This window comes from Paenibacillus sp. PvR098, from assembly GCF_017833255.1.
GTDB lineage: Bacteria > Bacillota > Bacilli > Paenibacillales > NBRC-103111 > Paenibacillus_G.
On the sequence record NZ_JAFIBU010000001.1, the window covers coordinates 461,371 to 576,713 of the forward strand.

Here is a 115,343-nt window from a genome sequence, read left to right on the forward strand (position 1 = left end):
CAAATACTCGTACTTGAGCTCCAGCATTGTCAAAGAGGTCGCCCGGTTCCACGGGCCGGTAGTCGATCTGGTGCCTGCCGAGGTGCAAAAGGCGCTGCACGGCAAATATGGAACCGGTGATGGCGGCTTCAGGGTGAATGAGTAAAACGTTCCCGTGACTTCTGCCGAACATCATCTATAGAGGACCATGCCTTTGGCGTCCACGGTAAAACAGAAAGGCCGAAAACACCGAAAGCACCAGAAGGATTAGGATGATGGTTCCGAACTGGAGCATCATCGGACTGATGAACGGCCAGAGGCTGCTGTTTCCGTCACTCCAACTAGAGCTGGCGGCACGGTAGTTGGCGAGTACGGGCTGTTCCTGACTCGTCCAACCGATCAGCGGCTTCCACGAGAGCAGCGTCAGCACGAAGGCAATACCTCCATGGTGGATACGCGACAGTACAAAACGCGAGTACCGAAGGTCCGTTGAGGCGGTCAAGCTTTTGACTTGTGCGTGGGTGGATAAACCGCCCCAAGCCAGCATCAAGCTGAGAAGCGCATAGAAGAAGGAGCTGTGCGATGCGCTGGCAGCCTGTGCCATCGCGTAAGCGCCTAAATGCGGTTCGAAGAAACCGGTGATTAGCGCGGAGACTAATGATAAAGCGTCGTTAGAACGGGTTCCGAGCAAGGAAACGGCGGAAGCAAGCGCCTCCTGCAGGCCGGAAAGGGATAGGGCATGGATCATCACGGAGAACATCATCATGCACCCGCCTATGATGAAAAGCTGCTGCACGCCGAAAAAGACGGCATCACCCAGAAGCTTACCGAAAGTCCGTCCGTCGCGAGCCTTCGCTTCATAAAACGCTTGAAAGCTGTGTGAGAGCCAGCCTTTCCTAGCGTATTTTTTTACGGAAGCGTGCCTTCCGGCATCGAAACGGTGAAGGACAGCCATCAGTAAAGCCGCGGTATAATGGATTATGGCGAGCGAAAGTCCAGCCGCAGGACTGCCAAGGAAACCTACGCCGACAACGCTGACCATAAATACCGGGCTAGATATATGGGAGACGGCCAGCAGCCGTTCGCCTTCTTCCCGTGTCAGAAGCCCGTCCGTGCGAAGTGTACCTACTGCTGCGGCTCCGGCAGGCATACCCGCTGTGAAGCCAAGGGAGAGCACCCAGCCTCCGATGCCGGGGAGCCGAAGAAGGATGCGCAGCAATGGTTCCATCAGTGCGCCGAGGCCGTGCAGGACTCCCATGCCGCGCAGGAGCTCTGTGACGATCAGGAACGGCAGCAGCGCCGGAAAGACAAGCTTCCACCAGAGGTTCAAGCCTTGAAGGGAGGCTTGAAACGCTTGTGCGGGAAACAAAATAATGCTGATCACTAAAGCAAGCGCCGCAGCGCCTAAGAATAACGTAGTCAAGCGTGGGGAGAGAAGGGCCTGCAATGCTTTCGCTTTCATCCGAATCACTCCAGCTTCAATCAGATTGGTACATGTTTACGCTTTGTCCGCATGGATTAGACCAGGCCGGCGTACCATACAGAGATATACATATTATACGAACGGGTGGGGGAACGCTCTATGGGAGATGCTCGGCATATGAAACGGGCGTCACGCATCGTTTTTTCGGTTTTCACTGCCATAGCTTTGTTGTATCTGATTTACTTCATGCCACTGCCATTATATATTTTCAAACCGGGTACGGCGGATGTTATTGAGCCTATGGTTCAAGTGGAGCAGTCCGCAGCTGAAGATAAAGGGCAGTTTATGCTGACGACAGTTGCGGTAAGCGATGCAACGGTATACGGGTACCTGATGTCGTTCATACGCCCTTATCAGGAGCTGCGTTTGAAGGAGGACCTGCTGCGCAGGGGAGAGACAGAAACGGAGTACACCCAGCGGCAAGCGGTCGTCATGATGACATCGCAGGCGGATGCGATTCAGGCTGTCTATAACAAGCTGAACATTCCATACCGAATCAACCATGACGGAGTCGTCATTGAACATATCTATCCTGATTTTCCGGCTCAAGAGGTACTGCGGGCCGGGGATAATATCGTCAAAATTGATGATAAGCCGATTGCAACAGCGGATGAGCTGCGGTCGTCGTTAGCGAATAAAAAAGTAGGGGATACGGTTGCCATAAGCTATAAGCGGGGGAATGTGACCCGGACGGACAACGTCGCTTTGGCTGTTTTGCCGAGCGAGGAGACTTCTGCTCCGGCACCAGCTGCCGAGCCGCAAAGAGCCGGGCTTGGTATCGTTCCTGTAGAAGTACACAGCATTCAGGCGGAATCCGAAGACAAACAAGTGGCGATTAAGGCGGGGAACATCGGGGGGCCCTCCGCTGGACTGATGTTTTCACTGGAGATTTTCAACCGTTTCGTACCTGAGGATATATCGAAAGGATATAAAATTGCAGGTACAGGAGAGATTGACCGGGATGGGAATGTTAGAGTCATCGGGGGGATCAAGCACAAGATCGTGGCGGCCGACCGGGTGGGAGCCGATATTTTCTTCAGCCCCAAAGATTACCGCACTCCGGACGGACGAACGATCCCGAACTATTCGGATGCGAAGCAGCGCGCCGAAGAAATCGGGACGGATATGACCATCGTCCCGGTAGGGACGTTGGATGAGGCTTTGCAATACTTGGCCGGGCTGCCGGTCAAGCCGAGCAGTTAGGTTATGTACGAATGGGCGCTTCGTAATAATCGCGGAACCAATCGTCGGGCGTCGGCAGCGCGTATCCCAAGGAGTATACGGATGTCGCGCGGAGGTCCAGCTCCAGGAGCGGGGAGGTTACTGTCGTCACTTTGGTGACGATGGGGACCTTCGCCGTTTTTTTCATCCGCTTGAGCAGCTCCTGCCCTCTTGGACTGAAGCCGAGCACGCGTAAATACGGCACGCCCTGTCGAAGAGTATCGGAGGACAAGTCCTGTTTCGTATGATTCAGCAGGATACGCAGCAGGGTCCGCTGCAGCTTGGTGCGCGTGTAACGTTTCGTTTTGAGCCTGCCGATCAGTGCTTCCACCAGAGCTCCTTGAGAATCTTCTGGACGAATATCAGCCAGCGCTTTCCGGATACGGTGCTCGAGCCCTTCGTTCACCTCGTGAAAGGATGTGAGCTGCTGCGGACTGTGATGCATCAGTTGCAGCAGCAGCGGCCTGGCTAAGCGCTCCCAATCGATCGGACCGCGACCGGCTTTCCATTCGCGGGTCATAATGTCCAGCGTCGCGGCGGGTACGAAGGGACGGATGCCCTCCAGAGAACGGTCCGTCATCAGGATTCGGCGGATAGCTGTAGCGCTTGCAATCTGTTTATCCGTGATATCGGGTTGGTGGTAGTCTGCTTTCGTTCTCGTGATGGTCAGAGGTTCGATGCTGCTTTGCAGACGACGTAATGCGATCAGGTAGTGGAGACCGAGCGTATTGTTCGGCTTCGCCAGTTCTTCCTCATTGGCCTCGGGCAAGAGATGAGCTACCGCTCTGCTGTAAGCCGCCGGATACGGGATGCCTGTTTTCAGCTCGAGCTGCAGCAGCCGGGTAAGCTCTTCAGGCTCCTCGTGCAGCTTGTCAGCAGCTGCTTTAAGCCAATCGATCCTGCCACTCTCGCAGCCAAAGCACAGGCTGTCCACGACGCCCGTAGCGTCTAAGGCGGATACCGCACCGTAAGCGAACCATTCGGCGGGCTGAGCGGAGAAAGCGACTGGCAGTTCCAGCACGAGATCCGCGCCCATTCGCAGCGCCATTTCAGCGCGAGCCCATTTATCAACGATGGCGGGCTCGCCCCGCTGAAGAAAATGACCGCTCATGACACAAATTGCACTGTCCGCTCCCGATACCTTTTTGGATTGTTGGTAATGATAGTAATGACCGTTATGCAGCGGGTTATATTCGACAATCAAACCGACCGTTCGCATAGGCATAGTCCTCCGTTCTTGCCGTACAGTGCATTTTCACAACATAGACACATGATTATTCACTATAGCACGAACTGAAAATGTTGACAAAATGTAACGGTTGTCGATATAATAATCTTTGTTTGTTTGGGGTGATACTCATGTTCATACATTTAAAGGACTTGGCTGCAAAAGGCACGATGCGGCTGGAAGGCACTGAGGATTTGACCGAGGTTCTTCCGAAGTCAGGAAGCTTACTGGGCTGCGGCCCCCTGCACGTTCGACTGGATGCGCAGAATAAAGCCGGCGGTGCAGAAGTCTCGGGAGAGCTGGAAATCGATGTGGAACAAGCTTGTTCCCGATGTCTTGCTCCAGTGGCTGAGCATTTGACAATTCCGTTTCACGAAACGTTTGTCAAAGGCGAAGAGAAGGCGCTGGAAGCATCCGATGACGAAGAAGAGAACGTGGAAGACGTGCTTTATGTCTCAGAGGATCGAATAGAGCTCGAGCCTTATCTGGTCGAGAGCGTGATGCTCGCCATGCCGTTCATTCCGCTGTGCAGTGAAGATTGTCAAGGTCTGTGTCCCGTTTGCGGAACCAACAAGAACGAGCAGGCTTGCGGCTGCAAGCAGGACAAGGTGGACCCGCGTCTGGCCGGACTGGCGGATTTCTTTAAAGATCAATCGTAGGCAAGCAGCATTGAATTCGTTGAAGGAGGTGGGAATATGGCAGTACCTCAAAGGAGAACATCCAAAACGCGCCGTGACAAGCGTCGTACTCACTTTAAATTAGAAGTTCCAGGCATGATTAAATGCGATAATTGCGGAGAGTTGAAAATGGCTCACCGTGTATGCAAAGTTTGCGGTCATTACAAGAAAAGAGAGATCGTAAACCAGTAATCGCATACGGGTTTAAAAGATAGTGCTTCCCTTTTGGGTGAGGCGCTATTTTTTTATTCGGCTAACTTCCATTTTGTGCGGGAATCCTTTATACTTTTCTTTATGACTAGGTCATAAGATGAAGTGGTCAGATGGTTGGCAGCATAAGCCAATGCTTTTGGCAAATGCACTGCTATAAAAGGACTAAAGAATATGAAGCTATTCGTACATATGTTAAAAAGGTGGTGCTCGTCATCGAACGCATTCCGAAACGACAGCGCCAGCAGCAGTTGGCCAAAGCGATTGAAGAGAACCCTTTTATTACGGATGAAGAATTGACGAGATTGTTCCAAGTCAGTATCCAAACGATCCGGCTGGATCGGCTCGAGCTCGGCATTCCCGAGCTGCGCGAGCGAATGAAGCTGATGGCGGAGCAGTCGTACGATCAGGTGCGTTCTCTTCCCCTGCATGAAGTCATTGGGGATGTGATCGATCTGCAGCTTGACAAGAGCGGGATTTCGATGTTTGAAATCAAAGAGGAGCATGTGTTTTCCCGAACGAAAATCGCGCGGGGGCATCATATTTTCTCACAAGCGAATTCTCTAGCCGTAGCACTAATTAACGATCAGGTGGCACTCACAGCGGCGGCGGATATCCGTTTCGTACGACAGGTCCGATTAGCGGAGAAATGCATCGCGAAAGCGTATGTCCGCTCCATTTCCAAAGGGAAAGCGAAAGTAGAAGTATTCACCTACGTCGGAGACGAAATGGTTTTCCAAGGGAATTTCATTATTTATCATTCGAATAAAGACCGCTCTGAAGGAGGAGAAGTTCATGCGGATCGCGATTGATGCGATGGGCGGAGACCATGCGCCGCAAGCGGCGATGGAGGGAGCCGCTGCCGCAGCTAAGGAATGGTCGGATATCACCGTCATTGTGGTAGGGGATACCGCCCGGCTGGAGCCTCTGCTTCAAGGAAACAAGCCGGCCAATCTGGAACTTCGGCATGCCTCCGAAACGATCGAAGCCGATGACGAGCCTGTCAAGGCCGTTCGGCGCAAAAAAGACGCCTCCATGGTCGTTGCCGGCCGCATGGTGAAGGAGCAGGAAGCCGATGCGATGATCTCGGCGGGCAATACAGGTGCGCTCATGACGACGGGGCTGCTCGTGGTCGGCCGGATTGAAGGCATTGAGCGCCCGGCGCTGGCCCCGATGCTGCCGACTACGGATGGAGAAGGCATACTGGCCCTTGATCTTGGAGCCAACATGGATGCGACTGCAGAACAATTGGTGCAGTACGCCATCATGGGCAGCTTGTACCGGAGTAAAGTGCATGGGCTTAGCGAGCCGCGCGTTGGCCTGCTGAACGTCGGGACTGAGGCGATGAAGGGCAATGAAGTAGCCAAAGCGGCTTATCCGCTGCTTGAACAGGCGCCGATCCGGTTTGTGGGCAACGTGGAATCCAGGGATATACTGCGGAAGCCTTGCGACGTCGTCGTCTGTGACGGCTTTGCGGGGAACATCATGCTGAAGTCGATGGAAGGCACGGCATCGGTTATTTTCTCAGCGCTGAAGGAAGAGTTCACCCGCACTTGGTATACTAAGATTGCCGCCGCGATTGTGAAGAAAGGGTTGGGCCAATTCCGCAAAAAGCTGGATTACACGGAACACGGGGCAGCCCCGCTGCTTGGCATTAACGGCCTGGTGCTGAAAAGTCACGGTTCCTCCAATGCGGTGGCTTTCAAAAATGCAGTTCGGCAGGCACGGATCGCCTTAAAGAACGATTTGGTCCGAAGCATATCTGCGGAAATCAGTAATGGAAGCGAGTTGTAAACAAATGAGCTTATTGCCTGTAGGCATTATTGGAACAGGAAAGTATGTGCCCGAACGGGTACTGACCAATCAAGAGCTGGAACAAATGGTAGATACGAACGACGAGTGGATCGTTACCCGCACAGGGATACGTGAACGTCGGGTGGCTGCTCCTGAGCAAGCATCGTCCGATTTGGCTTATGAGGCTTCTCTGCAAGCGCTAAAGAGTGCAGGGATTACGGCGGAACAGATCGATCTGATCGTTGTGGCGACGGTCACGCCGGATATGGCCTTCCCATCGACGGCCTGCATCCTGCAGGAAAAGCTGGGTGCGAAGAAGGCTGCCGCATTCGACTTGTCTGCTGCGTGCACAGGATTTATTTATGGTCTGGCCAATGCGGCGAATTTCATAGCGACCGGGACATATAAATATGCGCTTGTGGTCGGCGCGGAATGCCTGTCGAGAATCACCGATTATACCGACCGAAATACATGCATTTTGTTCGGTGACGGAGCGGGGGCCGTTGTCCTTGGAGTCGTACCGGAAGGCCGCGGTTTTAAATCGTTCGAGCTTGGTGCCGATGGCACAGGGGGGCAGCTCCTTAAAGTGCCTGGCGGCGGATCCCGTTATCCCGCAACTCCTCAAAGCCTGGAAGGCAAGCAGCACTTTATTTTTATGGCCGGGGCGGAAGTATTTAAATTTGCCGTGCGGGTCATGGGCAGTGCGGCGGAGGAAGCGCTCCGCAAAGCGGGAATGGATAAGTCCGAGGTGGATCTGCTTGTACCGCATCAAGCGAATATCCGTATTATTCAATCAGCGCTGAACCGGCTGAACCTCAGTGAAGACAAATGCATGATCAACCTGGACAAATACGGGAACGTTTCTGCGGCTTCGATCCCGATCGCCCTCGCGGAAGCGGTGGAATCGGGCAGGGTCAAGGAAGGCAACAAGTTGGTGCTGGTCGGCTTCGGCGGCGGGCTGACTTGGGGAGCTTCCGCATTGGTGTGGTGATGAACTGCCCGCGGACGGAGCGGGAATGAAAGGAGTTGTTCTGACATGGGGAAAATTGCATTCGTGTTCCCAGGTCAAGGTGCCCAGGCCGTAGGCATGGGCAAGGATATCTATGAAGCCGAAGCGGCGTCGCGATCGATCTTTGAAGCGGCCGACAAGGCATTGGGCCTCCGTTTGACGAACATCATTTTCGAAGGACCCGAGAACGAACTGAAATTGACGTATAATACGCAGCCTGCGCTGCTGGCGACAAGCATTGCTTACCTGGAGCTGTTCCGTTCCCGTCACGGCCTGCAGCCGGACTATGCAGCGGGGCACAGCTTGGGAGAGTACAGCGCGCTTGTAGCGGCCGGTGTGCTCCATTTCGAGGACGCGGTTCGCACCGTGCGGTCGCGCGGCGAGTTTATGGACGCTGCCGTGCCTGCCGGGCAAGGAGCCATGGCTGCGGTGCTCGGAGCGGAGCGCGAGGCTTTGCAAGCGCTGTGCGCCGAGGTAAGCCGCGGGGGTGCGGTGGCAGAGCTGGCAAATCTGAACTGCCCTGGACAGATCGTCGTCTCCGGCAGTAAAGAAGGCGTGCAGGCCATTGTTGAACGCGGTAAGGAAGCTGGAGCGAAGCGCGTCATTCCGCTTGAAGTGAGCGGGCCGTTCCACTCCTCTTTGATGAAGCCTGCTTCCGAGCGCCTGTCCAGCGTTCTCACCGGTGTGGAGATGAATCGGGCGAGCATTCCTGTCGTAGCAAACGTGACGGCAAAGCCTGTGCAGGAACCGGGTGAGATCCGGCAGCTTCTGGTCGATCAGGTTCATTCGTCAGTGCTTTGGGAAGATAGTGTGACTTGGCTGATCGAGCAGGGTGTGGATACGTTCGTGGAAATCGGAAGCGGCACGGTGTTGGCCGGGCTGATCAAGAAAATCGACCGCAACGTAAAAGTGTATTCGGTGAACAGCCTGGAATCGATTGAAAAGTTTCAACTGGAAACAAACGTATAACCTGTATGGGAGGGGTTGAGCTTATGCTTACAGGTAAAGTGGCATTGGTTACAGGAGCTTCACGCGGCATCGGCCGGGCAATCGCTCTGTCGCTGGCGGATGCCGGCGCGGACGTGGCTGTCAACTATGCAGGAAGCGAAGCGGCTGCAGCAGAAACGGTGCAGCAAATCGAATCGATGGGACGTAAAGCAATCAAGGTAAAAGCGAACGTCGGCTCGGTTCAAGAGGTCGAGGATATGTTTAAGCATGTTTTGGAGACGTTTGGCCGGATCGACATTTTGATCAACAACGCGGGCATTACGCGCGATAACCTGATCATGCGCATGAAAGAGGAAGAATTCGATCAAGTCATCGAAACGAATCTGAAGGGCGTATTTAACTGCCTCAAGGCGGCAAGCCGCCCCATGATGAAGCAGCGTTTCGGGCGCATCATCAATATTTCGTCCGTTGTCGGCGCGCTTGGCAATGCCGGACAAACCAACTATGTGGCAGCTAAGGCCGGGGTTATCGGTATGACGAAATCGGCGGCTAAGGAGCTTGCTTCCCGTGGAATTACGGTGAACTGTGTGGCTCCCGGATTTATTGAAACGGATATGACCGACAAACTGTCAGGCGAGATGAGAGAGCAGCTGCTGAAGCAAATCCCGCTTGCCCGTCTGGGACAGCCGGAGGATATCGCCAAGGCGGTACGTTTCTTGGCTTCCGAAGACTCCTCGTACATGACCGGTCAAACGATCCATGTCGATGGAGGCATGTATATGTAATCCTTCCCGGGGCAACAACTAGACAGTGCGCCTTTTGGGATCGATATGCATAGGCTACTGAGGGCCAAGGATATGGTGTTCAATTGTTTTTTTCTGCGTCACAAAGGTGACTATGGCAATTTGTCCATAAGTTAAGTATAATACCAAAGAGGAGGTGAACCGGATGTCCGATGTAATGGATCGTGTAAAACGCATCGTAGTGGACCGTCTCGGTGTTGATGAGGCGGAAGTGTCGCTTGAAGCATCTTTTAAAGATGATTTAGGTGCCGATTCTCTCGATGTTGTAGAATTGGTTATGGAATTGGAAGATGAGTTTGATATGGAAATCTCTGATGAAGATGCAGAGAAAATTACTACTGTAGGTCAAGTAGTTGAGTACATAAAATCTCATACCTAAGCGTTGTAAGTCCCGTTTCTTTTAGTGACGGGACTTATCTCCATTCCAAACGGTTTTATCTTTCAAGTTATTCAAGAAGAAATAAATAACGAAAGTTATTTTTAATAGAGGTGGGTTAAAGTGAAACAAAGAGTCGTTATTACGGGTCTCGGCGTGATGTCCTCGCTCGGGCGCGATCTTGAAACCTTTTGGGCAAGCCTGCTCGCCGGCAAGTCCGGAGTGAGCCCGATTGAATCCTTCGACGTAAGAGAATATCCTACGCGCATTGCTGCCGAAATTAAAGACTTTAATCCTGAGGAATACTTCGATAAGAAGGAAGCCCGCCGGATGGACCGCTTCGTACAGTTTGCCGTGGCGGCCTCTTTGATGGCATTGAAAGACTCGGGACTGAATATTAAGGAACAAACTGACCCGGAGCGCGTAGGTGTTTATGTGGGTTCCGGTATTGGCGGTCTGTCCACTTGGGAAGAGCAGCATAAAATACTGCTTGAAAAAGGGCCGAAACGGGTGAGTCCTTTCTTTATTCCAATGATGATCGCGAATATGGCTTCGGGCCAAATTTCCATGATGACAGGAGCCAAGGGTCCGAACAGCACGGCGGTGACCGCCTGTGCTACGGGTACGCATTCCATTGGCGACGCCTTCAAGAAGATCCAGTATGGCGACGCGGATGTGATGATTTGCGGCGGTGCGGAAGCAACGATCAGCCCGACCGGCGTAGCCGGCTTTTGTGCATTGCGCGCGATGTCAACACGTAATGACGAGCCGGAGAAGGCGAGCCGCCCGTTTGATACCGGACGCGACGGCTTCGTGATGGGGGAAGGCGCAGGTATCCTCATCCTCGAATCGCTAGAGCATGCAACACAGCGCGGCGCTCGGATTTACGGCGAGGTGATTGGCTACGGAATGAGTGGGGATGCCCACCACATGACGGATCCCGATCCAGACGGCGCAGCCCGCTGTATGGTCAAAGCGATCCAAGACGCAGGCATCCCGTTTGAGGCCATCGATTACATTAACGCGCATGGCACCTCGACACCGGTAGGTGACAAATCCGAGACTACGGCCGTAAAGAAAGCGTTCGGCGATCACGCCTATAAGCTGGCGGTGAGCTCGACCAAGTCGATGACAGGTCATCTTCTCGGCGCTGCGGGCGGGGTGGAAGCACTCATCTGTGCGCTTGCATTGAAGCATGGAACCATCCCGCCAACGATCAATCTGGAGGATCAAGATCCGGAATGTGATTTGGATTATGTGCCGAATGTTCCGCGTCAAGCAGATCTTCATGTGGTCATGTCCAACTCGTTCGGCTTTGGTGGACATAACGCCACTCTTATATTAAAGAAATTCGAAGCATAATGGACTCACGCGGTTGTCCATACTAAACTATTGTTTCGTGGAACTTGTTGTTCGTTCCACGAAATCATCCGCTCACACGAAGGTGATAAGACATGCATCGCAACCTGAAGCAGCTTCAATCGGAACTGCACTTGCCTTTTAAGAATCCCGATCTTCTTCGGCAGGCATTTACGCATTCCTCTTACGTGAACGAACACCGCGTAGGTCAATACAAGGATAATGAACGTTTGGAGTTTTTGGGGGATGCTGTTCTGGAACTGACGGTGTCGGAGTACTTGTTTGAGAAGTATCCCGATCGTCCGGAAGGGGAACTCACCAAATTGAGAGCTTCAATCGTTTGCGAGCCATCGCTTGTCGGCTTTGCCGAACAGCTCGATTTCGGATCTTATGTGCTGCTCGGCAAAGGAGAAGAGCTGACCGGCGGAAGAACCCGTCCGGCATTGCTTGCAGATGTGTTCGAGTCATTTATCGGCTCATTGTATCTGGATCAGGGCTTGGAAACGGTAAGGGCGTTTTTGCAAAAGCATATGTTTCCTCATCTGCCTCAGCAAGGAAAATTGCTGACGGCCGATTTCAAAACGTATTTGCAGGAGCATACGCAGCAGCATAACATGGGTCCGCTGGAATATAAAATCGTAGACGAGCGGGGACCAGCTCACGAGCGGGAATTTGTCGCGGAGGTTTACCTTCACGATCAGCTGCTCGGTCAAGGAACGGGGCGTTCCAAAAAGGAAGCGGAACAGCAAGCGGCGGCGGAGGCACTAACCACGCTAAAGGTAAAGGTTCAGAAGCCATAAAGGAAATGCGAGCGTAAGTGGCGGCCGATCAACGGGTCGTCGCTCTTTTTTTGTTCGTTTAGACCGCGGTATCTACTAAGGCAGGGGAATATGATACAATAGCCGTAAGAGGTGAGCCAATTTGTTTTTGAGACGTATCGAGCTTTCGGGCTTTAAATCGTTTGCGGACCGGACCGAGTTGGAGTTCGTACAGGGCATAACCGCAGTGGTAGGCCCTAACGGCAGCGGGAAGAGTAATATCTCCGACGGCATTCGTTGGGTGCTGGGGGAGCAGAGTGCAAGGTCGCTCCGCGGAGGCAAAATGGAAGACATCATTTTTGCCGGCAGCGACGCCCGCAAAGCGGTCAATTACGGGGAAGTATCGCTAACGCTGGACAATGCCAGCCAATCGCTGCCTCTAGAATATAATGAAGTGACGGTGACCCGGAGAGTCCATCGAAGCGGTGAGAGCGAGTACCTCATAAATAAGCAGCCTTGCCGGCTGAAGGATATTACAGAGCTGTTCATGGATACAGGGATCGGGAAGGAAGCTTATTCGATCATCGGACAAGGACGGATCGAGGAAATATTGAGTACGAAGTCGGAGGATCGCCGGGGTATATTTGAGGAAGCTTCGGGGATTGTGAAATATAAATCGCGTAAGAAAGAAACAGAAAAAAAACTGCAGGAAACCGAGCAAAATTTGTTGCGGATCCATGACCTCGTAACAGAGCTGGAGGACCAATTGGACCCTCTGCGCATCCAATCGGAGAAGGCTGTTCGATTCAAGGAGCTAAAGGAGCAGTTGAAATCCAGTGAAATCGCGATGTATGTGTACCAAATCGAGCAGATTTATGCAACATGGACCGAAACGAATGCCCAGCTCGAAGAGCTGCGTCAAGCTCAGCTGGAGCTCTCGGGTTATGTAAGTGTGCACGATGCCCAGCTCGAGACCGATCGCTTGGAAACGAGACAGCTGGAGGAAAGCATCGAGCAGCTTCAGGAGCATCTGCTGCAGCTCAGCGAAGATTTCGAGAAGTGCGAAGGTCATGGAGAAGTATTGAAGGAGCGTAAAAAGAATTACGCGGCCAACAGGAATCAGCTCGAGCTCACTGTTCGGCAGCAAGAACAGCGGCTTCTGGATAAAGAAGCGGAAATCGCCGGGCTGCGGGACAAGCTCGAGGTGATTGCAGGGCGCCTTTCCGAAACAGAGGCAAAACTGAAGGCGGAGGAAGACCGTTTGCTTGGGGTTACCGGGGGGCTCAGCAGTGCTGAAGAAGACCGGCTCAAGAGCGAGCTGCTAGAGGTGCTGAACGATGCCGCAAATGCACGCAACGAAGCGCGCTATGCTGAACAGCAGCTTGAGACGCTAACCCGCCGGATGGACCGGCTGGGTGACGAGCACCGGAAGTGGGCTGAGCAGCAAAAGAGCATTACGGAGCGCAAGGCGAAGCTGGAACAACGGCTGCAGGAGGCTGTCGATGGGATAGCCGAGGTGCGTAACCGGTATTTGGAACTGAGTCAAGGACTTAAGGCAAAGCAGGCCTTGTCGGAAGAGGCCCAGGCGACCGTGCGTAAATGGGAGCAAAAGCTGGATGCTATGGTGTCCCGGCGCGATACGATGCGTGAGATGGCTAACGATTACGACGGGTTTATGCACGGCGTTAAAGAGGTGCTGAAGGCGAAGAACCGCAGCGATTTGCGCGGCATTCATGGTGCTGTCGCCGAGCTAGTGATGGTACCTGCGCATATAGAGCTAGCGGTGGAGACGGCGCTAGGGGGCGCACTTCAGCATATCGTTGTGGATAACGAGGTGAACGGGCGGGAAGCGATAGCTTTCCTCAAGCGCCGTCAGCTTGGCCGTGCTACGTTCCTACCTCTTGATGTGATCCGGGGACGATCAATTTCGGAAAGCGAACAACGTCAGGTGCAAGGAATGGAAGGGTTTGTCGGAATTGCGGTCGATTTGGTGCAGTTCGACGAGCCTTATCGTCAGATTGCCGGCAGCTTGTTGGGCAATGTCATTATCGCGCAGTCGCTGGAGGTGGCCAACCGGATCGCGGCAAGAGTGCAGTACCGCTATCGCGTTGTGACGCTGGAAGGCGACGTCGTTAATCCCGGGGGGTCGATGTCCGGAGGAAGCCAGCAAAAGAAAACGACAAGTTTGCTTAGCCGACAGCGTCAGATCGAGGACATGGACAAGGAGATTGCTCAGTCCGAGTCGCAGCTTCGGAACCTGCGCGAGAAAGCGGAACAGATGCGTCGCGAGATTGGAGAAGCGTCCAAAGAGCTGGATGAGCTTCGCGCGCTTGGCGAGAGCCGCCGGATTGAAGAACAGCAGGTTCGGGCTATGCTGGAACCGCTGAAGAATGAGGCGAAGCAGGTGACTGAGCAGCTTGCGCTGTATGGCGAAGACGGACAGTCGCTAACAGAAGAGCGAACTGAGCTAGAGAAGCGCCGGGTTGTCGCGCTGGAGACGCTGGAGCGACTGCAGGGCGAGGAGGCGGCGATGCAGAAAGCCATTCGCGAGGCGGAAATCCATCGGAAGGCGAGTGAATCTGCGAAGGAAGAGCTGCAGACGCAGTTGACCGATCTCAAGGTAACCGTGGCTTCCCAATCGCAGGAAAAGCAGTCGCTGCAGGAGCAGGATCGCCGTTTGCGGATGGAGCGCGAAGCGCTGAAAGCGGAGCTTGAGGCCAATCGGAAGCTGCGGCATCAGCTGGAGTCGGACATGGCGAACCACGACCAGGAAAGCGTGCTTCAAATCGAGCAGTTGAACGATTTGAAGCTGAGGAAGCAGTTGTGCGCCGAGCAGCTGGATATGAAGCGTGCAGAGCGCGCGGGGTGGATCGCCAAGCTGGAAGCGGAAGAAAGCAAAACCAAGGAGCAGCGGACGAAGCTTCGTCAAGTGGAGGAGCAGCTGCACCAGACGGAAGTACGCGTGAACCGTTTGGACGTGGAGCTGGAGAATCTGCTCAAAAAGCTGTCGGAGGACTACGAGTTAAGCTACGAGTTGGCCAAGGTACGTTATCCGGTTCCGGAGGATGTACTCGGCACGCAGAACAAAGTTCGCGAGCTGAAACGCGAAATCGCCATTCTAGGCGAGGTGAATCTCGGCGCGATCGAAGAGCATCAGCGCGTCAATGAGCGCTATCAATTTCTGTCTGAGCAGAAGAACGATCTTGTGGAAGCAAAAACTGCACTGTATATGGTAATTCGCGAGATGGATGAAGAGATGGGAAAACGGTTCCGATTGACCTTCGATGCGATTCGTTCGCACTTCGTCGTTGTCTTTGCGAAGCTGTTCGGTGGCGGCCGGGCGGATCTTATCTTGTCCGAGCCTGATAACCTGCTTGACACAGGCATCGAGATCGTAGCGCAGCCTCCAGGCAAAAAGCTGCAAAATCTGCAGCTGCTTTCCGGCGGTGAGCGTGCGCTGACCGCCATCGCACTGCTGTTCTCCATCATTCGCGTCAAGCCGGTGCCGTTCTGCGTGCTGGATGAAGTGGAAGCGGCGCTGGATGAAGCCAACGTCGCGCGCTTTGCCGAGTATTTGCGGGAGTTTTCGCAGCAAACGCAATTTATCGTCGTTACACATCGCAAAGGGACGATGGAGGAAGCGGACGTGCTGTACGGCGTCACGATGGAGGAAGGCGGCGTCTCCAAGCTCGTTTCCGTTCGTTTAGAGGAAGATGAGGCAATCATGGAGGCTGGCTGACGCTTGAGCTGGCAGATTCGGACTGACCTATAGTCCATATTGAACATAAAGGCAGGTGCTCAGAAGTGAGCTTTTTCAAACGGTTAAAAGAAACGATTTCGACCAAAACAGAAGTAGTAACCAATAAATTTAAAGAAGGTTTGGCGAAAACGAGGGATGTGTTCGTTGAGCGGGTGGAGGATTTGTTCTCGCGCCGCAAAAAAATCGACGAGGACTTCTATGAGGAGCTTGAGGAAATTTTGATCGGCGCCGATGTGGGCGTGAACACAGTGCTGAAGCTGATCGATGATCTGCGCAGCGAGGTTCGCAAACGTAAAATCGAGAGCCCCAGCGAGCTTCAGCCGATTCTGTCTGAAATGCTCATTGCGCTCCTGAAGGGCAACGAGCAGGCGGAGCTCAAGATGGCAGACAGCGGGCTAACGGTCATCTTGTTTGTCGGCGTGAACGGCGTGGGTAAAACGACCACGATCGGCAAAATGGCACATATGCTGAAGTTGCAAGGCAAAAAGGTGCTTCTTGCGGCTGGCGACACCTTCCGGGCAGGCGCAATCGAGCAGCTGGAGGAATGGGGGCGCCGAGTCGGCGTGGACGTCATTAAACAGCAGGCGGGCTCCGATCCGGCTGCAGTCATGTTCGATGCGCTGCAGGCCGCCAAATCACGTGGCGTGGACGTGCTGCTTTGCGATACGGCCGGACGGCTTCAAAACAAAGTCAACCTGATGGAGGAGTTGAACAAGATTTATCGCGTTATTCGCCGCGAAGTGCCGGAAGCGCCGCATGAAGTGCTGCTGGTGTTGGATGCCACGACGGGCCAGAATGCCATGACCCAGGCGAAGTTATTCGACGAGAAATCAGGGCTCAGCGGTCTTGTGCTCACGAAGCTGGACGGAACGGCCAAAGGCGGGATCGTCGTGGCGATCCGTCAAGAGCTGAAGCTGCCAGTCAAATTCGTCGGTCTAGGTGAGAAGATGGACGACCTGCAGCCGTTCGATTCCGATCAATTCGTACATGCTTTGTTCAGCAAATGGATCGCTGAATCGGACAAGGACCAGGAACAGGCGGAGAGTTGAGTCTTTGCATTACAGGTAGTGCAGGCGGCTCTCCATATCCCGTCCTGTAAGGCGTTTGTGCTGACAAGGACAAATGCTTGACAACGATCTGCGAATTCAGTATGATAAGTGAAGTTGCTTTGCTGTAAAGTGTTTTACCTTAACGGAGGTGAGGCACGAATGACGGAGGAAACCGTCCTTTCGAAGACGACCCGGATCAATTTGCTGTTCGATTTCTACGAACGGCTGCTGACGGAAAAGCAGCAAATATTTTTGAAGCATTACTTTCATGATGATTATTCGCTTGGGGAGATTGCGGCGGAATTCAGCATTAGCCGCCAAGCGGTATACGAACATATTAAACGGGCCGAATCCGTGCTGGAGGATTGTGAATCGAAGCTGCAGTTGCTCGCCAAACACGAGGAGCGACGGAAGCTTCTCCAGCAGCTTGAGCTTGTAGTCCAAGAGTTGTCCGCGCCGAAACAAGCGGAAGCGAAGGCTATAACGGAACGCCTGTATGAACTAGACTAAAATTCCCTTCGGAAGGTGGTAACGCCCTATGGCATTCGAAGGATTATCCAGCCGTCTGCAAAGCGTGTTCAGTAAGCTTAAAGGAAAGGGCAAGCTTACGGAGGACGATGTTAACGAAGCGCTGCGCGAAGTACGCCTTGCGCTTTTGGAAGCGGATGTGAACTTCAAGGTCGTCAAAGATTTCGTCGCGAAGGTGAAGGAACGGGCGATCGGACAAGAAGTTCTTCAGAGCTTCACACCAGGGATGGTCGTTGTAGACATCGTAAACAAGGAACTTGCCGCCTTAATGGGCGGAACGCAGAGCAAGCTTGCGCGCGCAACCAAGCCGCCGACCGTTATCATGATGGCGGGTCTGCAGGGCGCCGGGAAAACGACGACATCCGGTAAGCTCGCCAAGATGCTGCTTCAGCAAAATCATAGGCCGCTGCTCGCGGCGGCGGACATTTATCGTCCCGCAGCCATTAAGCAGCTGCAGGTGCTTGGGGAACAGCTCAAAATCCCGGTATTCGCCCTCGGGGACAAAGTAAGTCCGGTGGATATCGCCAAGCAGGCGTTGCAGCATGCGAAAGACCACAATAACGATTATTTGATCATCGATACCGCCGGCCGACTGCATATTGACGAAAACTTGATGGACGAGTTGAAGCAAATTATCGAAGCCGTGAGCCCGAACGAAATTTTGCTGGTCGTCGATGCAATGACTGGACAAGATGCCGTCAATGTGGCGGAAAGTTTCCACAAGCAGTTGGAGCTTACCGGTGTCGTACTGACAAAGCTTGACGGCGACACGCGAGGCGGTGCCGCGCTGTCCGTCAAAGCGGTCACGGGTTGCCCGATCAAGTTCGCCGCGATGGGCGAGAAGATGGATGCGCTCGAGCCGTTCCATCCGGAACGGATGGCTTCCCGGATTCTCGGCATGGGCGATATGCTTACGCTGATTGAGAAGGCGCAAGCGAGCATTGATGCCGACAAAGCCAAGGAGATGGAACGCAAGCTTCGTACAGCGGAGTTTACGTTCGACGATTTCCTTGATCAAATGGAGCAAGTGAAAAAGCTGGGTCCACTCGATCAGCTTCTCGACATGCTGCCTGGCGCAGGCAAGATGAAGGGTATGAAGGACATTAAGGTGGACGACCGCCAAATGTCCCGCGTTGCAGCCATCGTCAAATCGATGACGAAGGAAGAACGGCAAAACCCGGATCTGCTGAACCCGAGCCGACGTAAGCGTTTGGCTGCGGGCAGCGGTAACTCGATTCAAGACGTCAACCGGTTCATCAAGCAGTTTGACGACATGCGCAAGATGATGAAGCAGTTCTCCGGTATGATGGGACCCAAAGGGTCCAAGCAGATGAAACAGCTCAAAAAGCTTGGTCGCGGGATGAAATTCCCGTTCTAGAATGAATAGCTTTTACTCTATTGGGGAGGTGATATGCATGGCAACTCGTATTCGTCTGAAGCGTATGGGCGCTCACAAAGCTCCTTTTTACCGCGTAGTGGTTTCGGATTCCCGTTCTCCACGTGACGGTCGCTTTATCGAAGAAATTGGCACATACAATCCGGTGGCTCAACCAGCTATCGTGAATATTGACGAGGAAAAAGCACTAAAATGGCTTCAAACTGGTGCTCAAGCTTCCGATACTGTTCGCAGCTTGTTCAGCAAAGCTGGAATTATGACTAAGTTTCACGAATCCAAACTGCAGAAGTAATCTGTAAGATTCGGAGGGTACGATGAAGGGTCTTATTACCGTTATCGCTAAGGCGTTGGTGGATCATCCCGAAGAAGTACGCGTGAATACGGTGGAAGATGAACGGGCTATTACGTTCGAGCTGTCCGTTCACCCGGACGATGTCGGGAAAGTGATCGGCAAGCAGGGACGTATTGCCAAAGCGCTTCGCACCGTGGTCACATCCGCTGCAGTGAAGGAACCCAAACGGGTTTCGGTTGAAATTGTGTCGTAATGGGAATGATGAGAGTTAGGAGCTGGCTCCTAACTCTTTTCTTCTATTTATAAAGTAAAGCTCTGGAGGTAACGATGAGCGAAAAGTTATATACGGTTGGCAAAATTGTAAATACACACGGTATTCGCGGTGAGCTCAAGATTGTGCTGCAAACCGATTTTCCGGAAGAACGGTTTACCAAAGGCGGCAAACTCGTGTTTTTTAACCCTGAGCAAGGCAGCACCTTTCCGGTGACCGTAGAATCGTCGCGGTTTCATAAAAATATGATCGTCGCCCGATTCCAAGGCTTCAACGACATCAATGAAGTCGAGAAGTATAAAGGCTGGCTGTTGAAGGTCGAGGAGCAGTATTTATCCGAGCTGGAGGACGAGGAGTTTTACTACCATGAGATCATCGGATGCCGCGTCTATACGGAGGAAGGGGAGGAGCTGGGAACCATCAGTGATATTTTATCTCCCGGCGCTAACGATGTATGGGTGGTTGAGCGTTCTAAAGGCAAACCGCTGCTGCTTCCTTACATAGATGATGTAGTCTTGAGCGTAGACGTGGAGCAAAAACGAGTGATGGTACGTCTGATGGAAGGTCTGCTGGATCTATGAAAATCGACGTGCTGACACTGTTTCCGGAAATGTTTGAGGGGGTATTTTCCTCCAGTATTTTAGGCAAGGCTCGGGAAAAAGGCCTGGTTGAGCTCGGTACGGTCAATTTCCGGGATTATGCGAACAACAAGCATAATACCGTGGACGATTACCCGTATGGCGGGGGTGGTGGTATGGTGCTGAAGCCGGAGCCGATCTTTGCTGCGGTGGAGGAGCTTACTGCAGGCCTTGTGAAGCGTCCCCGCGTGATTCTAATGTGTCCCCAAGGCGAGCCCTTCACGCAGAAGAAAGCGGAGGAGCTTTCGGGCGAAAAGCATCTCATTTTTATTTGCGGCCATTATGAAGGCTATGACGAACGGATTCGGGAGCACCTGGTGACCGACGAGCTCTCGATAGGCGATTATGTGCTGACGGGAGGCGAGCTGCCGGCCATGGTGGTCATTGACAGCGTGGCGCGCCTTCTTCCGGGTGTTCTGGGCAACGAGACGTCGGCTGTCACTGACTCGTTCAGCACTGGACTGCTGGAATATCCCCATTATACCCGACCGGCCAAATTTCGTGAGTGGGAGGTGCCGGACGTTCTGATCTCCGGACATCACCGCAACATTGAGGATTGGCGCCGGAAGCAGTCCCTGCTGCGTACGTTGGGGAAGCGTCCCGACTTGTTGGGGCAAGTTACGCTGACCGAGAAAGAGCGCCGTTGGCTGCAGGACAAGAAGTCGGAAGCCGGGAAGCGCCCTGAAGGCATGGAGTGACGGGTTTGGTCAGAAGATGTTTATATCAAAACACAAATATCCTATTATTTGTATTTTTGATAAAAATATGTTATACTACATATATCTAAAGAAACGTGCGGAAGAACCGCCTTATGTCATGCTTGGTTTGCATGCGTAAGGCGGTTTTTTGTGTTTGTTAGGCAGCTCCGAGCAACAGCAATCGCACGTTAACATGATACAGATAAGGGGAAGAATCATGTTTCGGAAAAAATGGAGAAAGAAAATGCAGTACTGGTTGAAGGAATTGAAAATTCCGATGAGGAGGCACATATGTCCAAGCTTGTGGTAGCGGTGCTTATGGCGGTATTACTCACAGGAGCGACACTTTATGTCATTGGAGCACAGATCGTACCAGCTACGGGCTCGGCGGGAAACCAGACAAGAGTGCAAATCAATAACGCTTTTCAATGAATAAGAAGGGGGTTGGAAATAGAATGGGGAGATTAGTGGAAGTCAGCCCCGTCAACGTATGGTCGGGGGAGACTGAAATATTTGCAGCAGGAATCAGGGTTGGGCCGGTGGTAAGAGCGAGGGCGGCGAGCTTGACCGGCACCACAGTAGCTGATGTCAAGCTGACGAATGGCAGTGTAACGGCTGAGGCTCTGTAAGTATGAGTAAGCTGATTATTACGTGTTTGAGCGTTGTTTTAATCCTCGGCATATGTATCACTATTTTTCGACCGCCAGGAGGTCAAGGCATTAGAGAGCAAATCAGAGACGGCCATGTGAGGATTTCGGAGAATATCCGCAGCTTTGATTATGTAACGAATTGATGGTGAATGAATGATGACAAGAGGGGCTTCGATCATACGGGACGAGGAGGGAATGGCTAATGTTCTTGTGACTTTATTCATTATACCGATTATTTTGTTCTTATCCTTTGCCATCGTCCCTATTTTCGTTTATGTCATGAAAGGAAATCATTTGAATACGATCGCCAATCACGGCTTGAAGGAAGCGGAAGCCATAGGGTATCTGAGCCCTCTTATTGAGGAGAATATGAATACCAGATTAGCCGCATTGGGAATGGGGCCGGTTAAAGTGGATGGCACCTTATACCCCTCTTACGCAGGTAGCAGCAGTTCGAAGGTCTTTCGGGATATGTCTGACCCAACGGTTACATTGGTTCTGAAATATCCCGCTCCCGGCTTATCCAGGATGCTGAATGCCGTGGGAGGCGAAGGCGATAGGGCAGAACACGATGGCTTTTACTATTTGGTGCTGTACGGTAAGAGCGAAGCTTATGAATAATTCATTATAAAATGATTAGAAAAGCTTATTTTTGCAGATCCTTTTGTTGAGTTTCTCTTTTATTTATGTTATGATACATAACGTTGTGGCATTTTGCTTGAATACGGTGGTCCTCTGCTCGTGACAATGAAGAATTCCTACATCTGATGAGGCGGCAAGAACACCTGTGTGGAAGGAGGGAGTCATCCATGAATTTGATCCAAGAGATTACGAAGGAACAGCTTCGCAGCGACATTCCGAGCTTTCGTCCAGGCGACACGTTAAAAGTGCACGTTAAGGTTATCGAGGGTACGCGTGAGCGGATTCAGTTGTTCGAAGGTGTTGTAATTAAGCGCCGCGGCGGCGGAATCAGCGAAACGTTCACAGTAAGAAAAATTTCTTACGGTGTCGGCGTTGAAAGAACGTTCCCGATTAACACTCCAAAGATCGACAAGATTGAAGTGGCTCGCCGTGGTAAAGTCCGTCGCGCGAAGCTCTACTATCTTCGCGGTCTGCGCGGTAAAGCAGCTAGAATTCAAGAAATCCGATAAGAACAAGAGGGGCTTGCGAACCAAGCTCCTTTTCGTTTTTTCACTTAATTGGCGAAAGGGCAGGAAAGCATATGGAGCAGGATCAGACAGTTGAAAAAGCGAATCCGATCAAAAACGAAGCTTGGGAATGGATCAAAGCGCTGCTGATTGCAGCCGCTCTCGTGTTTTTTATACGCTGGCTCGTTTTCGCCCCGTTCATTGTGGAAGGACCTTCGATGGAGCCGAATTTTCACACCGGGGAGAGGCTCATCGTCAACAAGTTCATTTACAAATTCGATAAGCCGGAACGCGGGGAAGTTCTTGTGTTCCATGCTACTGAAGACAAGGATTACATAAAGCGAGTGGTTGCTCTGCCGGGTGAGAAAGTGCGGGTAGAAGGCGATCAGGTATTTGTTAACGGAGAACCGCTAGACGAGCCGTACCTGAAGCAGGCTTTGGATGAAGCGGCCGAAGAGGGGAAACCCTATAACACAAGAAATTATCCGGAGCATACAGTAGCGGAAGGCAGTGTATTCGTGATGGGGGACAATCGGTCCAATAGCTCGGATAGCCGGGACAGTACTGTAGGCTTTGTTAAATACGAACAAATCGTCGGACGCGCCGATTTGATTTTCTGGCCGTTTGATAAAATAAGTCTGGTCCATTTCTAGACCGGAAGATAGATTAAAGAGATGTAAAGTTGAGGTGACCTACCAATGACAATCCAATGGTTTCCGGGTCACATGACACGGGCGCGGCGGCAAATTCAGGATAAGCTGAAGCTGATCGATCTGGCAATCGAGCTGCTGGATGCGCGTATTCCTTTGTCCAGCCGTAACCCGATGATTGATGAGATTTTGCTAAATAAGCCCCGGTTGGTGCTGCTGAATAAAAGCGATCTGGCAGATCCGGCAGTGACGAAGCAGTGGATCGATTATTTTGCGGGGCAGGGACTTCGGGCGCTTCCGATCGATTCTGTCCAGGGCAACCCGGTGAAAGAGATCATGCAGCGGAGCAAAGAGCTTATGGCACACAAAATCGAAGCGCAGCAGCGCAAGGGAATCAACCCACGTGCGATTCGCGCTTTGATCGTAGGCATTCCGAACGTCGGTAAATCGACATTGATCAATCGCATGGCGGGCCGTAAAATAGCGGCCACCGGAGATAAGCCGGGGGTAACGAAAGGCCAGCAGTGGATCAAAGTTGGAACGGAGATGGAACTGCTGGATACGCCGGGCATTTTGTGGCCCAAGTTTGAAGACCAAACGGTCGGTTTACGGTTAGCAGCCACGGGAGCGATCAAAGAGGAAATTTTGCATCCGGAAGAGATTGCGTTTTTTGCCGTACGTTATTTGGCCGGGCATTACGGGGAAGCCGTAAAGGAACGGTTTGGCGTAGATGAACTGCCGGAAGACGTCGATGACACGGATACGATCGTTAAGCTTATGGAGGCGATTGGCCGAAAGCGCGGCGCATTAATGAGCGGCGGAAGAGTAGACTTGGAGAAAGCGTCTCTCACCATTTTACGTGAGCTCCGAGCAGGGAAGCTTGGAAGGATTAGCATGGAAACTCCGGATGAAATCACTGTGAGTACGTAATAAGCATGAAGTGGGACTGCCGTGTGCAGTAGCCGCTTCTTTTTTTCATCCATTGACTCCTAATGCAAAATGGTCGGTCTTTCACGGGCGGACGATTCTTATGATAATTGATCATCCCTATCCAACGATAAAAAGCGTTCAAGTAGATTATTTTGATGCCCCTATGTGGATGCTCCGAATGCCTGGAACTTCGATCGCACCGCTTCATATTTACGAGGGGAGCTTTAAATACGCAAACAAATGGTACTTTCTTTCTTATAAAAAAAGGGAACCTCTTGTCATACTCGAATTGGAGGGACACGAAAAATATACATATGTTATCTTTCAAATTGATCACCCCACAGAGGTTGCCTCGGCATTGCGCAAACGGATAAGAGAGTTAGATTAGGCGTCCCCCATGCAGATTTTTTTGTCAGGGGAGTATTTGCGTAAAATGACTGGATGAGTTTGGTAACTCACCTTAGGGGATAGGCAACCTGTGCCGGGTAAGGTATAATGTTACATCATGGCAGAATGTACAACAATTGCAGGTGAAATGTATGCTGGAATACGAACGTGAATTATGGCAGCAGGGGAAACTTTGTATCGCCGGGGTGGATGAGGTCGGGCGCGGGTGCTTGTTCGGGGATGTGGTTGCTGCAGCGGTCATTCTACCTCAAGGGCTTGTGCTTGAGGAAGTGAACGATTCCAAGAAACTAAGCGAAAAAAAACGGGAGACTCTGTATGAGATCATCGTGGAGGAGGCTCTCGCCATTGGAGTCGGTATTGTCGATGTAGCTACGATCGAACGGATAAATATTAAGCAGGCAGCCCGGCTAGCGATGAAAGTAGCTGTGGAAAAACTTGCTTTGGCTCCTGATGTGCTGTTGGTGGATGCGGAAAAAGTCGATGTATCCATAGAGCAGCTTGCGATTATCCATGGGGACGCGCTGAGTCAATCGATCGCAGCGGCCTCGATTATTGCGAAAGTGACACGAGACCGGATGTGCTTCCAGTGGGATGTGGAGTATCCGGAATACGGGATCGCTATACATAAAGGATATGCAACGAAAAAGCATCGTGAGGCCATTCTGGAGTATGGACCTTCGCCGCTGCACCGAAAAACATTCCTTAAAAAGATCGTGCATGAGCAGCAGCAGCTGTTGTTTTAGTGAAATGACGGTTGCATGTTGCCGATATAAAGAGTAACCGGAAAGATGAAGCCGGCAGGGAACGTGAGATACGTGCCCGAGCCGGCTTTGTTTTCGTAATGCGTTCATTATATGTATGTACGAAAGGAGGGCGGCAGCCATGAATATCAGCGGGATGATCCGAGGCCTGATCGGAGAGACGCAGATGTCGGAGCCGAGGGCGCTTGAGCTAAAACCAGGACAGGTTGTTAAAGGAAAGGTAGTGCAGCTCCTGTCCGATCAGGAGGCGATGGTTCAAATCAACGGCGTGAAGGTACGGGCGCAGTTGGAAACTCCTCTAAGGCAAGGGGAAGTGACCATGCTTCAAGTTCAGCCCGAATCCTCTGGAGGTCAAGTGACACTGAAGCCGATGCAGTCGTCATCGGTGCAGATTGCAGACGTGTCGCTCGGAGATGTGTTGAAAGGGGTAGGGCTCCAAGATACACCGGCGAATCGGCAGTTGGTTCAACTGCTGCATCAAGCGGGTGTAGCACTAACCAAGGAAAATGTAAGTTCGTTCGTGCAGCTGCAATCGGGCATGCCGTCGCAGATGCCGCCGGAAGACTGGGTACCAACGGCCGTCATTGCTTTTCAAAAAGGTCTTCCGTTAACGCCGGAGTCGGTTGCTTCCTTACGGCAGGCTATGCAGGGTCCCCCTTTCCATAAAGCATTGGAAAATATAAGCTTGTTGGTACGGCAGGAACTGGATGGTGAGACGGAGTATTCTCCGCAAACCCGTGCGCTGCTGGAAGGCGTGCGTCAGCTGGTGCAGCAAGTGCGTGATACGGCCGGACAGCTGCTCGGCAAGGCGGCTGACGGCAGCACAGCAGGCCCAGTTGCGCAGCAGGCGTCGTCGGCGCAGGGCGCGGGCGGCAGCGGTGCGGTAGCAGGAGCGCAGCAGGCGTCGGTGACGCAGGGCGCAAGCAGCAGCGGAGCGGGAGCAGTAGCGCAGCAGGCGTCGTCGGCGCAGGGCGCGGGCAGCGGCGGTGCAGGCGCAGTAGCGCAGCAGGCGTCGTCGGCGCAGGGCGCGGGCAGCGGCGGTGCAGGCGCAGTAGCGCAGCAGGCGTCGTCGGCGCAGGGCGCGGGCAGCGGCGGTGCAGGCGCAGTAGCGCAGCAGGCGTCGTCGGCGCAGGGCGCGGACAGCGGCGGTGCAGGCGCAGTAGCGCAGCAGGCGTCGTCGGCGCAGGGCGCGGGCAGCGGCGGTGCCGGCGCAGTAGCGCAGCAGGCGTCGGTGACGCAGGGCGCGGGCGGCAGCGGTGCAGGCGCAGTAGCGCAGCAGGCGTCGGTGACGCAGGGCGCGGGCGGCAGCGGTGCCGGCGCAGTAGCGCAGCAGGCGTCGGTGACGCAGGGCGCGGGCGGCAACGGTGCAGGCGCAGGAACGCAGCAGGCGTCGTCGGCGCAGGGCGCGGGCAGCAGCGGTGCGTTAGCAGGAGCGCAGCCCCCTGCCGATTCGGTGCCGGTACAGTCTTCGTCGGATCAGCAAGAAGGAGGCCAGCTGCTGGGGCGGTTGATGAAGGCGTTGGGGATGGATCATGAACATCAAGCTATTAAGCAGCTTGAACGGACTGTGCAGGAGCAGCAGCTGAATGTCGGTTCATTATCCACGGGTTCGCAAGGGGAGGCGGCAAAGGCGGCTGATTCGCTGAAAAGCGTGCTGATGCAGCTTTCCCAAGCGAATGATGCGCCTCAAAGCTTGAAGGACGTAGCACAGCAGGCGGTTCAACAAATTACTGGTCAGCAGCTGCTGCTTAGTCAAGATCGAAGCGCCATGTTCTCACATGTGACTTTGTTTGTGCCTTTGATCCATGCGAACGGAGAGCAGACCGCGGCCATTCACATTCAGTCCCGCAGGGGGAAGAATGGCAGCTTGGACGAGAGTAACTGTCGGCTTGTTTTTGATTTGCGGATGAAGGCACTGGGAGATACCATGGTGGATGTTCAAGTCGTTAACCGCATCGTCAGCTTACATGTTCACAATGATCTGACTTTCACTCGGGAGCTATTGGAGGCGAACAAAGACGATATAACCCAAGGACTGAATTCCATCGGTTACCAATTTATTTCAATGAAATGCAGCCCCTATCCTTCTAAGACAACGGAAGCTTTGGAATCCTCCGAAGCGCCGGGTTCGCCAACAAGGGAAGGCAATCTTCAATCCGTTTACACGCAGCAACGTTATAAGGGTGTGGATATTCGCGTATGACCCAGAAGCCACAAGGAATCAAGAAGGCGGTTGCTTTAAAATATGCTCCTGAAACCTCGGCGGCACCTAAGCTGATTGCCAAGGGGAAGGGGAAAATTGCCGAGTCCATCATGGCGAAAGCCAAGGAAAACGATGTGCCGATTCAAGAGGACCCTTCTCTCGTGGAGGTGCTGTCGAAGCTGGATTTGGATCAAGAAATACCACCGGAGCTTTACAAACTCGTTGCGGAGGTTTTGAGCTTCATCTACCGTTCCGACCAGAAGGCCAAACAATGGAGGAGGGAAGGCAATTGACTGATTCCCGGCTAAAACGTAAAGAGCTAGGTGCCCTTGGCGAAGCAGCGGCTGAACAGCGGCTGAACCAGCAGGGATTTCGGCTGCTTGCACGAAATTGGCGATGCAGGACCGGAGAGATCGATATTATAGCGATGGACGGTGAAATATTGGTATTTGTTGAAGTGCGTACCCGCAGCGGAAGAGGAGTATTTGGGACGCCTCAAGAATCGGTGAATGTCCGAAAGCAGCGGCAAATTGTTGAGACGTCGCAGGTATACTTACATCAGGAGCGGCAGTACGACCGTCAGATCCGTTATGATGTTATTGCCGTGCAAACGGACCCGACAGGAGCTGTATTGCATATTGAAGAGATCCGCAACGCTTTTTAACCAAAGAGCGTGAGCGGATTTATTTTTTTGTCCAAAGCACGGTATTGCAGTGCCTCTGCGACATGCTCGAACTGGACCTCATGTTGCCCTTCCAAATCAGCGATGGTGCGGGCGATTTTTAAAATGCGGTCATGAGCTCGTACGCTTAAGCCCAATACCTCGAAGGAACGCTCCAGCAGCTTAGCCGTCGGATTGTCGATACGAACGTGTTCCCGGAGCATTCTACCGCTTAGCTCACTATTAAACAGAAAACCGGAATCAGTGTACCTTTGTAGCTGCATTTGATGCGCGTTCTCTACTATGGTGCGCATCTCGGCTGAAGTCATTTGCTTTTGATCAGGGACGATATGCTTATACTCAATACGGGGAACCTCTATATGAAGGTCTATACGGTCGAGCAGCGGACCAGATATTTTAGAACGATAATGAGTCACCTTCACAGGAGTGCATATGCAGCCTTGATGCTCGGTTTCGGCCCCCCAATAACCACATGGACAAGGATTCATGGAGCATGCCAGCAAAAAATGTGCAGGGAACTTGTACACGGCCCGTGCCCGGCCAATCGTGACCTCACGGTCTTCCATTGGCTGACGAAGCACTTCCAGAGCCACTCTTGAGAACTCGGGCAGCTCGTCTAGAAAAAGGACGCCTCGATGAGCCAGACTTACTTCCCCCGGCTTGGGAATTCCCCCTCCTCCTATTAATCCGGCCGCAGAAATGGTATGGTGCGGCATACGAAACGGGCGATCGCGGACTAATTGCCTCCGATCCGCAAATTTTCCGGATGCGCTGTAGATTCTGGTCACATCTAGTGATTCCTGCTCGTTCATGGCTGGCATGATGGTTGGAAGACGCTTGGCTAACATCGTTTTGCCTGTTCCAGGAGGTCCAATGAGCATGATATTGTGCATCCCTGCGGCACAGATCATCACCGCACGTTTGACATGCTGCTGCCCGAATACATCGGCGTAGTCCTCTTGGGTGGAAGCGGATTTTGGATGTAATAAATGGACGGAATGATTTATGTGATTTGCTGGAGGTTCCGGATACGAGGACTCCATGTCCCCCCCTCTTTTTGAATCGAAGACCAGCTCACCCAAATGCCTGATGCCGACAACCTCACAGCCTTGAAACCAATGGGCCTCTTCCGAGTTGACTGCGGGCAAAACAACTCGAGTGATCCCATGTTCTTTAGCAGTGGCTATCATAGATAAAACCCCGGGGATCGCCCTGACCGAACCGTCTAAGGCAAGTTCGCCAATCAGCAGCGTGTTTATAATTCGATCCTGTCGAATCTGTCCGCTTGTTGCGAGAATTCCGGCGGCAATCGCCAAATCAAAGGCAGACCCTTCTTTACGTACATCCGCTGGCGCCAAATTAACGGTGATGCGCTGAAGTGGAAAGGTAAAACCGCAGTTTTTAATGGCGGCGCGTACCCGTTCCATGGATTCTTTAATCGCGCTGTCGGGCAAGCCGACAATATTCATTTGAGGCAATCCATTGCTTAAATCGACTTCGACTTCCACCAATTTACCGTCTATGCCGTGCAAGCACGCGCTGACTACTTTTCCATACATAAAAACACCTTCCCCATGAGTTTCATGGCCAAAGGTGCTTCCTTATCCGCACATGTATTTAATTCTATTGTAGTTCATTTACAGATATTAGGCAATAAATCTAAACTTTTTACCCTTATCTGGGTTACTTTACTGATCTCTTGGCCACAATGATAAACAGAGGTGAAGAATAATGGAACAAAAACCTTATTTTTGTCCAAATTGCCGTTCCAACCGTATAAAATTCAGCGTAATTTCAAGCTACTCTCAGTGGCTCCTAAAGGATGCCATAACGGGTTCTGTTCAAGAAGTAAGTGAACCGCAGCAGCTGGAGGAAAGTGAACCGACGATTCAATGTCAGGTTTGTAATTTTACCGGCAACGAGCAGCGTTTCATCAAACAAGCGGAGCGTGAGCCAAGAACGGCAACCCAGATCAATCCGATCTATTAACAAATAATAAATGTACACGGCGCATGTTTTCCTTCATGGGGGGCGATGCGCTTTTGTTTTGGAATGGGGTACATTGGAACGAGGTTTAGCATGATTTTTTTGTAAAAATTGTAGAAACCCAGATTTTGGGAATAACCTTTACTTTAGCCTCTTATAAAAAAGATAAATCGCGCCATAAACAAAAATAATAAGGAAACTGGTCGAAAAAAGTGGTACAATGATATAGGTTTGTCAATCCGGACATGCTAATGGTTGGTTGGCGGATGGTTGTATCGGTTGGCTCTTACTGGAAGTAATAAGGGTCTATACCATATAGGAAGTCACTTACGATAGGAGGATTTTGCTAAATGAATATCCATGAGTATCAAGGCAAAGCAGTACTGAAGCAGTACGGGGTTATCGTACCGGAAGGCAAAGTGGCTTTCACGGTAGATGAAGCAGTAGAAGCTGCGAAATCTTTAGGTACACCGGTTGTTGTGGTGAAGGCGCAAATTCATGCCGGCGGCCGCGGTAAAGCGGGCGGGGTTAAGGTAGCCAAGAACCTCGATGAAGTTCGTACATATGCTAATGAAATTTTAGGTAAAGTCCTGGTAACACATCAAACAGGACCAGAAGGTAAAGAAGTTAAACGTTTGTTGATTGAGCAGGGCTGTGACATTAAGAAAGAATATTATGTCGGCGTTGTCGTTGACCGTGGTACAGGCCGTGTAGTTATGATGGCTTCTGAAGAAGGCGGCACCGAGATTGAAGAGGTTGCTGAACATTCGCCTGAGAAAATTTTCAAAGAAGTGATCGATCCAGCGATCGGTTTGCAAGCGTTTCAAGCTCGCAAGTTGGCTTATGCCATCAACATTCCTGCCGAGCTCGTAAACAAAGCGGTGAAGTTTATGATGGCCCTCTATAACGCATTTGTAGAAAAAGATTGCTCGATTGCTGAAATCAACCCGCTTGTTGTTACGGGTGACGGTAATGTTATGGCACTCGACGCTAAGCTGAACTTCGATTCTAACGCACTGTACCGCCACAAGGATATTGTGGAACTCCGTGATTTGGAAGAAGAAGATGCGAAGGAAATCGAAGCTTCCAAATACGATTTGAGCTACATCGCGCTTGATGGCAACATCGGCTGCATGGTCAACGGCGCAGGTCTGGCAATGGCTACGATGGACATCATCAAATATTATGGCGGCGACCCGGCCAACTTCCTCGATGTAGGGGGCGGTGCTACGACGGAGAAAGTTACTGAAGCGTTCAAAATCATTCTTTCCGACAAAAGTGTTAAAGGGATCTTCGTTAACATCTTCGGCGGAATTATGAAATGCGATGTCATCGCGAACGGTGTCGTAGAAGCAGCGAAGCAAGTTAGCCTTGACAAACCTCTTGTTGTGCGTTTGGAAGGTACGAACGTAGACCTCGGCAAAAAGATTTTGAATGAATCCGGACTGAACATCGTAGCTGCTGACTCGATGGCGGACGGCGCTCAGAAGATCGTGGCTCTCGTTAAGTAATTAACGAGTTTCCATTTAATTCTTTTTCTTTAATAATATCAAGGGATGTGAACATAGATCATGAGTATTTTGGTTGATAAAAATACAAAAGTCATTACACAAGGGATTACCGGTTCCGTAGGGATGTTCCATACAAAGGGCGGACTTGACTACGGCACACAAATGGTAGGCGGCGTCACTCCAGGCAAAGGCGGCACTAATGTCGACATCACGCTTGAAAACGGAAACACCGTTTCGGTTCCTGTATTTAACACGGTAGTAGAAGCTAAGGCTGCAACTGGCGCAACGGCTTCTGTTATCTACGTTCCACCGGCTTTCGCTGCAGATGCTATCATGGAGGCCGTTGACGCAGAGCTGGACCTCGTCATCTGCATTACGGAAGGCATTCCAGTTCTTGACATGGTTAAAGTAAGCCGTTATATGGAAGGCAAGAAATCCCGTTTGATCGGACCGAACTGCCCTGGCGTCATTACTCCGGGCGAGTGCAAAATCGGTATCATGCCTGGATATATCCACACACCTGGTCATGTCGGCGTGGTTTCCCGAAGCGGAACGCTTACTTACGAAGCGGTTCATCAGCTGACTACACGCGGAATCGGACAATCTTCTGCTGTAGGTATCGGCGGAGACCCGGTGAAGGGCTCTGAATTTATTGATATCCTCAAGTTGTTCAATGAAGATCCGGACACCTATGCTGTGATCATGATTGGTGAAATCGGCGGTACTGCAGAAGAAGAAGCGGCAGAGTGGATTGCAGCTAACATGAAGAAACCGGTTGTTGGCTTCATTGGCGGACAAACGGCGCCTCCGGGTAAACGTATGGGCCATGCCGGTGCCATTATTTCCGGCGGTAAAGGTACTGCAGCAGAGAAAGTCTCAACAATGGAACGCTGCGGTATTAAAGTAGCTCCGACACCTTCCGAAATGGGTTCCACTTTGGTGAGCGTATTGGAAGAAAAAGGTCTGCTCGAGAAATGCACCACTAAAAAATAAGCTTTTTATTAATTCATATTGAGATAGGCAAGAAGCCTCTCATTTCCGTGGTTTTTACCGGAATTGAGGGGCTTTTTTGCATCTGACCGAAGGAGTGTATATACTATATGGACAACCGCCTCATGCTATTTGCCCTGCATCAAATGGAGGGAATAGGTTGGAAGACTGTTTCTAGACTAGTGCGGCAGTTTCCGGTACTCAGCGATATCTTGACATTGAATTATGCGGAGTGGCTGGAGCTAGGTCTTACGCCGTTACGTGCTGAACAGGTTACAATGGGACTGCAGCAACTGCAATCCGGACGTCCGGACAAGCAGCTCAAGCTATATGAAGAACGGCAGATCGGTTGGATCAGTGTGTGGGATGAAGACTATCCTGAACTGCTGAAGGAGACGGCTGAACCTCCTTGGATCCTGTATTTTCATGGACGTCTTGAATTCATTCATAAACCTTGCATAGCTATGGTTGGTACACGTAAACCTACAGCATATGGTAAAGTTACTGCAGAGCGGTTATCGGAATCTCTTTCATCCGCCGGAATCTGTGTGGTCAGCGGCTTAGCCCGTGGAATCGATAGTGCAGCGCATGAAGGAGCATTGCGGGAAGCCGGGGGGACGATCGGAGTGCTTGGGTGCAGCCTAGATGAGGTGTATCCACCCGAGAATAAACTGCTTTATCGCAGAACGTCAGAAAGCGGGCTGCTTCTATCGGAATATCCGCTTGGCACGAAGCCGCGTCCTGGACTGTTTCCGCAGCGCAACCGGATCATTGCCGGATTGAGTCTTGGAGTCGTGGTCGTCGAGGCGGCGCTAAAGAGCGGTTCATTGATTACAGCGGATTTGGCATTGGAGGCGTCACGTGACGTATTCGCCATTCCCGGGCCGATTTCTTCACCGAAAAGTGAAGGGACACTTCATTGGTTGAAGTTGGGAGCTAAGCTGGTTACGGGTCCTGGTGATATTCTGGAGGAGTACGCCGCCAGAATATCGTTGAAGCAAAAGACAAACATGAATCCTAAAGCCGTTTCGAAAGCGACACTATCAGCGGATGAGCAGCAAATATATGATTTGCTTACTTCAAAACCGATGAATATTGAGGAGTTATTGTCGCAAAGTCAATATAAATTTGGACATTTGCATTCAGTTCTGATAAATTTACTAATGATGCAGCGAATCGTCGAGCTTCCAGGTTCAGTCTACACAGTACCTTGATGATCATACATACTTCAATTGTCGAAGGGGGAAAGACGCCTATGGCCGATTCGTTAGTCATTGTGGAGTCACCCGCAAAAGCCAAAACGATCAGCAAATATCTAGGCAGTAAATATATCGTTAAAGCGTCTATGGGTCATATACGCGATCTGCCCAAAAGTCAGATCGGGGTTGAAGTCAATAAAAACTTTGAACCCAAATACATCACCATCCGTGGTAAAGGATCTATTCTCAAAGAGTTGAAGGACGCCAGGAAAAAAGTCAAAAAAGTATATCTCGCAGCTGACCCTGATCGCGAAGGGGAAGCGATCGCATGGCACTTGGCACATTATTTGGAGCTGTCCGATCAGGATGCTTGCCGCGTCGTTTTTAACGAAATAACGAAGCAAGCAGTGAAGGATGCTTTTAAAACACCGCGCAAGATCAATCAGGATTTGGTCAATGCCCAGCAGGCACGGCGTATTCTGGATCGGCTTGTCGGCTACAAAATCAGCCCGCTTTTATGGAAAAAGGTAAAGAAAGGGCTGTCTGCCGGTCGGGTACAGTCTGTTGCCGTGAAGCTTATTTATGATCGTGAAAATGAGATTAAAGCGTTCGTTCCGGAGGAGTATTGGTCGATAACCGCCAAGCTTACTTCAGGAGAAGCCGAATTCGAGGCGAAGTTCTACAGCATCGGCGAGAAGAAGGACCTGAAGAACGAAGCAGAAGTGAACGAAGTCCTTGCCGAACTGAAGAAATCCGACTTTGTTGTAAGCGAAGTCAAAGAGAAAGAGCGCCAGCGCAATCCTTCTCCTCCGTTCATTACCAGCTCGCTGCAGCAGGAAGCGGCCCGAAAGCTGAATTTCCGTGCCGCCAAGACGATGTCCGTTGCACAACAATTATATGAAGGAATTGATTTGGGCAGCGAGGGCACCGTCGGTTTGATCACTTACATGCGTACGGATTCTACCCGGATATCGCCGGTGGCGCAGGAAGAAGCCAAGGAATACATCGTCCATAAATACGGGGAAGCCTATTACCCTGAAATTCCGCGCAATTATATAAAAAAGAATGTCAATGCTCAGGATGCGCATGAAGCGATCCGCCCAAGCTCCGTGCTGCGTGAGCCAGATCAGATGAAGGAGTATCTGAGCCGCGATCAATTCCGGTTGTATAAACTTGTTTGGGAGCGGTTTGTGGCAAGCCAGATGGCTTCCGCCGTGATGGATACAATGACGGTGGATCTGACGGCCGACTCTATCGTGTTCCGCGCGGTGGGCTCTAAAGTGAAATTTCCTGGCTTTATGAAGGTGTATGTGGAAGGGAATGACGATGCTGCCGCTGATACCGGTGACGAAGATCGGCTGCTCCCTCCACTCAAACAAGGCGATCAGGCTAAAAAGAAGCAGATCGATCCGAAGCAGCACTTCACACAGCCTCCACCTCGATATACAGAGGCCCGACTAGTTAAGGCGCTGGAGGAAATGGGGATCGGCAGGCCAAGTACGTACGCTCCGACGCTCGAAACAATCCAGAAGCGTGGCTATGTCGCCATCGAGGAGAAGAAATTCGTACCAACGGAGCTTGGTGAGCTGGTGATCCAGCAAATGATTGAATTTTTTCCGGAAATTTTGGACGTGGAGTTCACGGCCCATATGGAGGAAGGACTCGATCATATCGAGGAAGGCAAGGAAGATTGGGTACATGTGCTCAGCGAATTTTACGAGTCGTTTGAGAAGCGGTTAGAAGTGGCTGAGGAAGAGATGGAGAAGGTGGAAATCCAAGATGAGGTTTCCGATGAAATATGCGAGAAATGCGGACGAAATTTTGTGTACAAAATGGGACGCTTCGGTAAATTTCTGGCTTGCTCCGGCTTTCCTGATTGTCGCAATACTAAACCGATCGTTAAGGATACCGGTGTGACTTGCCCGACCTGTCACGAGGGGAAGATTATCGAGCGGAGAAGCAAAAAAGGACGTGTTTTCTACGGGTGCGACCGGTATCCTGATTGCGAATTCGTTTCATGGGATAAGCCTGTTGAGCAGCCCTGCCCTAAGTGCGGCGCTATGCTGGTAGAAAAGCGAAACAAATTAGGCACGTTCGTGCAATGTGTGGCCTGTGATTTTAAGGAAGAAAAAAAGGAAGAGCAAGATGGCGATTAATCGTGCTCTTATAACAGCTTGATGTAGAAGTCTCAAGGAGGAACAATGCAGTGACTGATGTACCGAAAGTGACCGTGATCGGCGCCGGGCTCGCAGGCAGCGAGGCCGCATGGCAAATTGCAAGCCTTGGCGTTCCGGTCGTGCTGTACGAAATGCGTCCAGTAAAAAGAACACCGGCTCATATTTCCGATCAATTCGCCGAGCTCGTCTGCAGCAATTCGCTGCGAGCGAACGGCTTAACCAACGCAGTGGGCGTATTAAAGGAAGAAATGCGTCTGCTGAATTCCTTGATCCTACGTGCTGCGGATAAGCATGCTGTACCTGCGGGTGGAGCTCTTGCGGTGGATCGGGATGGTTTTTCCGGAGAAGTAACTGCGCTGCTGCGTAATCATCCGCTGATCGAGGTGCGTAACGAAGAACTGGAGTCGCTGCCTGAAGGCATCGTGGTAGTAGCAACCGGTCCGCTTACGTCCCCTGCTTTGTCCAAGCATTTGCAGGATTTGACGGGAGAGGACTACCTGTATTTCTACGATGCGGCCGCACCGATTGTAGAGAAAGATTCCATCGACATGAGTAAGGTATATCTCGCTTCACGCTATGACAAGGGCGAGGCGGCCTACTTAAACTGTCCGATGACCGAAGAAGAGTTTAATCGCTTCTACGAAGCTCTGATTACTGCAGAGACCGCACCGATAAAGGAATTTGAGAAGGAAATTTATTTCGAAGGCTGTATGCCGATCGAAGTGATGGTAAAGCGGGGGCGGCAAACCGTTCTGTTCGGACCGATGAAACCCGTTGGCTTGGTTAACCCGCACACCGGCGAGCTGCCTTTCGCCGTTGTTCAGTTGAGACAGGATAATGCGGCGGGCACGCTCTACAACTTGGTAGGCTTCCAAACCCATTTGAAGTGGGGGGAGCAGAAGCGAGTGTTCTCACTCATTCCTGGCTTAGAAAATGCGGAATTCGTTCGTTACGGCGTTATGCATAGAAATACGTTTATTAATTCTCCTAGGCTGCTCCGTCCGACATACCAATTCAAAGATCGGGATGATTTGTTTTTTGCCGGACAGATGACGGGAGTAGAAGGGTATGTGGAGTCGGCTGCCTCTGGCATGATTGCAGGTATGAATGCGGCCCGATATGCGAAAGGATTGGAATGCCTTGTGCTTCCGCCAGATACGGCGCTAGGAAGCATGGCACAGTACATTACTACAGCTGATTTTAAGCACTTTCAGCCGATGAACGCTAATTTCGGATTATTTCCGCCGTTGGATGAGAAAATCAGGAACAAGCAGCTCAAAAACGAAAAAATCGCATCGAGAGCTATTGAGAAAATTCAGAATTTTTCACAAAACGTATACAATTCGACTTGTAATTAAAACATGTACTATGGTACGATAAATCCGTCTATAGTCTACCCACATCTAAACAATGGAACTTTACGCCAAACTAAGCTTAGACAGCTTAGTTTTCGTCATGATTGGAGGGAGAATTCGCGCTTATGGAGCAAACGTTTCACGCCACGACGATCTTTGCCATCAGGCATGAAGGTAAGGGGGCCATCGCTGGTGACGGTCAAGTAACGTTCGGAAACAGTATGGTGATGAAGAGTCAAGCCAAAAAGGTTCGAAGATTATATCGTGGAGGCGTCATCGCCGGTTTTGCCGGATCCGTAGCTGATGCCATCACTTTGTTCGAAAAGTTTGAAGCCAAGTTGGAAGAGCATCACGGGAACCTTCAGCGTTCGGCTGTCGAACTCGCTAAAGATTGGCGTTCGGATCGCGTGCTCCGCCGTCTGGAAGCCATGATGGTTGTGATGGACCGCAGCGGCTTGCTGCTCATTTCCGGCAACGGGGAAATTATTGAGCCAGACGATGGTATCTTGGCTATCGGTTCCGGTGGAAGCTTTGCACTTTCAGCGGGCAGAGCGCTCCATCGTTACGCGCCGCAGATGAGCGCTAAGGAAATTGCCCATGCGGCATTAACCATGGCCGCTGAGATCTGTGTGTTTACGAACCATAACATTATTGTTGAAGAGATGGAATGATTCCAAGGAGGTTATGAAACTTTGAAATCGAACGCTTTGACCCCCAAAGAAATCGTAGCCGAACTGGATAAGTATATTGTTGGGCAAAAGCAGGCCAAGAAATCGGTTGCCGTCGCCCTCCGCAACCGGTATCGCCGCAGTTTGCTGGACGAGTCGATCCGTGATGAGATCGTGCCCAAAAACATTTTGATGATCGGACCTACCGGAGTAGGCAAGACGGAAATTGCCCGCAGGCTCGCTAAGCTCGTAGGAGCCCCTTTTATCAAAATTGAGGCTACAAAATTTACCGAGGTTGGGTATGTCGGCCGGGATGTGGAATCGATGGTGCGGGATTTGGTGGAAACATCCATTCGGATGGTAAAGGCGGAGAAAACCGACAAGCTCAAGGATAGGGCTGAGCAAATGGTCGTTGATCGGCTTGTTTCCATTCTCGTTCCTAATCCTTCAAAGCAGCGCGGCCAACGGAATCCGCTGGAGATGTTATTCAATCAGCAGAACGCTTCACAACCGGAGCAGGAGCAAGAAACCGATCCTTCCGTGCTTTCCCGCAGACAGGAAGTCAAGGAGCAGCTGCTTCGCGGCGAGCTTGAGAATCAGGTGATCGAGATCGAGGTCGAGGACAATTCTCCTTCTATGCTTGATATGTTGGCAGGGCAAGGCAATGAACAGGCCGGCATGAATATGCAGGAGCTGTTCGGCAGTTTGATGCCCAAACGAACGAAGAAGCGGAAGCTGCCGATAAAGGAAGCTCGTAAGGTTCTTCTTCAGGAGGAAGCGCAGAAGCTGCTGGATATGGATGAAGTCATGCAGGAAGCGGTCAGACGCGCGGAGCAGAGCGGCATCATATTTATCGACGAGATTGATAAAATTTGCAGCTCCAGCCGAGGAAGCGGACCCGACGTCTCCCGTGAAGGCGTACAGAGAGATATCCTTCCTATCGTGGAGGGCTCCACGGTAATGACCAAATACGGACCCGTCAAAACGGATTATATTTTGTTCGTAGCGGCAGGAGCGTTTCACATTGCTAAGCCCTCGGATCTCATACCGGAGCTTCAAGGTCGGTTTCCGATTCGGGTCGAGCTCAGCAGTTTGACGCAGCAGGACTTTGTGCTGATCCTGAAGGAGCCTCAGCATGCGCTGACAAAGCAATATACCGCGCTGCTGGAGACTGAAGGTATTCAAGTTCAATTTTCTGATGAGGCTATACATGAAATCGCGCGAATTGCTGCGGAGGTTAATCAAAATACGGATAATATCGGGGCTCGACGATTGCATACGATTTTGGAGAAGCTGCTGGAGGATTTGTCTTATGAAGCCCCTGAAATTACTCTGGAGCGGATTGTCATCTCTCCGGAGTATGTGAGGGAAAAGCTATCTGATATCGTACAAAATAGAGACTTAAGCCAATACATTTTGTAATCGTTCAAGTTGGAGGCAAGATCATGACATTGTTGATGAAGACCAGAAGGCTGAATAAGCTGCTGCAGAAGGAGGCGGGGAACCCGGTCAGTTTTATGGATATGGCCGTGGTGCTTAGTGGCCTGCTGAATGCTGATATTTATGTTGTCAGCCGGAAAGGCAAGGTGCTTGGTAGCGCGTATTTATCCTCAGCGCAAGATATGCTAGTAAGCGGTTCTGTCCTACAAGAAAATCGTTTTCCACCGGAGTACAACCAGCTGTTGCTGAAAGTGGACGAAACCTCTTCCAATCTAGCTGCAGGAAGTCCATTTGATGTATTCGGCGACCATTCCGCGGACACGTCATTCTATATTACGATTGTTCCCATCATTGGCGGAGGAGAAAGACTGGGAACGCTTGTGTTAACCAAACGAAACGGTCAGTTTATCGATGACGATTTGATTTTGGCGGAATACGGGTCAACCGTTGTAGCAATGGAAATTTTAAGGGAAAAAGCGGAGCAAATTGAGATTGAGGCTCGTTCCAAAGCGGTTGTGCAAGTGGCGGTCGGCTCTTTGTCATTTAGTGAGATGGAGGCGGTCGAGCATATTTTCGAACAACTGGATGGGATGGAAGGTCTTCTAGTTGCCAGTAAAATTGCAGATCGAGTTGGAATCACTCGCTCAGTGATTGTGAATGCGCTCCGCAAGCTGGAAAGCGCGGGCGTCATCGAAACCCGCTCGCTTGGTATGAAGGGAACATACATCCGTGTGTTAAACGATCAGCTGCTGAGCGGTATTCAAAACGCAAAATCTTGAAGATTTTTTGTCTTTTTTGTAAAAATATATAGAATGAAGGCCCTGTATGAAAATATAGGGCTTTTTTCTCATTGTAATCATTTCCAAAATTCTTCAATATAAATATAGTCCTACCCAAGTCTAAATTATCCCAGCACTGCTATATTTTTTTTCGAAGAAAATGTCGAACAAAGGAGGATTTGTTCGCGCTTTGTTGAATATTTAATAGATCAGATCATTCCGGGAAAGTGGGAGTTCATCCATGAATATCTTGAGTAAGCCCGCATTTCAATTGCTGGAACAGTCTCTCAATGCAGCTACAGTTCGACAAAAGGTGATAGCAGATAATGTCGCCAACGTCGATACGCCTTATTTCAAACGTTCGGAAGTCCGATTTGAGGAGTTTCTGCAGCAGGAGTTAAATAAAGGCGAACTGCAAGGCTATCGAACGGATCCAAGGCATTTTCACATCGGACGTCCCGCCAATCCGCAGCCGCAGATTATTCGCGACAGCCAATCGATGATCAACAACAACTTGAACAACGTAGATATCGATTACGAGATGTCGCTTATGGCTAAAAACCAGCTTCGCTACAATACGATTGTGCAGCAAGTAAACAGTGAGATTAATAAGGTAAGAACGGCTATAGGCGGAAGGGGGTAACATATGAAGCTGACCAACGGGTTTGATATCAGCTCCTCTGCTCTAACAGCGCAGCGGCTACGGATGGATGTCATTTCGTCCAATATTGCCAATAGCGATTCGACACGAGCAAGGATGGTGAACGGCAAATGGGTTCCTTACCAACGAAAACTTGTCACCATAGAACCGAAACAGGGGACCTTTGCCGAATCGCTTCAGAACGCTATGGCCGGTAAGACCGGCGGAGCAGGAGAAGGGGTACGCGTAACGAAAGTTATCGAAGATACTTCTCCCTTTAAGCAGGTCTACAATCCAACGCATCCGGATGCCGACGAGAACGGATTTGTAATGCTTCCGAATGTCGACGTGCTTAAAGAAATGGTGGACATGATATCAGCCACCCGCTCATACGAAGCGAACGTAACTGCGCTTAACGCTACCAAAGCAATGGTTGGGAAAGCGCTGGAAATCGGAAGATAATTAAACTAAAGGGGCTATTTATATGATTGACAAAATAACTTTACAGCCGCAGAAAATCACAGATAACATTCAGCCGAAAAATATGAGCCCAGCCGAAGTGACTGATCAATTCGGAAAATTTTTGAACGATTCCATGGCTGACTTAAACGCACAACAGATAACGGTTGACAAACTAAACAACGGATTCGTTAAGGGAGAAATATCCGACGTTCACCAACTGATGATCGCTTCCCAAAAAGCTTCACTAGGATTGGAACTGACGGTACAAGTGAGGAACAAGGTTATCGAAGCTTATCAAGAAATCATGAGAATGCAAGTCTGATCTTGATGAATTTCGGTGACGGTCAATCAGATGGGGTGAAACAGTGAACGAGAACCTACTCCAATATTGGAATAAAGCAAAGCAATATTGGAATCAGTTTAGTAAAACACAGAAAATTACACTAATCTCGACATTGGTTATAGTCATACTTACGATAGGGATCATTAGTTATAACCTTTCCAAAACGGAATACGCCCTTGCCTATACGAATTTGCCGCCTAGCGATGCAGCGGCGATCAAGACTTATTTGGACGAGGCACGAATTCCGTACCAACTTAGTGAAGACGGGAAAAGCATCGGCGTTCCTCGAAGTGAAGTGGCCAGTGTCAAATTGGGGGTAGAATCTCAAGGACTAAATAAGAATGGCAACATCGGCTACGGCGCCTTCAGTGAAAGCAGTACGTTCGGGACAACAGACCGTGAGTTCGATGTCAAATATCTTAATGCTGTGCAGGGTGAACTTCAGCAGCTCATTAATACCAATACTGCAGTGAGTAGTTCAAAAGTACTAATTAGTTTACCGAAAGACAGTGTTTTTTTACCATCGGGCGCAGAGCCGGACAAAGCATCTGCATCGGTCGTATTGGAAATCAAGCCTGGCTATTCACTAGATCAGGCCAAGATAGATACGATGTATAATCTGGTATCTCATAGTGTCAAAGAATTGCCGATAGAGAACATTACCATCTCTGACCAAAATGGTGATTTGCTTGAATATTCCAAAGGGGATAACCAAATAGGCAATGCTTCAACTATCGCGATGCAGCAGTTTGAAATTAATAATAAGTTCAAAAACGATGTGCAGCGTAATGTCCAGCAAATGCTGGGAGCGATACTCGGCAGAGATAAGGTAATCGTCAGCGTCTTTTCCACGATGAACTTTGATCAGACAAGACGAAAGGAACAACTCGTCACTGCTCCGAATGAAGTCGATCAAGTCGGTTTGGATATTTCGATTCAGGAGATTCAGAAAAACTATACAAGCGACGGTGCTGAGCAGCAGGGCGGGGTACCCGGAACGGGAGCAACAGACGTACCAGGATATCCTGGTGCCGCAAATACAGGAAGAACAAATTCCGAAGAGCTTCAAAGAACGGTTAACCGAGAAGTTAACCGAATTACGAACGAAATTGTGCTCACGCCTCACGTTGTAAAAGATTTAACCATTAATGTGGGGATTGAACCACCTGACCCACTGGATATGAATTCTTTGACACCGCAGACGGTTGAAGCTGTTCGTCAAATTCTGGTTAACGTTGTTCGAGCCGCGCTAGCGGACAGTGGACAGGTAATGACGGAAGAAGAATTAGCCAGAAAAGTAACCGTGTTTCCACAAACGTTCGCTAGAACGAATGAGATTCAGGGGGCAAATGCGAATACGATGCTGCTTTACGGTGCTCTTGGGGGCTTGGCTCTTGCATTGATTGGGGGCGGCGCTTACTGGCTGCTGCGCAGACGGAGAGCCCGGGCGCAGGTCGAGGAGGAGATCGTGGATGAAACGCCAAGAGTGGAGTTTCCGACCATTGATATCGACAATGTAAAAAATGAAAATCAAGTGCGTAAACAGCTAGAGCAGTTAGCCAAGAGGAAGCCGGATGAGTTTGTGAATCTGCTGCGTACTTGGTTAGTAGACGAATAGAGGTGTACATGGCTTGGCTAAAGTACAGCAAGCGACTTTGACGGGACGACAAAAAGCCGCTATTTTATTAATCAGTTTGGGACCGGAAGTGTCCGCTCAAATTTTTAAGCATCTTCGCGACGAAGAGATCGAACAGCTCACCTTGGAAATAGCCAATGTCAGGAAAGTCGACAATGTCGAGAAGGATTCCATACTGGCCGAGTTTCACCAAATTTGTTTGGCGCAGGAATTTATTTCTCAGGGCGGCATCGCGTATGCCAAGGATATCTTGGAGAAGGCTCTTGGTTCCCAGAAAGCTCTCGATATCATCAATCGGTTGACGGCGACGCTTCAGGTCAGACCTTTTGACTTTGCGCGTAAAGCCGATCCGGCACAGATTCTGAATTTTATTCAAAATGAAAACTCTCAAACCATTGCGCTTGTGCTCTCTTATTTACAGCCGGAGCAGGCCTCCATTATTTTGTCTTCACTGCCTCAGGAAAAGCAGGCCGATGTGGCGAAACGGATTGCGCTGATGGACAGCACTTCGCCTGAGGTCATCAGTCAAGTCGAACGGGTGCTGGAGCAGAAGCTTTCCGCCACCGTTACACAAGATTATACGAACGCTGGTGGTATTTCGGCGGTGGTTCAAATTTTGAACGGTGTTGACCGGGGGACAGAGCGTACCATTCTGGATTCCCTTGAAATTCAAGATCCGGAATTGGCAGAGGAAATCAAAAAGCGGATGTTCGTCTTTGAGGATATTGTTAATATCGACAACCGTTCGATTCAGCGCATTATACGCGATATTGAGAATGCAGATTTACAATTGGCGCTTAAAGTTGCCAGTGAAGAGGTTCGTGAAGCGATCTTCAAGAACATGTCCAAGCGTATGGCCGAAACGTTCCGGGAAGAAATGGAATATATGGGACCTGTTCGTTTGCGTGATGTAGAAGAAGCCCAGACACGTATTGTAGCAACGATAAGACGTTTGGAAGAAGCCGGTGAAATCATCATCGCTCGCGGCGGAGGAGATGATATTATTGTCTAATGTCATCAAATTATTTCAATACGTAGCTATCGAAGACAGCAAGATTGTGGAGCCCCCCGCTTCCCCTGTTCTTAAACAAGAACAGCCGGAGGAAACGGAGGAACTTCCGCTAGAAAATCATCAAGAGTTAAGCGATCTGATGCAGATGAAAGATCAGATTCTGAAGGATGCCGAGTCCTTTGCTGAAGAGCAGGTACGGGCAACCATGGAAGAGGCTGCAGCGATCAGGCAGCAAGCGCAGGTCGAAATCGAGGCTTGGTGGCATGAACGCAGGCTTCAGGATCAGGAAGCTGTGAATGAAGCGAGAGATCGCGGTCACGCTCAAGGATACCAAGAAGGATTGGCTCAGGTTGAGATGGAGCTTCGGGAGCAATACGAATCGACGCTGCAAGAGGCATCTCAGATCTTAGAGCAAGCTTACTTATTGAAGCAGCAAATCATTCAGGAAGCTGAACCGTTTTTGATCGAACTTAGCACTTCTATAGCTGAGAAGGTAATCGGGCGACAGTTGACGCTTGAACCCGAATGGACGATCGATTCTATCCGCAAGGTGCTGTCCAGGCGGAGGGAAAAAGGAATTATTACGCTCTGCGTATCGCCTGCCCAGTTCACCTATATACAAGACGCGCGCGAAGAGCTTTTGCTCGCCATCGATTCGCAAGCGGAGCTGCAAATTATTCCGGATGGTTCGGTATTGGATCAAGGTTGTGTTGTCCGATCTTCATTCGGAAGCATCGACGCGAGAATCGATACGCAATTAAAAGAAATAAAAAATGCGCTTCAGCAGTTGGCTATGCGAAACGAGGGATAAGCTCATGCTGGCACCAAACGCTCAAAAATATATCGAGCACCTTAACCAAATGGATACCATCCGGGTGAATGGAAAGGTGACGCAGGTCATCGGGCTGACGGTAGAATCGGAAGGTCCCGATGCGAGCATAGGCGACGTTTGCTATATATATCCATTTAAATCGAACACACCGCTAAAGGCGGAGGTTGTCGGATTTAAAAATAATAAGGTCATTCTCATGCCGTTGGGTGAGCTTCATTCTATAGGTCCCGGTTGTGATGTAGTAGGAACCGGAAAGCCGCTCACGGTTCAGGTAGGACATGAACTGCTTGGTAAAGTGCTCGATGGCTTAGGTCAGCCGCTTGATGGAACATACTTGCCATCCAGAATGACCCATTATTCTACGAATAACGTTCCAAGTAACCCGTTAACACGTCCGCGCGTACTGGAGCCGATTAGTGTCGGAGTACGGTGCATAGACGGTTTGCTGACAATCGGCAAGGGACAGCGCGTAGGTATTTTTGCCGGATCAGGTGTTGGGAAGAGCACGCTAATGGGCATGATCGCCCGTAATACAGCGGCAGACGTCAACGTGATTGCACTTGTCGGCGAACGGGGCAGAGAAGTGCTTGATTTTATTGAACGAGACCTCGGTCCGGAAGGGCTTGCTCGTTCCGTAGTCATCGTCGCAACGTCAGATCAACCTGCGCTTATCCGAATTAAAGGTGCGTTGATTGCCACGAGCATTGCAGAATATTTCAGAGATCGCGGTTTAAATGTCATGTTGATGATGGACTCTGTAACCCGTTTCGCTATGGCCCAGCGTGAGGTGGGTTTAGCTGTAGGAGAGCCTCCCGCAACTAGGGGCTACACCCCATCTGTCTTTGCAACATTGCCGAAACTGTTGGAGCGATCGGGAACAGGACCTAAAGGCTCCATCACTGCATTTTATACCGTGCTTGTAGATGGTGATGACATGAATGAACCTATTGCCGATGCGGTCCGGGGGATTTTGGACGGGCACATCGTCCTGAACCGGAGCATTGCCAATCGTGGACATTATCCGGCTATTGATGTATTGTCCAGTGTCAGCAGGGTTATGAAAGAAATTGTTCCGACGGATCAACAGCTCGCGGCTGAACAATTAAAGTTATTATTATCTACGTACAAAGATTCGGAGGATCTGATTAATATCGGGGCGTATCAAAAAGGCTCTAATCCAGAAATTGATCTGGCGATCGACTCCATCCAATCGATATGGGATTATACCAAGCAGCGGGTAAATGAGAAGCTGTCTTACGCTGACGCACAAGAACGGTTAATTCGAGAATTTTACAGGGGATGAGAAGAAGCATGCGTTTTCGATACACTTTTCAAAAAATCGTTGACCTTAAAACGAATGAAAAGACCCAAGCGGAATGGGTGTTATCTCAGGCGATCGTAAAACTGCGGGAAGAAGAGTCGTCGCTGGATCGGCTGGAGAATGCGAAGCAGGAGATGCAGGAGGAACTGTATAAAGTATCGGGAACGCGTACGACGGTTTCAAACCTGATGCTGCTGCAAAGCTTCGTTGATCATATCGATGTGTGCATAAAAGACAAGCATCAAGACTTAAGTACAGCTAAGACGAACGTGCAAATCAAACAAGATGATCTGACCGGTAAAATGCTGGAAGAAAAAGTATGGACGAAAGCAAAGGAAAAAGCTTATCAAAAGTTTTCCTCCGGGGTGCTTAAAATAGAACAAGATCAGTTGGACGAAATGGCGACAAGCAGGTATCAACGACTTTCGTAATTATTTTTATGAGGAGGTGAGGTCATGGCAAACGCAAATACGGAAAAATCGTCTTCTTACGGAGCCATGGAACGGTTTTTGATTTGGTTCCTCATCCCTTTTGTTTTTACGGCTGTATTGCTAGGGGTATTGATGAGCATCCTCGGCTATGATGTGATGAACAATGCTCTGCGCGTGGCCAATAAAATTCCGATTGTAAACTCGATTGTTCCAGATATGAAAACAAGTGCAGAGGACGGCAGTCAAAACCAGCAGCAGATGCAAGAGCAGGGGGGCGCTGCGGTTCCTGCCGAGGGGGAAATTGCTGCCAACCAGGCCGCACAGCTTGAGCAAAGGGAGCAGGAGCTGCAGCGAGCTGAAGCAGCACTTCAGGAACGGGATCAAACGATCAAAGATCTACAATTGAAGAACAGCAGCTTGGAAGAACAGATAAAGAGCAAAACAGTCTCTGAAGAAGAGTACTCAGGTCAAATTCAGCAGCTTGCCGGTATGTATGCCAAAATGTCACCAACGAAAGCTGCGCCGATCATGGAGAATTTAACCAAAAACGAATTGGTGCTTGTTCTAGGTATGATGAAAACGGATGAGCGTGTCAAAATTTTGGAGCGCATGGATCCTGTGAAAGCTGCAGAGGCTTCCATAATGATAAAAGATCAGACGAGTGTTAGGGACACGCAAATTGCGGCTCTTCAGGAAAGATTGAATCAATCGACCGCTTCACAGACTGAGGTAAACGATAACTTAAGCAGAGATGATCTTGGCTCTACATTTGCGAACATGACCCCAAAAAGCGCAGCCACGGTGTTACTGGAGATGCAAAAGTCGGATCCGGACAAGGTGCTCTCGATTTTGAAATCGATGGATAGCGTAGGTCGTTCGAGAGTGTTGTCTGCTTTGTCCGAGCAATCCAAGGAAACCGCTGCGTTACTCTCCGCACGACTCGTTCAGTAAACTTGGAAGGAGGTGAATTAAGATATGGAAATTACAGCTCAAACGCCAATTACGACATCTGTTGGTTCAACGTCCGGAGGAACAGCATTCAATTCGGGATCTAGCAGTTCGGGTTTTTCTACGACGCTAAACGGAATGCTCGTTTCGGGCAATCCACAAGCTGGTACGGATTTGACTGCTGCTGGGACAAGCCTTTCGGCTTTGATGGGTTTGCTTGCCCCTTTCTTGACAACTTCCGTTCCGACAGACGAATCTGCTGCAGCCATGAATGGCGAACAGATCGATGGCTTGATCCAGCTGTTGGAGCAGACTCAGGACGGAGCTGGGGGAAATCCTCTTTTATCGAATCCTGACTTGCAAGCGTGGCTTGCCCAGCTGCAGGAGATTTTGACGGCACTTGCTGCGAACATGGAGGCTGGTACTGCTAACGGACGCCATTCGGAAGAAGAAGGTAGTGCGCCATCGTACGTTTCTAATGATCTTTTGGATGGAGCATTAAATCCAATGCTGTTTATTCCACTGACTGCGGCTTCTCCGCGCGCAGAGGATGGCGGTAATCAATACATGGGCGGGACTTTACAGGCGGGGATCAGCCAAGCCGAAGCTGTCCAACTGTTGAAGCAGCTGAGAGAGATGGTGGAACAAGGGAAGAAAGACCCTCAGCTTCAGCAGTCCTTGAAGGAGCTTCCAGCAGTCTTGATGTCTGCGGCTGTGACCGAGAGCGATCAGAATAAGGGAGCCGAGCGATCTCAGCGTTTGTCTCAAACATCGCTTATCATGCAGCCGGCAACCGATGCGGAGTCTTCCGAGACACAGGAAATGGTCAGCATTGTCACTAACCCGCTGAACAAGTTAGAAATGTTAGCGGCTAAGCATACGGTTGCTATGCATTCCGCAGAGCAGCCGACGATCCAGGCCGACAACTTGTTTGAGCCATTGATACCAGCCGATTCCGGTACCATAACTGGACAGCAGCCAGCGATGTCGCTTCAAGATTGGATGAAGGGAGTACAAGCGGGACTGTCTATGCCGAAGCATCCAGTGCTTCAAATGTCCGCAGGAACATTTGCCAATGACTTGACGCAATTTGTTGTTAGTTCTTTCTCGCTCCAAACTTCGTCTGATGGGTTAACCGAAGCCAGGATCTCGTTATTTCCGCAGCATCTGGGACATGTAGAAGTCAAACTGACGATGCAGAACGGACTGCTTGTAGCTCAAATTATGGCAGACAGCTTGTCTGGTAAAGAAATGCTCGAAAGCCAGTTGGCACAGCTGCGATCGACGCTGCAAAGCCAAGGCATTCAAATCGAGAAGCTGGAGGTTAGCCAGAGCCAGAATTTCCAATCCGGTATGTTCCAAGAAGGGCGGCAGCAGCAGTCGGGTCAATCTTCCAAGCAAAACAAATCGGGCAGCAGCAGCGTAGCTAGCATTGAGGAAGAGCAAGGGTTAGAAACGAAGTCTAACATGAATACGACGGTTGACGGCCGTGGTTCCATTGACGTGACGGCATAAAAATCGACATTTCAAATGATACCGGCTTGAACAGGAGGTGAAACCGTGACAGACTCCAATATCAGTACCCGAAACGTATGGCCTTATTATGCTAAAGAAAATATTCAGCGTGCAGGATCTGAGGATAAGAATCAATTAGGTAAAGACGAATTCCTTAAAATATTGATTGCCCAATTGAAAAATCAAGATCCGACCCAACCCTTGCAGGACAAAGAGTTTATTGCGCAAATGGCTCAGTTCACTTCGGTGGAACAGCTGACGAATATGGCCAGTGAGATGAAGATGCTTCGCCAATCGCTCGGTTTTGCGTCAGGATTGATTGGGAAGAATATCACTTGGACTTATGAGGATAGCCAAGGAACAACGCATTTCAAAACCGGCATGGTTGAGTCCATCACGGTGAAAAAGGGCGAACAATTTGCGAAGGTGAACGGAGAGGAAGTCACGCTCGATAAAATCAGTCAAATTTCGAATCCGGAGGAAACGTAAATGACGGAGCGAATAACGATTGGCAGGCTTTATCCGAATGTGGTGACTCCGAGCCGCTCATCTAGAGCTGCAGCACAATCCGCCAATAGGAACGTATCGTTTGATTCGATTTTACAAAACCAAGCTTTGCGTTTCAGCCATCATGCTGAAGAACGATTACGGCAGCGAGGCATTCAGTTTCAGCCCGAACAGCTGGCCAAAATCAATTTGGCAATTGATAAAGCTGCAACCAAAGGTGCAAAAGATTCGCTAATGCTGATCAATGACACGGCCTTGATCGTGAACATTAAGAACCGTACTGTGGTTACTGCCATGGACGAAGCATCCATGAAAAACAACTTGTTTACGCAAATCGACAGCGCCATGATCATTTCTTAAAGAAAAGGCCGGCCCGATCTGCGGAGGCCATGGTTGTGGACCGACTGAAACAACCGATCATCTAGTACTTATTCGCATTTAGGGAGGAAATCTATCGATGTTAAGATCTCTGTATTCCGGCGTATCCGGTATGAGAGGATTTCAAACGAAGCTGGACGTCATCGGTAACAACATTGCCAACGTCAATACTGTTGGTTTTAAAGCCAGTCGTGTCATGTTTAAGGACATTCTCAGCCAAACCGTATCAGGCGTAACAGCGCCGACAGACGAGCGTGGGGGCGTCAATTCAAAGCAAATCGGACTTGGTGTTGCCGTGGGCGCCATTGATACGCTGCATACTCCTGGCAGTGCCATGACGACAAATGTCGTAACGGACTTGAGGATCGACGGCGATGGCTTCTTCGCAATGAGGGCGACGGAAGATCAAGAGCAGCCCTTTTTGTCCCGTGCAGGAAATTTCACGCTGGATTCTAATCGGCGGCTCGTTAATGCTGACGGATTGTTCGTGTCTGACAGCGAGGGAGGAATTATTCAGCTTGAGGATACGGTAACAGCATTTTCGATATCACAGTCTGGTGAGCTTATCACTGTAGGTGAAGACGGTGCAGCCACTCCAAGCGGTATCTTTATTGCGGTCGTTAAGGTTGCGAATCCTGCCGGACTCGAGAAGATTGGCGGAAACCTGTATCGCGTCACACCAAACGCAATGCCACCGGATGCATTGGAGCTGCCTACTGGAGAAGATGCTCAGGCCAATAATGCCGCAACCGGTACCGGGGCCATTATCTCCGGACAGCTAGAAATGTCCAATGTGGATTTGACTTCGGAATTTACCGAGATGATTATCGCGCAGCGCGGGTTCCAGTCTAACTCCAGAATTATTACGACTTCAGACGAAATTCTTCAAGAGGTTGTTAATCTGAAACGATAGATTGATTGATGGGGGAGGACTCCCTCCCCTGATTTTTTAGTGAACCGGAGGTAGCTGATGATTCGTCTGACCCGGCTTAACGGAAAGCAAATTACGATTAATGCTCTCTTGATCGAAATGATCGAAGAGACACCGGATACTATGATTACACTGGTAACCGGCAAAAAAATAATGGTGTTAGAAAAAGTAGAAGAAACCGTTGCGCTGGTTCAAAGCTTCATGCAAATGGTAGGGCTTGTAGGCGGTTCGATAAAAAGCCTGAATTCGGAGGGGTCGTAGTTGTTTAAGAGCAAAATATTCATTATGGTGGTTGCTATTCTTATCGCCATCACATTAATTTTGACGGCGGCTTTCGTTCTTTGGAACTATATGGATAAAGCAAATAGCACCCCGCTGGATCAAGCGCAGCAATCGGCCAGCGAAGTCAAGTCGGGTAAGAAGCTCACTCCGGATCAGGTACAGGAGAACACGTCCAGTATGCAAGATGTACTGACTAACCTCGCCGGAGGAAACAACAAGTTTATTAAAGTGAGCTTTGCCTTTGAATTGGAAAATAAGAAGGCGAAGGAGGAGTTTGAAAAGCTGGAAACCCAAATGAAAGCGATCGTGATCCAAACGCTCGCAGATATGACTCCAGATCAGGTGTCGGGGAGCAAAGGCTTTGACAATCTCACCTCAGCCCTTATGAATAAAATGAATCCGCTTTTGCAGCAAGGAAAACTGAATCAAATATTGATCACGGATATCGTTCTGCAATAGCATGAAGCATAATGAAGCATGTAGAGCAACAGCACGAAGGAGGTGACGCTAATGGTTGATGTTCTTTCTCAGAATGAGATCGACGCTTTGCTCGCGGCGCTATCTTCAGGAGAAATGGATGCGGAAGAGCTAAAAAAGGAAGAGACGCAGAAAAAAGTCAGAGCCTATGATTTTAAGAGAGCGGTTCGCTTCTCCAAAGATCATATTCGAAGTCTTACCCGTATTCATGAGAATTTCGCGCGGTATCTGACCACTTATTTTTCCGCCCAGCTCCGAACCTTTGTGCAAATAAATGTCGTACAGGTCGAGCAGCTGCCTTATGACGAATTTATACGTTCCATACCTAAGATGACTATTCTTAACATTTTTGAAGCTGAGCCTTTGGAAGGTCGTATGGTGCTTGAAGTTCATCCGAATGTGGCGTTTGCCATGCTGGATAGGCTGCTGGGGGGGGCGGGTACGTCTCCAACCAAAATCAATGCACTCACGGAAATTGAGACGATTGTGATGGAACGCATCTTCAGTAGGGCGTTTGAGAGTCTGCAAGAGGCTTGGAAGACGGTGGTAGATTTGTCACCAAGGCTGGAGGCGTTGGAGACAAATCCGCAGTTTATGCAAATCGTTTCACCTAACGAAACAATAGCACTGATTTCATTGAGTACTAAAATCGGGGATACCACTGGGATGATCAACTTGTGTATCCCTCATGTAGTCATCGAGCCTATTATGCCGAGATTGTCCGTGCATCATTGGTTTGTATCCCAGAAAAAGACCAGTGCGCCGGAAGAAATGACGGCCCTTCAATCCAGACTTCATAAAGCAAAACTACCGCTGATTGCTGAGCTTGGAGCTTCACAAATATCCGTCAGAGAATTTTTGAGTCTCAACGCGGGCGATGTCATTACATTGAACAGATCTGTTGAGGAACCGCTGCATATCCGGATCGGCGAAAAACTAAAGTTTTTCGGAAGTCCTGGAACTACGCGAGGAAAGTTAGCTGTGCAGATTAATGAGATTGTTCAAGAAGGAGTAGAAGAGTATGACGAATAATAAGGATTATTTGTCTCAAGAAGAAATCGATGCCTTGTTGAGGCAATCTGCTGACGGTGATGCGGACGACGGTTCCGGGTATGTTCCTCATGTCGAAGATTATTTATCTTCATTGGAACAGGACGCGCTTGGCGAAATCGGCAACATTACTTTCGGCAGTGCAGCTACCGCTTTATCCACGCTGCTTGGGAAGAAGGTTGATATCACTACTCCCAAAGTTTCCGTCATTGGGCGTGAGGAATTAATCGAAGAATTTCCAAAGCCGCATGTGGCAGTTCATGTCAATTATGTCGATGGGTTTCATGGGATTAATCTTCTCGTCATAAAAACACGGGATGCTCAAGTGATCGCCGATTTAATGATGGGGGGTGACGGAACCGGACAAATGGACGAGTTAAGCGAAATCCATATTAGCGCAGTCCAAGAAGCGATGAACCAAATGATGGGCTCTTCCGCCACATCAATGTCAACGATCTTCAACCGGTTTGTCAACATTTCACCGCCAGGGATCGATATCCTGCACTTGTCGGAGGGGGACGGAGCCGCTTCGCTGCCTCAGGAAGAAGTTTTTATCAAAATCTCCTTCCGACTAACGATTGGGGATTTGATCGATTCTACGATAATGCAGCTGCTTCCGGTCGCCTTCGCTAAAGATATGGTTTCCATTCTTATGGGGGGAGGAGACACTCAGGAGGAGACCGTTTCCGCGCCGCCAGCACCTGCTGTACCAGCGCCAGAAACTTTTGCGCAGGACTTGGGAACTTCGCCAGTAAATGATCATTATTCCCAACCGCCGCAGCAGCCGCCGATGTATGGTGAGTCACCGCAGCAGCCGATGTATGGCCAGCCGCCGCAGCAGCAGCCGATGTATGGCCAGCCACCGCAGCAGCAGCCGATGTATGGCCAGCCACCGCAGCAGCATCCAATGTATGGCCAACCGCCGATGGCACCACCAAATCAACCGATGTATCCACCGCAGCCTGCTGCATACGGCATGCCGACAGCCCGTAATGTAAACGTTCAGTCGGCTCAGTTTGCCAGCTTCACACCGGCGAATCTGACGCCAGCGGAAGATACGAACTTAAATCTACTGCTTGACATACCTTTAAAGGTAACTGTAGAGCTGGGACGAACTCACAAAGTCATTAAAGACATATTGGAGCTGTCTCAAGGTTCGATTATCGAACTCGATAAGCTTGCAGGGGAGCCCGTCGATATTTTGGTGAACAACAAGCTGATTGCAAAAGGCGAAGTGGTCGTTATTGATGAAAATTTCGGTGTCCGTGTCACGGATATCGTGAATCAATGGGACCGAATTCAAAAATTACAATATTAGAACAAGCAACCTTGGGAGGACTGTGTGATTATGGCAAACCGAATTTTAATTGTAGACGATGCAGCATTTATGAGAATGATGATTCGCGATATCTTAACCAAAAACGGATATGAGGTAGTCGGCGAAGCCAATGACGGAGCTCAAGCAATTGAGAAATTTAAGGAGCTTAGCCCCGATTTGATTACGATGGACATTACGATGCCGGAGATGGATGGGATTCAAGCACTAAAGGAAATTAAGAAAATCGACGGAAACGCGAAAGTTATAATGTGCTCCGCAATGGGACAGCAAGCGATGGTTATTGACGCTATTCAAGCGGGCGCGAAAGATTTTATCGTTAAACCGTTCCAGGCTGATCGTGTTATCGAGGCTATTAAGAAAACCTTAGGGTAGATGAAACTGAAACATTGGGGAGAGTCTACGAAGACTGAAGGGAATGTGGAGAGTTGACCAGACTCACAACCAAATTACTATTCTTCGCTGCAACCTTTTGGATACAAACAGCAGTGTTTGCTGCTGTTTGTTTCGGCGAAACGGATACGAAGTCCCCTGAGACGGGGCTGCTGGATGCTCCGGAGCCAATACCGGGTGTTTCACCTGGAGATACGCTTTGGATGATTGTAAAAGTCATAGTGTTTCTTATACTTATTATCGGAATATTCTTCATCATAATGAAGGTCATATCGCAACAAAAAAACAAATTTTTATCGGGACGCACACTTCGCTCGCTCGGCGGGCTGCCGCTTGGTCCGAATAAATCCATTCAAATCGTAGAAATTGGCCATTCTTTGTATATTGTAGGTGTCGCTGAAAATATACAACTGCTCGAGAAAATAAATGATGATGCTGAAGTTGCTTATATTACGGAGATGATGGCTAATGGAACGGCTTTTACGGGTCCCTCTTTTGAATCATTAGGGGGCTTCATGAAAAAGTTGCGAAACAAGCCGCCGGCAGAGGAAGAGATGGAAGTAGCCGCATCGTTTCAGCAGGTCTTTCAAAATAAAATGCAGCATATGACGGACCGCAAGAAGATAATGGAAGAGATGCTGAAGCAAGAGAATAATTCAGATCGGTTGAATGATAAATCATGAAACACAGACATAAGTTTTACCTGCTGCTAGTCCTGTTTTGCTTGTTGGGTTCATTATCCGGTCAAGCCTATGCGGCTGATCCGATTCCCGGAATCAATATAGATATCGGAACATCAGGCAACCCGCAAGGAGCTTCCAGTACAGTCACAATACTACTGTTGGTTACGATCTTAAGTATAGCTCCGGCTATATTGGTTCTTATGACTAGTTTCACCCGAATTATCATCGTGCTTGGGTTTGTAAGAACCTCACTTGGCACGATGTCCATGCCGCCGAATCAGGTACTCGTCGGGTTAGCGCTGTTTATTACATTTTTCATTATGGCTCCGACATTCGGTGAAATCAACCAAACCGCTGTGCAGCCTTACATGAGGGGAGAAGTTACCCAGACGGAAGCGCTGAATAATGCTTCCATCTCTATGAAGAAGTTTATGTTCCAGCATACGAGGCAGAAGGACCTAAAGCTCTTCCTGGATTATTCTCAAGCAGCTCCTCCGACCGGTGTAGAAGATACGCCTCTGACGGCACTCGTTCCGGCATACGCGATCAGTGAACTAAAAACGGCTTTTCAGATGGGCTTTATGATTTTTATTCCGTTTCTGGTTATTGATATGGTGGTCGCCAGCACCTTAATGGCGATGGGCATGATGATGCTTCCGCCCGTGATGATTTCACTTCCTTTTAAAATTTTGTTGTTTATTCTGGTGGATGGTTGGTATCTGGTCGTACGGTCGCTTCTGCTTAGTTACAACACATAGAAGGCCGTCAGGAGGAGAACGATTTGAGTTCGGAATTTGTAATCAGAATTGCAGGCGAGGCCGTTTATACGACTTTAAAAGCTAGCGCACCCATGCTGGTGTTGGCGCTGGTGGTCGGACTTATCATCAGTGTATTTCAGGCGACAACGCAAATTCAAGAGCAGACGCTGGCATTCGTGCCAAAAATCGTCGTTGTTTTGATCGCTTTGCTCGTATTCGGACCTTGGATTCTCAATACCCTGGTTGATTTTACTTATCACATGTTAAATAACTTGTATAGATACGTGGGTTAGGTTGTGAGTCCATGGAATTGCTTCTCACGTATTTTCCGGGTTTTTTATTGTTTCTTTGTCGGATTACTGCATTTTTCGTCGTATCTCCAGTGTTTTCAGCGCAGCATGTACCGACTCAATTAAAGATCGGGCTTGCCTTTTTTACAGCATTCATCGCATACTTCAGCGCAGGTATGGCGACCCCAGTAGCCATGGACTCGTTATTTATTTTGACCATCATACGGGAAGTGCTTGTAGGTTTGTGCATGGGCTTCATTGCGTATATGTTTATCACAGTCGTGCAAATTGCCGGATCGTTCATTGATTTGCAGATGGGGTTCGGTATAGCGAACGTCATTGACCCGATGACAGGAGCACAAAGTCCGATACTTGGTAATCTGAAATACATTATCGCACTGCTGTTGTTTCTTTCAGTTAACGGTCACCATTTTTTGCTGGAAGGAATTATCAGAAGCTACGAATGGATTCCGATCGATAACGAATTGTTCTACTTGAACAATAACGGACAATTATACGATTTTATGGTTCGTACGTTTTCCAATGTGTTTGCTTTAAGCTTACAAATCGCGGCACCCTTAGTAGTCGCTTTGTTTCTGGCTGACGTAGGGCTTGGACTGCTGACCAGGGTGGCGCCGCAGTTCAACGTCTTTGTTATCGGACTTCCGCTCAAAATTTTGCTTGGATTCATCATGCTGCTTATGCTGTTTCCCAGCTATGAAACGGTGTTTAAAGATATGTTTGCTTCGATGCTCGATTCAATAAGGGATTTCTTCGGATTGTTTAATGTATAGGATGGAACGGAGGCAAGGACGTGGCGGATTTTCGTTTGAAAATCAATTTGCAGTTGTTCTCTCAAGAAAAAACGGAAGAAGCTACGCCCAAGAAAAAACAAGATTCCAGAAAAAAGGGCCAGGTTGCCAAAAGTATGGATGTACCGGCTGCATTTATTTTGTTTTTTTCCTTCTTATCGTTTTCCTTATTCGGAGCCTTTATGAAGGATCGCTTGATCGGATTATTCCATTCAACGCTTCATGATTTTCTTCTTCTCAATTTGACTGTGGATAACATTATCGTGCTGTTCGAAAAAATTTCCTTTCAGCTTTTGCTGATTGTTGGACCCATTTTTTTGATTGCTATGGTGATCGCTGTAATCAGTAACTATTTGCAATTCGGTTTTCTTCTCACCGGAGAACCGCTTATGATGAAATTTAATAAAATCAATCCCATCCAAGGGGCTAAGAATTTATTTTCTTTAAGGGCTCTGGTTGATTTTGCGAAATCGGTGTTAAAGATGTCGATCATTGGCGCGGTCGTTTATACGACACTGATGGGAGAAAAAGAATACATCATGAGGCTGGCACAGATGCCGTTGGAAGAAATAGCGCTCTTTACGTGGTCGCTTATAGTATCGCTTGGCCTTAAGATTGGTCTCATCTTGATTGTTCTGGCTATTTTCGATTATATGTATCAGCGTTATGAGCATGGCAAAAGCATCCGGATGTCCAAACAGGATATCAAGGATGAGTACAAAAAATCGGAGGGCGATCCTCTGATCAAAGGAAAGATTCGCGAAAAGCAGCGGAGAATGGCGCTTCAACGGATGATGCAGGAGGTGCCGAAGGCCGACGTTGTCATTACGAATCCGACGCACTTTGCGGTAGCCATTAAATATGATGGGGGTCAAATGCAAGCGCCGACCGTCATCGCTAAGGGAACCGATTATATTGCATTAAAGATTAAGCAGATCGCTAACGATAACGGAGTCATAACAATGGAAAACAAACCGCTGGCCCGGGCTTTATATGCACAAGTAGAAATCGGGGAATCGATCCCGGCGGATATGTTTCAAGCCGTGGCCGAAGTACTAGCATATGTATATAAATTAAAAGGCAAGGCGAATTAAAGGAAGGAAAGGAGGGTAACGGAGTGAAAGCCAGAGATTTAGTCGTTCTAATCGGCGTAATCGGTATTGTTCTTATGATGGTTATTCCGCTGCCGCTATGGCTGCTGGATGTCCTACTCATTATTAATATTGCCGCAGCTTTACTTATTATTTTGATTGGCATGAATACGCAGGACGCGCTGCAATTCTCCATCTTCCCGTCTCTGCTGCTGATCACGACGTTGTTTCGTTTGGCCCTCAACGTATCCACCACGAGAAACATTCTTGCAGAAGCGGATGCCGGTAGTGTGGTCAGAACCTTTGGTGAGTTCGTAGCAGGGGGCAACATTGTCGTCGGTTTTGTTGTTTTCCTTATATTGGTCCTAGTTCAATTTATCGTAATTACCAAAGGTTCTGAGCGCGTTGCCGAGGTCGCTGCTCGGTTTACGCTGGATGCAATGCCGGGTAAGCAAATGGCCATCGATGCGGACTTGAACGCGGGGATAATCAATGAGCAGCAAGCTAAGGAGAGACGAGAAAAGATTTCTCGAGAAGCAGACTTTTATGGCGCGATGGACGGTGCCAGTAAGTTCGTTAAGGGAGACGCGATTGCGGGCATCATCATGTTGATCATCAACATTGTGGGCGGATTGATTATCGGAATGGCTATGCATGATATGTCACTGGCGGAAGCAGGCGAGCTATATTCGATTCTGACTATCGGTGACGGGCTGGTAAGCCAAATCCCGGCACTGCTGATTTCCACCGCTGCAGGTATTATCGTAACCCGTGCGGCGTCTGAGGGCAATTTGGCTCAGGATCTTACAGCCCAATTGTTTTCTTATCCGAAGCTGCTTTATATCGTGGCAGGAACGATTGCAGGACTTGGTATTTTTACCCCGATCCATATCATCACCACGTTTCCGATTGCTATATTACTTGCTTTTGCTGCTTATAGCATGCAGCAGAATTTGACCCGCAAGCAAGCGGAAGAGGTTCAGTTTGAAGAAGAGCAGCAAATCGAAGAGGTCCGCAGTCCGGAAAGCGTCATTGGTCTGCTGCAGGTCGACCCGATCGAGTTCGAATTCGGCTACGGCTTGATTCCTCTGGCGGATACACAGCAGGGGGGGGATCTACTGGATCGGATTATTCTAATCCGTAGACAGTGCGCGTTGGAGCTCGGTGTTGTCGTTCCTGTCATTCGGATTCGCGACAATATTCAGCTTAGGCCGAATGAATATGTCATCAAGATCAAAGGGAATACCGTTGCACGAGGGGATCTTCTCTTGAATCATTACTTGGCGATGAGCCCAGGTATCGAAGATGAGTCGATTACAGGTATTGATACATTGGAGCCTGCATTCGGGCTTCCTGCGCTCTGGATTGACGAGGACACAAAAGAACGCGCTGAGCTGTCCGGATACACTGTGGTGGATCCGCCTTCGGTTGTCGCTACGCATTTGACCGAGGTGATTAAGAAGCATGCACACGAGCTCCTTGGTCGGCAGGAAACCAGAGCTCTCATCGAGAATGTCAAGGAAAATTATCCTGCGCTTGTGGACGATCTCATCCCGAATGTCTTATCTATAGGAGACGTGCAGAAGGTATTGGTCAAGCTGCTTCGAGAAAAAATATCGGTTCGCGATTTGGTGACCATTCTGGAGACACTGGCGGATTATGGAACTTATACGAAGGATACAGAGATTTTAACGGAATATGTTAGACAAGCATTATCGAGGCAAATTACACAGCAGTATACCACTAATGGTGATTCTCTAAAGGTGATTACCGTTGGACCGACGCTGGAGAAAAAAATTGCGGAGTCTGTTCAACAATCGGATCAGGGCAGCTATCTGGCGCTGGATCCTACATCTACTCAAGTGATTTATCAACGGATTAACGATCAGGTTACTAAACTGATCCAGGCGGGTCAGCAGCCAGTTGTTCTGACCTCTCCGACCATTCGTATGTATCTCCGTCAGCTGCTGGAGCGCACCATGCAGGACATTCCTGTCTTGTCTTACAGTGAGCTCGAACCGAGCGTTGAAATTCAAAGCATGGGGGTTGTGAATCTATGAGAGTAAAGCGGTACGTCGTTGATTCGATGCCGGATGCCCTCCAAAAAATTCGTACCGATCTTGGAAAAGACGCAGTCATTATCAATACGAAAGAAATTCGTTCCGGGGGTTTTCTTGGGATGTTCTCCAAGAAAAAGATCGAGGTTATCGCAGCGACGGATACTGCTACCCCTGGCGGCGGAGCCAGTGCTCCCCAATCATCGGTATCGGTGTCTGCAACCGTACCGAAACAGGACCTCACTACCGTTCCCACACTGCCAATGAAATTCGGCGCCGCGGCTTATGGAGCTCAACGAGAGCGACAGGAACAACCGCCGCTTTCATTTCCTGAAGTGCCCGATGTGCTGCCGCCCACGGTTGACCCGGTTTCTGCAGCAACTACATCGCCTGCAGGGTTTGCAAAGGTTAAGGCCAGAGAAGACATACTGATGGATGAAATCAAGCAAATGAAAGAACTAATGCTTAAGCTTTCCCAACACGGCTCAGTTGAGGTTGCTGTTGATCCGGTGCTGCAAGAGCTGGAAGCTCGCCTGCTCTGTCAAGAGGTGGATCCCATTCTAGTACAAGAACTCTTAGCGAACGTATCGGACGAGGCTGCCGCGGAAGAGTTGGCGCTTACCGAGGAATGGGCGTTTCTCTCTTTGAAGAGGCAACTGGAAGAGATTCTGCGCACTCCTAATCATAAAGGCATTGCCGCAGATACCCGTATCGCTCATTTCGTTGGACCGACAGGCGTAGGCAAAACGACGACGATCGCGAAGCTGGCTGCAGAGCAAGTACTTAAGCATCACCGCAAGGTTGGTTTTATTACATCGGACACGTATCGAATAGCTGCAGTAGAACAATTAAAAACGTACGCAACCATTTTGAACGTTCCGCTAGAGGTCGTATTCTCCCCGCTCGATTTGAATAAAGCCTTCGAGCAGTTAAAGGAATGTGATTTGATTTTCATGGATACGGCTGGGCGGAATTTCCGGAACGAGATGTATGTTTCGGAGCTGAATGCGCTGCTGAAATCCAGCGGGAAGAGCGAGACGTACCTGGTTCTCAGCATGACCACCAAATACAGAGATATGCAGGCCATTACGAACAATTTCTGCAAATTCAAGTTAGATAAGGTCCTCTTTACCAAAATGGACGAGACCGACTCCTACGGATCCGTCGTGAACTTGATTCGCGAATTTGGATTACAGACCTCTTACGTAGCCAATGGGCAGAGTGTGCCTGACGATATACAAGAGTTGAATGAACAGCAATTGATCGATCAGATTCTGGGGGCGGGCAAGTCATGAGTGATCAGGCGCAAGGGCTGCGGAATCTGATACAGCATCAAAGCGAGATGAAGGAAAGAGCAACACGTATTATTACGGTAACAAGCGGCAAAGGCGGGGTAGGTAAATCGAACTTCACGCTCAACTTCGCTTTAACCCTGCAAAAAAAAGGATATAAGGTACTGGTATTCGACGCAGATATCGGACTCGCCAATATCGATGTATTGATGGGAATATCGTCAAAATATAATTTGTACCATCTGTTGAAAAAAGAGAAAACGATATGGGAAATCATTCAAACCGGTCATAATGATTTGCAGTTTATCGCAGGCGGATCAGGATTCAACGACTTGATACGATTGTCCGAGGAACAGCTTGATTATTTTGCTGATCAGATAAACCAATTGACTGGACACGTCGATTTCATCATATTTGACACGGGTGCGGGCTTATCCAAAGAGACGTTAAAATTCATCGTAGCCGCGGAGGAAGCCATCGTCGTCACCACTCCGGAGCCTACCTCAATCACCGATGCCTATGCGATCATTAAGATGGTCCATTCCATGAACTATCATGTACCGTTCCGCTTGGTGGTGAACCGGGCAACAGATTGGAAGGAGGGGCGGCAGACGGCGGATAAGATCAGGATGGTTGCCAAACAGTTCTTGAATTTGGACATTCCGACGCTAGGGTTTGTAATCGACGATAGCAACGTTTCCAAAGCCGTCAAGAAACAAGTGCCATTTACTGTTGCCTTTCCGTTCAGTGCCGCTTCCAAATCGATTAGCGAATTAACAGATGGTTATATCTCCAATCAATCCCCGTCTGAGATGCATGAAGGTGCGGTTAAGGGATTTTTAAACAAAATGATCAGGCTATTGAAGTAATCATAGTGCTGGTTAAGGACTTAATGACCTCTGACCAATACAACGTAGAGGAGTGAAATGATGGCGCCGTTTGATGTATTGGTAGTGGACGATTCGATATTTATGAGAAAAATTATTTCAGATTTTATTTCGGAGGATCCGGGGCTTCGTGTGGTAGGAACCGCTAAAAACGGGCGAGAGGCAATAGAAATGGTCAAAAAATTGAATCCACATGCCGTGACCATGGACATTGAAATGCCGGAAATGAACGGCCTTGATGCTCTCCGAACGATCATGAGAGAGCATCCCGTGCCGGTGATCATGCTAAGCAGCCTGACTCAGGATGGCGCAACGGAAACCATACGCGCTTTGGAGCTTGGGGCATTTGATTTCGTGGGCAAGCCTTCCGGTTCCATCTCGTTGGACTTGTACAAGGTAAAGCAGAACCTGTTAGAAAAGCTGCGGGTAGCTGTCAGAACGAGGATGAAGGGGATTCAAGTCCCGACCCGGTCCGCAGCAGCTTCATTACAGGCCGCTAAGCCGGCGGTAAAGCTGGAGCGAAAATCTACGATTCCACGGGGGGGGTCATTTGAACATCTCGTGGCGATTGGCACATCTACAGGGGGACCCAGGGCGCTTCACCAAGTGTTATCGCAAATCCCAGACGGCTTTGGTGCTCCGGTTCTGATCGTGCAGCATATGCCACCCAATTTCACCAAATCGCTTGCCCAGAGGCTAGATTCCAGTTCTTATCTGCGGGTAGTGGAGGCAGAGGCCGGCATGGTGCTGGAGAGCGGAACGGCATATGTAGCGCCGGGCGGGTTTCATATGACCGCAACCAGAAATGGGGCGCATTCTTACAAAATTCATCTATCGAAAGAGGAGCACCGTAACGGGCATCGTCCTTCAGTCGATGTAATGTTCGAATCGCTGCTGCCGCTTAAGGAGCTGAAGCGGCATATTGTGATCATGACGGGGATGGGCTCTGATGGTTCCAAAGGCATGATGGCACTCAAGCAATCAGGGGCCATTACCACCATCGCCGAAGCGGAACAAACTTGTGTCGTATACGGCATGCCTCGTGCTGCAGTGGAGCTGGGATGCGTTACCCATGTATTGCCGCAGCAGCAAATTGCCGGAAAATTGATTCAAGCCGTCGGCGGGCAGCACTGACTGCAAGGAAATATACATAACAACGATCAATGATGGAGGTGTGGTTATGGAAATGAATCAGTATCTCTCGATGTTTATAGACGAATCCAGAGATCATCTGCAGGCAATGAACGAGCATTTACTTAGCCTTGAGAACAGCCCGGAAGACGTGAGCATCGTGCAGCATATTTTTCGCTCTGCTCACACGCTGAAAGGCATGTCGGCGACCATGGGCTTTGAGGATCTGGCCTCGCTTACCCACGAGATGGAAAACGTGCTCGATTTGGTTCGGAATCACAAGCTAAACATGGATTCGTTTATTTTTGATTGTATTTTCAAAAGCTTGGATGCTCTGGAAACCATGGTAGAGGATATTATCCAGGGCGGTACAGGTAAGGCGGACGTTACGGAAATCGTAGCCGCGCTGAAGTCTATCGTTTCCGGCGACTATGCTAAAAATGGATCTGCCGCGGGCACTTCGGGGTCCTCAGCTGCTAACGAAGTTGAGACTGGGAAAAGCAAAGAGCTGGACGAGTTTCAATTTTCAATTTTGCAGCAAACGATCGAAGCGGGTATTCCCGTTTTTCGGATCGAAGTGACCGTTCGTCAGGATTGTGTTTTGAAAGCAGCCAGGGCGTATATGGTGTTTAATGTTCTGGAGCAGAACGGTGAGGTCATTCAATCCAATCCTTCCGTTGAGGATATCGAGCAGGAACGATTCGAGCAATCATTCGTTGTATATTATATTTCTCAGATGGATCAGGAACAGCTCTCGAGTCAAATCGCAAGTGTATCTGAAATCGACAAAGTAGACATGGCATTGCTGGATCAGGCCAAGCTGGATGATTTGATTAAGGCTCCTGCGCCAGTGCAGGCTCATGTCAATCCTGTTGCTAGCGTTCCTTCGGCAGCACAGTCGGAAGCACCGAAGGCTGAGGCCAAGAAATCGGTTAACTCGGGAGGGACGCCTGTAGGAGGCCGTACGATTCGGGTTGATATTGAGCGTCTCGATACACTGATGAATTTGTTCAGTGAGTTGCTGATCGACCGAGTCCGATTGGAGCAGCTCGCCAGCGAGGTCCGCAGGAGCGACCTGACAGAAACGGTAGAGCATATGGCTAGAGTGAGCAGCGACTTGCAAAGTATCGTTCTGAAGCTGCGGATGGTGCCCGTTGATTCGGTGTTTAACCGATTCCCAAGGATGATTCGCGATGTGGCCAAGACACTGGACAAGAAGGTGGATCTGATTATCACTGGTGCCGATACTGAATTGGATCGCACAGTGGTGGACGAGATCGGCGATCCTCTTGTGCACTTGCTGAGGAATGCCGTTGACCACGGAATTGAACCAACGGCCGAACGTTTGCAACTCGGTAAGATCGAGACAGGAACGATCCATTTACGCGCCTATCACAGCGGCAACCATGTCTTTATCGAAATTGAGGAAGACGGACGCGGGATCAACCGGGAAAAGGTATTGAACAAAGCGATTCAGAACGGGGTCGTAACTGCGGAACAAGCCGAGAGATTGGCGGACGAGGATGTGTATCAGCTTCTATTTGCCTCAGGGTTCAGTACGGCGGACAAGATATCGGACATTTCCGGCCGCGGTGTAGGTTTGGACGTCGTCAAAACGAAAATCGAGAGTTTAGGCGGTCATGTTAACGTTAGTGCCACATGGGGCAAAGGGACAAAATTTTCCGTCCAGCTTCCACTGACGCTCTCGATTATATCTGCTATGCTTATTCGACTGGGTGAAGAGAAATATGCCATTCCTCTTTCATCCATTGTCGAAACGATGGCCGTCAAAAGTGAAGAAATCCGAGTTGTGCACGGTATTGCCATGATCAATTACCGAAGCACTGTCATTCCGCTCATTCGCTTGGCTCACCTGTTTGATGTACCAGGCATTACCGAAGAGACGGATGCTGAAATGCAAATCGTGGTCATCCGAAAGGGAGACAAAATGGCGGCGCTAGTCGTGAATGAGTTTATCGGACAGCAGGAAATTGTCTTGAAATCGCTAGGCAAATACTTAACGAACCTCTTTGCGGTTTCGGGAGGCACGATCTTGGGTGACGGGCAAGTCGCTTTGATCATCGATACGAACGCTTTAATTAAATAAAAGCGATGATTCTCGCTACGCACGATAACATTAGGAGGCTGTTAGCATGGGACAGGAGTTAAAAGTGATTGTTTTTGCACTTGCGCAAGAAGAATATGGGGTTGAGGTGGAAAGTGTACGAACGATCGAGCGGATGCAGCCGATGACCCGAGTTCCCAAAACCCCAGATTTTGTACAAGGAGTCATCAATCTTCGCGGCGTTGTAACGCCAGTTATTGATCTTCATGGCCGCTTCGGATTCCCGATTAGCGAATATACGGACAACACGCGGATCATTATCGTAGCAGTGGATGACTTGGAAGTTGGTTTGATTGTGGATTCGGCGAATGACGTTATCGACATCGACAGCGACTGTATTGAGGATGCACCGGAAATCGTAGGAGGGATCAAAGCGAAATATTTGCAGGGCATCGCAAAAGTGAGTGAGGAGCGTCTGCTGGTGCTTTTGAATCTTCAGGAAGTGCTCAATAAGAAAGAAATCATCCAATTGGAAAATATAGAGGAGTAGGTTTAGTGGAAGCATTCAACTCTTTTGCCGAATTCCAGATGGATGTTCTGAAGGAAGTTGGTAACATTGGCGCAGGTCATGCGGCAACGGCATTGTCCAAGCTGCTTGACAAGCCAGTCGACATGCTGGTCCCCAAGGTCAGGCTGCTGCCCTTTGAGGAGATTGCTGACAGTGTCGGCGGTTCAGAAAAGGTAGTTATTGCGATTTTTCTTCGTGTTGAAGGAGAAACGCCGGGCAATTTGTTCTTTATCCTGACGTTAGAGTCAGCCAAAAAACTGCTGAGAAATTTGGTCGGAATCGAAATTGGCAGCGACGAAGGATACTCCGAGATGGAGCTATCCGCACTAAACGAGATCGGCAATATTTTGGCAGGCTCCTATCTCACTTCGCTGGCGGATTTTACGAAACTGAACATGCAGCCGACCGTGCCGTCACTGGCTATCGATATGGCGGGTGCGATTCTTAGCTACGGCTTGCTCCAATTCGGTCAAATGGGAGATCAAGCGCTGCTCATCGATACGAAGTTTTTGGACGGTAAAGATGAAATTGAAGGTCATTTTTTTCTTATCCCCGACCCGGAGTCGTTCGAACGAATTTTCATCGCTTTGGGAGTGCAGACTCCATGATTCAAGACAATTTGATTAAAGTGGGTATGGCAGACCTGAATGTCGCACACATGACCGGCGTGCTGAAAACAACGGGGTTGGGCTCTTGCGTCGGCGTTACCTTGTATGATGCTAGAGTGAAAGTGGCGGGCATGGCGCATGTCATGCTCCCCAGCTCCGACATTGCAAGAGAAGGAAAGCTCAATATTGCTAAATATGCGGACTCCGCTATACCGGAATTGATCCGATTGATGCAAGCGCTCGGTGCAGAGGTTCGGCGTATGGAAGCCAAAATGGCCGGGGGGGCGCAAATGTTTTCATTTGGCACCCAATCCGACACGATGCGGATCGGTCCGCGAAATGTTGAGTCCTGCAAAGAGGTGCTTAATCGCTACCGCATTCCGATCAAAGCGGAAGATACCGGCGCTAATTATGGCAGAACCATTGAGTTTGATTGCCAGACTGGCATTCTTATTATTCGCAGCGTACAACACGGCGTGAAGGAATTGTAGACCATGATTGGATCGATTCGTTGGAATTTTATCGTTGGAGCATTGGCGTTTATTGTCACGTTTGTACTATCCATAACCAATAATATATGGCTCACGACCATCATTCGAAGCTTTTACAGCTTTGCGATACTGTTTGTTATCATGTTTTTTTGTCGTTATCTGCTGGGCACTTTTGCCGGATTTAACCGTCTATCTGCGCTAGATCAAGAAGAGGGCACGGAGGGAAAAGGTACCGCAGTCGATGCGGTGACCCCAGACCAGGATGAAGAATTACGAGAGCTGCTTAAAACAGGACGCGATTCGAAAGGTGCTCCAGCCGCTGATTTTGCTCCTTTGAACCCCCCGAAGCTTCGTGTTAAGGATCAGAGTCCTGAGGAGATGGCGCAAGCGGTTCGCCAGATGTCTGATGAATAAGGGCGGTGACAACCAGTCATGATCAGTCAAAAATCCCACCTAGCCAATATGGACGTTTGGGTACAATGGAGAGAAGAAAATATCTTAGAAGCGAAAAAGGCGCTAATTGAAACGTACTTGCCGCTTGTGGACTACGTGTCCAGTCGTCTCTCCATCGGTCTGCCTAAAAATGTATCCAAAGAAGATTTATCCAGCTACGGCGTAATGGGACTCATCGATGCCATTGAAAAGTTTGATTACCTGCGTGGCCTGCAGTTTGAAACATACGCTTCATGGCGGATTCGCGGAGCTATAATCGACGGCCTCCGTCAAGGGGATTGGGTTCCCCGTTCTGTTCGCGAGAAAGCAAAAAAGATCGAGGAAGCATATCAAGTGCTGGAACAACGTTATTTACGTTCCGTTTCGGATGCCGAGATCAGCAGCCATCTGGGAGTCAGCGAGAACGACTTTCAACAGATGGTGCAGGACATTGCCGTTTCTACCGTTTGTTCCATAGATGATCCCATTCGGGAAGAGGATTCGGAAACCAGGCTCTCGTTATTGATCGACGAGAAGGCTAAAAACCCCGAATTCAAAGTGAACGAGGTATACCTGAAGGAGACATTGGCCAAAGCGATTGAACGGCTGACGGAAAAGGAAAGAACTGTGGTTTCGCTTTTTTACTATGAAGAGTTGTCTTTAAGCGAGATCGCCGAGGTCATGAATCTTTCCCCTTCGAGAATTTCTCAGCTGCATTCCAAAGCGATACTTCGCTTAAAAGGTGCTTTGAGTCGGCATAAGACGCAGTTGCTATACGATTAACGAAGTGGAAGGTGGGGGTTCGATGAGCGATTTGACGTTACCAATCAGCTATTTTTTGAATATCTCATTGTCAGACGATAAATTGTCCGCATTTTTGCAGTTTACGAATTGTGAACAATCCTTACAGATATCTCGGGAGCAGCTTGAGGAGTTTTTGAAGTCGAACCACATCGTGTTTGGTATCGATGAAGAGAAGCTTACGAGTATAACGAAGGAGCCCAAAGCCTTTTTCTATTCCAATACGCTGATTGCTGAAGGTCATGCTCCGATAGATGGACAAGACGGGTATATCCACATGCTGTACGACTTGGATGACCAGTCGAAAAAACCGGCGGAGCTTGAAGACGGTAAGGTGGATTACAAGGAAGTGACGTCGTTCCACAATGCACGTAAAGGCCAACTGATAGCTCAAAGGATTTCTGCCAGAGAAGGCATGTCGGGCAGAGCGGTTACCGGTGAAACCTTGTTTGCCAAAGACGGTAAAGAGGCCCGATTCAAAATCGGCAAAAACGTCGTAGTGGATGCAGAGCAAACAGCAATGTACGCAGCTATTGACGGTATGGTAACGAAAACTGACAGGGAAAAGATCAACGTGTTTCCGATTTTTGAAGTGAACGGAGACGTGGATTATCATATAGGTAATATCGATTTTGTAGGATCCGTTGTTATTCGCGGCGGTGTGCTGCCGGGCTTTCGAATCAAGGCGTCCGGAGATATCCGAATTACCGGCAGTGTGGACGGAGCCGATCTGGAGGCGGGTGGATCTATTGAGATTAACGCCGGGATTCTTGGACATAACAAGAGCGTCATTCGAGCAGGTCATCGGGTGAAAAGCTCTTTTATCCAAGATGCTACGGTGGAAGCGGGAGAGGAAGTACTCGTCAGTCAAAGCATTATGCACTCGCAAATTCGCGCAGGTAAACAGGTGATCTGCAAAGGGACGAAAGGACTCATTGTTGGCGGAATGATTCAAGCCGGTGAATGGGTTGCTGCTCGAACCATCGGGAACTCCATGTCTACGGCTACGGTGATTGAGGTGGGGGTCCTTCCTGAGCTGCGCAACGAACTTCAGCAGCTTCGCACGCATCTGCGAACGATGAATGAAAATATGGATAAAACCGAGAAAGCACTCACTCTGTTGGATCAGTTGGCCGCCGCTGGACAGTTGGGGCCGGATAAAGTGGCCATGCGAGTTAAGCTGACCCATAACAAAAAGCAGGCAGCTGAAGAGATGGCCGCATCCAAAAATCGAATATTTGAAATTGAGAAGTCGTTGGAGGATTCGGAAAGAGCCAAGGTAGAAGTCACATCGACGATCTATAGTGGAGCGAAAATCGTAATTGGCCGCTATACGAAATTCATCAAGGACATGTCTCCTCGGGTGAAATTTCAATTGCTGGACGGCGACATTGCGATGCTTCCTCTCGTATAACGGCTGAACCATTGAAGCCAGCAGCATAAAGGAGGGCCCTGAAATGAGCTTAAAATCCATTGAGATGCAGTTTGCGCTTCATAAAAACGATGAAGTCGGGTTGAAGCAGCATCAACTGATGAACAAGCCCGTGCTGGATCAGACGGTCCTCTCGAATGAAGCTGGAAAAAATATGTTGAAAGAGCGACATGTCACTGCCAAAACTGAGCAAACAGCCGGCCCTGCAGTGAAGGACGATGGTACCAGGCAGCAGAGCCGGAACAAAAAGCACCGGGGAGGCAGTAAGACAGTCGACCAGGGCGATACGATGCCGGAGCGCCGAAGAGGCCATCCGTTCAAAGGACATCATATCGATTTGTCGCTTTAACCCTTGTGTGGAAAAAAGGTGAATGCAGTGAACCAACCATGGATTTATATTGTGCTGGTCGGTCTCGTGCTGATCGTGTACGCCAAAATCGTACCAAGAAGCGCAGGGAACCAAGGGAGCAATGCTCGCGGCGGCAGCATGCTCAGTGAAATGGAAGAAACGATGGACCTTTTTGCCGCGGAGCTGGATGAACAGAATAAAGCGCTAATTCAGATGTTTGTCGAAACAAAGAAAGAATACGAGCTGCATACGACCAAGCTTGTTTATCGCATAGAGTTACTGGAGAAGCAGGGAGAGCAGCTTCAGCAGGAAGTTAGCCGTATAGGATTTACTTGCGATCAGCTACAATCGAGGCAGCTCGCCGAGAAGCGAGTCGATGCGGCGTACGCTAGGACAGCAGCAGGTTCGATAGAACCAGAACAGCCGGGGGGCGGATCGCTGACTCCGGCAAGTCCACCTGAGCCTATGCTTGAGCAAGTCATCCCGGTACCGCCTGATGTTTCCTTCGTGATGAATATGAAGGAACGGTATAGCGAGTTGTTTGAGCTGTATCAACAAGGCAAATCGACGGATTATATTGCAAAGAAGCTCGGTAAGAACAAAGGCGAAATCAACCTGATTCTTCAATTGGCTAAACAGGAGGAGCTGTCCGATGCTTAACAATAAGTCGCTGCTCACCGGACTCGGCGCCGGTCTGATTCTGGGTGCGGTGCTTTTGCAATTGATGAATACAGTATCTTCAACAGCAGTGCCGGGTCCGAACCTGGAAGAATTGAACCTAACGGAGTTGAAGGAACTGGCGTCAGTACATTTTCAGGTGTATGATGAGGATCAAAAAGTATACGATCAAGCCCAATTGGACGCTTTAGTATTACAGAAGCTTCAGCAAGAGAAAGAAAAGCAGGCGGCTGAGCCGCAGCCAGCGGCCCCCGAGCCGGTTAAAGAAACCTACATTTACGTGGCAAGTGGTCTGAGAGCGGGAAACGTGGCAGATATGCTTATGAGGAGTGGCGTCATCACGGACAGAAAAGCATTCGAGGACGAAATGCGCGCCAAACGATTAAATGATAAAATTGTTCCTGGTGTTCATGTGTTTAAGAGCCCGGTTGAGCTTTCCGAGGTCATCGTCAACCTGACAACACGGTAGGAGCAGATACCGCTGATAGGGGCCAATTTTGTCATTTTGAGGATGAAAAACGCGGGTGTTGCATACGAATGTCAGTTATGGTATAGTAATTGTCGGTGTTAAAATCCACACGCTGATTAATTCCAGCAAGGGTGCTTCCATTGCAGCCGCAGCAGCGCTATGTCGTGATCGCAGTTGGCAATATTACGGAGTTTTGCTGAGAAGATGAGATTGGCGGAGGAAGCCAAAAAAAACCAAAATTAGAGGAGGTGCGTGAGGATGGCAGTAATCTCCATGAAACAGCTGCTTGAAGCTGGGGTACACTTCGGTCATCAAACCCGTCGTTGGAATCCGAAAATGGATCGTTACATCTTCACCGAAAGAAACGGAATTTATATCATTGACCTGCAAAAAACGGTCAAAAAAGTTGAGGAAGCTTATAACTTCGTCAAATCAGTTGCTGGAGAGAACGGTACAATCTTGTTCGTAGGAACGAAGAAGCAAGCGCAAGATTCCGTTAAGGAAGAAGCAGAGCGCTGTGGAATGTACTTTATCAACCAACGTTGGCTCGGCGGTACGCTGACGAACTTCAAAACCATCGAAATCCGGATCAACCGTCTGCACGAACTGGAAAGATGGGAAGAGGACGGTACGTTCGAAGTGCTTCCTAAGAAAGAAGTTATCATCCTTCGTAAGGAAAAAGATCGTCTCGAGAAATTCTTGGGCGGTATTAAAAATATGAAAGGTTTGCCGAGCGCTCTGTTCGTCATCGACCCTCGTAAAGAGCGGATCGCTGTTGCTGAAGCTCGCAAGCTGGGTATTCCAATCGTCGGTATTGTTGATACAAACTGTGATCCGGACGAAATCGACTATGTCATTCCGGGTAACGACGATGCTATCCGTGCAGTGAAATTGCTGACAGCTAAAATGGCTGATGCAGTAATTGAAGCGCACCAAGGCGAACAAACAACAGCCTAATTGATTAAATACATGAAAGGGTGGTTTGAAGGTGAAAAATCCTTTCACCGCCCTTTTTTTAGGGTACATAATGATCTCGAGGAGGCCAAATCATGGCAGTTAATGCAGCAGCAGTAAAAGAATTACGTGAGAAAACCGGAGCAGGCATGCTCGATTGCAAAAAAGCATTAGAGGAAGCAAACGGAGATTTGACGAAAGCGGCTGAAATCCTTCGTGAGAAAGGTTTGTCGGCAGCTGCAAACAAAGCTGGCCGGATTGCAACTGAAGGTGTTGTGGAATCCTATATTCATGCCGGCGGAAGAATCGGCGTCCTGGTTGAAGTGAACTGCGAAACGGACTTTGTTGCCAAAACAGATTCCTTTAAAGAATTCGCTCGCGACGTCGCAATGCAAATCGCAGCAGCGAATCCGCAATATGTTCGCCGTGAGGAAGTTCCGCAAGAGGCATTGGATAAAGAACGGGAAATTTTGAAGAACCAAGCTTTGAACGAAGGCAAACCGGCTAACATCGTAGAAAAAATGGTAGAAGGTCGCATGAGCAAGTTCTACGAAGAGTTCTGCTTGCTGGAGCAATCCTTCATTAAAGATCCGGACAAAACAATCAATGCTCTTCTAAATGAAAAGGTAGCAACGATCGGGGAGAACATTTCGATCCGCCGCTTCGTTCGTTACGAGCTCGGAGAAGGCCTTGAGAAGAAACAAGAGAACTTCGCTGAAGAAGTCATGTCACAAGTTAAGCATTAAAATAAGTTCATAAGCATGATAACGTGGGAACACTTAGTGTTCCTTCTTTTTTAAACAAGGGAAGGAATACGTTTTGATTGAAACGGAGGGTTGTCGTTTGGAACATCCGATTTATAAAAGAGTCGTTTTGAAACTTAGCGGTGAAGCGTTAGCCGGTCAGCAAGGGTATGGCATTGACGCCGAAGTGATTACATCCATCGCCGAGCAGGTAAGAGAAGTCGTCGACCTGCGAGTTGAAGTGGCCATCGTTGTCGGTGGCGGCAACATTTGGCGCGGAATCGCAGGAAGCGAGAGAGGTATTGATCGCGCCACTGCCGATTACATGGGAATGCTCGCGACGGTTATGAATTCGCTGGCGCTCCAGGATGCGCTGGAGACAATCGGAGTGCCGACTCGCGTCCAATCCTCGATTACGATGCAGCAGGTGGCCGAGCCTTACATTCGCCGGAGAGCGATGCGACATTTGGAAAAAGGAAGAGTGGTCATCTTCGCGGCAGGTACCGGGAACCCATACTTCTCTACCGATACGACAGCGGCGCTCAGAGCGGCTGAGATTGAAGCAGAAGTTATTCTCATGGCGAAAAACAAGGTGGATGGCGTATATTCTGCGGACCCGTTCAAGCATGCGGACGCTCAGAAGTTCGAAACGCTCACCTATATGGAAGTACTCAACAAAAACTTGGGTGTAATGGATTCAACCGCATCCTCCTTATGTATGGATAACAACATCCCGCTGATCGTTTTCTCCATTACGGAAAGCGGCAATATCAAGCGAGTGGTACTCGGTGAAAAAATCGGGACGATAGTAAAAGGGAGTGTGTAATATGCCTCAATCGATCAAGAAAAATGCGGAAGACCGTATGGAAAAAGCGATTGGCGCGCTGAAGAAGGAGCTGGCTTCGCTGCGTGCGGGACGCGCGACACCGGCACTGCTCGATCGCGTACAGGTAGAGTACTACGGTGCAATGACTCCGGTGAGCCAACTGGCCAATATCAACACGCCGGATTCCCGAACGCTGATGATTCAACCTTGGGACAAAAGCTCTGTTTCCGCTATTGAGAAAGCGATCATGAAATCGGATCTAGGACTTACGCCTTCCAATGACGGCAGTTCGATTCGTATCGTTATTCCTGCATTGACAGAAGAGCGTCGTGCTGAGCTGGTTAAAATGACGAAAAAATTCGGCGAGGAAGCGAAAGTAGCCATCCGTAATATTCGCCGCGATGCCAACGACGATATCAAGAAACTGGAAAAAACAGGAATATCGGAAGATGAATCCCGTCGTCATCAAGAGGATATCCAGAAGTTTACAGATAAGAATATTGCTGAAGTGGATAAAGTTCTCGCAGCCAAAGAAAAAGAAATTATGGAAGTGTAATTGGTAAAGACCCCCTTATATGAGGGGGCTTTTAGTCTTTCCTGATGGGGGATTAGCATGATACCTTTCAAGAAATGGTTTGGAAGCAAACCGGAGGGTGAGGATTTCGCCCGGCAGCTTGATGCAGATAATATTCCGAACCATGTTGCTGTCATTATGGATGGTAACGGTCGCTGGGCGCAAAAGAGGGGACTGCCGCGGGTTGCCGGACACCATTCCGGAATGAAAAACGTAAAGAGAATCACGATGGCGGCAAACAGCATTGGTGTACAAGTGCTGACGGTGTATGCCTTTTCCACGGAAAACTGGAAGCGGCCTAAAGAAGAAGTCGACTATTTGATGAAGCTTCCGCTTGAATTTTTCCCCAAGGAAATTGACGAATTGATAGCCAACAACGTCCAAATTCGTATGACCGGCTGGCAGGAAGGTCTTCCGGATTATACGCTTAAAGCGATTCAAGACGCTATCGATCAGACGAAACGGAATACAGGCCTTATCTTAAATTTTGCGCTGAACTACGGCAGCCGGAAAGAGATGTTAAGAGGGATCCGACAGCTTGTACAGGATGCGAATGAGAATAAAGTGAATCCGGACGGAATCGATGAAACCATGTTCGCCAAATATTTGCTGACCGATCCGCTCCCGGACCCCGATCTGTTAATTCGAACAAGCGGGGAGAAGCGCATCAGTAATTTTATGCTGTGGCAGCTTGCCTATTCGGAGCTGTGGTTTACGGATCTTTGCTGGCCTGAGTTTACTGAGCGGCACTTCTATGAAGCGATTCTGGAATACCAGCGTCGGGCCAGAAGATACGGCGGTTTGTAGTGCAATGGAGGAATGGAATTGAAGCAGAGAATCGTCACAGGACTCATCGCAGGGATCGGTTTTTTCATCATGCTGTACTTGGGCGGTTATTGGTTTGCCGGGCTACTTTTGGTATTGTCGATGATCGGTTACGATGAGTTTCTGCGTATGAACGCGCTAAAGGGAAATAAAACCATTGAATTGCTCGGCTTCTTAGGTGTGTTTTGCCTTACTCTTCAGTGGCAGAATACAGGAATCACTCCAAGTCATCTGGTCTGGTTGTTTATGTTCCTGTTTATGGCCGCGACGGTCATTTCCAAAAACAAAATAACGATAGACCATATCGCCATGGCTTTTATCGGCATGGTATATATCGGTATCGGCTTTCATTATATGATAGCGACTAGAAATATGGCGGAGAACGGAATTTTTTGGACGCTGCTAGTTTTTTTCTGTATCTGGTCGACCGATTCCGGTGCCTATTTTGTTGGATCGAAGGTGGGGAAGACACCGCTTTGGCCGACAATCAGCCCAAAAAAAACAGTGGAAGGCGCGATCGGCGGAATAGTGATTTCGATCCTCGTCGCGCTGGCTTTCGCTTGGTATAGGCCTGAGCTTCTCCATTATGTGCAGGCTGCCTGGATCGGTATCGTCATTGCCGTTGCAGGTCAGCTGGGAGACCTGATTCAATCCGCATACAAACGGGTGAAAGGCATCAAGGACACGGGTGCGATCTTGCCGGGTCACGGTGGTGTCTTGGATCGTACAGACAGCTGGATGATCGTCTTTCCGCTTCTCCACATCCTGTCATTGATTCCTCATGCATAAATTAGCCGGAGGTATACAGTTGTGAAAAAAATCAGCATCCTGGGCTCCACGGGCTCTATCGGTACGCAAACGCTGGATGTCGTTTCTCATTATCCAGAGCAGTACACGGTGGAAGGCTTGTCGGGAGGATATAACATAAAGCTATTGGCGGAGCAAATCCGGCGGTTCCGCCCTCGCAAGGCTTCGGTGGCGACAAAGGAGCTGGCGGAGCGGTTGTCGCTGGAAATTCCTTCAGATGTGCAGCTATTTTATGGTGAAGAGGGACTCGTCGAGATCGCCGCAGGCACGGAGGCTGAGTTTGTCGTCACCGCGGTTGTAGGTAGTCAAGGCTTACAACCTACACTTGCCGCGATCGAAGCGGGGAAGCATATTGGGCTTGCCAATAAAGAAACGTTGGTCAGTGCCGGACACCTGGTCACGGAGCTCGCTAATCGCAGCGGCGTGCAGCTGCTGCCGATCGACAGCGAGCATTCCGCTATTTTCCAGTGTCTGCAGGGCGAAAGCCGAGAACAAATACATAAGATTACGCTGACCGCTTCCGGCGGCAGCTTTAGGGACCGTTCCCGCGACGAATTGCAAAACGTAACGGTAGAAGATGCGCTAAAGCATCCGAATTGGGCCATGGGCGCTAAAATTACGATCGATTCGGCGACAATGGTCAATAAAGGCTTGGAAGTAATCGAGGCCCGTTGGCTATTCGGACTGTCGTACGATCAGATTGAAGTGCTGATTCATCCCGAGAGCATCATTCATTCCTATGTAGAGTTCGAGGATTACAGCATCATCGCACAGATGGGACTTCCAGATATGCGTGTGCCGATTCAATATGCGCTTACGTATCCGAACCGGCAGAGAACGCCTGGCGATCGACTGCGGCTTGCTGATATCGGAAAGCTGCATTTTCGGGAAATGGATTTCGGAAGATATCCTTGTCTGCGTATGGCTTATGAAAGCGGAAGAGCCGGCGGTTCCATGCCGACAGTGTATAATGCAGCCAATGAAGTTGCAGTGGAGCGTTTCTTGAAAAGGGAGATTTCTTTCCTTGAGATTGAGCGCGTAATTGAAGAGGTGATGGCGGAGCACGAGCTTGTCGCATTCCCTGACTTACGGGCAATCCTTGATATCGATCAATGGGCAAGGATTACTGCTCGGAATATACCGTCACGGCAATAGCGACAAAGGTGATGCAGCAAGCATCTTTCCGGTATACTGATCATAGGTTCATATCACGGTCGGCTTGTATTCCTTTTATCATTAATGTTAATCTTAAGATGAGGAAAACGCCATACCACTATGTATTTTCTGATGTGAACATTCGTGCTTAAGGAGGCCGTAAAAGCATTGTCGACGCTGCAGAATATATTTCAAATTGTGCTCTTGTTTTTTGTTCTCGTATCGATACATGAGTGGGGACATTTTTATTTCGCGAAACGTGCCGGTATCTTGGTCAGGGAGTTTGCAATAGGTTTCGGCCCTAAGCTGCTGTCCTTCAAACGGGATGAGACAAGATATACGCTGCGTCTGCTACCGATCGGCGGTTTTGTAAGAATGGCCGGGGAAGACCCGGAGATCGTTCAGATTAACCCTGGACAGCGTATAGCCGTTCTGCTGAAGGACGATCGAGTCACCCACATTTATTTGAACGAGTTCGACCGTCGGGCTGGTAGTCTAGAAGGTGTGGTCGAACAAATCGATTTGGAGAAAGAGCTGTTTGTTCGTCTTGACATTGACGGTGAAATACAACGGTTTGCGGTTCATCCACAAGCGATGATGGTGAGCAAGGATAACGAAACGCAAATCGCTCCATGGGATCGCCAATTTGGTAGTAAAACGGTAGGTCAGCGGGCACTATCGATATTTGCGGGGCCGTTGATGAACTTTATCTTGGCGTTCGTCCTGTTTGTTACCGTTGTATTTGTTGCTGGCGTGCCGCATAAGGTTAAGATTGCAGATACGATGCCGGGATCCGCTGCTCAGAATGCCGGCCTTCAATCTGGTGACTTGATCGTGAATGTGAACGGTGTGGAGATTGGGGCAGAACGCAGCAAGCTGACTTCGCTCATTCAAAACTCTGTGAGCAAACCCATGGTATGGACGATTGAACGAAATGGAGAGAAAATCCAGAAGAATGTGACGCCAGCGGTAGACCAAGACGGTGTCATTCGTGTCGGCGTCACGCTCATTGCCGAGACAAGGCCTGCTACCGTAACGGAAGGATTTACTAACGGCTGGAAGAGTCTTTCTTCTGCCACTATGCTTATATTGGATGGATTCGGCAAGCTGGCTACGCTGCAGTTCAAGATGGACGATCTGGGAGGTCCCGTGAGGATCGTTGAATTTACTAGTGAGCAGGCTAGCGCTGGATGGGCGCAGTATATTTCATGGACCGCCATTATGAGTCTCTATTTGGGGCTATTCAACCTGCTGCCGATTCCGGCGTTGGACGGAAGTCGCCTTGTTTTCCTAGGGCTTGAAGCGCTGCGCGGCAAACCGGTCGATCCTAGCCGTGAGAGCATGGTTCATTTCGTCGGATTTGCTATGCTAATGCTGCTTATGATAGCCGTAACGTATAACGATATATTACGATTGATCAACGGGTAACGAACTGCCTTCTGTAGGGGGAGAAACATAATTATGTCAAATTCAAAACAGGAAAAGCAATTTGTAAAGGAAATTACGCCGCAAAGCGAGGATTTCTCGCGCTGGTATATCGATACAATCAAAAAAGCGGATCTGATGAGCTATTCTCCGGTCCGCGGCTGTATCGTATTTAAACCGGACGGCTATGAGATTTGGGAGCACATTCAGAGGGAACTTGACGGAAGGTTCAAAGAAACCGGGCACCGCAACGCATATTTCCCTATGTTTATTCCGGAGAGCTTCTTTCAGAAGGAAAAAGAACATGTCGAAGGCTTTAACCCGGAGCTGCCTTGGGTAACTGAAGCTGGCGGAGAGAAACTGGAGGAGCGGCTTGCCATTCGCCCGACGTCGGAAACGATGATTGGACATATGTATTCCGAGTGGATTAACTCTTATCGGGACCTGCCGCTGCTCATTAACCAGTGGGCTAACGTCGTTCGGTGGGAAAAGCGTACCCTACCGTTTCTGCGTACGACCGAATTTCTTTGGCAGGAAGGTCATACGGCACATGAGGACGAGCTGGACGCACGTAAAGAAACGATGCAGATGCTGGAAATTTACCGTGATTTTGCGGAAAATTTTCTTGCGATTCCCGTTATCATGGGACAAAAAACGCCTTCCGAGAAATTCGCCGGAGCCGTTGATACGTATTCTATCGAAGCTATGATGAAGGACGGAAAAGCAGTACAAGCCGGAACCTCTCATTATTTGGGTACAAACTTTGCAGTAGCATTTGACATCAAATATTTGGATCGGGAAAACCAGCATCAATTTTGCCACACCACTTCATGGGGCGTTAGCACCCGGTTGATCGGCGCGTTGATTATGGTACACGGAGACGACCGTGGGCTGGCTCTGCCGCCAAAAGTCGCTCCGACGCAGGTCGTTATGATTCCAATCGGACCACCCAAAACACGCGATCAGGTGGTCGGTCGGGTAAACGAGCTTTATGATCAGCTGAAGAAGGCTGGTGTGCGTGTGAAAGTGGATGACCGCCCCGATCAAAGCCCGGGTTGGAAATTCAATGAATACGAAATGCGTGGAGTTCCGGTTCGCGTCGAACTCGGACCGCGTGATATGGAGAATGGTCAAGTGGTATTAGTTTCCCGGATTACCGGCGAGAAGCGTATGGTGGCCCAAGACCAATTTTTAGCAGAAGTCCAAAAGCTATTGACGGAGACGCAGCAGGAAATGTATGATCGAGCCAAGCGCTTCCGAGATGAAAGTATGACGGAAGCAGACTCGATGGATGAGCTGAAGTCGTTCCTCGAACTGAAACGGGGCTTCGCGCTGTCCGGCTGGTGCGGTTCGAACGCTTGCGAAGCGCACGTGAAGGAAGAAACAGGCGCCACGAGCCGAAATATTCCATTCGAGCCTAGCACGACCAAAACCAAATGCCTCGTCTGTGGTTCGGAAGCCAAGCATACCGTCTTGTTCGGACGAGCTTACTGAAATACGAAACTAATAAAAATTAGGGGTTTGTCCATACAAGCCCCTAATTTTTTACATAGGAGGTCAAGATGAGCAGCAGCAGTACGGCGCAGAAACGCGACAGGTTTGAGATGCTGATGCATCAGGCGGGCGTTCCGACAGATGTAGTTCAGTCTTTTTTTTCGGACGGGTATATTGATAAGGTAGAGACGAGCCGTAAAAATAAGGAATGGGTCTTCTTTATCGTTAAAAGCCAAATTGTTCCCTCCGATATATACCGTTCCTTCTGTAAGATGATCCGCGATAAGTTTTCACATATTGCCGCGATTCGTTTCGTGTTGCAGTACACCACGGAAGTAAAACCGGAAGCGGTCGCGGATGAGTATTGGGACATGTTCATCGAGTGGGTACAGCGGGAGGCAGCGTCCATCAATGGGTGGATGACTAAAGCGCATATTGAAGTGAAAGATAATGTGCTGACGCTTCATTTGCTAGATTCCATCGGGCTTGAGCTGGCGAAGAAGAAAAATATCGGCGGCTTGATTCAGAGCTATTTCAGTAATTTCTTCGGTGTTGATTTTCTTGTAAAGTATGCCGTGAGTGGGTCACGGGAGCAAGAGATGGAGAAATTCGCAAAGCAGATTGCTCAAGAAGAAAAAGAGGTCACGAGTGTCATTATGACGGCGGTGGAAGCGGAGAACGAGGCGGCATCGCAGTCGAATGAAGAAATCAAGCTAATGGTCGGCTATGACATTAAGGAACAAGCCGTGCCTTTACAGGAAGTGCAAGACGAGGAGAAGAAAATTACGGTGCAAGGAACCGTATTTGGCTTGGATGTAAAGGAGCTCAAAAACGGAAGCACCTTATATATGTTTAACGTCACCGATTTTACCGATTCCATTATGGTCAAGGCGTTCGCCAAAACGAAGGACGACGTTAAAATCTACAATCTCATTACCAATGGTAAATGGTTGAAGCTGCGTGGGCGGGTAGAATACGACCGATTTATGCAAATACCCGAGCTAGTTATGATTCCTTCCGATGTGAACGAGGTCGTGGGCCCGCCGGATCGTAAGGATGATGCGGCGGAGAAGCGCGTTGAGTTTCACCTGCATACGTCGATGAGCACGATGGACGGCATTACTCCTGTGGATCAATATATTAAAACAGCGGCCAAGTGGGGGCACAAAGCGATCGCCGTCACCGATCACAGCGGTGTTCAGAGCTTTCCCGAAGCCTATAAAGCCTCCAAGAAACACGGAATTAAGGTCATTTACGGACTTGAAGCCAATGTCGTTAACGATTCGGTCCAAGTGGTCATGAATGCGACGGATGTCGCGCTTGCTGACGCGGAGTATGTTATTTTCGACATTGAGACGACCGGTCTGTCCGTGACCAGTAACAAGATTATTGAAATCGCTGGCGTCAAAATGAGGGAAGGCAAGGAAATTGACCGTTTTGCTACGTTTATTGATCCGCATGAACGGATTCCATACAACATCCAGCAGTTGACCAACATTACCGATGATATGGTAAAGGGAGCTCCGGAACTTGAAGAGATGCTGCCTAAATTCATCGATTTTGTCGGGGACAGCATTCTGGTGGCACACAACGCCAGGTTCGATATCGGATTTATTCAATCCAATTGTAAGCGGCTTGGCTTACCTGAAGTGAAGAATCCGGTGCTGGACACGCTGGAGCTGTCGCGTCTATTGTTCCCGACACTCAAAAACCACCGGCTCAACACGCTTTCGGACAAATTCAAGGTTAGTCTGGACAACCATCACCGGGCTATTGACGATTCGATTGCGCTTGGTTTTGTTCTATTTCATCTATTGAAGGAAGTGGGCGACAGGGGGTATACACAGCTGGATCGGCTTAACGATCAGGTTGGCAAAAACCTGGCTACTCAGCGGCCGTTCCACTGTTGTATTTATGCCAAGAACATGATAGGCAAAAAGAACCTGTTCTCGCTGGTATCCTTATCCCATACGGAATATTTTCACCGGGTAGCTTGCATTCCGAAAAGCAAGCTGCAGGAAATGCGCGAAGGCCTCATCATCTCTTCCGGGTGCGAAAAGGGCGAGTTTTTTGAGACGGTGCTCAACAAATCCGTGGAAGAAGCGGAGAACGTCGCAGCGTTCTATGATGTGTTGGAGATTCAACCGATCGGCATCAATATGCATTTGGTGGATAAAGGTTTGGTTGGCAGCCCAGCGCAATTAGAAGATGCGAATCGCAAAATTATTGAGATCGGGCGCAAGCTTGGAAAGCCGGTTATTGCCACTGGGAATGTGCACTACCTGCAACCGCGTGAAAAAATTTCACGGGATATAACGATCCACGGGATTACAGGGTTCAGCCCACTGAAAGATATCCGTAAACCGGATGTTCATTTCCGTACGACTAAGGAGATGGTGGCGGAATTCGAATATCTGGGAAAAGATATTGCCCATCAGGTTGTAGTAACAAACACCTCTGAGCTTGCGGATCAATTCGAAGAGCTGGAGCTGTTCCCGACGAAGCTCTTCACGCCGATTATCGAGGGCGCGGATGATGAAATCCGCAACACATGCTATGAAACGGCACGGCAGATTTATGGGGAACCGATTCCGGAAGTGGTGACAGCGCGGCTGGAGAAAGAATTGGTGCCGATCATCAAATACGGCTTCTCTGCGAACTATTTGATATCCGAGCGACTTGTAAAAAAGTCGAACCAAGACGGATATCTCGTCGGCTCCCGGGGGTCTGTCGGCTCCTCCGTCGTTGCTACGTTTCTGGGTATTTCTGAGGTTAACCCCTTGCCTCCTCATTATGTATGCAAATCGTGCAAACACAGTGACTGGATTCTCGACGGTTCGATTCCGAGCGGTTTCGACCTGCCGGATAAAAACTGCCCGAATTGCGGCGAGAAGCTTAAGGGTGAAGGCCAGGACATTCCGTTCGAGACGTTCCTTGGCTTCAAAGGGGATAAAGTACCCGATATCGACCTTAACTTCTCTGGCGAGTATCAGCCGCATGCTCACAACTACACGAAGGTGCTATTTGGCGAGAAGAATGTATTCCGGGCCGGAACCATCGGTACGGTTGCAGAAAAGACGGCGTATGGCTTCGTCAAAAAATATGAAGAAGAGCAAGGTAAAAAGTGGCGCGGAGCCGAGATAAATCGGCTTGCTATGGGCTGTACAGGTGTTAAGCGAAGCACCGGACAGCATCCCGGAGGGATCGTTGTCGTTCCGGATTATATTGATGTTGATGATATTACACCGGTTCAGTTCCCTGCCGACGATAAGAATTCGGAATGGAAGACAACGCATTTCGATTACCACGCGTTTGACGCGAACCTGCTCAAGCTTGATATTCTGGGACACGATGACCCGACCATGATGCGGATGCTGCAGGATTTGACAGGTGTCGATCCAACGGCGATTCCGATGAACGATCCGAAAGTGATGAGCATGTTTCATTCCGTAGAGGCGCTTGGTGTGACGCCGGCGCAGATTCGTACGCCGGTGGCGACGTATGGCGTCCCAGAGATGGGAACGAAATTTGTTCGTCAAATGCTTGAAGAGGCGAGGCCGTCCAGCTTCGCGGACCTACTTCAAATTTCCGGCTTGTCTCATGGAACGGGAGTGTGGCTTGGCAATGCGCAGGAGCTAATCAAAAAAGGCATTTGTACGATCAAATCGGTGATCGGCTGCCGTGACGACATCATGCTGTATTTGATTTATAAAGCGGGGATGGATGCCGGACTTGCATTTAAAATTACTGAAAGCGTGCGTAAGGGTAAAGGGCTGACAGAAGAGTGGAAGGAAGACATGAAAAAGCACAACGTCCCGCAGTGGTATATCGATTCCTGCGAGAAGATCGAATATATGTTTCCGAAGGCGCATGCCTCCGCCTATGTTATTTCCGCCGTACGTACGGCTTACTTTAAGCTGTACCATCCGATTGCTTATTACGCAACCTATTTCTCGGTTCGGGCGACGGACTTTGAGATTGAGCTTTTGTGTCAAGGCTATGATCCGATTCTTCGCAGGCTTTTGGAGATTGAGGAGAAGGGCTTCCAAGCCTTGCCCAAAGAGAAAAATATGATATCCATTCTCGAGATGGCGCTGGAGATGACGGCACGGGGTTTCACGTTCAAGAGCATTGATTTGTACAAATCAGATGCTACGAAGTTTCTGATTGAAGGCGACTCGCTCATTCCACCGTTCTCGGCTATCGGTGGGATTGGTGAAAATGCGGCGAAAAATATTGCCGCTGCCAAAAATGATGGGCCATTCCTATCCATAGAGGATTTTCAGACCCGAAGCAAGGCGTCAAAGACGATTGTTGAAATTCTTGCCGGCATGGGCTGCTTCCGCGGTTTGCCGGAGACAAACCAGCTTTCGTTGTTTTAAACTGAAGGGGTTGTCGTTTTCATATTATTGCAAAACCAGCGGTACTTATGGTATAATCTTCTACGGTAACAATGTTATATCTCGTAACCAGAGAGTGGGGAAACCCACTCTTTACATTTTGTATAAGGCATTAAGCGAGTGAATAGGAGGAAACAGGTTGAGCACACACATCAAATCCACAGTGGAAGAGCTGGTCCAGCCTTTTTTGGACGAGAACGGATTTGAGCTGGTCGACATCGAGTATGTCAAGGAAGGCGGGAACTGGTTTCTGCGGGTTTATGTTGATAAGGAAGCCGGTATTGACATCGACGACTGCGGACGCGTCAGTGAGTATCTGAGCGAAAAGCTGGACGAAAAGGACCCCATTCCAAGTGCATATTTCCTTGAAGTATCATCGCCGGGAGCAGAGCGACCATTAAAGAAAACTCAAGACTATCACAAGGCGGTTGGAGAACATGTTTTCGTTACAACCTATGAGACTGTGGATGGCTTGAAGGAGTTCGAGGGCAAGCTTATTTCGTTCGATGAGCAAACAGTAGAGATTGAGGTTGGCAAGAAAAAGCATGTGATTCCTTTTGCGAAAGTCGCAAGCGCGCGGCTTGCTATTGTATTCTGACGATGCATTGCTGCTAAATAACGGTCCGCATGATATGAGAGGGGGAACTCCATTCAAATGAACATGGATTTTATCGAAGCATTAAATGAAATTGAAAGAGAAAAGGGCATTGCTAAAGAAGTGCTCATAGATGCCATCGAGGCGGCTTTGATTTCTGGTTATAAAAGGAATTTTAATACTGCTCAGAACGTTCGTGTCGATATTAACCGACATACGGGTCTGATCAAAGTATACGCACGCAAGGCAGTTGTGGACGAGGTGCTCGATCCTAGGCTTGAGATTTCATTGCATGCCGCGCGGGAAATGAATCAAAACTATCAATTAAACGACATTGTCGAAATCGAAGTGACACCGCGGGATTTCGGACGAATTGCGGCGCAGACCGCAAAGCAAGTAGTCACACAGCGGATCCGTGAAGCGGAACGCGGTTTGATATATAACGCTTATGTGGACAAGGAAGAAGATATCGTCAACGGAATCGTACAGCGTCAGGATCAACGGAATCTGTATATCGATCTCGGCAAGATTGAGGCGGTTATGCCGCTCGGCGAGCTGATGCCCACGGATAAATTCAAACAAGGCGACCGGGTTAAAGCTTACATCACGAAAGTAGAGAATACGACCAAAGGTCCGCAAATTGTGCTGTCACGTACTCACCCAGGCCTGCTTAAACGACTGTTCGAGCTGGAAGTTCCTGAGATTTTCCAAGGCGTGGTTGAAATTCGATCGGTGGCTCGTGAAGCTGGGTTCCGCTCTAAAATTGCCGTTCACTCCCGTAATGAGGAAGTTGATCCGGTCGGCTCCTGCGTAGGTCCAAAGGGTATGCGCGTACAGACGATCGTGAGCGAGCTGAAAGGCGAGAAAATCGATATTGTCCGCTGGATGGAAAGCATTGAGGAATATGTGGCCAATGCACTTAGCCCGTCTAAGGTTCTGGAAGTGCAGGTGTTCGAAACAGAAAAAATGGCTCGAGTCATCGTTCCCGATTATCAGTTATCTCTTGCGATCGGAATTAAAGGGCAGAACGCCCGACTTGCCGCAAAGCTGACGGGTTGGAAGATCGACATCAAGAGTGAGACTCAAGCGGAGCAAGAGTACGGACGTCCTAAATCTTATTCTGAAGAGATTATGCATCAGGATTCGGTCAGCATCGATTAATATCGGCAGGTCGGTTGGTTAGCCATACGGGAGGGGATAAAACGATGAAGCAACGAAAAATACCTCTGCGCAAATGCGTTGCCTGCCAACAAATGATGCCTAAGAAAGAACTCATCCGTGTGGTAAAGACTCCCGACAATGAGCTTCATATCGATTTGACGGGGAAGAGAGCGGGGCGCGGGGCTTACTTGTGTGGCAAGCAGTCCTGCTTCAAGCTGGCCAAAAAGTCGCGTGCATTGGATCGCGCTCTGAAGTCTTCGGTCAGTCCGAACATTTACGATGCGCTTGAACAGGATTTCATTAAGGTGGAAGACGAGTTTATTGCCGGAAAAGATGCGGTGAACGATGAAGATGAAGAATGATAAATATCTCTCGAATTTAGGCCTTGCAATGCGGGCCGGTAAGCTAGTCAGTGGTGAGGAAATGGTCATCGATGCAGTACGAAGCGGCCAGGCAAAGCTGGTCATTGTAGCTGAAGATGCGTCCGAGGGCACGTTCAAAAAAGTAAATGATAAATGCAGTTATTATGGAGTTCCTATTCAGCAGTACGGCCGTCGGGATCAGCTTGGCGCAAGCATCGGTAAGGAAACGCGAGTCGTGATTGCAGTAACGGACGCGGGTTTTGCACGCATGTTGAAGCAGTAGGAGAACGTACGGAGGTGGACTGTATTGACAAAACAAGACAATAGTAAAGACAAAGTTAGAGTGTATGAGTATGCCAAGTCTTTGAACATGAGTAGTAAAGAGATCATCACAATTTTGAAAAGACTGGGTAAATCGGTTAACAATCATATGAGCGTAATGGAGAATGATGCGGTGGAAAGTGTAGAGAAGTTTTTCAAAGACGTAAAAGCAAATGCAGCAGCTAAGAGAAATGATGGAGCAGCGGTTGCAAAACCGGCTGATAAACCGGCAGGAGGCCAAGAGCCTAAGCAACAGACGGTTGCCGTTCAACCGAAACCGGAGCAAAGACAGCCGGCAGCGCAAGTGCAATCGGCGGCACCGAGACAAAGCAACGCCCCTTCTTCAAGCAGACCGCAAGGCCAAAGCGGCGGACAATCAGGCAGACCGCAAGGTGGCCAAGGTCAAGGAGGTTCATCATCTTCCAGCAGACCGCAAGGCGACAGCAGACAAGGTCAAGGTCAGAATCGTCAAGGCGGTCAAGGAAGCGGGCGTCCCCAAGGTCAAGGTCAGGGAGGCGGGTTTAACCGCGGCGGTGGCCAAGGTCAAGGTCAAGGCAGTGGAAGGCCTCAAGGTCAAGGTCAGGGAGGCGGATTTAACCGCAGTGGTCAAGGCGGTCAAGGTTCGACTGGCGGCAGTCAAGGCGGACGAGGTCCCGGACAACGTCCGCAAGGGCAGCAAGGCGGAGGTCAACAGGCGCAAAGGCCAGATTCCCGCAGAGGCGGTTTCGACCAGCGCAGCGGAGGCAATCGGCCAGTCGGTGCTGGAACATCCAGACCGACTGGAAGCCCGGTCCAAGCGGATGGGGATGATAATGCAAACAAAGGTGCAGCAAACAAAAAAACAAAACCAGGCCAAAGACGTTTTGATGATTTTAGATCAGGCGGGAATAATAGAGGTCCTCAGAACCGCGGCAATCAAAGGAACCAGGGCAGAGGCGGAAGAAATAATTCTGAGCCACCAAAACCGAAGATTGACAACACGCCTAAGAAAATTATCGTTCGCGGTACAATGACCGTGGGTGAGATGGCTAAGGCGCTGCATAAGGATGCTTCCGAGGTCATTAAGAAGTTGTTGTTCCTGGGCGTCATGGCTACGATCAACCAAGAGCTCGATCTGGATGCAATCCAATTGCTGGCTTCCGATTATGGAGTGGAAGTTGAACTGAAGATTCCGGTTGAGGAAGATAAGTTCGAACAGTTCGAGGAGAATGATGACGAAGCCGATCTGCTGGAGCGTCCACCGGTTGTAACGATCATGGGTCACGTTGACCATGGTAAAACGACACTGCTCGATGCCATCCGCAAGACGAACGTCACGGAAGGCGAAGCCGGAGGCATTACACAGCATATCGGTGCGTATCAGGCGGAAACCAATGGCAAAAAAATCACGTTCTTGGATACTCCTGGTCACGCTGCGTTCACATCGATGCGTGCCCGCGGCGCACAAGTGACGGATATTACGATCATTGTTGTAGCAGCGGATGACGGCGTCATGCCGCAAACGGTTGAGGCGATCAGCCACGCTAAAGCGGCCAACGTGCCGATTATTGTTGCTGTTAACAAAATCGATAAACCGGATGCTAACGCAGACCGCATTAAGCAGGAGTTGACGGAATACGAGCTGGTGCCGGAAGAGTGGGGCGGGGATACGATCTTCTGCAACATTTCCGCTAAACAGCGCATCGGTCTTGAGAACCTGCTCGACATGATTTTACTGGTCGCCGAGGTACAGGAATTTAAAGCCAACCCGAATAAACGTGCAAGAGGTACGGTCATCGAGGCAGAGCTGGATAAGGGTAAAGGGCCGGTTGCACGCGTTCTGATCCAGCACGGTACGCTCAAAGTGGGCGACAGCTTCGTTGCTGGCGTTTGCTTCGGCCGCGTGAGAGCAATGGTGAACGATAAAGGTCGGAAGCTCAAAGAAGCAGGACCATCCACGCCGGTCGAGATTACCGGTTTAACCGAGGTACCGCAAGCTGGAGATCCGTTCCTCGCGTTTGAAGACGAGCGTAAAGCAAGAGCCATTGCTGAGAAGCGTGCGATAACGCTGCGTCAATCCGAGATGGGGGCAAATGCCCGCGTAACGCTGGATGATCTTTACAAACAGATCAAGGAAGGCGAAATCAAGGATCTCAACGTCATCATCAAAGCCGACGTGCAAGGTTCTGCCGAAGCGCTCAAAGGCTCGCTCGAGAAAATTGATGTTGAAGGCGCGCGTGTTAAAATATTGCACAGCGGTGTAGGCGCCGTTACGGAATCCGACGTTATTTTGGCATCGGCCTCCAATGCGATCGTAATCGGCTTTAATGTTCGTCCTGAGCCACAAGCGAAGAATACGGCGGATCAGGAGAAAGTCGACATTCGTCTGCATAGCATCATTTATAAAGTGATGGAAGAGATTGAGCAAGCCATGAAAGGGCTGCTTGATCCGGAATATAAAGAAGTGGTTATCGGCCACGCGGAAGTGCGTAATATCTTTAAGGTCTCCAAAGTCGGTGTCATTGCCGGTTGTATGGTGACCGATGGCAAAATCGCACGAAACGCCGAAGTGCGGCTGGTGCGCGGTGGCATTGTGGTTTTCCAAGGGAAGATCGATTCGCTCAAGCGTTTCAAGGACGACGCAAAAGAAGTTGCGCAAGGCTACGAATGTGGTATATCTCTGGACAAATACAATGATATTAAAGAAGGGGACACGATTGAAGCCTTCGTAATGGAAACTGTAGAGAGGTGATCCGCAAATGGCTAAAATTCGCGTGGGCAGAGTCGGAGAACAAATCAAAAAAGAGCTGAGTCAAATCATTCAGTCGGAGCTGAAGGACCCCCGCATCGGTTTTATTACGGTGACGGGTGTCGATGTAACGAATGAGTTTTCTCATGCGAAAGTGTATTTGAGTGTTCTCGGTAGTGATGAACAGAAGCAAGAAACATTGAAGGCACTGACCCGCAGCACCGGGTTTATCCGTTCGGAGCTTGGCAAGCGAATTCGGATGCGTAAGATTCCGGAATTGCTGTTCAAATTCGACGAGTCGATTGACTACGGTTCGAAGATTCAAGGGCTCCTTCAGAAGATTAATCAGGAGAATCCGAATGTATGATCGATTCTGGTTATGAAGCACAACTCCGATCAGCGGCCGAGTTTATCCGAAGTAACGATGATTTCCTGGTGGTATCCCATGTCCAGCCTGACGGGGATGCCTCCGGTTCTACGTTTGCGATGGCATGGATGCTTCGGTCACTAAATAAAAGCTTCACCTTGATCAATGAGGGCCGAATTCCGGAGAAGTTCATGTATATGGCCGGCTCGTTCTCTGTAATTCCTTACGAAATGGAACCTCCCGAACAGAAGTTCGGGAGGATCATTTCGGTGGACTGCGCTGATTTTGGGCGTATAGGCCAAGTACAGGGCTGCTTTTCTTCGGAATGGCAGCTTTTAAATATTGATCACCATGCGACTAACGACAACTTCGGATATGTTAATCTAGTTCGGGCAGATGCTGCGGCCACGGTCGAAGTTCTGTACGATCTGGTATTGGAGCTTGGTGTCGAGCTGACCCGCGAACTGAATATTTGCATTTATTCCGGTCTTCTTACCGATACGGGCGGTTTCCGTTACTCCAACACCTCTCCCAAAGTGCTGCAGATAGCCGCAGACATGCTGGCGCGCGGCGTCCAGGGACACGAGCTAGCCGAAAGGCTGCTGGAGACGATGACTTACGGGCAGGTTTCGCTGCTGAAGCGGACCTTAAGTACGTTATCTTTCGCCCACGATAATCGGGTCGCGTGGCTGCATGTGACATTAGACGATTTATCTAACACCGATGCATCCTCTGAAGATATGGACGGGCTGGTGAACTATGCTCGTAACGTAGAGGGCGTTGAGGTGGGAATGCTATTTAAGGAGAAGCGGCCAGGTACCGTGAAGGTAAGCCTTCGATCTTCGGGTCAAGCGGATGTGGCGGCTATTGCCAAGGGTTTCGGCGGCGGAGGACACATTAAGGCTGCCGGTTGTACAATCAATGGCAGTATTGAAGAAGCGATTGAACAAGTAGTCAAGGCAGTAGGGAAGGAGCTTTCATGACGCTCGAAGGCATTTTACCGATTTGGAAGCCTAAAGGCTTCACTTCCCATGATGTAGTGGCAAAGGTTCGCCGAATCGTAAGAATCAAACGAATCGGGCACACCGGCACGCTAGATCCTCAAGTGACTGGCGTGCTGCCGCTTTGTATCGGGCGAGCAACCCGATTGGTCGAATACGTACAAGAGATGCCCAAGTCTTACGAAGCTGTGCTGTTGCTCGGCCTCTCGACTGACACGCAGGATTTAAGTGGACAAGTGCTTCAGCGGCTGGAGCGTCCTGGTGACCTGCTTACGCCGCAGCAGGTGACGGAGGCGATCGCGAAATTCGTTGGGACGATCGAACAAGTACCGCCGATGTACTCCGCGGTGAAGGTAGAGGGCAGGCGTTTGTACGAATTAGCGCGGCAAGGCGTTGAGGTCGAGCGGAAGGCCCGCACCGTGACGATTTACTCAATTGAAGTATTGAATACCGATTGGTCGGGTGAGCTACCTGAAGTTCGGTTTCGCGTAAGCTGCTCTAAGGGAACATATATCCGAACGCTGTGCGCTGACATCGGGGAGGCACTAGGTATCCCTGCGGTGATGGGGGAACTGGTTCGAACTTCAACAGGGAATATAGGTCCGGAGCAATGCTTGACGCTGGAACAAGTGGAAGAACTTCACGAACATGGCTCTCTCTCGGACAAGCTGATTCCGATGGAACATGTGCTTGGATTCCTGCCTTCGGTTCGTTTGGATGAGCATTTGACCCGAAGAGCGCTGCAGGGACAAAAAATACGATTGGAGCCGCAGCAATGGCCGCATGCGAATAGCTCACAAGCGGATCTTGGTAAGCATATTGCCGGATTCTCGGATGACGGTCGTTTGATCGGTATATTCGAATGGGACCCGCAGCACGGTCTTTTATTACCCAATAAAATTTTCTCTTAAGGGTGGGTGGCGAAGCCCGTCCTATAGAAATGTAGGTGAGTTGAAGTACGATGCATACGGTACAGCTAACGTATCCGCTGCCTGAGGCGACTAATGCAGATTCCCTGGTGCTGGCCATCGGTGAATTTGACGGCGTGCATCTCGGTCATCGAGAAGTGATTGGGCGTGCAGTGGAGCGGGGGAGCGAACTTCACCTTCCGGCGGCGATCATGACGTTCCACCCGCATCCTCGTGAAGTGCTGGGGATGGATAAATATACCCAACTGCTGACGCCGCTTGCTGCGAAGCAAAAGCAGCTGCGGGAGCTTGGAGTTCATACGACTTACATTGTCGATTTTAACGAATCGTTTATGCGAGTAACCCCAGAGCAGTTTGTCGAGCGAATGCTCATCCCTATGGGAGTGAACACCGTGTTTGTCGGGTTTGACTTCACTTTCGGTTTTAAGGGCGCGGGAACGCCGGACACACTTTGCGATCTAGCTCGAGGGCGTTTTGCCGTAGAAGTGATTCGTCCTTACCTGTTTCACGGTGAGAAGGTCAGCAGCACACAGATTCGCAGCTTTCTTCTAAATGGTGACGTCCAGGAAGCCAGCGTGCTTCTCGGCCGCCCTTATAAGCTCGAGGGAACGGTAGTGCACGGAGACGGACGCGGACGAACGATCGGTTTTCCTACGGCGAACATCGAGGTGACGGATTCTTACGTGATCCCGGCTCGTGGCGTGTATGCTGTCCTTGCGACTGTTCACGGTCGTAAAGTGGGCGCCGTTATGAATGTCGGAGTTAAGCCCACATTTGATACCGGGCTTCTGCAGCCCGTTCTGGAAGCGCATTTGTTTGACTTTTCCGAAACGATTTACGGTGAGACCATCGAGGTGGAACTGCTGGCATTTATTCGCCATGAACGAAAGTTTGACTCTGTACACGAGTTGATTTCCCAAATCGGCAAGGATGCAGATCAAGCCCGTTCCTTTATCGTTGAACAGAGATCCATGCAAAAGTTATAATTTGATTTTACTTTTATAGACGGAATATGATATACTTTGTAACGTTGCTCGATTGCAGATCTGCGGGTCTGACGAGCTATACAATAAAGTAACCTTGGCGTGGAGAATCGAACACTCCGACGATCTCTGGGCCACAGGGGATTAGACAAAATTTGGAGGTGAAATGAAATGGCATTGACTCAAGAACGCAAACAGGAATTAATCCAAACTCATAAAACACATGAGAACGATACAGGATCTCCTGAAGTGCAAGTCGCAATTCTTACAGAAAACATCGTCAATCTGACCAGCCATCTGAAGACGCACAAGAAGGATCATCACTCTCGTCGCGGTCTGCTCAAGATGGTAGGCCAACGCCGTAAGCTGCTGACGTACATCAAGAATAAAGACGTTAAGCGTTACAGCGCACTGATCGAAAAGCTCGGCTTGCGTCGTTAATTTACGGTCACAACAAAAGCAACCACGTTTGTCCTTTGTGCACGCCAGGCCTATGGCAGATGGTTGCATGGGGATCGCGGGGTTGCTTTTTTTCGGCTACTATTTTTACAAAAAGAAGGAAATACTAGCCATTATGCAGAATGCAATATAGATAAAACTAGCGGCGGCCGTGGTGCAGGATTGCTCCGAAGTCGGCTGCTAACACTACATAAGCGATACTCGTGCAAATGGTTTCCATGGAGCGAACGCAAATATTAGGAGGTTGGTTATGGAGAAAAAGGTGCAGATGGATCTCGGGGGTCGTCCGCTGATTCTCGAAACAGGACGTTTGGCCAAGCAGGCCAATGGTGCTGTTGTTGCCCGTTACGGTGATACGGTTGTGCTTTGTACGGTGACGGCATCGGCCGAACCGAAGGACTTGGATTTTTTTCCGCTGACCGTGAATTATGAGGAGCGGCTGTACTCCGTAGGTAAAATTCCCGGAGGTTTCATTAAGCGGGAAGGCCGTCCCAGCGAAAAAGCGATTCTTGCGAGCCGTTTGACAGACCGCCCGATTCGTCCGTTGTTCCCAGAAGGCTTCCGTAACGACGTGCAGGTTGTGGCCATCGTTATGAGCGTGGACCAGGAATGCGCGCCGGAGATGGCGGCTATGATCGGTGTGTCCGCGGCGCTTAGCATATCGGACGTGCCTTTTAACGGACCGATCGGCGGCGTTATTGTCGGACGGGTGGACGGACAGTTCATTATCAATCCGACATTGGAGCAGGCCGAGAAAAGCGACATTCATCTAGTGGTCGCAGGTACAAAGGATGCCATCATGATGGTGGAGGCCGGAGCCGACGAAGTGCCTGAGGAAATTATGCTTGAAGCCATCATGTTCGGTCATGATGAAATTCGTAAAATCGTTGCGATTCAAGAGCAGTTCACAGCGGAAGTCGGCAAGCCGAAGATGGAAGTTAAGCTTCACAGTGTAGAAGCCGATGTGAATCAAGCGGTTCGGGAATTTGCAAGTTCGCGCTTAGTCGAAGCGATCAAGATTCCGGAGAAGCACGCCAGACAAGAAGCGATCGATGCGGTAAACAGCGATACGAAGGAGCACTTTGCTGCGGTTTACGCTGAAACTCCAGAGAAGATGGCTGATGTGAAAGAAACGCTTCACGATATCGTGAAAGAAGAAGTTCGTCGTTTGATTACGCACGACAAAGTTCGTCCAGACGGACGCGGACTAGAGGAAATCCGCCCGATCGAGTGCGACATTAATCTGCTGCCTCGTACGCACGGATCTGGTCTCTTCACGCGCGGTCAAACGCAGGCACTCAGCATTTGTACGCTTGGGGCTTTGGGAGATGTACAAATTCTTGACGGTTTGGATTTGGAAGAGTCCAAGAGGTTCATGCACCATTACAACTTCCCACCGTTCAGCGTAGGTGAAGCGAGACCGCTGCGTCCGCCGGGCCGACGCGAGATTGGTCACGGAGCGCTTGGAGAGCGTGCACTTGAGCCTGTTATTCCTTCGGAAACGGATTTTCCTTATACAATCCGACTGGTTTCCGAGGTTTTGGAATCGAACGGTTCATCATCTCAGGCTAGTATTTGCGCAAGTACGCTGGCTATGATGGATGCAGGGGTTCCGATCAAAGCTCCGGTAACAGGTATCGCGATGGGATTGATTAAGGACGGGGAGCACTTCTCGATTCTCACCGATATTCAAGGGATGGAAGACCATCTCGGAGATATGGACTTTAAAGTGGCAGGTACGGCGAAAGGCGTTACGGCACTGCAAATGGACATCAAAATTGATGGCATTGACCGGGCTATCCTAACGCAGTCGTTGGATCAGGCGAAGAAAGGCCGTATGTTCATCTTGAACAAAATGCTGGAACGCATTGATCAGCCGAAGCCTCAGTTGTCGCAATATGCGCCAAAAATTCTCACGATGCACATCAATCCGGACAAAATTCGTGATGTCATCGGGGCAGGCGGTAAGATCATCAACAAAATTATTGAGGAAACCGGCGTAAAAATCGATATCGAGCAGGACGGACGCGTGTTCATTGCCTCGTCAAACGCAGAGATGAACGATAAGGCTCGCCAAATCATCGAAGGAATCGTCCGCGAGGTCATCGTAGGCGAAACCTACCTGGGCACGGTGAAGCGCATTGAGAAATTCGGATGCTTTGTTGAAATTTTACCGGGTAAAGAAGGATTGGTGCACATCTCGCAGCTTTCCACTGAACGCGTGGGCAAGGTAGAGGATGTAGTGAAGATTGGTGACGCGATTACGGTTAAAGTAACAGAAATTGATGCCCAGGGCCGCGTAAATTTATCGCGCAAAGCGGCATTGACGGCAGAAGTTCCGGCACAAACTTAATACCTCATTTTCTAGCTTAATCAAGCGGGAACGAAGAAAGAGTCAGAGCAGTCTGTCTCTTTTTTGTTTTGCCTGATGGTCCTGCTGGTTCTAACCTTGTCCAGAAAAACATATGAATGGGACAAACGAGGAACGACAGGAGAATGTAAATGAGACGCTATCAATTGTTGTTCGCTGCAGTTTGCTTCGGCATAATGCTCGTCCTGGTTCAGCAATCCCCTCAGGTGGAACGGTTTGTGCAGCATGCGATACAGAATGGCGCCGCGGTGGGCCTGATCGACTCTCCCCTCAGTCAGCTGTCCCGGCAGGTGTGGCGTGAGGATCCGGATGTCCGCAAGGCAGAGATGCTCGAGCAGATTCAAGCGGAAGCAAAGCGGTTTAACGTCGCTCCAGTTAATGCGATCGTCGATCGGGTTTGGAAGGCGATTCCGGGCTATAACGGACTTGAGGTCGATGTGGAAAGAACGCTGCAGCTTGCTGAGCGTCAATCGTTTCCGAATCCGCCCAAGCTCGTTATCAGGGAGGTTCCTCCGCAAATTAGCCTGGATCAGCTTGGACCCCATCCCATCTACAAGGGTAACCCGAATAAGCCAATGGCTGCCTTTATGATCAATGTTGCTTGGGGAGAGGAGTATTTGCCAGCTATATTGGATACGTTGAAGAAAGAAAATGTGCGAGCAACGTTCTTTTTTGACGGATCGTGGCTTCGTAAGAACATCCCCATGGCGCGTACGATTATGGAGCAGGGACATGAGATGTCTAATCACGCGTATTCCCACAAGGATATGAGTAAATTAAGCCGGGCACAAGCGGCCTCTGAGATCAGTAAAACTGAAACATTGCTGAGGGATGAGCTCGGTGTGGACAATAAGCTCTTCGCACCGCCTTCAGGGGATTTCAATCAAATGACTGTGGATGTGGCACACGGGATGAAGCTAAGAACGATTCTTTGGACGCTTGATACGGTAGACTGGAAAAACCCTGATCCATCCAGTATCGTCCGTAAAATCGAGACCAGAATTGAACCGGGTTCTCTCATTCTCATGCATCCGACTTCCTCCAGCAGCAAAGCGCTCCCGGGAATGATTCGCGCCATCAAGTCTAAAGGGCTTCAGATCGGCACTGTGAGCGATATCATTTCCCCTGACCGGGTCCCCAAAGTTGAGTCGGCTGAGCATTAATGTTAATATTTAAATATTATCTTTTTGGCGTATCAATACATAGCAGGACTTAAGGAGGCTCAATAGCTTGAACAAATACACGCTTAACAATGGGCTGAGAGTTGTGGTGGAGAAGATTCCGACGGGCCGCTCGGTGGCTTTCGGTATTTGGGTCAAAACCGGATCTCGGGATGAAAATGAAACCAACAACGGTATTTCTCATTTTATCGAACACATGCTATTCAAGGGCACGGATAAATACTCGGCAAAGGAGATCGCTGAGGTTTTTGACGGCATCGGCGGCAACGTGAATGCATTCACATCCAAAGAATATACCTGCTATTATTGCAAAGTGCTGGATGAGCATCTTCCGTTAGCGGTGGAAGTGTTGTCGGATATGTTTTTCCGTTCTACCTTCGACCACGAAGAGCTCGAAAAAGAGAAGAACGTTATTTATGAGGAAATCTCCATGTATGAGGATACGCCGGACGATATGGTACATGATTTGATTGCCAAAGCGGTTTTCGGCAACCATTCGCTCGGATATACGATTATCGGTACGCAGGATAACTTGGCGGCCATGAATTCGGATACACTTAGGGATTATATGAGATCGCGCTACACCATTGAGAACACGGTGATTAGCATTGCCGGTAATGTAGGTGACGACGTCGTAGAACTGATCGAACGCCATTTTGGGGGGTTCGCCGTTCAAGGCGGGGATCGTACCGTGTCGCCTCTCGGATTTAACAGCGATCTTCAGTATCATCAGAAAAAGACGGAACAGAACCATATTTGCCTTTCATTCCCCGGGTTTTCTGCTAAGGCTGAGCAGCTCTATGCCATGATTTTGCTGAACAATGCGATTGGCGGGGGGATGAGCTCCCGTTTGTTCCAGGAAATTCGTGAGAAGCGCGGACTTGCATACTCTGTATATTCTTACCATACCTCTTATCAGGATGGGGGCATGTTCACAATCTACACTGGAACGGCTCCCAAGCAGACGGATGAGGTGCTTAAAGTTACGATGGAACTGCTCTCCGATTTGAAGTCGAACGGATTGACTCCAGCGGAGCTAAAAAAAGGCAAGGAACAGATGAAAGGCAGTCTCATTCTGAGTCTGGAAAGCACCAGCAGCCGAATGAACCGGCTTGGCAAGAACGAGCTGATGCTGGGCAGGCATTACAGCCTGGATGAGATGATTGATCGAATTGAGAAGGTGGAGTTAGAGCACATTCAGGAGCTGACGGCAAGCCTGTTTGCCAAGCCTTTCGCATTGGCTATGGTTGGCCAAACGGATGAAGCCATCTCAGGTTTCGGGAGGGATCAGCTTGTCTAATGCATTTGATGTTCAAATCAAGCGGCTCCCGGGGAATGAGGATATCCCCCTCCCGCAGAAAATGTCGCAGCTAGCCAGCGGTTTCGATTTGTACGCAGCGGTAAGCGAGCCTGTGACGCTGGAGCCGGGGGCTAGGACGCTCATTCCCACCGGTTTCGCACTGGCAATGCCGGGAGAGCTGGAGGCGCAGATTCGGCCTCGAAGCGGGCTGGCATTCAAACACGGCATCACCTCCCTTAACAGCCCTGGCACGATCGATGCGGACTACCGCGGCGAAGTAAAGGTGCTGCTGATTAACCACGGTTTGGAGCCGTTCATCATTGAGCGGAAGGAAAGAGTCGCGCAAATGGTGTTCCAACGGGTACCGCAAATCCGCCTTACGGAAGTGGAAGAACTGGACGATACGGTACGCGGCGCAGGCGGGTTCGGGCACACGGGAACCAAATAATAGCATATTTTGAGAATAAGCGTTTTTCCGTTTCCGGCTTAGGCTGGGTACGGGAGGACGCTTTTTTGCTGTTCAGTGGCGTGCATGTTGATGTCCCCGGCAATCGGCATCAACAAGCTATTTGCAATGCGTTCCCTGTATTCCTTAGCAGGGCTATGGAACCCATCTTTGGGCTCACGCATAAGATGATTTATCGAAAGCGACTTAGAAAGAGGTGAGAATGATGCTTACCGGGATTCAAGTGGCGCTGATCGGCGGTGATGCCCGCCAGCTCGAAGTCATTCATAAATGCTCCGAGCTGGACGCTACCGTAGTACTTATCGGATTCGACAATTTGCAAAACGGGTCCAGCGGAATCACCAAGGCAGAGTTGACACCTGAGGCTCTTGAGGGAATGGATGCCGTTATCTTGCCTGCTGTAGGTACGGATGACTACGGTCATGTGGAAAGTCTCTTTGCATCGAAGGAATTGCGTCTAGAGGGTGAACATATAGCTGCACTCCCGAAGAAGGCCAAGGTATTTGCCGGTATGGCGAAGCCTTATCTACGCGAGCTTTGCTCCAGGGAGGGAATAGAGCTGGTGGAGCTATTCGACCGAGATGATGTGGCCATTTACAACTCCATACCGACCACCGAAGGCGCCATCATGATGGCTATTCAAAATACGGATATTACGATTCATGGTTCTGAGTCGATGGTGCTAGGCTTTGGCAGGACAGGAGTAACGCTTGCCAGGACGCTTCAGGGTATGGGTGCGAATGTAAGGGTAGGTGTGAATAAACCGGAATATTATGCCCGGGCTTCGGAGATGGGAATGAACCCTTTCTACACGAAAGATCTGATCGCGAACGTTTTTCATGTCGACCTGCTTTTTAATACTATTCCGTCCATGATCGTCACGGCCCAGATCATAGCGAATATTCCTCATCGTGCACTCATTATAGACCTTGCCTCAAAGCCTGGAGGGACGGACTTCCGTTTTGCCGAGAAACGGGGCATAAAGGCGATACTTGCTCCGGGGCTTCCCGGCATTGTTGCGCCGAAGACTGCAGGACGGATCATAGCCGACACAATTACACGGATCATCATGGAGGATGCAAATTAAGGGAGGAATGAGTAAAAATGAATTGGCAGGATATCACGGTAGGGTATGCTCTGACAGGCTCTCACTGCACCTTTGAGGAAGTGATGCCGCAAATTCAGCGATTTGTGAATGCTGGAGCAAAGGTGGTACCTATTGTATCAAATACGATCATGACTACGGATACGCGCTTCGGCACATCGGAAAGTTGGCAAAAACAGTTGAAACAGATCACAGGAAATGATATTATTTCTTCAATTGTAGATGCAGAACCGCTCGGACCTTCGAAGCTGCTGGATGTACTGTTGATCGCTCCTTGTACGGGGAACACGACAAGCAAATTGGCGAATGCCATGACCGAGAGCCCTGTACTAATGGCCGCGAAGGCACAAATGCGCAACGGGCGGCCCCTGGTGCTGGCCATTTCGACAAATGACGGCTTGGGCCTGAATGCCATGAACGTAGGGAAGCTGCTCATTACAAAGAATATTTATTTCGTGCCTTTCGGACAGGATAATCCGGCGGCCAAGCCGAATTCGCTTGTAGCCCGCATGGACTTGATCATGGAAACGTGCGAAGCGGCGCTACAAGGAAAGCAGCTGCAGCCGATGCTGATTGAACGGTTTAATTACTGATCATACATCTTATTTATTTCATCATAGGGGAGAGACGAACACATGTCGAATCAAAAATTGTTTAATGTCGCAGTAGTGGGCGCAACAGGTGCCGTAGGAGAACAAATTATCCGTTTGTTGTCCGAGCGGAATTTCCCCATAGGTGAGCTCAAGCTTCTATCTTCTGCACGGTCAGCAGGTAAGAAGATTAATTTTAAAGGTCAAGAAATTACGCTTGAAGAAGCTAAGCCGGAAAGCTTCCGTAATGTAGATATCGCTTTGTTCAGCGCAGGGGGCGACGTCAGCCGCGCGCTCGTACCGGAAGCGATCAAGCACGGTACGATATGCGTAGATAACACCAGCGCTTACCGGATGGATCCGGAAACTCCGCTTGTGGTGCCGGAAGTGAACATCGATAAGATTAATGAGAACAAGGGCGTTATTGCCAACCCGAACTGTTCGACGATCCAAATGGTTCAGGCATTAAAGCCGTTGTACGACCGTTACGGTATCTCCCGCATTATCGTTTCCACATATCAAGCTGTATCGGGTGCAGGGGCCAGTGCGATTAACGAAATGCTGCGCCAATCCCGTGCTGTACTCGACGGCCAGCCTGTAGAGCCTCAAATTTTGCCTGTAGGCTCGCTGCCGGTTAAGCATCAAATCGCGTTTAACGCCATCCCACAAATCGACAAATTCGTGGATAACGGCTTTACTTATGAAGAAATGAAAATGATCAATGAAACGAAAAAAATTATGGGCGACGAATCGCTGGAAGTGACCGCTACATGCGTGCGTATTCCAGTCGTTTACGGGCACTCGGAGTCGGTATATGTCGAGCTGAAGAGCGACTTTGATGTTGAGGAAGTAAAGAACCTGCTCGCAGAAGCACCAGGAATCATCCTGCAGGACAATGCGGAGCAGCAGTTATATCCGCTGGCAACGGAGGCGACCGGTAAGCTGGAGACGTTCGTTGGACGCGTACGCCGTGACCTGAGCAATCCGCGGGCGCTGAACATGTGGATCGTATCCGATAATCTGTTGAAAGGCGCCGCTTGGAATGCGGTACAAATCGCGGAGTACATTGCAATCGAAAAATAATTATTGAACTACATTGGTGTTCAAATCGGCTTCCTGTTATGATGCGGGAAGCTTGGTTTTTGCTATATCTCAGATGGGCTAATCGAGAAGGGGAGATCTTTATGAAGATCATGGTGCAGAAATTCGGAGGCACGTCCCTCTCCACAGTCGAAGCCAGAGCACACGTTATCGAGCATATTCAGGATGCTTTGAAGCAAGAATACAAGCTAGTTGTTGTCGTATCGGCTATGGGGCGTAAGGGTGAACCTTATGCAACGGATACTTTACTGGAATGGATTCATCAGAACGGCGACAGTCTGCCGGACAGAGAGAAGGATATACTGCTTTGCTGCGGAGAGCTCATTTCGGCGGCCACCCTATGCAGCTTGTTGAACGCGACAGGCGTACCGGCGTCAGCTTTAACCGGAGCGCAAGCCGGGATTCAAACCAACGATGTTTTCGGGAACGCCCAAATCGCATCCGTCAAGCCAGAGCGTATCCTTGGACTGCTGGAGCAGGGAAACGTTGTCATTGTTGCCGGATTTCAAGGTGAGACGGCAGATGGCGATTTCACGACGTTGGGACGCGGAGGCAGTGACACGTCCGCAACCGCTCTGGGCGCTGCGCTTAAGGCAGAAATTGTCGATATCTTTACCGACGTAGGCGGAATTTTGACGGCTGATCCGCGTATTGTAGCCGACGCGCAGCCGCTGCCTGTCGTATCGTATATGGAAATATGTAATATGGCGCATCTCGGCGCCAAAGTCATTCATCCGAGAGCGGTGGAAATAGCGATGCATGCCGGCATCCCTGTGCGTGTACGGTCCACGTTCTCGAAAGACCCGGGCACGCTTGTAACTCATTCCGATGCGATCAAGGGAGAAGCGGGATCGGTACATGACCGGTTCGTTACGGGCATCGCCCACGTACCAGGCATCTCACAGATTCGCGTATCGGCGAAGGAAGGTAGCTATGATCTTCAGCTTAACGTTTTTAAAGCGATGGCTCGTCAACGGATCAGTGTCGATTTTATTAACGTGAATCCTTCGGGAGTTGTTTATACGGTATTTGACTATGAGGCCAATCGGGCAGCTAATACACTGATGGAATTGGGGTTAACGCCGCAAATTACGTCGAATTGCGCCAAGGTGTCGATCATCGGCGGCGGGATGAACGGCGTTCCGGGCATCATGGCACATATTGTCGAAGCACTGACGGAAGAAGACGTACAAATTTTGCAGTCCGCGGACTCTAATGCCACCATCTGGGTATTAGTTCAGGAGGAGGACATGGCCAAAGCCGTAAGAGCGCTGCACAAGCAGTTTAAATTACACAGAACAACTAAGTAGGAGGAGTTTTGTCGTGGATTTTGGAAGACTTATAACGGCAATGGTAACGCCCTTTGATACCGACCTTAGGGTAGACATGGCGGGGTTCGAGAAATTGATCGACTATCTTATCGATGAGCAGCAAAGCGACAGCCTTGTTGTTTGCGGTACAACCGGAGAATCGCCGACGCTTACAGAGGAAGAGAAGCTCGAGCTCTTCCGGACCGCTGTGAATCATGTCAAGGGCCGCTGTAAAATTATAGCGGGAACGGGAAGCTATGATACAGCGCACTCCATCCATTTATCCCAGGAGGCGGAGAAGCTTGGCGTAGATGCGCTGCTGTTGGTTGCTCCGTATTATAATCGTCCTTCTCAAGAAGGCTTGTATCAGCATTTTAAAGCGATCGCCGAATCGGTAAACATTCCGGTTATTTTGTATAACGTTCCTGGACGTACAGGAGTAAATATCGATGCCGATACGACGATTCGTTTGTCACATATTCCGAATATCGTCGCCACCAAGGATTGTGCGGATACGGATCAGCTGACCCAGATCGTCAGTGGGGGTGCTCCGGGATTCCTTGTCTACAGCGGTGACGACAGTGCTGCACTTCCGGCGATGTCGGTGGGAGCACATGGTATCATTAGCGTCGCCAGTCATGTGATTGGAAAAGAAATGAAAGATATGATAAAATGTTATTTACAGGGAGATGTCCAAGGGGCAGCACGGCTTCACGGCCAATTACTTCCGGTATTCAGAGGATTATTCTTCTGTCCACATCGCGTGCCGAATCCGGCGCCGGTGAAGCATGCGCTTCATCTCAAAGGAATGCCGGCGGGGGGCGTACGTTTGCCGCTCGTGAATGTTACCGAACAAGAAGGACAATTCATTGATTCCTTGTTTGAATGATGTCTTCGAATGAATCGGTGCCATTCTGGCATCGATTTTTTTTTTTGGGAAACAACTATGAATACTATTGTTTAATGGCGTGATATTTATCAGCTTGTAAATGGTTAATTTGTTCATGTATAATGGTGGCAAGTGACTGGTGCGGTATATTTTTGGTTTAAAGGCTCATATCTGAATCGTCGTCAATTAATAAGAGGAGGTTTATGTAATTGTCCAAGAAAAATATAGACAAATTATCGATTTTCGCCTTGGGCGGCGTAGGGGAAATCGGAAAGAACATGTATGTTGTGCAATACGCGAACGATATTGTTGTGGTTGACTGCGGATTGAAATTTCCAGAGGAGGACATGCTCGGAATCGATATCGTCATTCCGGATATTTCCTACCTGACGGAAAATCGCGATAAAGTTCGGGGTATTCTGATCACCCATGGACATGAGGATCACATTGGCGGATTGCCTTACGTGTTGAAGCATTTGAATGTGCCAATCTACGGTACGAGATTGACCATGGGACTCATTGAAACGAAATTAAAGGAAGCAAGTCTGCTTGGCGAAACGAAACGAATCGTTATTACGTCCGATTCAGAATTGAAGCTGGGCTGCATGACTGCTACTTTCTTTAAAACGAATCACAGTATTCCGGATTCCGTCGGAGTGTGTCTGGAAACACCGGAAGGAAATGTCGTTCATACCGGAGACTTCAAGTTCGATCAAACGCCGGTAAATGAGCAGTATGCTGATCTTCACCGGATGGCGGCCATCGGTCAAAAAGGTGTATTGGCGCTGCTATCGGACAGTACCAATGCGGAGCGTCCGGGCTATACCGGTTCCGAGCGGAGTGTCGGTGCGGAGATTGAAGAGGTGTTTCGCAAAGCGAAGCAGCGTGTTATCATTGCGACCTTCGCCTCGAATATTCACCGGATTCAACAGGTCGTCGAAGCTTGCGAGAGCACTCGCCGGAAGCTTGTTGTGATCGGCCGCAGCATGGTGAATGTAGTCGGTATCGCTAGCGAGCTCGGATATTTACGCATTCCGGACGGAATGCTGATCGAACCGGAAGAAGTGAATAAACTTGCTGCGGATCGCGTCGCGATACTTTCAACCGGTTCGCAAGGCGAACCGATGTCAGCCCTTACACGGATGGCGCGTTCTACGCACCGTAAGGTGGACATTTTACCGGGAGACACGGTTATTATCGCTGCGACTCCGATTCCGGGCAATGAACGTTACGTGGGACGTACAGTGGATGAACTAATGCGTATAGGCGCTCATGTGATTTACGGACCGGGCTCGATCACAGGCGTACACGTTTCAGGTCACGGAAGCCAAGAAGAGCTGAAGCTGATGCTGAACATGATGCGTCCTAAATATTTCATACCGATTCACGGGGAGTACCGGATGCTTAGACAGCACGGTATGCTGGCCGAGTCCGTTGGCATACCGCGGGAGGATATTTTCATCGTGGACAACGGTGATACGGTAGAAATTTTAGATGGAGTGGCGCGCAAGGGATCCAAAGTCACTGCTGGCAACATTCTGATTGACGGTCTTGGTGTGGGCGATGTTGGTAACATTGTACTGCGTGACCGCAAACTGCTGTCGCAGGACGGCATTCTAGTTGTTGTGGTGACCCTCAGCAAGCAGGATGGTGCTATTTTGTCCGGTCCGGACATCATTTCACGTGGTTTTGTATATGTGCGTGAGTCGGAAGGACTGCTTGAGGAAGCGAATCGCATCGTGACCAGCACGCTGCATCGCTTAATGAATGAAAATGTAAACGAGTGGGCGTCTCTAAAAACTCATGTGAAGGACGCACTTGGACGATTTTTATATGAACAAACCAGAAGAAGACCGATGATTCTCCCTATTATTATGGAAGTCTGAAGCGGTCCACCAGTCATAGCACCGTTAACTAAATAGATGTCACTTACATGAAAAAGGCCGCCTGTGTCGATAATCGACGCAAGGCGGTCTTTATATGTATCCGCGCATAGTTTTACGATCTTGTACCATACTAAGGTGAGATTTTAGCACCTTAGGGGGAATGTGACATGGAAGCTGACAATAATCAAAAGCAGCAGACACAGCCAGTAGCGGATGACGCAAGAAAGAACGGTACGGTGGAAACTATCCAGCAATTGGGGCAAACGAATGTTCCGAGCAACGAGTCCAATATCTTTTGCATGACGATTATTGGACAGGTCGAAGGGCATCTTGTCCTTCCGCCGCAAAACAAAACGACGAAATATGAGCATTTGATCCCGCAGCTTGTCGCGGCTGAGCAAAATCCGAAAATCGAAGGAGTATTGATTATTTTGAACACCGTTGGCGGTGATGTGGAAGCGGGACTTGCGATCGCAGAGATGATTGCTACGTTATCCAAACCGACCGTCACCTTGGTACTAGGCGGAGGTCACAGCATCGGGGTTCCGATTGCGGTCTCAGCCAATTACTCCATCATTGCAGAAACGGCGACGATGACCATCCATCCGATTCGGCTGAATGGATTGGTGATCGGAGTGCCTCAGACGTTCGAGTATCTGGATAAGATGCAGGAGCGCGTCATTCGTTTTGTCACACGCCACTCCAGAGTGGAGGAAGAAAAATTCAAAGAGCTGATGTTCAAAACGGGAGAGCTCACCCGAGATATCGGAACGACCGTAATCGGATCGGATGCTGTTAGGTACGGATTGATCGACGCGATAGGCGGTTTGGGAGAAGCCATCAAAAAGCTGAATGGGATCATTGAAGAGCGGCGCAAAACCCAAGCAGGGGGGATGATTCAATGATTCATTATACGGTGCTTCCGCTTGAAGCCGTGATGGAAGGTATAGATAATGAAAATTTTGCAAGGACAGTTGAAATCGTCATAAATGGGATTACAATGCAGGTTCAACCGATCAACCCCCAGCAGGCGACCATTGTTCGCTTAATCAGCTGCAACCCGCAGGATTACTTGAATCCGCAGTACGCGCCCGGCAGTTTGATTGAGTTTCAACCGGTGCTGCAGGGCTAAGGACCGAATTTACATTCCCCTCGTTCAGCTTCGCCCCAGTTTATGGTATAATGAGTCTTCGGGGGTGAGCGGCCTTGTCCAAGAAGAGGAAGAGGGGCAAAGGACTTAAAACGAATTTGAAATTTGAGCTGTACGGAATTCTCATTTTGACATTGTCGATTATCGCTTTATCCCGTGAAGGCTCGGTAGCCCGTGCATTAACTTATCTGTTTCGGTTTCTGATCGGAACGTGGGATTTCGTCATTCCGCTTGTGTTTATATACGCAGCCCTGTATGCGATGATGAAGCGGGGGTGGCCGATATGGAGAACCTCCCGTAAAGGGGGTCTTCTGCTAATCGTTCTTTCGCTGTTGCTGATGAGTCATATCAGTTTGTTCGCTCAGCTGTATGAGAAGGCCGAGTTTACTGCGGGCCAAATATGGTCGCAAACGTGGATCAGCATGGTTGACGGGCTGGAGCCGACAATGCAGGGCCAAGAAATATTGACAGCCGGGGTAGGTGGCGGGATGATCGGAGCCTTCCTATACTCCGTTCTGTACTATTTGTTTGATAATCTGGGAGCCCGGCTGATTCAGTACACGATGTTCATCGCCGGATTCCTGCTGATGACAGGCCTTTCGCTGGGAGATGTACTCAATCGGATGGGTGGCCGAAAGCCTTTTGTCGATACGCTACTTGGCCAGTACATAAAACGTAAGCTGCAAGAACGCCATCACCGGAAGCAAGCGGCCGCTGGCGGGGAGAAGAAAAAAAAACCGGCTGCTGTTTACGTTCCGGAACCGGATGAAGAATATGACGAGGAAACACTGAAGCCAGAGAAGAAACAGCGTGAGCCTGGAAGAAAGGGCGCTCTTTTCTTTGAATTGTTGAATCCCGTCAAAGGCCGTAATAAATCCTCCGGCAAGAATTCGTCTTCGATCGCAATGGATAGTTCTTCCGATGCGGAGGAAGAAATGAAGACCGTGTATTCCAGGGAAGAAGCTGAGCTGTCATCTAAGCAGGATGCTGAGGCACCGGTAGTTGTAACACATGATCCTGCCATCCCTGTCATCCGGGATTTCCAGGAGCAGGTGAAGCATGAAACGGTGCATGCCACAAAACACGGGGGAGAGTCCGCTGACTCTAAGGTTTCTCAACAGGCCACGAAAGAATCGGGGGAAAGTGAAGGAAATCCGGAAGATTTCGATATTAAGAATAAGCCTTTGGATATTCCTTATGAGCTTCCTTCTCTTCAGCTTTTGACCAAACCGTCTTCTGGCAAAAGCGGAGATTCGCTTGATTACAAAGCGGTCGCTCGTAAGCTGGAAGCGACGCTGGAAAGCTTTGGTGTAAGAGCCAAGGTGCTCGAGGTCGTTCGTGGTCCTGCAGTAACTCGGTATGAAATACAACCGGATGTTGGTGTGAAGGTAAGCCGCATCGTCAGCTTGACGGACGATATTGCGCTTGCGTTAGCTGCCAAGGACATTCGGATGGAAGCGCCGATTCCCGGTAAGTCGGCCATCGGCATTGAAGTGCCGAATACAGAGGTATCTGTCGTGACGATGCGAGAGGTCATGGAAAGCCCTACGTTCCAAGAAGCCGCCTCAAAATTGTCTATTACACTGGGACGAGATATCTCTGGTCAGCCGATTGTCGGCAATCTGTCGCGCATGCCGCATTTACTCGTTGCTGGTGCTACCGGTTCGGGCAAATCGGTCTGTATCAACGGGATCATTACAAGCGTGCTGTACAAAGCGAAGCCGGATGAAGTGAAATTTCTGATGATTGATCCTAAGATGGTCGAGCTCAATGTGTATAACGGGATTCCTCATCTGCTGGCTCCGGTTGTTACGGATCCGAAGCGTGCTTCCTTGGCGTTAAAGAAGGTTGTTGTGGAGATGGAGAAACGGTATGAACTGTTCTCCAAAAGCGGCACACGTAACATCGAGGGCTATAATGCCATGCTGCTGGAGACGCAGACGGGGGCGCCGCTTCCGTATATTGTCGTCATCGTGGACGAGCTCGCGGATTTGATGATGGTCGCAGCGAACGATGTAGAAGATGCCATTTGTCGCCTTGCACAGATGGCGCGTGCTGCGGGGATTCATCTGATCATCGCTACACAACGCCCTTCCGTCGATGTTATCACAGGCGTCATCAAAGCGAATATTCCTTCTCGGATTGCCTTTGGGGTATCGTCTCAGGTGGATTCGCGGACCATCCTCGATTCCGTTGGGGCTGAGAAGCTTCTCGGTCGTGGAGATATGCTTTATTTACCGATGGGCGCTTCTAAGCCTGTTCGTGTACAGGGGGCTTTCCTGTCCGATCCTGAGGTGGAAGCTGTCGTAAACTTTGTGCGGACCCAAGGACAGGCGGAATATGTAGAGGACATGGTGCCTCATGTGGAAGAAAAACAGGAGGATCAGAATGAGTTTGAGGACGCGCTGTACGATCAGGCTGTTCAAATCATACTCGAAGCAAAGCAAGCGTCCGTATCCCTGCTGCAGCGCCGGATGCGTGTCGGCTACACGCGTGCAGCCAGGTTGATCGATACGATGGAAGCCCGCGGTATTGTCGGCCCTTACGAGGGAAGCAAACCTCGAGAGGTGCTTGTATCCCTTGAGCAGTACCAGTTGAACCGCATGAGCTCTTAATGAATGAACGTAAACGCTAATCTATTCCCGTCTCCTTGAATAGAAGCTGACTCCCTTTCTCATAATAACCCTAAAAAGGTTATCAAAAACGACGTGAGAAAGGTGAGAATTCGTACAATGAATAAACGTTTGATTGTTATTACGTTCTGTTTGATCTTTGTCTTGTTTGCCGGTTTTGAGCTCAGGCATCGCCTGAGCTCGGAGCAAACGTTTAGCAAGAACGAAATCCGTTATGGCGCTTCCACCACTGCGGATGTGTATGAGCTTCAAGGGCGACTTAAGTTTTTAGGTTTTTATAAAGGGCGGGTGGACGGTGATTTCGGCTATCAGACCTTGAGATCGCTGAAATGGTTTCAATCCGAGTTTGGGTTAAAGGTTGACGGGATTGCGGGAGACAAAACAAAGCTGAAGCTTTGGGAAGCGACGAAGGCATGGAAGCCTAAAGCTGAGGATTTGCCCCCATGGGTTGCTGGCGGTGGCCGGCAAGGTCAAGACTCTAGCGGCGGTGGCGCGCCTGCAGGCGGTGGACAGGCGGCAGCACCAACAGGGATGACGCCGTCGACTCGCCATGGATTATCTCAGCAGGATCTCAACATTATGGCGAACGCCGTTTATGGAGAGGCCCGGGGGGAGCCTTATGTAGGCCAAATCGCGGTAGCTGCCGTTATCCTCAACCGCGTGAATTCGCCACTTTTCCCGGATACCGTTTCGGGCGTGATTTTCCAGCCGAGAGCTTTCACCGCGGTGGCCGATGGACAAATATGGCTGACCCCGAATGATACAGCGCGCAAAGCCGTTCAAGATGCACTGAACGGTTCGGATCCTTCTGGAGGATGCCTTTATTATTTCAATCCGGTAACCGCAACGTCACCTTGGATCTGGACTCGACCTCAAGTCAAACAAATCGGAAAACATATTTTCTGCAAATAAAGCATCAAGTAGAAGTAACCCTGCTGCGGTTGCTTCTTCTGTTTATACAGGAATATAATGGGTTATGTCAGGAAGGCGGATGAATGCGATCATGAGAGGAGTTGTTTCGTCTTTGAAGGATACTCAGTTTCAGCGCGGTACGGTTCGAAACGTACGTGTGCATGTGCTCCCGACGGAGCAGTTCAAGACATTCGCTTTATCGGTTTACATCGGAAGTCCTCTAGGGGAGGATACCGTTACACCTAACGCATTGATTCCGTTCGTGCTTCGACGCGGCAGTAAAGCTTATCCGGAGACGAAGCAGTTCCGTGAAAGGCTGGACGACATGTACGGCGCCGGGTTCGGTTTTGACATTTATAAACGCGGCGATAACCAGATGATCCAGTTTCGAATGGACGTAATCCAAGACGATTTCGTCTCCAGCAGCAAGTCTTTATTGCAGCAAGCGATGGAATTTATGAGTGGTGCTATAACCGAGCCTGCGCTCGAAGGAAATACGTTGGTTCGAAAGTATATCGAATCGGAAAAAACGACGCTGGAGAAGAGGCTTCAGGCGATTGTAAACGACAAAATCAAATATGCGGCTGAGCGCTGCATCGAGGAAATGTGCAGCGGCGAGCCTTACCGGCTGCATCCGCTGGGCAAGCTTGACGCGCTCGGATCGATTGAGGCCGATAGCTTAACGACCCGGTTCCGTGAAATGCTGCATAGCGCTCCTATCGACGTCTATGTCGTAGGAAATACAAATTTGGAGCAGGTGCTCCCGCTGATCGAACGATACTTTTCGGTGCAGCGTTCCGAAGCTTCCACCTACAGCCTCAGGACCGACCATCGGAACGTAGGTCAGGTGAAAGAAGTGGTTGAGCGGCTTGACGTGAATCAAGGAAAGCTGAATATGGGACTGCGCGTACCGACTTCTTACGCTGACGAATCGTATCCTGCGGCGCTGCTGTACAACGGAATACTGGGAGGCTACCCGCATTCTAAGCTCTTTACGAATGTCCGAGAGAAAGCAAGCTTGGCCTATTACGCTTCTTCGCGGCTGGACGGACATAAAGGAATCATGACGATCCAGTCGGGTATTGAAATCGGGAATTACGAGAAGGCCGTTACCATCATTAAAGAGCAGCTAAAAGCGATGGAAGAAGGAAACATATCAGAGACCGAGCTTCAGCAGACAAAAGCGATGATTTCGGGACATTTGCGTGAATTGCAGGATTCTGCGTTCGAGCTGATTGCTTTCGATTTCAACAACCGGCTTTCGGGGGCGGAGCGTACGGTTCCTCGACTGATCGAACAGGTAGAACAGACGACACCGGACCAAATCCGGCAGATGGCGCAGCAAGTACAGCTCGATACGATCTATTTCTTGCGCGACCGCAAGGGAGGAGAATAAATGCAGGTCATCCCTTATCCACATGTAAAAGAAACATTGTACACGGAGCAGCTTCCGAACGGACTGACCGTATTCATTTTACCGAAAAAAGGCTTCCAGAAAACATATGCCACTTTTTCTACCAAATATGGCTCCATCGATAATCACTTTCAGGTAGTAGGCGAAGAGCGACGCAAAGTACCGGATGGGATTGCGCATTTTCTTGAGCACAAAATGTTCGAGGAGCCGACGGGCGACATCTTTTCGGTGTTTGCGGCGCAAGGAGCGTCTGCCAATGCGTTTACAAGCTTCGACCGGACGGCGTATTTGTTTTCCGCGACCGCGCTTATCCGGGACAATTTAACGACGCTGCTGAACTTTGTTCAGAATCCCTATTTCACAGATGAGAACGTGGAGAAAGAAAAGGGCATCATAGGCCAGGAAATCAATATGTATAAGGATAATCCGGACTGGCGCGTATATTTTGGCTTGATCGAGACGATGTATCATGTTCATCCGGTACACATCGATATCGCGGGCACGGTGGAGTCGATTGGCGAAATTACGAAAGAAATGCTTTACGACTGTTATCATACGTTCTACCACCCAAGCAACATGAGCTTGTTTGTGGTTGGCGGGGTCGATCCCGAGGAAATCATGGAGCTGGTAAGAGAAAACCAGTCGGCCAAAACATTCAAGCCCCAAGGCGAGATCCACAGATATTTCGATGAGGAACCGGCCTCGGTAAAATCGCCACGCAAGGTGTCCGTCCTGCCGGTATCCTTGCCCAAATGCCTCTTCGGCTGCAAGGAGCCGGATCAACCTCTTAGAGGACGCGAGATGCTGAAGCGGGAGTTGGCGATGAAGGTTTTGCTGGATATTCTCGTCAGCCCTAGCTCCGCGATTTATCAAAAGCTGTACGACGAGCAGCTTATTTCTGACAGCTTCGGCTCAGAATACAATATTGCGGAGAACTATGCGTTTACCGTTATAGGCGGGGACACGAAGGATCCGGATCAACTAATATCCAGAGTGCGGGCTGAAATCGACCGCGTCAAATCGGAAGGGATCGCGGTATCGGACTTTGATCGAAGCAAAAAGAAGAAGATCGGTGCTTTTCTGCGACAGCTTAATTCGCCGGAAGCCATCGCGAACGAATTTACCAAGTATCGGTTTAAAGGCATCGAGCTGTTCGATATTTTGCCGGTTTATGAGGAACTGAAGCTGGCTGATGTGAACGAGATGCTGCAGCGGCATTTTGACTGGAGCCGGCTTGCAGCGTCCATAGTGACTAGTGATTCCGATGGAGCATAACCGGAGCAAGCCTTTTACTGAACAAACGGTACTGATCACGGGGGCGAGCCGGGGGATCGGCGCGGCAATCGCCCGCCGTTTTGCTTCTGCTCGCTTGAATGTCGTCATCCACTATTTACAGTCTCATGAATCAGCTAATGAAACGGCGAGGAACTGTATGAGTCAGGGCGCCCGAGTGCTTACAGTTACGGCCGATTTGCGTTCGCAAGAGCAGGTGGAGAGAATGCAGGAGAAGCTGCTGCAGCATGACATGATTCCCGATATTCTGGTCAACAATGCAGGAGTATCGCATTACGGATTACTTACAGACGTGACGGAGGAACAGTGGGATGAGATGATGGGGATCAACCTGAAAGGAACCTTTCTAATGACCCGTCAGTGTATGCAGAGCATGATTTCTCAGAAATACGGCCGAATCATTAATGTTTCATCGATTTGGGGTATTTCTGGAGCTTCCTGCGAGGTCGCTTATTCGACCGCCAAAGGGGGCATTAATGCATTCACAAAAGCGCTGGCCAAAGAACTGGCTCCCTCGGGCGTTACCGTCAATGCTGTGGCTCCTGGCGCTGTAGATACGCTTATGATGGCCGGATTCGATGCCGCGGAGAAAGCGGCCATAGAAAGCGAAATTCCTTTGGGACGTTTCGGGCAACCGGAAGAAATCGCTTCGCTTGTTTATTTTCTCGCATTGCCCGAATCGGGTTATATTACCGGACAAATCATCAGCCCGAACGGCGGGTGGTTGACGTAAGCCTGCCTTGTATAATCCGTTCCTTTATTGCAAACATTATAGTTGCAACGACCATTCATTCTTACTAAGGAGGAATTGCGGCATGGCTACGGTGCTGAAGGTGTTCGAACGTTGGAAAGAATTTTTGGGTGAACGTGTAGATCAGGCGGAGAAAGCCGGAATGACCGAGGAGACCATCTCCAAGCTGGCATTCCAAATCGGGGAATTTCTGTCTGACAAAGTCGACCCGGAGAACAAGGAAGAGCGAGTGTTAAAAGAGCTCTGGGAGGTCAGTGACGAGCAAGAAAGAAAAGTCATGGCACGCATCATGGTGAAATTGGCCAAAGCGAACAATTAATCATATCGGTATTGTATAGGGCCTCCTGTCCAAGGGGGCTTTTCTTTGCTTTTTCTGTTATACTGGATAAGGGATCATGGGAACAGTCAGAAAAGAGGTAGACGAACGTTTTGATGAACACTCTTAAACGATGGATGGTAGGAATAAGCGTGCTCAGTATGGCATTAATGCTGGCCGGTTGCGGAAAGCAGATCCCGGAGATTGATCCGGCTTTGCTGAATTCCAAAGCATCCATCCTTGTGATGACGGGTCCGGAACTTCCGGATAATGTGAAGAATACGCTGCAAAGCACGCTGCTCGAATGGCGGGACCACAAGCAAACTTCCTTCGAATGGATGCAAAGCACTTCGGCTCTGACTGAAGAGCAGTTAAATCAAATCAAGGCTCGGCCTTATGATGTCATTTTAGTAGTAGGACATACGTTGGTCCATCATGTCCTGCCGGCAGCTAAACAAGTGCCTGAACGTAAATGGGTGATGCTTGATGATGTCATTGCTCGGCAATCGTTTGCCCTGGATGATCAGCATATCTCACTTAAGCTGGTGACGGAGGAGCGGTTTCATGCCGAATGGGACGAGTGGGTGCGACAGCAGCTTGTCAGCGGGCGCACCATTGAATGGGTGACGACGTCGGCTTATCCAATCCCTTCTGAGTGGGCTCCCTCCGAGGAATCGGAAATGATCAGCTTGGCGGATGCTAAAGGGTGGTTTACGCAGTTTCAAAATCAGGTCCGCAGCAACAGGCCGTCCTGGATTGCCGTATTTGCTCCGCTGGAAGCCTCGCAATTGCAGCGTTTGAACTCCATGCAGGTGCCAGTGATGAATATGGCTTCTACCCAAATCGAGCTTTTGTGGCCAGGAATCTTGACCTCGGTTCGAGAAATGATGGATCAAGGGCAGTGGAGCGCGGGAATCCAGCCTTATTCAAATACGGAAATAAAAATTGTTACCAATCGTGAATAAGTTAGATCGCTTCGGGAGGATTTTATCGAAATTTGTAGAATAATTCCCAGAGTGAGTTATAAAAATACGGATCGGAGAACAATTCATGATGATAGAATCAAATAATGAAATCAAGCAGTGGTATATGGAGTACAAGATACATAAGAATCGTCCCGGCCTTTTGGGAGATATTGCTTCGTTGATGGGGATGCTTGACATC

119 protein-coding genes and 1 pseudogene (2 of these 120 only partly in view) are annotated in these 115,343 nt (G+C 49.6%); 117 read left to right on the forward strand and 3 right to left on the reverse strand.

Annotated features, from left to right (window positions below; all coding sequences use genetic code 11):
• On the forward strand, nt 1-145 hold the final stretch of the coding sequence (gene coaD / locus JOE45_RS02265) for a pantetheine-phosphate adenylyltransferase (protein WP_210021729.1). Its footprint begins 395 nt before the window's first position; 145 of the gene's 540 nt are visible here — the last part of the coding sequence; its start codon lies off the left edge, out of view; the stop codon is at nt 143-145.
• Between the two features lie 30 nt (nt 146-175).
• Here coaD and JOE45_RS02270 read toward each other — a convergent pair whose 3' ends face one another.
• A complete protein-coding gene (locus tag JOE45_RS02270) occupies nt 176-1,441 on the reverse strand; it encodes a nucleoside recognition domain-containing protein (protein ID WP_210021728.1) in 1,266 nt (421 codons plus the stop codon).
• A gap of 120 nt (nt 1,442-1,561) precedes the next feature.
• On the opposite strand from JOE45_RS02270, the gene JOE45_RS02275 reads away from it, so the two are divergent.
• Nucleotides 1,562-2,665 (forward strand): SepM family pheromone-processing serine protease, encoded by a 1,104-nt coding sequence (locus JOE45_RS02275; RefSeq protein ID WP_210021727.1) that lies wholly within the window; start codon nt 1,562-1,564, stop codon nt 2,663-2,665.
• 1 nt (nt 2,666) lies between these two features.
• On the opposite strand, the gene JOE45_RS02280 is transcribed toward JOE45_RS02275, so the two are convergent.
• Nucleotides 2,667-3,902 (reverse strand): nucleotidyltransferase, encoded by a 1,236-nt coding sequence (locus JOE45_RS02280; RefSeq protein WP_210021726.1) that lies wholly within the window; start codon nt 3,900-3,902, stop codon nt 2,667-2,669.
• A gap of 140 nt (nt 3,903-4,042) precedes the next feature.
• On the opposite strand from JOE45_RS02280, the gene JOE45_RS02285 reads away from it, so the two are divergent.
• From JOE45_RS02285 to JOE45_RS02420, 29 genes and pseudogenes are all read left to right on the forward strand, one after another.
• Nucleotides 4,043-4,570: a YceD family protein gene (locus JOE45_RS02285; RefSeq protein ID WP_210021725.1), complete on the forward strand. Its 528-nt coding sequence runs from the start codon at nt 4,043-4,045 to the stop codon at nt 4,568-4,570.
• 36 nt (nt 4,571-4,606) lie between these two features.
• Nucleotides 4,607-4,780 carry a 50S ribosomal protein L32 gene (rpmF, locus tag JOE45_RS02290; protein ID WP_062407904.1) on the forward strand — a complete coding sequence of 58 codons (174 nt, stop codon included), beginning with the start codon at nt 4,607-4,609 and terminating at the stop codon, nt 4,778-4,780.
• A 242-nt stretch (nt 4,781-5,022) separates the two neighbouring features.
• Complete coding sequence (fapR, locus tag JOE45_RS02295) at nt 5,023-5,610, forward strand: transcription factor FapR (protein ID WP_348632579.1); 588 nt, start codon at nt 5,023-5,025, stop codon at nt 5,608-5,610.
• The gene (plsX, locus tag JOE45_RS02300) at nt 5,594-6,592 is read left to right on the forward strand and encodes a phosphate acyltransferase PlsX (RefSeq protein ID WP_210021724.1); all 999 of its coding nucleotides are present in this window, start codon (nt 5,594-5,596) and stop codon (nt 6,590-6,592) included. Before fapR ends, plsX begins: the two co-directional genes overlap by 17 nt.
• A gap of 4 nt (nt 6,593-6,596) precedes the next feature.
• Nucleotides 6,597-7,583, forward strand: coding sequence for a beta-ketoacyl-ACP synthase III (locus JOE45_RS02305; protein WP_280874320.1), 987 nt, complete (start codon nt 6,597-6,599; stop codon nt 7,581-7,583).
• A 45-nt stretch (nt 7,584-7,628) separates the two neighbouring features.
• Complete coding sequence (gene fabD, locus JOE45_RS02310; RefSeq protein WP_210021723.1) at nt 7,629-8,570, forward strand: ACP S-malonyltransferase; 942 nt, start codon at nt 7,629-7,631, stop codon at nt 8,568-8,570.
• Between the two features lie 23 nt (nt 8,571-8,593).
• Entirely contained in the window at nt 8,594-9,334 is a 741-nt protein-coding gene (gene fabG / locus JOE45_RS02315; protein WP_210021722.1) for a 3-oxoacyl-[acyl-carrier-protein] reductase, read from the forward strand.
• Between the two features lie 163 nt (nt 9,335-9,497).
• The gene (acpP, locus tag JOE45_RS02320) at nt 9,498-9,731 is read left to right on the forward strand and encodes an acyl carrier protein (RefSeq protein ID WP_210021721.1); all 234 of its coding nucleotides are present in this window, start codon (nt 9,498-9,500) and stop codon (nt 9,729-9,731) included.
• A 120-nt stretch (nt 9,732-9,851) separates the two neighbouring features.
• Nucleotides 9,852-11,090, forward strand: a complete 1,239-nt coding sequence (gene fabF, locus JOE45_RS02325; protein ID WP_210021720.1) for a beta-ketoacyl-ACP synthase II — start codon at nt 9,852-9,854, stop codon at nt 11,088-11,090.
• A gap of 92 nt (nt 11,091-11,182) precedes the next feature.
• Nucleotides 11,183-11,887 carry a ribonuclease III gene (gene rnc / locus JOE45_RS02330; protein ID WP_210021719.1) on the forward strand — a complete coding sequence of 235 codons (705 nt, stop codon included), beginning with the start codon at nt 11,183-11,185 and terminating at the stop codon, nt 11,885-11,887.
• Between the two features lie 121 nt (nt 11,888-12,008).
• Nucleotides 12,009-15,584 (forward strand): chromosome segregation protein SMC, encoded by a 3,576-nt coding sequence (gene smc, locus JOE45_RS02335; RefSeq protein ID WP_210021718.1) that lies wholly within the window; start codon nt 12,009-12,011, stop codon nt 15,582-15,584.
• Between the two features lie 65 nt (nt 15,585-15,649).
• Nucleotides 15,650-16,654, forward strand: coding sequence for a signal recognition particle-docking protein FtsY (gene ftsY, locus JOE45_RS02340; RefSeq protein ID WP_210021717.1), 1,005 nt, complete (start codon nt 15,650-15,652; stop codon nt 16,652-16,654).
• Between the two features lie 159 nt (nt 16,655-16,813).
• A complete protein-coding gene (locus JOE45_RS02345; protein WP_210021716.1) occupies nt 16,814-17,164 on the forward strand; it encodes a putative DNA-binding protein in 351 nt (116 codons plus the stop codon).
• Between the two features lie 28 nt (nt 17,165-17,192).
• Nucleotides 17,193-18,560, forward strand: a complete 1,368-nt coding sequence (ffh, locus tag JOE45_RS02350) for a signal recognition particle protein (protein WP_210021715.1) — start codon at nt 17,193-17,195, stop codon at nt 18,558-18,560.
• Nucleotides 18,561-18,597: 37 nt separating this feature from the next.
• Nucleotides 18,598-18,870: a 30S ribosomal protein S16 gene (rpsP, locus tag JOE45_RS02355; RefSeq protein ID WP_159886997.1), complete on the forward strand. Its 273-nt coding sequence runs from the start codon at nt 18,598-18,600 to the stop codon at nt 18,868-18,870.
• Between the two features lie 22 nt (nt 18,871-18,892).
• Nucleotides 18,893-19,123, forward strand: coding sequence for a KH domain-containing protein (locus tag JOE45_RS02360; protein WP_210021714.1), 231 nt, complete (start codon nt 18,893-18,895; stop codon nt 19,121-19,123).
• A gap of 74 nt (nt 19,124-19,197) precedes the next feature.
• Nucleotides 19,198-19,722, forward strand: a complete 525-nt coding sequence (gene rimM, locus JOE45_RS02365; protein ID WP_210021713.1) for a ribosome maturation factor RimM — start codon at nt 19,198-19,200, stop codon at nt 19,720-19,722.
• On the forward strand, nt 19,719-20,477 hold the full coding sequence (gene trmD / locus JOE45_RS02370) for a tRNA (guanosine(37)-N1)-methyltransferase TrmD (protein ID WP_210021712.1): 759 nt from the start codon (nt 19,719-19,721) through the stop codon (nt 20,475-20,477). The genes rimM and trmD overlap by 4 nt, the downstream gene beginning before the upstream one ends.
• Nucleotides 20,478-20,768: 291 nt before the next feature.
• Nucleotides 20,769-20,909, forward strand: coding sequence for a hypothetical protein (locus JOE45_RS02375; protein WP_210021711.1), 141 nt, complete (start codon nt 20,769-20,771; stop codon nt 20,907-20,909).
• A 23-nt stretch (nt 20,910-20,932) separates the two neighbouring features.
• Nucleotides 20,933-21,106, forward strand: coding sequence for a hypothetical protein (locus tag JOE45_RS02380; protein WP_210021710.1), 174 nt, complete (start codon nt 20,933-20,935; stop codon nt 21,104-21,106).
• Nucleotides 21,107-21,322: 216 nt separating this feature from the next.
• Complete coding sequence (locus tag JOE45_RS02385; protein ID WP_245246546.1) at nt 21,323-21,748, forward strand: hypothetical protein; 426 nt, start codon at nt 21,323-21,325, stop codon at nt 21,746-21,748.
• Nucleotides 21,749-21,936: 188 nt separating this feature from the next.
• The gene (gene rplS / locus JOE45_RS02390; RefSeq protein WP_210021709.1) at nt 21,937-22,278 is read left to right on the forward strand and encodes a 50S ribosomal protein L19; all 342 of its coding nucleotides are present in this window, start codon (nt 21,937-21,939) and stop codon (nt 22,276-22,278) included.
• A gap of 71 nt (nt 22,279-22,349) precedes the next feature.
• Nucleotides 22,350-22,928, forward strand: coding sequence for a signal peptidase I (gene lepB, locus JOE45_RS02395; RefSeq protein WP_210021708.1), 579 nt, complete (start codon nt 22,350-22,352; stop codon nt 22,926-22,928).
• Nucleotides 22,929-22,973: 45 nt separating this feature from the next.
• The gene (gene ylqF / locus JOE45_RS02400; RefSeq protein ID WP_210021707.1) at nt 22,974-23,855 is read left to right on the forward strand and encodes a ribosome biogenesis GTPase YlqF; all 882 of its coding nucleotides are present in this window, start codon (nt 22,974-22,976) and stop codon (nt 23,853-23,855) included.
• 115 nt (nt 23,856-23,970) lie between these two features.
• Nucleotides 23,971-24,243, forward strand: a pseudogene (locus JOE45_RS23320) (hypothetical protein); the annotation flags it as partial.
• A gap of 88 nt (nt 24,244-24,331) precedes the next feature.
• Nucleotides 24,332-25,006: a ribonuclease HII gene (locus tag JOE45_RS02405; RefSeq protein ID WP_210023456.1), complete on the forward strand. Its 675-nt coding sequence runs from the start codon at nt 24,332-24,334 to the stop codon at nt 25,004-25,006.
• A 139-nt stretch (nt 25,007-25,145) separates the two neighbouring features.
• Nucleotides 25,146-27,227, forward strand: a complete 2,082-nt coding sequence (locus JOE45_RS02410) for a hypothetical protein (RefSeq protein ID WP_210021706.1) — start codon at nt 25,146-25,148, stop codon at nt 27,225-27,227.
• Nucleotides 27,224-27,520, forward strand: a complete 297-nt coding sequence (locus JOE45_RS02415) for an EscU/YscU/HrcU family type III secretion system export apparatus switch protein (RefSeq protein ID WP_210021705.1) — start codon at nt 27,224-27,226, stop codon at nt 27,518-27,520. The genes JOE45_RS02410 and JOE45_RS02415 overlap by 4 nt, the downstream gene beginning before the upstream one ends.
• Nucleotides 27,517-27,891 carry a YraN family protein gene (locus tag JOE45_RS02420; RefSeq protein WP_348632463.1) on the forward strand — a complete coding sequence of 125 codons (375 nt, stop codon included), beginning with the start codon at nt 27,517-27,519 and terminating at the stop codon, nt 27,889-27,891. The genes JOE45_RS02415 and JOE45_RS02420 overlap by 4 nt, the downstream gene beginning before the upstream one ends.
• Here JOE45_RS02420 and JOE45_RS02425 read toward each other — a convergent pair.
• Nucleotides 27,888-29,468: a YifB family Mg chelatase-like AAA ATPase gene (locus JOE45_RS02425; RefSeq protein WP_210021703.1), complete on the reverse strand. Its 1,581-nt coding sequence runs from the start codon at nt 29,466-29,468 to the stop codon at nt 27,888-27,890. The two genes, JOE45_RS02420 and JOE45_RS02425, sit on opposite strands and share 4 nt — an antisense overlap.
• A gap of 172 nt (nt 29,469-29,640) precedes the next feature.
• Here JOE45_RS02425 and JOE45_RS02430 point away from each other — a divergent pair, with 172 nt between their 5' ends.
• The 86 genes from JOE45_RS02430 to JOE45_RS02855 all read left to right on the forward strand — a co-directional run.
• Nucleotides 29,641-29,898, forward strand: coding sequence for a hypothetical protein (locus tag JOE45_RS02430; RefSeq protein ID WP_210021702.1), 258 nt, complete (start codon nt 29,641-29,643; stop codon nt 29,896-29,898).
• A gap of 347 nt (nt 29,899-30,245) precedes the next feature.
• Complete coding sequence (sucC, locus tag JOE45_RS02435; protein ID WP_210021701.1) at nt 30,246-31,406, forward strand: ADP-forming succinate--CoA ligase subunit beta; 1,161 nt, start codon at nt 30,246-30,248, stop codon at nt 31,404-31,406.
• A 60-nt stretch (nt 31,407-31,466) separates the two neighbouring features.
• Nucleotides 31,467-32,399, forward strand: a complete 933-nt coding sequence (gene sucD / locus JOE45_RS02440; protein ID WP_210021700.1) for a succinate--CoA ligase subunit alpha — start codon at nt 31,467-31,469, stop codon at nt 32,397-32,399.
• Nucleotides 32,400-32,506: 107 nt separating this feature from the next.
• Nucleotides 32,507-33,610: a DNA-processing protein DprA gene (gene dprA, locus JOE45_RS02445; protein WP_210021699.1), complete on the forward strand. Its 1,104-nt coding sequence runs from the start codon at nt 32,507-32,509 to the stop codon at nt 33,608-33,610.
• A gap of 41 nt (nt 33,611-33,651) precedes the next feature.
• Nucleotides 33,652-35,751: a type I DNA topoisomerase gene (gene topA / locus JOE45_RS02450; protein WP_210021698.1), complete on the forward strand. Its 2,100-nt coding sequence runs from the start codon at nt 33,652-33,654 to the stop codon at nt 35,749-35,751.
• 50 nt (nt 35,752-35,801) lie between these two features.
• A complete protein-coding gene (gene trmFO / locus JOE45_RS02455) occupies nt 35,802-37,130 on the forward strand; it encodes an FADH(2)-oxidizing methylenetetrahydrofolate--tRNA-(uracil(54)-C(5))-methyltransferase TrmFO (protein ID WP_210021697.1) in 1,329 nt (442 codons plus the stop codon).
• 122 nt (nt 37,131-37,252) lie between these two features.
• On the forward strand, nt 37,253-37,798 hold the full coding sequence (gene hslV, locus JOE45_RS02460) for an ATP-dependent protease subunit HslV (protein ID WP_210021696.1): 546 nt from the start codon (nt 37,253-37,255) through the stop codon (nt 37,796-37,798).
• Nucleotides 37,799-37,819: 21 nt separating this feature from the next.
• Entirely contained in the window at nt 37,820-39,217 is a 1,398-nt protein-coding gene (gene hslU, locus JOE45_RS02465) for an ATP-dependent protease ATPase subunit HslU (protein ID WP_210021695.1), read from the forward strand.
• Nucleotides 39,218-39,240: 23 nt separating this feature from the next.
• Complete coding sequence (codY, locus tag JOE45_RS02470; RefSeq protein ID WP_210021694.1) at nt 39,241-40,014, forward strand: GTP-sensing pleiotropic transcriptional regulator CodY; 774 nt, start codon at nt 39,241-39,243, stop codon at nt 40,012-40,014.
• 241 nt (nt 40,015-40,255) lie between these two features.
• Nucleotides 40,256-40,657 (forward strand): flagellar basal body rod protein FlgB, encoded by a 402-nt coding sequence (gene flgB, locus JOE45_RS02475; protein WP_210021693.1) that lies wholly within the window; start codon nt 40,256-40,258, stop codon nt 40,655-40,657.
• Nucleotides 40,658-40,660: 3 nt separating this feature from the next.
• Nucleotides 40,661-41,116 (forward strand): flagellar basal body rod protein FlgC, encoded by a 456-nt coding sequence (gene flgC / locus JOE45_RS02480; protein ID WP_210021692.1) that lies wholly within the window; start codon nt 40,661-40,663, stop codon nt 41,114-41,116.
• A gap of 22 nt (nt 41,117-41,138) precedes the next feature.
• Nucleotides 41,139-41,438 carry a flagellar hook-basal body complex protein FliE gene (gene fliE / locus JOE45_RS02485; protein ID WP_210021691.1) on the forward strand — a complete coding sequence of 100 codons (300 nt, stop codon included), beginning with the start codon at nt 41,139-41,141 and terminating at the stop codon, nt 41,436-41,438.
• 43 nt (nt 41,439-41,481) lie between these two features.
• Nucleotides 41,482-43,077: a flagellar basal-body MS-ring/collar protein FliF gene (fliF, locus tag JOE45_RS02490; protein WP_210021690.1), complete on the forward strand. Its 1,596-nt coding sequence runs from the start codon at nt 41,482-41,484 to the stop codon at nt 43,075-43,077.
• Between the two features lie 13 nt (nt 43,078-43,090).
• Nucleotides 43,091-44,107 carry a flagellar motor switch protein FliG gene (gene fliG, locus JOE45_RS02495; RefSeq protein ID WP_210021689.1) on the forward strand — a complete coding sequence of 339 codons (1,017 nt, stop codon included), beginning with the start codon at nt 43,091-43,093 and terminating at the stop codon, nt 44,105-44,107.
• On the forward strand, nt 44,100-44,918 hold the full coding sequence (locus tag JOE45_RS02500) for a FliH/SctL family protein (RefSeq protein WP_210021688.1): 819 nt from the start codon (nt 44,100-44,102) through the stop codon (nt 44,916-44,918). The genes fliG and JOE45_RS02500 overlap by 8 nt, the downstream gene beginning before the upstream one ends.
• A gap of 4 nt (nt 44,919-44,922) precedes the next feature.
• Entirely contained in the window at nt 44,923-46,242 is a 1,320-nt protein-coding gene (gene fliI / locus JOE45_RS02505) for a flagellar protein export ATPase FliI (RefSeq protein ID WP_210021687.1), read from the forward strand.
• Nucleotides 46,243-46,250: 8 nt separating this feature from the next.
• Nucleotides 46,251-46,691 (forward strand): flagellar export protein FliJ, encoded by a 441-nt coding sequence (gene fliJ / locus JOE45_RS02510; protein WP_210021686.1) that lies wholly within the window; start codon nt 46,251-46,253, stop codon nt 46,689-46,691.
• Nucleotides 46,692-46,715: 24 nt separating this feature from the next.
• Nucleotides 46,716-47,642, forward strand: a complete 927-nt coding sequence (locus JOE45_RS02515) for a MotE family protein (RefSeq protein WP_210021685.1) — start codon at nt 46,716-46,718, stop codon at nt 47,640-47,642.
• Nucleotides 47,643-47,666: 24 nt separating this feature from the next.
• On the forward strand, nt 47,667-49,154 hold the full coding sequence (locus tag JOE45_RS02520) for a flagellar hook-length control protein FliK (RefSeq protein WP_210021684.1): 1,488 nt from the start codon (nt 47,667-47,669) through the stop codon (nt 49,152-49,154).
• Nucleotides 49,155-49,199: 45 nt separating this feature from the next.
• Nucleotides 49,200-49,643 carry a flagellar hook assembly protein FlgD gene (gene flgD / locus JOE45_RS02525; RefSeq protein WP_210021683.1) on the forward strand — a complete coding sequence of 148 codons (444 nt, stop codon included), beginning with the start codon at nt 49,200-49,202 and terminating at the stop codon, nt 49,641-49,643.
• On the forward strand, nt 49,644-50,021 hold the full coding sequence (locus JOE45_RS02530; protein WP_210021682.1) for a TIGR02530 family flagellar biosynthesis protein: 378 nt from the start codon (nt 49,644-49,646) through the stop codon (nt 50,019-50,021).
• Between the two features lie 97 nt (nt 50,022-50,118).
• Complete coding sequence (gene flgG, locus JOE45_RS02535) at nt 50,119-50,952, forward strand: flagellar basal body rod protein FlgG (RefSeq protein ID WP_210021681.1); 834 nt, start codon at nt 50,119-50,121, stop codon at nt 50,950-50,952.
• 57 nt (nt 50,953-51,009) lie between these two features.
• Nucleotides 51,010-51,231: a flagellar FlbD family protein gene (locus JOE45_RS02540; protein ID WP_210021680.1), complete on the forward strand. Its 222-nt coding sequence runs from the start codon at nt 51,010-51,012 to the stop codon at nt 51,229-51,231.
• Nucleotides 51,232-51,711 carry a flagellar basal body-associated FliL family protein gene (locus JOE45_RS02545; RefSeq protein ID WP_245246548.1) on the forward strand — a complete coding sequence of 160 codons (480 nt, stop codon included), beginning with the start codon at nt 51,232-51,234 and terminating at the stop codon, nt 51,709-51,711.
• Between the two features lie 51 nt (nt 51,712-51,762).
• Entirely contained in the window at nt 51,763-52,761 is a 999-nt protein-coding gene (gene fliM, locus JOE45_RS02550) for a flagellar motor switch protein FliM (RefSeq protein ID WP_210021679.1), read from the forward strand.
• The gene (gene fliY / locus JOE45_RS02555) at nt 52,751-54,097 is read left to right on the forward strand and encodes a flagellar motor switch phosphatase FliY (RefSeq protein WP_210021678.1); all 1,347 of its coding nucleotides are present in this window, start codon (nt 52,751-52,753) and stop codon (nt 54,095-54,097) included. The genes fliM and fliY overlap by 11 nt, the downstream gene beginning before the upstream one ends.
• A 30-nt stretch (nt 54,098-54,127) precedes the next feature.
• Nucleotides 54,128-54,490 carry a response regulator gene (locus JOE45_RS02560; protein WP_210021677.1) on the forward strand — a complete coding sequence of 121 codons (363 nt, stop codon included), beginning with the start codon at nt 54,128-54,130 and terminating at the stop codon, nt 54,488-54,490.
• A gap of 53 nt (nt 54,491-54,543) precedes the next feature.
• Entirely contained in the window at nt 54,544-55,191 is a 648-nt protein-coding gene (locus JOE45_RS02565) for a flagellar biosynthetic protein FliO (protein WP_245246549.1), read from the forward strand.
• Nucleotides 55,188-55,949, forward strand: a complete 762-nt coding sequence (fliP, locus tag JOE45_RS02570; protein ID WP_210021676.1) for a flagellar type III secretion system pore protein FliP — start codon at nt 55,188-55,190, stop codon at nt 55,947-55,949. Before JOE45_RS02565 ends, fliP begins: the two co-directional genes overlap by 4 nt.
• Nucleotides 55,950-55,972: 23 nt before the next feature.
• Nucleotides 55,973-56,242, forward strand: coding sequence for a flagellar biosynthesis protein FliQ (gene fliQ, locus JOE45_RS02575; RefSeq protein ID WP_210021675.1), 270 nt, complete (start codon nt 55,973-55,975; stop codon nt 56,240-56,242).
• Nucleotides 56,243-56,253: 11 nt separating this feature from the next.
• Nucleotides 56,254-57,033: a flagellar biosynthetic protein FliR gene (fliR, locus tag JOE45_RS02580; protein WP_210021674.1), complete on the forward strand. Its 780-nt coding sequence runs from the start codon at nt 56,254-56,256 to the stop codon at nt 57,031-57,033.
• A 20-nt stretch (nt 57,034-57,053) separates the two neighbouring features.
• Nucleotides 57,054-58,145: a flagellar biosynthesis protein FlhB gene (gene flhB / locus JOE45_RS02585; RefSeq protein ID WP_210021673.1), complete on the forward strand. Its 1,092-nt coding sequence runs from the start codon at nt 57,054-57,056 to the stop codon at nt 58,143-58,145.
• A 23-nt stretch (nt 58,146-58,168) separates the two neighbouring features.
• Nucleotides 58,169-60,202, forward strand: coding sequence for a flagellar biosynthesis protein FlhA (gene flhA, locus JOE45_RS02590; protein WP_210021672.1), 2,034 nt, complete (start codon nt 58,169-58,171; stop codon nt 60,200-60,202).
• Nucleotides 60,199-61,494, forward strand: a complete 1,296-nt coding sequence (gene flhF, locus JOE45_RS02595; protein WP_210021671.1) for a flagellar biosynthesis GTPase FlhF — start codon at nt 60,199-60,201, stop codon at nt 61,492-61,494. The genes flhA and flhF overlap by 4 nt, the downstream gene beginning before the upstream one ends.
• Entirely contained in the window at nt 61,491-62,360 is an 870-nt protein-coding gene (locus tag JOE45_RS02600; protein ID WP_210021670.1) for a MinD/ParA family protein, read from the forward strand. Before flhF ends, JOE45_RS02600 begins: the two co-directional genes overlap by 4 nt.
• Before the next feature lie 60 nt (nt 62,361-62,420).
• Nucleotides 62,421-63,512: a protein-glutamate methylesterase/protein-glutamine glutaminase gene (locus JOE45_RS02605; protein WP_210023453.1), complete on the forward strand. Its 1,092-nt coding sequence runs from the start codon at nt 62,421-62,423 to the stop codon at nt 63,510-63,512.
• A gap of 46 nt (nt 63,513-63,558) precedes the next feature.
• Nucleotides 63,559-65,616 carry a chemotaxis protein CheA gene (locus tag JOE45_RS02610; RefSeq protein ID WP_210021669.1) on the forward strand — a complete coding sequence of 686 codons (2,058 nt, stop codon included), beginning with the start codon at nt 63,559-63,561 and terminating at the stop codon, nt 65,614-65,616.
• 46 nt (nt 65,617-65,662) lie between these two features.
• Nucleotides 65,663-66,124, forward strand: coding sequence for a chemotaxis protein CheW (locus JOE45_RS02615; protein WP_210021668.1), 462 nt, complete (start codon nt 65,663-65,665; stop codon nt 66,122-66,124).
• Nucleotides 66,125-66,129: 5 nt separating this feature from the next.
• The gene (locus JOE45_RS02620) at nt 66,130-66,750 is read left to right on the forward strand and encodes a chemotaxis protein CheC (protein ID WP_348632464.1); all 621 of its coding nucleotides are present in this window, start codon (nt 66,130-66,132) and stop codon (nt 66,748-66,750) included.
• A complete protein-coding gene (locus JOE45_RS02625) occupies nt 66,747-67,241 on the forward strand; it encodes a chemotaxis protein CheD (RefSeq protein WP_210021667.1) in 495 nt (164 codons plus the stop codon). The genes JOE45_RS02620 and JOE45_RS02625 overlap by 4 nt, the downstream gene beginning before the upstream one ends.
• A gap of 3 nt (nt 67,242-67,244) precedes the next feature.
• On the forward strand, nt 67,245-67,655 hold the full coding sequence (locus tag JOE45_RS02630) for a hypothetical protein (RefSeq protein WP_210021666.1): 411 nt from the start codon (nt 67,245-67,247) through the stop codon (nt 67,653-67,655).
• Nucleotides 67,656-67,673: 18 nt separating this feature from the next.
• On the forward strand, nt 67,674-68,456 hold the full coding sequence (locus JOE45_RS02635) for a FliA/WhiG family RNA polymerase sigma factor (RefSeq protein WP_210021665.1): 783 nt from the start codon (nt 67,674-67,676) through the stop codon (nt 68,454-68,456).
• A 22-nt stretch (nt 68,457-68,478) separates the two neighbouring features.
• Nucleotides 68,479-69,888: a DUF342 domain-containing protein gene (locus JOE45_RS02640; RefSeq protein ID WP_210021664.1), complete on the forward strand. Its 1,410-nt coding sequence runs from the start codon at nt 68,479-68,481 to the stop codon at nt 69,886-69,888.
• A gap of 43 nt (nt 69,889-69,931) precedes the next feature.
• The gene (locus tag JOE45_RS02645) at nt 69,932-70,255 is read left to right on the forward strand and encodes a hypothetical protein (RefSeq protein ID WP_210021663.1); all 324 of its coding nucleotides are present in this window, start codon (nt 69,932-69,934) and stop codon (nt 70,253-70,255) included.
• Between the two features lie 27 nt (nt 70,256-70,282).
• Complete coding sequence (locus tag JOE45_RS02650; protein ID WP_348632466.1) at nt 70,283-70,915, forward strand: hypothetical protein; 633 nt, start codon at nt 70,283-70,285, stop codon at nt 70,913-70,915.
• On the forward strand, nt 70,908-71,402 hold the full coding sequence (locus tag JOE45_RS02655; RefSeq protein WP_210021662.1) for a hypothetical protein: 495 nt from the start codon (nt 70,908-70,910) through the stop codon (nt 71,400-71,402). Before JOE45_RS02650 ends, JOE45_RS02655 begins: the two co-directional genes overlap by 8 nt.
• A 258-nt stretch (nt 71,403-71,660) precedes the next feature.
• Nucleotides 71,661-72,359, forward strand: coding sequence for a 30S ribosomal protein S2 (gene rpsB, locus JOE45_RS02660; protein ID WP_210021661.1), 699 nt, complete (start codon nt 71,661-71,663; stop codon nt 72,357-72,359).
• A gap of 92 nt (nt 72,360-72,451) precedes the next feature.
• Nucleotides 72,452-73,102 carry a translation elongation factor Ts gene (gene tsf / locus JOE45_RS02665; RefSeq protein ID WP_210021660.1) on the forward strand — a complete coding sequence of 217 codons (651 nt, stop codon included), beginning with the start codon at nt 72,452-72,454 and terminating at the stop codon, nt 73,100-73,102.
• 97 nt (nt 73,103-73,199) lie between these two features.
• Nucleotides 73,200-73,925, forward strand: coding sequence for a UMP kinase (pyrH, locus tag JOE45_RS02670; RefSeq protein WP_210021659.1), 726 nt, complete (start codon nt 73,200-73,202; stop codon nt 73,923-73,925).
• Nucleotide 73,926: 1 nt separating this feature from the next.
• The gene (frr, locus tag JOE45_RS02675) at nt 73,927-74,481 is read left to right on the forward strand and encodes a ribosome recycling factor (RefSeq protein ID WP_210021658.1); all 555 of its coding nucleotides are present in this window, start codon (nt 73,927-73,929) and stop codon (nt 74,479-74,481) included.
• A gap of 57 nt (nt 74,482-74,538) precedes the next feature.
• Nucleotides 74,539-75,306, forward strand: coding sequence for an isoprenyl transferase (locus tag JOE45_RS02680; RefSeq protein ID WP_210021657.1), 768 nt, complete (start codon nt 74,539-74,541; stop codon nt 75,304-75,306).
• 18 nt (nt 75,307-75,324) lie between these two features.
• Nucleotides 75,325-76,113, forward strand: coding sequence for a phosphatidate cytidylyltransferase (locus JOE45_RS02685; RefSeq protein WP_210021656.1), 789 nt, complete (start codon nt 75,325-75,327; stop codon nt 76,111-76,113).
• Nucleotides 76,114-76,134: 21 nt separating this feature from the next.
• Complete coding sequence (locus JOE45_RS02690; RefSeq protein ID WP_210021655.1) at nt 76,135-77,286, forward strand: 1-deoxy-D-xylulose-5-phosphate reductoisomerase; 1,152 nt, start codon at nt 76,135-76,137, stop codon at nt 77,284-77,286.
• Nucleotides 77,287-77,454: 168 nt separating this feature from the next.
• On the forward strand, nt 77,455-78,714 hold the full coding sequence (gene rseP / locus JOE45_RS02695; protein WP_210021654.1) for an RIP metalloprotease RseP: 1,260 nt from the start codon (nt 77,455-77,457) through the stop codon (nt 78,712-78,714).
• Nucleotides 78,715-78,747: 33 nt separating this feature from the next.
• Nucleotides 78,748-80,205, forward strand: coding sequence for a proline--tRNA ligase (proS, locus tag JOE45_RS02700; protein ID WP_210021653.1), 1,458 nt, complete (start codon nt 78,748-78,750; stop codon nt 80,203-80,205).
• A gap of 68 nt (nt 80,206-80,273) precedes the next feature.
• Nucleotides 80,274-84,587, forward strand: coding sequence for a PolC-type DNA polymerase III (locus tag JOE45_RS02705; protein WP_210021652.1), 4,314 nt, complete (start codon nt 80,274-80,276; stop codon nt 84,585-84,587).
• Nucleotides 84,588-84,744: 157 nt separating this feature from the next.
• Nucleotides 84,745-85,203 carry a ribosome maturation factor RimP gene (gene rimP / locus JOE45_RS02710; RefSeq protein WP_210021651.1) on the forward strand — a complete coding sequence of 153 codons (459 nt, stop codon included), beginning with the start codon at nt 84,745-84,747 and terminating at the stop codon, nt 85,201-85,203.
• A gap of 57 nt (nt 85,204-85,260) precedes the next feature.
• On the forward strand, nt 85,261-86,361 hold the full coding sequence (gene nusA / locus JOE45_RS02715; protein WP_210021650.1) for a transcription termination factor NusA: 1,101 nt from the start codon (nt 85,261-85,263) through the stop codon (nt 86,359-86,361).
• Between the two features lie 44 nt (nt 86,362-86,405).
• Complete coding sequence (gene rnpM, locus JOE45_RS02720; RefSeq protein WP_210021649.1) at nt 86,406-86,723, forward strand: RNase P modulator RnpM; 318 nt, start codon at nt 86,406-86,408, stop codon at nt 86,721-86,723.
• Nucleotides 86,713-87,006: a YlxQ family RNA-binding protein gene (locus tag JOE45_RS02725; RefSeq protein ID WP_210021648.1), complete on the forward strand. Its 294-nt coding sequence runs from the start codon at nt 86,713-86,715 to the stop codon at nt 87,004-87,006. The genes rnpM and JOE45_RS02725 overlap by 11 nt, the downstream gene beginning before the upstream one ends.
• A gap of 24 nt (nt 87,007-87,030) precedes the next feature.
• Nucleotides 87,031-89,775 carry a translation initiation factor IF-2 gene (infB, locus tag JOE45_RS02730; protein ID WP_210021647.1) on the forward strand — a complete coding sequence of 915 codons (2,745 nt, stop codon included), beginning with the start codon at nt 87,031-87,033 and terminating at the stop codon, nt 89,773-89,775.
• Nucleotides 89,776-89,782: 7 nt separating this feature from the next.
• The gene (rbfA, locus tag JOE45_RS02735) at nt 89,783-90,139 is read left to right on the forward strand and encodes a 30S ribosome-binding factor RbfA (protein WP_210021646.1); all 357 of its coding nucleotides are present in this window, start codon (nt 89,783-89,785) and stop codon (nt 90,137-90,139) included.
• Complete coding sequence (locus tag JOE45_RS02740; RefSeq protein ID WP_210021645.1) at nt 90,136-91,122, forward strand: DHH family phosphoesterase; 987 nt, start codon at nt 90,136-90,138, stop codon at nt 91,120-91,122. Before rbfA ends, JOE45_RS02740 begins: the two co-directional genes overlap by 4 nt.
• A complete protein-coding gene (truB, locus tag JOE45_RS02745) occupies nt 91,119-92,051 on the forward strand; it encodes a tRNA pseudouridine(55) synthase TruB (RefSeq protein ID WP_210021644.1) in 933 nt (310 codons plus the stop codon). Before JOE45_RS02740 ends, truB begins: the two co-directional genes overlap by 4 nt.
• 50 nt (nt 92,052-92,101) lie before the next feature.
• On the forward strand, nt 92,102-93,055 hold the full coding sequence (locus JOE45_RS02750) for a bifunctional riboflavin kinase/FAD synthetase (RefSeq protein ID WP_210021643.1): 954 nt from the start codon (nt 92,102-92,104) through the stop codon (nt 93,053-93,055).
• A 168-nt stretch (nt 93,056-93,223) separates the two neighbouring features.
• Complete coding sequence (rpsO, locus tag JOE45_RS02755) at nt 93,224-93,493, forward strand: 30S ribosomal protein S15 (RefSeq protein ID WP_210021642.1); 270 nt, start codon at nt 93,224-93,226, stop codon at nt 93,491-93,493.
• Between the two features lie 268 nt (nt 93,494-93,761).
• A complete protein-coding gene (gene pnp / locus JOE45_RS02760) occupies nt 93,762-95,864 on the forward strand; it encodes a polyribonucleotide nucleotidyltransferase (protein ID WP_210021641.1) in 2,103 nt (700 codons plus the stop codon).
• Nucleotides 95,865-96,013: 149 nt separating this feature from the next.
• Nucleotides 96,014-97,045: a polysaccharide deacetylase family protein gene (locus JOE45_RS02765; protein ID WP_210021640.1), complete on the forward strand. Its 1,032-nt coding sequence runs from the start codon at nt 96,014-96,016 to the stop codon at nt 97,043-97,045.
• A 67-nt stretch (nt 97,046-97,112) separates the two neighbouring features.
• Complete coding sequence (locus tag JOE45_RS02770; protein ID WP_210021639.1) at nt 97,113-98,363, forward strand: M16 family metallopeptidase; 1,251 nt, start codon at nt 97,113-97,115, stop codon at nt 98,361-98,363.
• Nucleotides 98,323-98,811, forward strand: coding sequence for a dUTP diphosphatase (gene dut, locus JOE45_RS02775; RefSeq protein WP_210021638.1), 489 nt, complete (start codon nt 98,323-98,325; stop codon nt 98,809-98,811). The genes JOE45_RS02770 and dut overlap by 41 nt, the downstream gene beginning before the upstream one ends.
• A gap of 223 nt (nt 98,812-99,034) precedes the next feature.
• A complete protein-coding gene (gene dpsA / locus JOE45_RS02780; protein WP_210023450.1) occupies nt 99,035-99,916 on the forward strand; it encodes a dipicolinate synthase subunit DpsA in 882 nt (293 codons plus the stop codon).
• Nucleotides 99,917-99,933: 17 nt separating this feature from the next.
• On the forward strand, nt 99,934-100,527 hold the full coding sequence (locus tag JOE45_RS02785) for a dipicolinate synthase subunit B (protein ID WP_210021637.1): 594 nt from the start codon (nt 99,934-99,936) through the stop codon (nt 100,525-100,527).
• A gap of 42 nt (nt 100,528-100,569) precedes the next feature.
• Complete coding sequence (locus tag JOE45_RS02790) at nt 100,570-101,607, forward strand: aspartate-semialdehyde dehydrogenase (protein WP_210021636.1); 1,038 nt, start codon at nt 100,570-100,572, stop codon at nt 101,605-101,607.
• Nucleotides 101,608-101,708: 101 nt separating this feature from the next.
• A complete protein-coding gene (gene dapG / locus JOE45_RS02795; RefSeq protein WP_210021635.1) occupies nt 101,709-102,935 on the forward strand; it encodes an aspartate kinase in 1,227 nt (408 codons plus the stop codon).
• 13 nt (nt 102,936-102,948) lie between these two features.
• A complete protein-coding gene (gene dapA / locus JOE45_RS02800) occupies nt 102,949-103,824 on the forward strand; it encodes a 4-hydroxy-tetrahydrodipicolinate synthase (RefSeq protein WP_210021634.1) in 876 nt (291 codons plus the stop codon).
• 209 nt (nt 103,825-104,033) lie between these two features.
• Nucleotides 104,034-105,710, forward strand: a complete 1,677-nt coding sequence (locus JOE45_RS02805; RefSeq protein ID WP_210021633.1) for a ribonuclease J — start codon at nt 104,034-104,036, stop codon at nt 105,708-105,710.
• A gap of 167 nt (nt 105,711-105,877) precedes the next feature.
• Entirely contained in the window at nt 105,878-106,615 is a 738-nt protein-coding gene (locus tag JOE45_RS02810; protein WP_210021632.1) for a ClpP family protease, read from the forward strand.
• Nucleotides 106,612-106,842 (forward strand): YlzJ-like family protein, encoded by a 231-nt coding sequence (locus JOE45_RS02815; RefSeq protein WP_210021631.1) that lies wholly within the window; start codon nt 106,612-106,614, stop codon nt 106,840-106,842. Before JOE45_RS02810 ends, JOE45_RS02815 begins: the two co-directional genes overlap by 4 nt.
• A 74-nt stretch (nt 106,843-106,916) precedes the next feature.
• Nucleotides 106,917-109,475: an FtsK/SpoIIIE family DNA translocase gene (locus JOE45_RS02820; protein ID WP_210021630.1), complete on the forward strand. Its 2,559-nt coding sequence runs from the start codon at nt 106,917-106,919 to the stop codon at nt 109,473-109,475.
• Nucleotides 109,476-109,592: 117 nt separating this feature from the next.
• Nucleotides 109,593-110,405 carry a spore cortex-lytic enzyme gene (gene sleB, locus JOE45_RS02825; RefSeq protein ID WP_210021629.1) on the forward strand — a complete coding sequence of 271 codons (813 nt, stop codon included), beginning with the start codon at nt 109,593-109,595 and terminating at the stop codon, nt 110,403-110,405.
• Between the two features lie 112 nt (nt 110,406-110,517).
• Nucleotides 110,518-111,801 carry an EF-P 5-aminopentanol modification-associated protein YfmF gene (yfmF, locus tag JOE45_RS02830; protein WP_245246551.1) on the forward strand — a complete coding sequence of 428 codons (1,284 nt, stop codon included), beginning with the start codon at nt 110,518-110,520 and terminating at the stop codon, nt 111,799-111,801.
• Nucleotides 111,802-113,094: an EF-P 5-aminopentanol modification-associated protein YfmH gene (gene yfmH, locus JOE45_RS02835; RefSeq protein ID WP_210021627.1), complete on the forward strand. Its 1,293-nt coding sequence runs from the start codon at nt 111,802-111,804 to the stop codon at nt 113,092-113,094.
• A complete protein-coding gene (gene ymfI / locus JOE45_RS02840) occupies nt 113,084-113,845 on the forward strand; it encodes an elongation factor P 5-aminopentanone reductase (RefSeq protein WP_210021626.1) in 762 nt (253 codons plus the stop codon). The genes yfmH and ymfI overlap by 11 nt, the downstream gene beginning before the upstream one ends.
• Before the next feature lie 82 nt (nt 113,846-113,927).
• Complete coding sequence (locus JOE45_RS02845) at nt 113,928-114,182, forward strand: DUF3243 domain-containing protein (RefSeq protein ID WP_210021625.1); 255 nt, start codon at nt 113,928-113,930, stop codon at nt 114,180-114,182.
• A 113-nt stretch (nt 114,183-114,295) separates the two neighbouring features.
• Nucleotides 114,296-115,144, forward strand: coding sequence for a hypothetical protein (locus JOE45_RS02850; RefSeq protein WP_210023449.1), 849 nt, complete (start codon nt 114,296-114,298; stop codon nt 115,142-115,144).
• An 88-nt stretch (nt 115,145-115,232) separates the two neighbouring features.
• On the forward strand, nt 115,233-115,343 hold the beginning of the coding sequence (locus JOE45_RS02855) for a DUF3388 domain-containing protein (RefSeq protein ID WP_210023448.1). 669 nt of this gene lie beyond the right edge of the window; only the first 111 of its 780 coding nucleotides appear in the window; its start codon is at nt 115,233-115,235; the stop codon falls past the right edge of the window.

Coding starts and splice junctions, on each gene's coding strand:
- rpsP (WP_159886997.1), top strand. CDS start 18,598: ATGGCAACTCGTATTCGTCTGAAGCGTATGGGCGCTCACAAAGCTCCT.
- JOE45_RS02615 (WP_210021668.1), top strand. CDS start 65,663: ATGGGACAGGAGTTAAAAGTGATTGTTTTTGCACTTGCGCAAGAAGAA.
- rimM (WP_210021713.1), top strand. CDS start 19,198: ATGAGCGAAAAGTTATATACGGTTGGCAAAATTGTAAATACACACGGT.
- JOE45_RS02280 (WP_210021726.1), bottom strand. CDS start 3,902: ATGCGAACGGTCGGTTTGATTGTCGAATATAACCCGCTGCATAACGGT.
- truB (WP_210021644.1), top strand. CDS start 91,119: ATGACGCTCGAAGGCATTTTACCGATTTGGAAGCCTAAAGGCTTCACT.
- JOE45_RS02785 (WP_210021637.1), top strand. CDS start 99,934: ATGAATTGGCAGGATATCACGGTAGGGTATGCTCTGACAGGCTCTCAC.
- ylqF (WP_210021707.1), top strand. CDS start 22,974: ATGACAATCCAATGGTTTCCGGGTCACATGACACGGGCGCGGCGGCAA.
- JOE45_RS02515 (WP_210021685.1), top strand. CDS start 46,716: ATGGCAAACGCAAATACGGAAAAATCGTCTTCTTACGGAGCCATGGAA.
- JOE45_RS02610 (WP_210021669.1), top strand. CDS start 63,559: ATGGAAATGAATCAGTATCTCTCGATGTTTATAGACGAATCCAGAGAT.
- trmD (WP_210021712.1), top strand. CDS start 19,719: ATGAAAATCGACGTGCTGACACTGTTTCCGGAAATGTTTGAGGGGGTA.
- flgC (WP_210021692.1), top strand. CDS start 40,661: ATGAAGCTGACCAACGGGTTTGATATCAGCTCCTCTGCTCTAACAGCG.
- JOE45_RS02740 (WP_210021645.1), top strand. CDS start 90,136: ATGATCGATTCTGGTTATGAAGCACAACTCCGATCAGCGGCCGAGTTT.
- rplS (WP_210021709.1), top strand. CDS start 21,937: ATGAATTTGATCCAAGAGATTACGAAGGAACAGCTTCGCAGCGACATT.
- JOE45_RS02765 (WP_210021640.1), top strand. CDS start 96,014: ATGAGACGCTATCAATTGTTGTTCGCTGCAGTTTGCTTCGGCATAATG.
- ymfI (WP_210021626.1), top strand. CDS start 113,084: ATGGAGCATAACCGGAGCAAGCCTTTTACTGAACAAACGGTACTGATC.
- flgB (WP_210021693.1), top strand. CDS start 40,256: ATGAATATCTTGAGTAAGCCCGCATTTCAATTGCTGGAACAGTCTCTC.
- fabD (WP_210021723.1), top strand. CDS start 7,629: ATGGGGAAAATTGCATTCGTGTTCCCAGGTCAAGGTGCCCAGGCCGTA.
- JOE45_RS02635 (WP_210021665.1), top strand. CDS start 67,674: ATGATCAGTCAAAAATCCCACCTAGCCAATATGGACGTTTGGGTACAA.
- JOE45_RS02815 (WP_210021631.1), top strand. CDS start 106,612: ATGATTCATTATACGGTGCTTCCGCTTGAAGCCGTGATGGAAGGTATA.
- JOE45_RS02750 (WP_210021643.1), top strand. CDS start 92,102: ATGCATACGGTACAGCTAACGTATCCGCTGCCTGAGGCGACTAATGCA.
- fliE (WP_210021691.1), top strand. CDS start 41,139: ATGATTGACAAAATAACTTTACAGCCGCAGAAAATCACAGATAACATT.
- dpsA (WP_210023450.1), top strand. CDS start 99,035: ATGCTTACCGGGATTCAAGTGGCGCTGATCGGCGGTGATGCCCGCCAG.
- acpP (WP_210021721.1), top strand. CDS start 9,498: ATGTCCGATGTAATGGATCGTGTAAAACGCATCGTAGTGGACCGTCTC.
- ffh (WP_210021715.1), top strand. CDS start 17,193: ATGGCATTCGAAGGATTATCCAGCCGTCTGCAAAGCGTGTTCAGTAAG.
- rpsB (WP_210021661.1), top strand. CDS start 71,661: ATGGCAGTAATCTCCATGAAACAGCTGCTTGAAGCTGGGGTACACTTC.
- JOE45_RS02600 (WP_210021670.1), top strand. CDS start 61,491: ATGAGTGATCAGGCGCAAGGGCTGCGGAATCTGATACAGCATCAAAGC.
- JOE45_RS02540 (WP_210021680.1), top strand. CDS start 51,010: ATGATTCGTCTGACCCGGCTTAACGGAAAGCAAATTACGATTAATGCT.
- hslV (WP_210021696.1), top strand. CDS start 37,253: ATGGAGCAAACGTTTCACGCCACGACGATCTTTGCCATCAGGCATGAA.
- proS (WP_210021653.1), top strand. CDS start 78,748: ATGTCAAATTCAAAACAGGAAAAGCAATTTGTAAAGGAAATTACGCCG.
- nusA (WP_210021650.1), top strand. CDS start 85,261: ATGAACATGGATTTTATCGAAGCATTAAATGAAATTGAAAGAGAAAAG.
- JOE45_RS02385 (WP_245246546.1), top strand. CDS start 21,323: ATGGCTAATGTTCTTGTGACTTTATTCATTATACCGATTATTTTGTTC.
- JOE45_RS02810 (WP_210021632.1), top strand. CDS start 105,878: ATGGAAGCTGACAATAATCAAAAGCAGCAGACACAGCCAGTAGCGGAT.
- JOE45_RS02845 (WP_210021625.1), top strand. CDS start 113,928: ATGGCTACGGTGCTGAAGGTGTTCGAACGTTGGAAAGAATTTTTGGGT.
- JOE45_RS02270 (WP_210021728.1), bottom strand. CDS start 1,441: ATGAAAGCGAAAGCATTGCAGGCCCTTCTCTCCCCACGCTTGACTACG.
- JOE45_RS02410 (WP_210021706.1), top strand. CDS start 25,146: ATGAATATCAGCGGGATGATCCGAGGCCTGATCGGAGAGACGCAGATG.
- JOE45_RS02360 (WP_210021714.1), top strand. CDS start 18,893: ATGAAGGGTCTTATTACCGTTATCGCTAAGGCGTTGGTGGATCATCCC.
- JOE45_RS02305 (WP_280874320.1), top strand. CDS start 6,597: ATGAGCTTATTGCCTGTAGGCATTATTGGAACAGGAAAGTATGTGCCC.
- JOE45_RS02530 (WP_210021682.1), top strand. CDS start 49,644: ATGACGGAGCGAATAACGATTGGCAGGCTTTATCCGAATGTGGTGACT.
- JOE45_RS02725 (WP_210021648.1), top strand. CDS start 86,713: ATGAAGAATGATAAATATCTCTCGAATTTAGGCCTTGCAATGCGGGCC.
- fliY (WP_210021678.1), top strand. CDS start 52,751: ATGACGAATAATAAGGATTATTTGTCTCAAGAAGAAATCGATGCCTTG.
- fliR (WP_210021674.1), top strand. CDS start 56,254: ATGGAATTGCTTCTCACGTATTTTCCGGGTTTTTTATTGTTTCTTTGT.
- JOE45_RS02640 (WP_210021664.1), top strand. CDS start 68,479: ATGAGCGATTTGACGTTACCAATCAGCTATTTTTTGAATATCTCATTG.
- topA (WP_210021698.1), top strand. CDS start 33,652: ATGGCCGATTCGTTAGTCATTGTGGAGTCACCCGCAAAAGCCAAAACG.
- fliI (WP_210021687.1), top strand. CDS start 44,923: ATGCTGGCACCAAACGCTCAAAAATATATCGAGCACCTTAACCAAATG.
- sucD (WP_210021700.1), top strand. CDS start 31,467: ATGAGTATTTTGGTTGATAAAAATACAAAAGTCATTACACAAGGGATT.
- fliM (WP_210021679.1), top strand. CDS start 51,763: ATGGTTGATGTTCTTTCTCAGAATGAGATCGACGCTTTGCTCGCGGCG.
- tsf (WP_210021660.1), top strand. CDS start 72,452: ATGGCAGTTAATGCAGCAGCAGTAAAAGAATTACGTGAGAAAACCGGA.
- JOE45_RS02630 (WP_210021666.1), top strand. CDS start 67,245: ATGATTGGATCGATTCGTTGGAATTTTATCGTTGGAGCATTGGCGTTT.
- JOE45_RS02605 (WP_210023453.1), top strand. CDS start 62,421: ATGGCGCCGTTTGATGTATTGGTAGTGGACGATTCGATATTTATGAGA.
- JOE45_RS02275 (WP_210021727.1), top strand. CDS start 1,562: ATGGGAGATGCTCGGCATATGAAACGGGCGTCACGCATCGTTTTTTCG.
- rpmF (WP_062407904.1), top strand. CDS start 4,607: ATGGCAGTACCTCAAAGGAGAACATCCAAAACGCGCCGTGACAAGCGT.
- sucC (WP_210021701.1), top strand. CDS start 30,246: ATGAATATCCATGAGTATCAAGGCAAAGCAGTACTGAAGCAGTACGGG.
- JOE45_RS02645 (WP_210021663.1), top strand. CDS start 69,932: ATGAGCTTAAAATCCATTGAGATGCAGTTTGCGCTTCATAAAAACGAT.
- JOE45_RS02520 (WP_210021684.1), top strand. CDS start 47,667: ATGGAAATTACAGCTCAAACGCCAATTACGACATCTGTTGGTTCAACG.
- JOE45_RS02680 (WP_210021657.1), top strand. CDS start 74,539: ATGATACCTTTCAAGAAATGGTTTGGAAGCAAACCGGAGGGTGAGGAT.
- rbfA (WP_210021646.1), top strand. CDS start 89,783: ATGGCTAAAATTCGCGTGGGCAGAGTCGGAGAACAAATCAAAAAAGAG.
- fliJ (WP_210021686.1), top strand. CDS start 46,251: ATGCGTTTTCGATACACTTTTCAAAAAATCGTTGACCTTAAAACGAAT.
- rnc (WP_210021719.1), top strand. CDS start 11,183: ATGCATCGCAACCTGAAGCAGCTTCAATCGGAACTGCACTTGCCTTTT.
- flhF (WP_210021671.1), top strand. CDS start 60,199: ATGAGAGTAAAGCGGTACGTCGTTGATTCGATGCCGGATGCCCTCCAA.
- plsX (WP_210021724.1), top strand. CDS start 5,594: ATGCGGATCGCGATTGATGCGATGGGCGGAGACCATGCGCCGCAAGCG.
- fabG (WP_210021722.1), top strand. CDS start 8,594: ATGCTTACAGGTAAAGTGGCATTGGTTACAGGAGCTTCACGCGGCATC.
- rpsO (WP_210021642.1), top strand. CDS start 93,224: ATGGCATTGACTCAAGAACGCAAACAGGAATTAATCCAAACTCATAAA.
- sleB (WP_210021629.1), top strand. CDS start 109,593: ATGAATAAACGTTTGATTGTTATTACGTTCTGTTTGATCTTTGTCTTG.
- JOE45_RS02560 (WP_210021677.1), top strand. CDS start 54,128: ATGGCAAACCGAATTTTAATTGTAGACGATGCAGCATTTATGAGAATG.
- JOE45_RS02415 (WP_210021705.1), top strand. CDS start 27,224: ATGACCCAGAAGCCACAAGGAATCAAGAAGGCGGTTGCTTTAAAATAT.
- JOE45_RS02380 (WP_210021710.1), top strand. CDS start 20,933: ATGGGGAGATTAGTGGAAGTCAGCCCCGTCAACGTATGGTCGGGGGAG.
- dprA (WP_210021699.1), top strand. CDS start 32,507: ATGGACAACCGCCTCATGCTATTTGCCCTGCATCAAATGGAGGGAATA.
- dapG (WP_210021635.1), top strand. CDS start 101,709: ATGAAGATCATGGTGCAGAAATTCGGAGGCACGTCCCTCTCCACAGTC.
- yfmH (WP_210021627.1), top strand. CDS start 111,802: ATGCAGGTCATCCCTTATCCACATGTAAAAGAAACATTGTACACGGAG.
- JOE45_RS02625 (WP_210021667.1), top strand. CDS start 66,747: ATGATTCAAGACAATTTGATTAAAGTGGGTATGGCAGACCTGAATGTC.
- JOE45_RS02425 (WP_210021703.1), bottom strand. CDS start 29,468: ATGTATGGAAAAGTAGTCAGCGCGTGCTTGCACGGCATAGACGGTAAA.
- flgG (WP_210021681.1), top strand. CDS start 50,119: ATGTTAAGATCTCTGTATTCCGGCGTATCCGGTATGAGAGGATTTCAA.
- rnpM (WP_210021649.1), top strand. CDS start 86,406: ATGAAGCAACGAAAAATACCTCTGCGCAAATGCGTTGCCTGCCAACAA.
- JOE45_RS02345 (WP_210021716.1), top strand. CDS start 16,814: ATGACGGAGGAAACCGTCCTTTCGAAGACGACCCGGATCAATTTGCTG.
- JOE45_RS02375 (WP_210021711.1), top strand. CDS start 20,769: ATGTCCAAGCTTGTGGTAGCGGTGCTTATGGCGGTATTACTCACAGGA.
- JOE45_RS02850 (WP_210023449.1), top strand. CDS start 114,296: ATGAACACTCTTAAACGATGGATGGTAGGAATAAGCGTGCTCAGTATG.
- pnp (WP_210021641.1), top strand. CDS start 93,762: ATGGAGAAAAAGGTGCAGATGGATCTCGGGGGTCGTCCGCTGATTCTC.
- JOE45_RS02705 (WP_210021652.1), top strand. CDS start 80,274: ATGAGCAGCAGCAGTACGGCGCAGAAACGCGACAGGTTTGAGATGCTG.
- fliP (WP_210021676.1), top strand. CDS start 55,188: ATGAAACACAGACATAAGTTTTACCTGCTGCTAGTCCTGTTTTGCTTG.
- codY (WP_210021694.1), top strand. CDS start 39,241: ATGACATTGTTGATGAAGACCAGAAGGCTGAATAAGCTGCTGCAGAAG.
- JOE45_RS02430 (WP_210021702.1), top strand. CDS start 29,641: ATGGAACAAAAACCTTATTTTTGTCCAAATTGCCGTTCCAACCGTATA.
- dut (WP_210021638.1), top strand. CDS start 98,323: ATGAAGCCATCTCAGGTTTCGGGAGGGATCAGCTTGTCTAATGCATTT.
- lepB (WP_210021708.1), top strand. CDS start 22,350: ATGGAGCAGGATCAGACAGTTGAAAAAGCGAATCCGATCAAAAACGAA.
- JOE45_RS02655 (WP_210021662.1), top strand. CDS start 70,908: ATGCTTAACAATAAGTCGCTGCTCACCGGACTCGGCGCCGGTCTGATT.
- frr (WP_210021658.1), top strand. CDS start 73,927: ATGCCTCAATCGATCAAGAAAAATGCGGAAGACCGTATGGAAAAAGCG.
- JOE45_RS02285 (WP_210021725.1), top strand. CDS start 4,043: ATGTTCATACATTTAAAGGACTTGGCTGCAAAAGGCACGATGCGGCTG.
- JOE45_RS02790 (WP_210021636.1), top strand. CDS start 100,570: ATGTCGAATCAAAAATTGTTTAATGTCGCAGTAGTGGGCGCAACAGGT.